This is a genomic window from Streptomyces longisporus (assembly GCF_039532765.1).
In the GTDB taxonomy this organism is placed as follows: Bacteria; Actinomycetota; Actinomycetes; order Streptomycetales; family Streptomycetaceae; genus Streptomyces; species Streptomyces longisporus.
This window is the reverse complement of record NZ_BAAASG010000024.1, coordinates 1-111,534: the sequence shown is the minus strand read 5'-3', so window position 1 is coordinate 111,534 and position 111,534 is coordinate 1. Positions and strand designations below refer to the sequence as shown.

The 111,534-nt window shown below is 71.1% G+C and carries 107 protein-coding genes, 6 tRNA genes and 2 pseudogenes (1 of these 115 only partly in view); 38 read left to right on the top strand and 77 right to left on the bottom strand.

The window, feature by feature from the left end; genetic code table 11:
• The 3 genes from ABD355_RS38410 to ABD355_RS38400 all read right to left on the bottom strand — a co-directional run.
• Positions 1-660 carry the 5' portion of an ABC transporter substrate-binding protein gene (locus tag ABD355_RS38410; RefSeq protein WP_344405724.1) on the bottom strand. It extends 630 nt beyond the left edge of the window, so the window shows 660 of its 1,290 coding nt (coding positions 1-660); it begins with the start codon at positions 658-660; its stop codon lies beyond the left edge, outside the window.
• A 335-nt stretch (positions 661-995) separates the two neighbouring features.
• Positions 996-1,067: transfer RNA gene (locus ABD355_RS38405), tRNA-Val, on the bottom strand.
• A gap of 88 nt (positions 1,068-1,155) precedes the next feature.
• Positions 1,156-1,620 carry a TIGR02611 family protein gene (locus ABD355_RS38400; protein WP_344405723.1) on the bottom strand — a complete coding sequence of 155 codons (465 nt, stop codon included), beginning with the start codon at positions 1,618-1,620 and terminating at the stop codon, positions 1,156-1,158.
• Between the two features lie 201 nt (positions 1,621-1,821).
• Between ABD355_RS38400 and ABD355_RS38395 the strand changes: the two genes are divergently transcribed.
• Both ABD355_RS38395 and ABD355_RS38390 read left to right on the top strand, forming a co-directional pair.
• Positions 1,822-2,235, top strand: a complete 414-nt coding sequence (locus ABD355_RS38395; RefSeq protein ID WP_004002642.1) for an SsgA family sporulation/cell division regulator — start codon at positions 1,822-1,824, stop codon at positions 2,233-2,235.
• Between the two features lie 243 nt (positions 2,236-2,478).
• Complete coding sequence (locus ABD355_RS38390; RefSeq protein WP_344405722.1) at positions 2,479-3,039, top strand: CGNR zinc finger domain-containing protein; 561 nt, start codon at positions 2,479-2,481, stop codon at positions 3,037-3,039.
• A 69-nt stretch (positions 3,040-3,108) separates the two neighbouring features.
• Here the strand turns inward: ABD355_RS38390 and ABD355_RS38385 are convergent, their stop codons facing one another.
• Together ABD355_RS38385 and ABD355_RS38380 are read right to left on the bottom strand one after the other, a co-directional pair.
• Positions 3,109-3,261: a hypothetical protein gene (locus ABD355_RS38385; protein ID WP_180292031.1), complete on the bottom strand. Its 153-nt coding sequence runs from the start codon at positions 3,259-3,261 to the stop codon at positions 3,109-3,111.
• A 154-nt stretch (positions 3,262-3,415) separates the two neighbouring features.
• Positions 3,416-3,859: a hypothetical protein gene (locus ABD355_RS38380; RefSeq protein ID WP_344405721.1), complete on the bottom strand. Its 444-nt coding sequence runs from the start codon at positions 3,857-3,859 to the stop codon at positions 3,416-3,418.
• Between the two features lie 232 nt (positions 3,860-4,091).
• Here ABD355_RS38380 and ABD355_RS38375 point away from each other — a divergent pair, with 232 nt between their 5' ends.
• Complete coding sequence (locus ABD355_RS38375) at positions 4,092-4,613, top strand: DsbA family protein (RefSeq protein WP_344405719.1); 522 nt, start codon at positions 4,092-4,094, stop codon at positions 4,611-4,613.
• Positions 4,614-4,694: 81 nt separating this feature from the next.
• Here ABD355_RS38375 and ABD355_RS38370 read toward each other — a convergent pair whose 3' ends face one another.
• From ABD355_RS38370 to ABD355_RS38360, 3 genes are read right to left on the bottom strand one after another with little or no spacing between them, the layout of a single operon-like run.
• Complete coding sequence (locus tag ABD355_RS38370; protein ID WP_344405718.1) at positions 4,695-5,519, bottom strand: GNAT family N-acetyltransferase; 825 nt, start codon at positions 5,517-5,519, stop codon at positions 4,695-4,697.
• 53 nt (positions 5,520-5,572) lie between these two features.
• Positions 5,573-6,394: an aminotransferase class IV gene (locus ABD355_RS38365; RefSeq protein ID WP_344405717.1), complete on the bottom strand. Its 822-nt coding sequence runs from the start codon at positions 6,392-6,394 to the stop codon at positions 5,573-5,575.
• Positions 6,391-7,437 (bottom strand): chorismate-binding protein, encoded by a 1,047-nt coding sequence (locus tag ABD355_RS38360; RefSeq protein ID WP_344405716.1) that lies wholly within the window; start codon positions 7,435-7,437, stop codon positions 6,391-6,393. The genes ABD355_RS38365 and ABD355_RS38360 overlap by 4 nt, the downstream gene beginning before the upstream one ends.
• A 178-nt stretch (positions 7,438-7,615) precedes the next feature.
• On the opposite strand from ABD355_RS38360, the gene ABD355_RS38355 reads away from it, so the two are divergent.
• The 5 genes from ABD355_RS38355 (at position 7,616) to ABD355_RS38335 (ending at position 8,087) form a co-directional block, all read left to right on the top strand.
• A tRNA-Gly gene (locus tag ABD355_RS38355) sits at positions 7,616-7,688 on the top strand.
• 39 nt (positions 7,689-7,727) lie between these two features.
• Positions 7,728-7,801 (top strand) — tRNA-Cys (locus tag ABD355_RS38350).
• A 1-nt stretch (position 7,802) separates the two neighbouring features.
• Positions 7,803-7,874, top strand: a tRNA-Val gene (locus ABD355_RS38345).
• A 37-nt stretch (positions 7,875-7,911) separates the two neighbouring features.
• Positions 7,912-7,983, top strand: a tRNA-Val gene (locus tag ABD355_RS38340).
• A gap of 29 nt (positions 7,984-8,012) precedes the next feature.
• A tRNA-Val gene (locus tag ABD355_RS38335) sits at positions 8,013-8,087 on the top strand.
• 49 nt (positions 8,088-8,136) lie between these two features.
• Here ABD355_RS38335 and ABD355_RS38330 read toward each other — a convergent pair.
• The 4 genes from ABD355_RS38330 to ABD355_RS38315 form a co-directional block, all read right to left on the bottom strand.
• Positions 8,137-8,430 (bottom strand): TFIIB-type zinc ribbon-containing protein, encoded by a 294-nt coding sequence (locus ABD355_RS38330; RefSeq protein ID WP_344405714.1) that lies wholly within the window; start codon positions 8,428-8,430, stop codon positions 8,137-8,139.
• Positions 8,431-8,510: 80 nt separating this feature from the next.
• A complete protein-coding gene (locus ABD355_RS38325; protein ID WP_344405713.1) occupies positions 8,511-9,446 on the bottom strand; it encodes a phosphotransferase family protein in 936 nt (311 codons plus the stop codon).
• Between the two features lie 918 nt (positions 9,447-10,364).
• Positions 10,365-10,559 carry a hypothetical protein gene (locus tag ABD355_RS38320; RefSeq protein ID WP_344405712.1) on the bottom strand — a complete coding sequence of 65 codons (195 nt, stop codon included), beginning with the start codon at positions 10,557-10,559 and terminating at the stop codon, positions 10,365-10,367.
• 198 nt (positions 10,560-10,757) lie between these two features.
• A complete protein-coding gene (locus ABD355_RS38315) occupies positions 10,758-11,033 on the bottom strand; it encodes a hypothetical protein (RefSeq protein WP_344405710.1) in 276 nt (91 codons plus the stop codon).
• A 196-nt stretch (positions 11,034-11,229) separates the two neighbouring features.
• Between ABD355_RS38315 and ABD355_RS38310 the strand changes: the two genes are divergently transcribed.
• A complete protein-coding gene (locus tag ABD355_RS38310; protein WP_344405901.1) occupies positions 11,230-12,600 on the top strand; it encodes a serine/threonine-protein kinase in 1,371 nt (456 codons plus the stop codon).
• Between the two features lie 4 nt (positions 12,601-12,604).
• Here ABD355_RS38310 and ABD355_RS38305 read toward each other — a convergent pair whose 3' ends face one another.
• The 9 genes from ABD355_RS38305 to ABD355_RS38265 form a co-directional block, all read right to left on the bottom strand.
• Complete coding sequence (locus ABD355_RS38305) at positions 12,605-12,997, bottom strand: NUDIX domain-containing protein (RefSeq protein ID WP_344405708.1); 393 nt, start codon at positions 12,995-12,997, stop codon at positions 12,605-12,607.
• 4 nt (positions 12,998-13,001) lie between these two features.
• Positions 13,002-13,820, bottom strand: a complete 819-nt coding sequence (locus tag ABD355_RS38300) for a TrmH family RNA methyltransferase (protein WP_344405706.1) — start codon at positions 13,818-13,820, stop codon at positions 13,002-13,004.
• Positions 13,821-13,884: 64 nt separating this feature from the next.
• On the bottom strand, positions 13,885-15,117 hold the full coding sequence (gene cobA, locus ABD355_RS38295) for a uroporphyrinogen-III C-methyltransferase (protein ID WP_344405704.1): 1,233 nt from the start codon (positions 15,115-15,117) through the stop codon (positions 13,885-13,887).
• 212 nt (positions 15,118-15,329) lie between these two features.
• Positions 15,330-19,364 (bottom strand): nicotinate-nucleotide--dimethylbenzimidazole phosphoribosyltransferase, encoded by a 4,035-nt coding sequence (cobT, locus tag ABD355_RS38290; protein ID WP_344405703.1) that lies wholly within the window; start codon positions 19,362-19,364, stop codon positions 15,330-15,332.
• A 391-nt stretch (positions 19,365-19,755) separates the two neighbouring features.
• Positions 19,756-20,976 carry a precorrin-6y C5,15-methyltransferase (decarboxylating) subunit CbiE gene (gene cbiE, locus ABD355_RS38285; RefSeq protein ID WP_344405702.1) on the bottom strand — a complete coding sequence of 407 codons (1,221 nt, stop codon included), beginning with the start codon at positions 20,974-20,976 and terminating at the stop codon, positions 19,756-19,758.
• Positions 20,977-21,058: 82 nt separating this feature from the next.
• Positions 21,059-21,697 carry a GNAT family N-acetyltransferase gene (locus ABD355_RS38280; RefSeq protein WP_344405700.1) on the bottom strand — a complete coding sequence of 213 codons (639 nt, stop codon included), beginning with the start codon at positions 21,695-21,697 and terminating at the stop codon, positions 21,059-21,061.
• A gap of 154 nt (positions 21,698-21,851) precedes the next feature.
• Positions 21,852-22,688 (bottom strand): MetQ/NlpA family ABC transporter substrate-binding protein, encoded by an 837-nt coding sequence (locus tag ABD355_RS38275; RefSeq protein ID WP_344405698.1) that lies wholly within the window; start codon positions 22,686-22,688, stop codon positions 21,852-21,854.
• A 66-nt stretch (positions 22,689-22,754) separates the two neighbouring features.
• Entirely contained in the window at positions 22,755-23,492 is a 738-nt protein-coding gene (locus ABD355_RS38270) for a methionine ABC transporter permease (RefSeq protein WP_344405696.1), read from the bottom strand.
• On the bottom strand, positions 23,489-24,526 hold the full coding sequence (locus tag ABD355_RS38265) for a methionine ABC transporter ATP-binding protein (protein WP_344405694.1): 1,038 nt from the start codon (positions 24,524-24,526) through the stop codon (positions 23,489-23,491). The genes ABD355_RS38270 and ABD355_RS38265 overlap by 4 nt, the downstream gene beginning before the upstream one ends.
• A gap of 382 nt (positions 24,527-24,908) precedes the next feature.
• On the opposite strand from ABD355_RS38265, the gene ABD355_RS38260 reads away from it, so the two are divergent.
• Both ABD355_RS38260 and ABD355_RS38255 read left to right on the top strand, forming a co-directional pair.
• Positions 24,909-25,268: a hypothetical protein gene (locus ABD355_RS38260; protein WP_344405693.1), complete on the top strand. Its 360-nt coding sequence runs from the start codon at positions 24,909-24,911 to the stop codon at positions 25,266-25,268.
• Position 25,269: 1 nt separating this feature from the next.
• A complete protein-coding gene (locus ABD355_RS38255; RefSeq protein WP_344405692.1) occupies positions 25,270-25,692 on the top strand; it encodes a hypothetical protein in 423 nt (140 codons plus the stop codon).
• Here ABD355_RS38255 and ABD355_RS38250 read toward each other — a convergent pair.
• The 3 genes from ABD355_RS38250 to ABD355_RS38240 all read right to left on the bottom strand — a co-directional run bounded on the left by ABD355_RS38250 (position 25,682) and on the right by ABD355_RS38240 (position 27,970).
• Positions 25,682-26,179, bottom strand: coding sequence for a GNAT family N-acetyltransferase (locus ABD355_RS38250; RefSeq protein WP_344405690.1), 498 nt, complete (start codon positions 26,177-26,179; stop codon positions 25,682-25,684). The genes ABD355_RS38255 and ABD355_RS38250 overlap by 11 nt on opposite strands.
• A 46-nt stretch (positions 26,180-26,225) precedes the next feature.
• A complete protein-coding gene (locus ABD355_RS38245) occupies positions 26,226-26,732 on the bottom strand; it encodes a sigma-70 family RNA polymerase sigma factor (protein ID WP_344405689.1) in 507 nt (168 codons plus the stop codon).
• A 74-nt stretch (positions 26,733-26,806) separates the two neighbouring features.
• A complete protein-coding gene (locus tag ABD355_RS38240) occupies positions 26,807-27,970 on the bottom strand; it encodes a glycerophosphodiester phosphodiesterase (RefSeq protein WP_344405688.1) in 1,164 nt (387 codons plus the stop codon).
• Positions 27,971-28,331: 361 nt separating this feature from the next.
• Here ABD355_RS38240 and ABD355_RS38235 point away from each other — a divergent pair, with 361 nt between their 5' ends.
• The gene (locus ABD355_RS38235) at positions 28,332-29,003 is read left to right on the top strand and encodes a 1-acyl-sn-glycerol-3-phosphate acyltransferase (protein WP_115909279.1); all 672 of its coding nucleotides are present in this window, start codon (positions 28,332-28,334) and stop codon (positions 29,001-29,003) included.
• 69 nt (positions 29,004-29,072) lie between these two features.
• Here ABD355_RS38235 and ABD355_RS38230 read toward each other — a convergent pair whose 3' ends face one another.
• The 6 genes and pseudogenes from ABD355_RS38230 to ABD355_RS38205 all read right to left on the bottom strand — a co-directional run.
• The gene (locus ABD355_RS38230) at positions 29,073-30,596 is read right to left on the bottom strand and encodes an MFS transporter (protein WP_344405687.1); all 1,524 of its coding nucleotides are present in this window, start codon (positions 30,594-30,596) and stop codon (positions 29,073-29,075) included.
• Positions 30,593-31,141, bottom strand: coding sequence for a TetR/AcrR family transcriptional regulator (locus tag ABD355_RS38225; protein ID WP_344405686.1), 549 nt, complete (start codon positions 31,139-31,141; stop codon positions 30,593-30,595). The genes ABD355_RS38230 and ABD355_RS38225 overlap by 4 nt, the downstream gene beginning before the upstream one ends.
• Before the next feature lie 82 nt (positions 31,142-31,223).
• A complete protein-coding gene (locus tag ABD355_RS38220) occupies positions 31,224-32,195 on the bottom strand; it encodes an aldo/keto reductase (RefSeq protein WP_344405685.1) in 972 nt (323 codons plus the stop codon).
• A 94-nt stretch (positions 32,196-32,289) separates the two neighbouring features.
• Positions 32,290-33,108 (bottom strand): alpha/beta fold hydrolase, encoded by an 819-nt coding sequence (locus tag ABD355_RS38215; RefSeq protein ID WP_344405684.1) that lies wholly within the window; start codon positions 33,106-33,108, stop codon positions 32,290-32,292.
• A gap of 196 nt (positions 33,109-33,304) precedes the next feature.
• Positions 33,305-34,735, bottom strand: a complete 1,431-nt coding sequence (argH, locus tag ABD355_RS38210) for an argininosuccinate lyase (protein ID WP_344405683.1) — start codon at positions 34,733-34,735, stop codon at positions 33,305-33,307.
• A 67-nt stretch (positions 34,736-34,802) separates the two neighbouring features.
• A pseudogene (locus ABD355_RS38205) lies at positions 34,803-34,982 on the bottom strand (argininosuccinate synthase); the annotation flags it as partial.
• Between the two features lie 240 nt (positions 34,983-35,222).
• Between ABD355_RS38205 and ABD355_RS38200 the strand changes: the two are divergent.
• The 3 genes from ABD355_RS38200 to ABD355_RS38190 all read left to right on the top strand — a co-directional run bounded on the left by ABD355_RS38200 (position 35,223) and on the right by ABD355_RS38190 (position 37,563).
• On the top strand, positions 35,223-36,143 hold the full coding sequence (locus ABD355_RS38200) for a hypothetical protein (protein WP_344405682.1): 921 nt from the start codon (positions 35,223-35,225) through the stop codon (positions 36,141-36,143).
• 118 nt (positions 36,144-36,261) lie between these two features.
• Entirely contained in the window at positions 36,262-36,849 is a 588-nt protein-coding gene (locus ABD355_RS38195; RefSeq protein ID WP_344405681.1) for a pyridoxamine 5'-phosphate oxidase family protein, read from the top strand.
• 3 nt (positions 36,850-36,852) lie between these two features.
• Positions 36,853-37,563 carry a L,D-transpeptidase family protein gene (locus ABD355_RS38190; protein ID WP_344405680.1) on the top strand — a complete coding sequence of 237 codons (711 nt, stop codon included), beginning with the start codon at positions 36,853-36,855 and terminating at the stop codon, positions 37,561-37,563.
• On the opposite strand, the gene ABD355_RS38185 is transcribed toward ABD355_RS38190, so the two are convergent.
• Positions 37,550-39,007: a sensor histidine kinase gene (locus ABD355_RS38185; protein ID WP_344405678.1), complete on the bottom strand. Its 1,458-nt coding sequence runs from the start codon at positions 39,005-39,007 to the stop codon at positions 37,550-37,552. The genes ABD355_RS38190 and ABD355_RS38185 overlap by 14 nt on opposite strands.
• Positions 39,004-39,744, bottom strand: coding sequence for a response regulator transcription factor (locus ABD355_RS38180; RefSeq protein ID WP_344405677.1), 741 nt, complete (start codon positions 39,742-39,744; stop codon positions 39,004-39,006). The genes ABD355_RS38185 and ABD355_RS38180 overlap by 4 nt, the downstream gene beginning before the upstream one ends.
• Before the next feature lie 150 nt (positions 39,745-39,894).
• Between ABD355_RS38180 and ABD355_RS38175 the strand changes: the two genes are divergently transcribed.
• From ABD355_RS38175 to ABD355_RS38155, 5 genes are all read left to right on the top strand, one after another.
• Positions 39,895-41,247, top strand: coding sequence for a ferredoxin reductase family protein (locus tag ABD355_RS38175; protein WP_344405675.1), 1,353 nt, complete (start codon positions 39,895-39,897; stop codon positions 41,245-41,247).
• Between the two features lie 12 nt (positions 41,248-41,259).
• Positions 41,260-41,718, top strand: coding sequence for an FMN-binding protein (locus ABD355_RS38170; RefSeq protein WP_344405674.1), 459 nt, complete (start codon positions 41,260-41,262; stop codon positions 41,716-41,718).
• Between the two features lie 75 nt (positions 41,719-41,793).
• Positions 41,794-43,176: a ferredoxin reductase family protein gene (locus tag ABD355_RS38165; RefSeq protein WP_344405673.1), complete on the top strand. Its 1,383-nt coding sequence runs from the start codon at positions 41,794-41,796 to the stop codon at positions 43,174-43,176.
• Between the two features lie 30 nt (positions 43,177-43,206).
• Positions 43,207-44,028: an FMN-binding protein gene (locus ABD355_RS38160; RefSeq protein ID WP_344405672.1), complete on the top strand. Its 822-nt coding sequence runs from the start codon at positions 43,207-43,209 to the stop codon at positions 44,026-44,028.
• Positions 44,029-44,083: 55 nt separating this feature from the next.
• Positions 44,084-44,824: an FAD:protein FMN transferase gene (locus tag ABD355_RS38155; protein WP_425585836.1), complete on the top strand. Its 741-nt coding sequence runs from the start codon at positions 44,084-44,086 to the stop codon at positions 44,822-44,824.
• A gap of 81 nt (positions 44,825-44,905) precedes the next feature.
• Here the strand turns inward: ABD355_RS38155 and ABD355_RS38150 are convergent, their stop codons facing one another.
• Genes ABD355_RS38150 through ABD355_RS38115 form a run of 8 tightly spaced genes read right to left on the bottom strand, consistent with a single transcriptional unit; the run spans position 44,906 to position 53,740 of the window.
• The gene (locus ABD355_RS38150; RefSeq protein ID WP_344405669.1) at positions 44,906-45,445 is read right to left on the bottom strand and encodes an arginine repressor; all 540 of its coding nucleotides are present in this window, start codon (positions 45,443-45,445) and stop codon (positions 44,906-44,908) included.
• 7 nt (positions 45,446-45,452) lie between these two features.
• Complete coding sequence (locus ABD355_RS38145) at positions 45,453-46,646, bottom strand: acetylornithine transaminase (RefSeq protein ID WP_344405668.1); 1,194 nt, start codon at positions 46,644-46,646, stop codon at positions 45,453-45,455.
• Positions 46,643-47,557: an acetylglutamate kinase gene (gene argB, locus ABD355_RS38140; RefSeq protein ID WP_344405667.1), complete on the bottom strand. Its 915-nt coding sequence runs from the start codon at positions 47,555-47,557 to the stop codon at positions 46,643-46,645. The genes ABD355_RS38145 and argB overlap by 4 nt, the downstream gene beginning before the upstream one ends.
• Complete coding sequence (gene argJ / locus ABD355_RS38135; protein WP_344405665.1) at positions 47,554-48,705, bottom strand: bifunctional glutamate N-acetyltransferase/amino-acid acetyltransferase ArgJ; 1,152 nt, start codon at positions 48,703-48,705, stop codon at positions 47,554-47,556. Before argJ ends, argB begins: the two co-directional genes overlap by 4 nt.
• Positions 48,702-49,730, bottom strand: coding sequence for an N-acetyl-gamma-glutamyl-phosphate reductase (gene argC / locus ABD355_RS38130; RefSeq protein ID WP_344405663.1), 1,029 nt, complete (start codon positions 49,728-49,730; stop codon positions 48,702-48,704). The genes argJ and argC overlap by 4 nt, the downstream gene beginning before the upstream one ends.
• Positions 49,731-49,775: 45 nt before the next feature.
• Entirely contained in the window at positions 49,776-50,147 is a 372-nt protein-coding gene (locus ABD355_RS38125; RefSeq protein WP_344405660.1) for a GtrA family protein, read from the bottom strand.
• 26 nt (positions 50,148-50,173) lie between these two features.
• On the bottom strand, positions 50,174-51,124 hold the full coding sequence (locus ABD355_RS38120) for a glycosyltransferase family 2 protein (protein WP_344405658.1): 951 nt from the start codon (positions 51,122-51,124) through the stop codon (positions 50,174-50,176).
• Between the two features lie 21 nt (positions 51,125-51,145).
• Complete coding sequence (locus tag ABD355_RS38115; protein WP_344405657.1) at positions 51,146-53,740, bottom strand: YfhO family protein; 2,595 nt, start codon at positions 53,738-53,740, stop codon at positions 51,146-51,148.
• Between the two features lie 341 nt (positions 53,741-54,081).
• Between ABD355_RS38115 and ABD355_RS38110 the strand changes: the two genes are divergently transcribed.
• Positions 54,082-54,522, top strand: a complete 441-nt coding sequence (locus tag ABD355_RS38110; RefSeq protein ID WP_344405656.1) for a carboxymuconolactone decarboxylase family protein — start codon at positions 54,082-54,084, stop codon at positions 54,520-54,522.
• Positions 54,523-54,632: 110 nt separating this feature from the next.
• A complete protein-coding gene (locus ABD355_RS38105) occupies positions 54,633-55,076 on the top strand; it encodes a DUF6314 family protein (protein ID WP_344405655.1) in 444 nt (147 codons plus the stop codon).
• Here ABD355_RS38105 and ABD355_RS38100 read toward each other — a convergent pair.
• From ABD355_RS38100 to ABD355_RS38090, 3 genes are all read right to left on the bottom strand, one after another.
• Complete coding sequence (locus ABD355_RS38100) at positions 55,058-55,651, bottom strand: histidine phosphatase family protein (protein ID WP_344405654.1); 594 nt, start codon at positions 55,649-55,651, stop codon at positions 55,058-55,060. The genes ABD355_RS38105 and ABD355_RS38100 overlap by 19 nt on opposite strands.
• A 103-nt stretch (positions 55,652-55,754) precedes the next feature.
• Positions 55,755-56,195, bottom strand: coding sequence for a GNAT family N-acetyltransferase (locus ABD355_RS38095; RefSeq protein ID WP_344405653.1), 441 nt, complete (start codon positions 56,193-56,195; stop codon positions 55,755-55,757).
• A gap of 87 nt (positions 56,196-56,282) precedes the next feature.
• On the bottom strand, positions 56,283-57,716 hold the full coding sequence (locus ABD355_RS38090) for an aminotransferase-like domain-containing protein (protein WP_344405652.1): 1,434 nt from the start codon (positions 57,714-57,716) through the stop codon (positions 56,283-56,285).
• Between ABD355_RS38090 and ABD355_RS38085 the strand changes: the two genes are divergently transcribed.
• Together ABD355_RS38085 and ABD355_RS38080 are read left to right on the top strand one after the other, a co-directional pair.
• Entirely contained in the window at positions 57,715-58,665 is a 951-nt protein-coding gene (locus ABD355_RS38085; RefSeq protein WP_344405650.1) for a DMT family transporter, read from the top strand. The two genes, ABD355_RS38090 and ABD355_RS38085, sit on opposite strands and share 2 nt — an antisense overlap.
• 95 nt (positions 58,666-58,760) lie before the next feature.
• Positions 58,761-58,955: a DUF1918 domain-containing protein gene (locus tag ABD355_RS38080; protein ID WP_099927555.1), complete on the top strand. Its 195-nt coding sequence runs from the start codon at positions 58,761-58,763 to the stop codon at positions 58,953-58,955.
• Between the two features lie 19 nt (positions 58,956-58,974).
• Here the strand turns inward: ABD355_RS38080 and ABD355_RS38075 are convergent, their stop codons facing one another.
• On the bottom strand, positions 58,975-60,234 hold the full coding sequence (locus tag ABD355_RS38075; protein WP_344405648.1) for a glycoside hydrolase family 10-like protein: 1,260 nt from the start codon (positions 60,232-60,234) through the stop codon (positions 58,975-58,977).
• A gap of 185 nt (positions 60,235-60,419) precedes the next feature.
• Between ABD355_RS38075 and ABD355_RS38070 the strand changes: the two genes are divergently transcribed.
• On the top strand, positions 60,420-61,280 hold the full coding sequence (locus ABD355_RS38070) for a 3-hydroxybutyryl-CoA dehydrogenase (protein WP_344405646.1): 861 nt from the start codon (positions 60,420-60,422) through the stop codon (positions 61,278-61,280).
• A 224-nt stretch (positions 61,281-61,504) separates the two neighbouring features.
• Positions 61,505-61,762 (top strand): hypothetical protein, encoded by a 258-nt coding sequence (locus ABD355_RS38065; RefSeq protein ID WP_344405644.1) that lies wholly within the window; start codon positions 61,505-61,507, stop codon positions 61,760-61,762.
• Positions 61,763-61,813: 51 nt separating this feature from the next.
• Here the strand turns inward: ABD355_RS38065 and ABD355_RS38060 are convergent, their stop codons facing one another.
• The 10 genes and pseudogenes from ABD355_RS38060 to infC all read right to left on the bottom strand — a co-directional run bounded on the left by ABD355_RS38060 (position 61,814) and on the right by infC (position 72,814).
• On the bottom strand, positions 61,814-62,353 hold the full coding sequence (locus ABD355_RS38060; RefSeq protein ID WP_344405642.1) for an NUDIX hydrolase: 540 nt from the start codon (positions 62,351-62,353) through the stop codon (positions 61,814-61,816).
• A gap of 74 nt (positions 62,354-62,427) precedes the next feature.
• Positions 62,428-63,768: an NsdA family TPR-like regulatory protein gene (locus ABD355_RS38055; protein WP_344405641.1), complete on the bottom strand. Its 1,341-nt coding sequence runs from the start codon at positions 63,766-63,768 to the stop codon at positions 62,428-62,430.
• Between the two features lie 366 nt (positions 63,769-64,134).
• Positions 64,135-65,208 (bottom strand): PP2C family protein-serine/threonine phosphatase, encoded by a 1,074-nt coding sequence (locus tag ABD355_RS38050; protein ID WP_344405640.1) that lies wholly within the window; start codon positions 65,206-65,208, stop codon positions 64,135-64,137.
• Positions 65,209-65,416: 208 nt separating this feature from the next.
• Positions 65,417-67,933: a phenylalanine--tRNA ligase subunit beta gene (gene pheT / locus ABD355_RS38045; RefSeq protein WP_344405639.1), complete on the bottom strand. Its 2,517-nt coding sequence runs from the start codon at positions 67,931-67,933 to the stop codon at positions 65,417-65,419.
• Positions 67,933-69,054, bottom strand: coding sequence for a phenylalanine--tRNA ligase subunit alpha (pheS, locus tag ABD355_RS38040; protein WP_344405638.1), 1,122 nt, complete (start codon positions 69,052-69,054; stop codon positions 67,933-67,935). Before pheS ends, pheT begins: the two co-directional genes overlap by 1 nt.
• A gap of 150 nt (positions 69,055-69,204) precedes the next feature.
• Positions 69,205-70,350: a sensor histidine kinase gene (locus ABD355_RS38035; protein ID WP_344405637.1), complete on the bottom strand. Its 1,146-nt coding sequence runs from the start codon at positions 70,348-70,350 to the stop codon at positions 69,205-69,207.
• A 54-nt stretch (positions 70,351-70,404) separates the two neighbouring features.
• Positions 70,405-71,247, bottom strand: coding sequence for a TrmH family RNA methyltransferase (locus ABD355_RS38030; protein ID WP_344405636.1), 843 nt, complete (start codon positions 71,245-71,247; stop codon positions 70,405-70,407).
• 95 nt (positions 71,248-71,342) lie between these two features.
• Complete coding sequence (gene rplT / locus ABD355_RS38025; protein WP_004933571.1) at positions 71,343-71,726, bottom strand: 50S ribosomal protein L20; 384 nt, start codon at positions 71,724-71,726, stop codon at positions 71,343-71,345.
• A 100-nt stretch (positions 71,727-71,826) separates the two neighbouring features.
• Entirely contained in the window at positions 71,827-72,021 is a 195-nt protein-coding gene (rpmI, locus tag ABD355_RS38020) for a 50S ribosomal protein L35 (protein WP_004933563.1), read from the bottom strand.
• 111 nt (positions 72,022-72,132) lie between these two features.
• A pseudogene (gene infC / locus ABD355_RS38015) lies at positions 72,133-72,814 on the bottom strand (translation initiation factor IF-3).
• A 336-nt stretch (positions 72,815-73,150) separates the two neighbouring features.
• Between infC and ABD355_RS38010 the strand changes: the two are divergent.
• On the top strand, positions 73,151-73,519 hold the full coding sequence (locus ABD355_RS38010) for a DUF1844 domain-containing protein (RefSeq protein ID WP_266953624.1): 369 nt from the start codon (positions 73,151-73,153) through the stop codon (positions 73,517-73,519).
• A gap of 18 nt (positions 73,520-73,537) precedes the next feature.
• On the opposite strand, the gene ABD355_RS38005 is transcribed toward ABD355_RS38010, so the two are convergent.
• Positions 73,538-74,269, bottom strand: a complete 732-nt coding sequence (locus tag ABD355_RS38005; protein ID WP_344405635.1) for an SseB family protein — start codon at positions 74,267-74,269, stop codon at positions 73,538-73,540.
• A 160-nt stretch (positions 74,270-74,429) separates the two neighbouring features.
• On the opposite strand from ABD355_RS38005, the gene ABD355_RS38000 reads away from it, so the two are divergent.
• Positions 74,430-75,431 carry a serine hydrolase gene (locus ABD355_RS38000; protein ID WP_344405634.1) on the top strand — a complete coding sequence of 334 codons (1,002 nt, stop codon included), beginning with the start codon at positions 74,430-74,432 and terminating at the stop codon, positions 75,429-75,431.
• 13 nt (positions 75,432-75,444) lie between these two features.
• Here the strand turns inward: ABD355_RS38000 and mycP are convergent, their stop codons facing one another.
• On the bottom strand, positions 75,445-76,611 hold the full coding sequence (mycP, locus tag ABD355_RS37995) for a type VII secretion-associated serine protease mycosin (protein ID WP_344405633.1): 1,167 nt from the start codon (positions 76,609-76,611) through the stop codon (positions 75,445-75,447).
• Positions 76,608-77,423 carry a hypothetical protein gene (locus ABD355_RS37990; RefSeq protein WP_344405632.1) on the bottom strand — a complete coding sequence of 272 codons (816 nt, stop codon included), beginning with the start codon at positions 77,421-77,423 and terminating at the stop codon, positions 76,608-76,610. Before ABD355_RS37990 ends, mycP begins: the two co-directional genes overlap by 4 nt.
• A 1,772-nt stretch (positions 77,424-79,195) precedes the next feature.
• On the opposite strand from ABD355_RS37990, the gene ABD355_RS37985 reads away from it, so the two are divergent.
• Entirely contained in the window at positions 79,196-80,398 is a 1,203-nt protein-coding gene (locus tag ABD355_RS37985) for an amino acid deaminase/aldolase (protein WP_344405631.1), read from the top strand.
• A gap of 14 nt (positions 80,399-80,412) precedes the next feature.
• On the opposite strand, the gene ABD355_RS37980 is transcribed toward ABD355_RS37985, so the two are convergent.
• Genes ABD355_RS37980 through ABD355_RS37965 form a run of 4 tightly spaced genes read right to left on the bottom strand, consistent with a single transcriptional unit; the run spans position 80,413 to position 85,209 of the window.
• Entirely contained in the window at positions 80,413-81,651 is a 1,239-nt protein-coding gene (locus ABD355_RS37980) for an HAD family hydrolase (RefSeq protein WP_344405630.1), read from the bottom strand.
• Between the two features lie 25 nt (positions 81,652-81,676).
• Positions 81,677-82,459 (bottom strand): 3-oxoacyl-ACP reductase, encoded by a 783-nt coding sequence (locus ABD355_RS37975; protein WP_344405629.1) that lies wholly within the window; start codon positions 82,457-82,459, stop codon positions 81,677-81,679.
• 6 nt (positions 82,460-82,465) lie between these two features.
• Positions 82,466-83,830, bottom strand: a complete 1,365-nt coding sequence (locus ABD355_RS37970; protein WP_344405628.1) for an aldehyde dehydrogenase family protein — start codon at positions 83,828-83,830, stop codon at positions 82,466-82,468.
• Positions 83,831-83,838: 8 nt separating this feature from the next.
• Positions 83,839-85,209, bottom strand: coding sequence for a glutamine synthetase family protein (locus tag ABD355_RS37965; RefSeq protein ID WP_344405627.1), 1,371 nt, complete (start codon positions 85,207-85,209; stop codon positions 83,839-83,841).
• A 95-nt stretch (positions 85,210-85,304) separates the two neighbouring features.
• On the opposite strand from ABD355_RS37965, the gene ABD355_RS37960 reads away from it, so the two are divergent.
• Together ABD355_RS37960 and ABD355_RS37955 are read left to right on the top strand one after the other, a co-directional pair.
• A complete protein-coding gene (locus ABD355_RS37960) occupies positions 85,305-86,039 on the top strand; it encodes a FadR/GntR family transcriptional regulator (RefSeq protein ID WP_344405626.1) in 735 nt (244 codons plus the stop codon).
• Positions 86,040-86,124: 85 nt separating this feature from the next.
• Positions 86,125-86,838, top strand: a complete 714-nt coding sequence (locus tag ABD355_RS37955) for a gamma-glutamyl-gamma-aminobutyrate hydrolase family protein (RefSeq protein WP_344405625.1) — start codon at positions 86,125-86,127, stop codon at positions 86,836-86,838.
• Here the strand turns inward: ABD355_RS37955 and ABD355_RS37950 are convergent.
• Entirely contained in the window at positions 86,813-87,778 is a 966-nt protein-coding gene (locus tag ABD355_RS37950) for an aminoglycoside phosphotransferase family protein (protein WP_344405624.1), read from the bottom strand. The two genes, ABD355_RS37955 and ABD355_RS37950, sit on opposite strands and share 26 nt — an antisense overlap.
• Before the next feature lie 258 nt (positions 87,779-88,036).
• A complete protein-coding gene (locus ABD355_RS37945; protein WP_344405623.1) occupies positions 88,037-88,957 on the bottom strand; it encodes a LysR family transcriptional regulator in 921 nt (306 codons plus the stop codon).
• 69 nt (positions 88,958-89,026) lie between these two features.
• On the opposite strand from ABD355_RS37945, the gene ABD355_RS37940 reads away from it, so the two are divergent.
• The gene (locus tag ABD355_RS37940; RefSeq protein ID WP_344405622.1) at positions 89,027-90,199 is read left to right on the top strand and encodes a TDT family transporter; all 1,173 of its coding nucleotides are present in this window, start codon (positions 89,027-89,029) and stop codon (positions 90,197-90,199) included.
• Here the strand turns inward: ABD355_RS37940 and ABD355_RS37935 are convergent.
• The 4 genes from ABD355_RS37935 to ABD355_RS37920 form a co-directional block, all read right to left on the bottom strand.
• On the bottom strand, positions 90,111-90,830 hold the full coding sequence (locus ABD355_RS37935; RefSeq protein WP_344405620.1) for a helical backbone metal receptor: 720 nt from the start codon (positions 90,828-90,830) through the stop codon (positions 90,111-90,113). The genes ABD355_RS37940 and ABD355_RS37935 overlap by 89 nt on opposite strands.
• 5 nt (positions 90,831-90,835) lie before the next feature.
• Positions 90,836-91,411, bottom strand: coding sequence for a helix-turn-helix domain-containing protein (locus tag ABD355_RS37930; protein ID WP_344405619.1), 576 nt, complete (start codon positions 91,409-91,411; stop codon positions 90,836-90,838).
• A gap of 689 nt (positions 91,412-92,100) precedes the next feature.
• The gene (locus ABD355_RS37925; RefSeq protein WP_344405618.1) at positions 92,101-94,710 is read right to left on the bottom strand and encodes an ABC transporter permease/substrate binding protein; all 2,610 of its coding nucleotides are present in this window, start codon (positions 94,708-94,710) and stop codon (positions 92,101-92,103) included.
• The gene (locus ABD355_RS37920) at positions 94,703-95,752 is read right to left on the bottom strand and encodes a quaternary amine ABC transporter ATP-binding protein (RefSeq protein ID WP_344405617.1); all 1,050 of its coding nucleotides are present in this window, start codon (positions 95,750-95,752) and stop codon (positions 94,703-94,705) included. Before ABD355_RS37920 ends, ABD355_RS37925 begins: the two co-directional genes overlap by 8 nt.
• A 141-nt stretch (positions 95,753-95,893) precedes the next feature.
• On the opposite strand from ABD355_RS37920, the gene ABD355_RS37915 reads away from it, so the two are divergent.
• The 3 genes from ABD355_RS37915 (at position 95,894) to ABD355_RS37905 (ending at position 98,150) form a co-directional block, all read left to right on the top strand.
• Positions 95,894-96,247, top strand: coding sequence for a hypothetical protein (locus ABD355_RS37915; RefSeq protein WP_344405615.1), 354 nt, complete (start codon positions 95,894-95,896; stop codon positions 96,245-96,247).
• 21 nt (positions 96,248-96,268) lie between these two features.
• Complete coding sequence (locus ABD355_RS37910) at positions 96,269-97,198, top strand: 5'-3' exonuclease (protein WP_344405900.1); 930 nt, start codon at positions 96,269-96,271, stop codon at positions 97,196-97,198.
• Between the two features lie 103 nt (positions 97,199-97,301).
• On the top strand, positions 97,302-98,150 hold the full coding sequence (locus tag ABD355_RS37905) for a siderophore-interacting protein (protein ID WP_344405614.1): 849 nt from the start codon (positions 97,302-97,304) through the stop codon (positions 98,148-98,150).
• 69 nt (positions 98,151-98,219) lie between these two features.
• On the opposite strand, the gene ABD355_RS37900 is transcribed toward ABD355_RS37905, so the two are convergent.
• From ABD355_RS37900 to ABD355_RS37890, 3 genes are all read right to left on the bottom strand, one after another.
• Positions 98,220-98,996: an ABC transporter permease gene (locus ABD355_RS37900; protein WP_344405613.1), complete on the bottom strand. Its 777-nt coding sequence runs from the start codon at positions 98,994-98,996 to the stop codon at positions 98,220-98,222.
• Positions 98,993-100,009 (bottom strand): ATP-binding cassette domain-containing protein, encoded by a 1,017-nt coding sequence (locus ABD355_RS37895; RefSeq protein WP_344405612.1) that lies wholly within the window; start codon positions 100,007-100,009, stop codon positions 98,993-98,995. Before ABD355_RS37895 ends, ABD355_RS37900 begins: the two co-directional genes overlap by 4 nt.
• A 184-nt stretch (positions 100,010-100,193) precedes the next feature.
• Positions 100,194-100,814 carry a PadR family transcriptional regulator gene (locus ABD355_RS37890; RefSeq protein WP_344405611.1) on the bottom strand — a complete coding sequence of 207 codons (621 nt, stop codon included), beginning with the start codon at positions 100,812-100,814 and terminating at the stop codon, positions 100,194-100,196.
• A gap of 228 nt (positions 100,815-101,042) precedes the next feature.
• Here ABD355_RS37890 and ABD355_RS37885 point away from each other — a divergent pair, with 228 nt between their 5' ends.
• Entirely contained in the window at positions 101,043-102,602 is a 1,560-nt protein-coding gene (locus ABD355_RS37885; protein ID WP_344405610.1) for an amino acid permease, read from the top strand.
• Between the two features lies 1 nt (position 102,603).
• Here ABD355_RS37885 and ABD355_RS37880 read toward each other — a convergent pair whose 3' ends face one another.
• Positions 102,604-103,185 carry a GNAT family N-acetyltransferase gene (locus ABD355_RS37880; RefSeq protein WP_344405609.1) on the bottom strand — a complete coding sequence of 194 codons (582 nt, stop codon included), beginning with the start codon at positions 103,183-103,185 and terminating at the stop codon, positions 102,604-102,606.
• 67 nt (positions 103,186-103,252) lie between these two features.
• Between ABD355_RS37880 and ABD355_RS37875 the strand changes: the two genes are divergently transcribed.
• Together ABD355_RS37875 and ABD355_RS37870 are read left to right on the top strand one after the other, a co-directional pair.
• Entirely contained in the window at positions 103,253-104,203 is a 951-nt protein-coding gene (locus tag ABD355_RS37875; protein ID WP_344405608.1) for an RluA family pseudouridine synthase, read from the top strand.
• Between the two features lie 438 nt (positions 104,204-104,641).
• Positions 104,642-105,691: a terpene synthase family protein gene (locus ABD355_RS37870; protein ID WP_344405606.1), complete on the top strand. Its 1,050-nt coding sequence runs from the start codon at positions 104,642-104,644 to the stop codon at positions 105,689-105,691.
• Positions 105,692-105,741: 50 nt separating this feature from the next.
• Here the strand turns inward: ABD355_RS37870 and ABD355_RS37865 are convergent, their stop codons facing one another.
• The 6 genes from ABD355_RS37865 to ABD355_RS37840 form a co-directional block, all read right to left on the bottom strand.
• Positions 105,742-107,226: a cytochrome P450 gene (locus ABD355_RS37865; RefSeq protein ID WP_344405605.1), complete on the bottom strand. Its 1,485-nt coding sequence runs from the start codon at positions 107,224-107,226 to the stop codon at positions 105,742-105,744.
• A gap of 90 nt (positions 107,227-107,316) precedes the next feature.
• Positions 107,317-107,937: a GTP-binding protein gene (locus ABD355_RS37860; protein WP_344405604.1), complete on the bottom strand. Its 621-nt coding sequence runs from the start codon at positions 107,935-107,937 to the stop codon at positions 107,317-107,319.
• Positions 107,918-108,331, bottom strand: a complete 414-nt coding sequence (locus ABD355_RS37855; protein ID WP_344405603.1) for a DUF742 domain-containing protein — start codon at positions 108,329-108,331, stop codon at positions 107,918-107,920. The genes ABD355_RS37860 and ABD355_RS37855 overlap by 20 nt, the downstream gene beginning before the upstream one ends.
• Positions 108,328-108,735 carry a roadblock/LC7 domain-containing protein gene (locus ABD355_RS37850; protein ID WP_016434374.1) on the bottom strand — a complete coding sequence of 136 codons (408 nt, stop codon included), beginning with the start codon at positions 108,733-108,735 and terminating at the stop codon, positions 108,328-108,330. Before ABD355_RS37850 ends, ABD355_RS37855 begins: the two co-directional genes overlap by 4 nt.
• On the bottom strand, positions 108,732-110,324 hold the full coding sequence (locus ABD355_RS37845; RefSeq protein WP_344405602.1) for a sensor histidine kinase: 1,593 nt from the start codon (positions 110,322-110,324) through the stop codon (positions 108,732-108,734). The genes ABD355_RS37850 and ABD355_RS37845 overlap by 4 nt, the downstream gene beginning before the upstream one ends.
• 316 nt (positions 110,325-110,640) lie before the next feature.
• Complete coding sequence (locus ABD355_RS37840; RefSeq protein ID WP_344405601.1) at positions 110,641-111,276, bottom strand: TetR/AcrR family transcriptional regulator; 636 nt, start codon at positions 111,274-111,276, stop codon at positions 110,641-110,643.
• Positions 111,277-111,534: the final 258 nt, after the last annotated feature.

The window sequence follows — 111,534 nt, the reverse complement described above, 5'->3', positions numbered from 1 at the left end:
CGCCTTTCCGTTCTGCCGCAGATACAGGTCGTACAGGTACATGATGCTGAAGTAGCCCGTGTCGCCGGGCACCTTGGTCTTGTCGTGGACGGTCTTGAGGGCCTTGAAGTAGTCGTCCCAGGTCCAGCCCGTGGTCGGCTCGACGCCCGCCTTCTGGAAGACCTTCTTGTCGATGACCAGCGCCATCGTGTTGGAGCCGACGGGGATGCCGAGCTGCTTGCCGTCGACCTCGCCGACCTTGGTGACGCCCGCACGGAAGTTGCCGAGGCTCAGATTCCCCGCGTCGATCTGGGACTTGAGATCGAGCAGGACGCTTCTCTTGTCGTACTTCCGAAGGAAAGTGACGGCGTTTTGGAAAACGTCCGGTGGATTTCCGCCGGCCGCCTGCGTCTGGAACTTCTCCCAGAATGAGACGTAGTCCTGGAAGTCCGTCTTCACCTTGATCTTCGGGTACTTCTTCTCGAAGAGCTTGATGGTCTGGTTGATCTTCTTGGCCCGCTCGTCGGCGCCCCACCACGAGTAACGGATCGTCACCGTTCCGTCGGCGGAGGTGCCGCTGTCGCCGCCGCAGCCCGTGGTCGCGGCCAGCCCCAGCGCGGCCGCCGACGCACCGGCCGCCTTGAGGATCGTACGCCTCTCAACATTCCTGCTGGTTCCCACAGTCGGGCCCCTCCCCGGCATCATCGCCACTCGCATGAATCGTTTCAAGTAAGCGCTTGCTGCCACAAGTTACGGAGGGCCTCGGGGTGCGTCAATGATTCGGACAGGAATTTCTTACCAAGCAGTGGGAGGGGTTGAGGGCACATTAGCGCCGGAAGGTGCGGCGCAAGGCGCGACGCCGCAGGTGAGAGGCCTGCGATCGACGGACCGGACATCAACTGGCCGTCCGCACAAGGATGTTGCCCGGCCGGAAATCCACCGGAGCGCGGGACCCGTCCGAGGGGGCGCATACGACGGCGGCCCGCCTGCTCTCGCAGACGGGCCGCCGGTCCGGGTGGGCGATACTGGGTTCGAACCAGTGACCTCTTCGGTGTGAACGAAGCGCTCTCCCACTGAGCTAATCGCCCGGACGCAGGAAGAACATTACCCCATGTCAGGGGGTGCCTGTGACCAGCACGAACCGGCGCCCAGCGACACCCGCACCTGCACCGCGGATCACTGGTCCTTGATCTTCCAGGGCATCACGACGCCGAACTTCCAGAGGTAGATCCCGACCAGCACGCCCACGATCACGAGACCGATCGCGGTCAGCGTGATGTTGCGGCGCCGCACCTTGGGGTCGAGGGCTCGCTGGGCCGCCTCGGTGACCTTGCGTTTCGTCCAGCGGAGCACCAGCTGGGCCCAGACGAACTCGGTCGCCCAGATGGCCATGCCGCCGAAGATCACCACCCAGCCGGGCCCGGGCAGCGGCAGCATGACGATGCCGGCGACCACGACCGCGAGACCGACGACGAAGACCCCGACCTGCCAGCTCAGATGCAGGGCGCGACGCCTCTTGATGAACGCCGGCGCCTTGGAGCCGAGCCCGTGCTCGCCCTGCGCCCCGTCCGGCCCCGCCTCGTCCGGCGCCACGGCAGCCTCGCCCGGCAGTCCCTCGGTCCGGTTACTCCCCGTATTCATACGGCCAAACTTTACCTTACTTTACCGAGTGGAAACCAGTCACCGGAATGGCCGTACCGTGCGAACGATCCATCGGCCGGAAGAGTTACGTAAAGGCACGCAAAACACTCAGAGGGGTTTACAACGGCACCGTAGGTGGCATGTCGATTTCGCCGACGTGCGAATCCCCGAGCGCACACTGAGCGAAAGGCCCTGGCGCTTATGAACACCACGGTCAGCTGCGAGCTGCACCTGCGCCTCGTTGTGTCGAGCGAGTCCTCCCTGCCTGTCCCCGCAGGCCTGCGGTACGACACGGCCGACCCCTACGCCGTGCACGCCACCTTCCACACCGGAGCCGAGGAGACCGTCGAGTGGGTGTTCGCCCGCGACCTCCTCGCGGAGGGGCTGCACCGGCCCACCGGCACCGGCGACGTCCGTGTCTGGCCGTCGCGCAGTCACGGTCAGGGGGTCGTGTGCATCGCGCTGAGCTCTCCGGAGGGCGAGGCGCTGCTGGAAGCCCCGGCGCGGGCGCTGGAGTCCTTCCTGAAGCGAACCGACGCCGCTGTGCCTCCCGGCACGGAACACCGGCATTTCGATCTCGATCAGGAGCTCTCGCACATCCTGGCGGAGAGCTAGGGCGAGGCACCACGAAGCCGCCCGGCGCCGTCGACTCGGGGAGACGGCTCGGGCCAGAACAACTGCATACGGTACGCATCAGCGCCGCCGCCGCGATCGAGTCGTGGGGGCGGCGCCGGTGTGTGCGGCGGGGCAGGGGGAGGGTGCCCCGCTGGCAGGACCGCCCGCAGCCGGGCGGCAAGCCACTACCATCGGCCAGCATGAGGCGGGCGTCCGCCCGACCCCCAGGCCAGGGAGCGAAACGTGCTGATCACCCACGACACCCGGTGCGCGCTCGACACCGTGGTGGATCTGGTGAACACCGCACCGGAGGACCACGCGGGACCGGACGGACTGCCCGATGTCGCGGCTCTCGAGGATTTCGTACGAAACCACGAAATCAGCGATGTGGGGGCGCTCTCGGAGTTCGACCTCTCGGCCGTGCGCAAGATCCGCGGCCGGTTCGCGTCGGTCTTCGCGGCGCACGACGCCCGGACCGCCGCCGGCGTGATCAACGAGCTGGTCGCCGCCGCGGGCACGACTCCGCGCCTCACGGACCACGACGGCTACGACTGGCATGTGCACTACTTCGCGCCCGGTGCCTCCGTAGCCGACCATCTTGCGGCCGACTGCGGGATGGCGCTGGCCTTCTTCGTGGTCGCCGGTGAGCAGGAACGGCTGCGCCGCTGCGAGGCCCCCGACTGCCGGCGCGCCTTCGTCGACCTGTCCCGCAACCGCTCGCGCCGCTACTGCGACAGCCGCACCTGCGGAAACCGTCTGCACGTGGCCGCTTACCGGGCGCGGCGCAAGGAGGCGGCGGGCTGACGCCCGAGCGTCCGGACAAGGATGTCGACGTGGTCCCCCGCGGGTGGCGCCGGGGACCACGGGTACGGCTCACAGCATCAGCAGGTCGTGCAACGAGGCCATGAGCAGCAGACACCCGATCACCGCAAGGAAGATCATCAGCGGTGGCTGGGAAAGGGCGAAGAGGCAACCGCGCGGCTCATCCTTCGGCGGCGCGGTATCGCCGTGTTCCGTGTCCAGCATCTCGCGGCGATGATGGCGCACTGCGCAGGTCCGGTGCGCTCAACACGCCCGGAATGACCGGCAGTTCGCCGGATTCCGTGAAGTCCGGTTCGGGTCGTGATCATTTCACGCCACAGCCTTGATCCACTGTGTCGTTTCAGTCGTCATGCGCGGGTCATATGCCGTGCTTCTTGAGGATGGCCTCGATGTCGCTGAAGTCGTCCGCCGACTGAGTGCGGGGCGTACTCGCGGGCCGGGTCGCCGGGCGGGACCCGGGGCCGAGGGAAGGCGCGGACGCCGTCGGAGCGACCGCCTCCCGCTGCCCCGCGGCCCTGGCCTCCCGGCGCTCCTTGCGGGTGCCGCCGCGGCGGCGCTCCACCGCGCGCGTGGTGGAGAACAGCAGCCAGGCGGCGCCGAGCACGCCGAAGCCCGCCCAGGCCGTCGGACTGAAGGCGGTGTCCGCCAGCCACTGCACGGTTCCGGTCATCACCAGGCCGATGGGGACGAGTGAGTAGGCGGCGATGCGGGCGGCCGCGAGGAAGCGCTTGCGGTACGCCGTGACCACCGCGATGCCCAGGCCTGCCGCGGAGACGGCGGAACAGACGGTCTCGGCAATCATCCGGTCCTCCAGGCAGGGCTCGATCGGGCAGGGGCACTTCGTCCCTTCCATCCTGCACCGCCCGGACCCCGCGCGGCCATGGCCCGGACGGACATCAGGGACATCTCCGGGTCGGCTCCTCCGAAGGTGCCGGTCCCGGGCACTCCCCCTGGAGTGGATCAGGGTCCCGGGCGCAGGTCACGAGGCCGCAGTTCGATTGGGTCGACCGCCTCCGAGCTGGGAGACTGACGGCATGAGCGACTCCTCCCCCGTGCCTCTCGCCGCGCCCGTCCTCGACATCTGGTGCGACCTCCAGTGCCCGGACTGCCGTGGCGCCCTCGACAATCTGCGTGCCCTGCGCGCCCGCTACGGCGACCGGCTGGAGCTGCGGTTGCGGCACTTCCCGCTGGAGAAGAACAAGCACGCCTTCGCCGCCGCACAGGCCGCCGAGGAAGCCGTCGAGCAGGGCAAGGGCTGGGCCTACGCCGAGGCCGTGCTGGCGCGGGTCGAGGAGCTGGGCCGTAAGGGAGAACCCTTCCTGGTCGAGGTGGCCGCCGAACTCGGTCTGGACGCCGAGGAGTTCGACACCGCGCTGATCGACGGCCGGCACATCCTGATCGTCGACGCCGACCAGGCCGAGGGCAAGGCGATCGGCGTGACCGGCACCCCGACGTACGTCGTCGACGGTCAGCGCCTGGACGGCGGCAAGAGCCAGGAGGGGCTGCGGGAGCGGATCGAGGAGATCGTGGACCGGCTGCTCGGCGCTTCGCGGTAGGTGTGGCCACAGGCTGTCGTCTGCGGCAGCGTTCGTGGCTGGTCGCGCAGTTCCTCGCGCCCCTTCGGGGCACCAGTCCGCTCAGAGCAGCGGCTTGTACAGGGCGTACTGCGTCGTCCGGTAGCCGAGTGAGTCGTAGAGCCGCTCGGCCGGGGTGTTGCCGGCGAACACGTTCAGACTGACGACGTCACGGCCCGCGGCGAGTGCCTGGATCTCCGCCAGGAGCATGAGCGTGCGGCCGTGGCCGTTCCCGCGGTGTGCGGCATCGGCCTCCACGTCGCACACATGGGCCTTCTCCCCGCGTAGCGCCAGCCACAGGGTGCCCACGCGCGTGCCCTCATGTTCGAGGACGCTGAACGTGGCGTTCTCGGTCGCCAGCCCATCCGGCAGCAGCCTCTCGTGGTCGCGGCGTGCCCTGTCGTACGCCTCGGTCTCCGGCACTCCCCGCTCGATCAAGGTGCGGGCGTAGTCCTGCGACTCGTGCTCCTGCCAGGTGACGAACTCGTCCTCTGTCATGGGGCGGGCCCGGCTGCCCTCAGGCAGTTCGGGTGCCGTCGGTGCGAGGCGCTTCTCCATGCCGCGATTGCGCACGACGTAGCCGAGCACCTCGCCGAGCCGCAGCCCCGCCGCGGCTCCGGCAGGGACGGCCGCCTCGATCCGCGTGCACCCCCACCCGCGCGCCACCTCCTCGGCGGCGAGCGCGGCCACGGTGCCCCGGCCGCGGCGGCGGTCCGGCTCCTCGATCCGCAGGTCGAGGATGTGGGCGACCTTGTCACCAAAGGCAGCGGACGTGCCCAGGTGTATCGCGCCCACGGGCCGGCTGTTCACGCACACCTGGAAACGGCGTGAACGCGTGCCGTCGGCGTTGTGCTGGAGCGGCTCGGTCGGCCGCAGGGTCGTGGTCATCAGGGGTGTTCTACCCGCTCAGCCGCCCATGGGCAGCCGGTTTTCCCGGGCTCTCACGGATCCAGGTCGTCGCCGGACCGCTCGTCGAAGACCCGCATGGCCTTGGCGGTCACCGGGCCCGGTGCGCCCGGCAGTTCACGGTTGTCGACGCGGTGCACGGCCTGGACGTCGCGCAGGGTGGAGGTGAGGAAGACCTCGTCCGCGCGTTCCAGGACGTCGAACGGCAGGTCGGTCTCCTTGGCGCCGGTCCACTCGACGGCCAACGCGCGTGTGATGCCCGCGAGGCAGCCGGAGGCGACCGGCGGGGTGTGGATCTCGCCGTCGAGGACGACGAAGACGTTCGAGCCGGTGCCCTCGCACAGTTGCCCGATGGTGTTCGCGAACAGGGCTTCCGACGCGCCGTGTTGGTGTGCCCGGGCGAGGGCGACGACGTTCTCGGCGTACGAGGTCGTCTTCAGGCCGGTCAGGGCGCCGCGTTCGTTGCGGGTCCACGGCACCGTGATCACGGCCGTGGTGTCGGGGCGGCGGGTGGTCTCGCCGAGGGCGACGACGAGGGTCGGGCCGTGCTCACCGCGGTCGGAGCCGAGTGGGCCGTGGCCGCCGGTGTAGGTGATGCGCAGCCGGCCGAGCGGCATCGGGTTGGCTTCGAGGACGGCGGCGCAGGCGCGGCGGATCTCGGTGTGGTCGGGGTCGGGCAGGCCGAGGCCGCGCGCGGAGCGGGTCAGCCGGTCGAGGTGCCGGGTGAGCGCGAACGTCTTCCCGCCCGTCGCCTTCACCGTCTCGAAGATGCCGTCGCCCACGGTCAGCCCGTGGTCGAAGACGGAGACGCGGGCGGACTCGATGTCCTGCAGCCCGCCGTCGAGCCAGATCTTCACGTCTGTAGTCCCTCTCCACTCACCTCGTACGTCCCCGACGCTACCGCGAGCAGTCGGGCCGCCTTCAGCTCGGTCTCCCGCCACTCCGCCTCCGGGTCGGAGCCCCAGGTGATCCCGGCGCCCGTCCCGAAGCGCAGGACGCTCTCGGCCCGGTCGATCCAGAAGGTGCGGATGCCGACCGCCAGCTCGCCGGCCCCCTGGTCCGCGTCGACCCAGCCGATGCCGCCGCAGTACGGTCCGCGGGGCGCCGTCTCCAGGGCTTCGATGATCCGCAGGGCGCTCGACTTGGGTGCACCGGTGACCGACCCGGGCGGGAAGGCAGCGTCGAGCAGTTCGGGCCAGCCCGCGCCGGCGCCCAGCTCGCCGCGGACCGTCGACACGAGATGCACGAGACCCGGGTGCTTCTCGACGGCGCACAGATCGGGGACGCTCACGCTGCCGGTGGCGCAGACACGCCCGATGTCGTTGCGGACCAGGTCCACGATCATCACGTTCTCGGCGTAGTCCTTCTCCAGCAGGTCCGCCTCGGTGCGCCCGGTGCCCTTGATCGGCCCGGACTCCACGACACGGCCGCCACGCCGCAGGAACAGCTCGGGCGAGGCGGTCGCTATCTCGACCCCGTGCCCGGGCAGCCGGATCGTTCCTGCATACGGTGCGGGGTTGCCGCGGGCCAGCAGCGCGGTCAGGGCGTTCACGTCGGCGTCGGGCGCGACGGGCGCGGAGAGCACCCGGCAGAGGTTCGCCTGATAGACCTCGCCGGCCGCTATGTGCTCGCGGATCCGGCGCACACCGGCCGTGTACGCGGCGTGGTCGAGCGAGGACGTCCAGTCACCGGCGGACGGTCCGCGCCACTGCCCCGGCACCGGGGCGGGCACGGGCTCCACTCGTACGTCCCTGAAGCGGGCGCAGGTCAGCCGGCCCTCGAAGTCCGCGACGACGGCCCAGAAACCGGTGGAGTCGAGGGCCGTGGGATCGCTGGTGACATCGAGGAGTCCGGTGGCGACGCGGTCACCGAAGCGGGCGAGAGGAGGGAGGTCGAGCACGCAGTCGAGTCTAGGGCGGGTGTCGTGAAGGTGGCCCTGCCGTGTCCCTTCGGGGGCCCTGACCACGTACGCGAGCAGGTGCAGCGCAGCACGCTGCGCAAACGCGTTTTTGTGCTGGCCCGGGAATCCGCTAGAGTTCAACTCGTCGCCGGGCCGCGAGAGCGGACCGAAACGACAAGCGGACGTAGCTCAGTTGGTAGAGCGCAACCTTGCCAAGGTTGAGGTCGCGAGTTCGAGCCTCGTCGTCCGCTCGATGGAAACAGGGGATCTTCCCGAGCCCCTGCACTCCTGGTGGAGTGGCCGAGAGGCGAGGCAACGGCCTGCAAAGCCGTCTACACGGGTTCAAATCCCGTCTCCACCTCCAAGGACGATTAGCTCAGCGGGAGAGCGCTTCCCTGACACGGAAGAGGTCACTGGTTCAATCCCAGTATCGTCCACTGGATCTTCCAGCACGTACGGCGAGATCCACCCCCCGCGCGATTAGCTCAGCGGGAGAGCGCTTCCCTGACACGGAAGAGGTCACTGGTTCAATCCCAGTATCGCGCACGCAGTACGCACCACATGCAGGTTCACCTGCGCGATTAGCTCAGCGGGAGAGCGCTTCCCTGACACGGAAGAGGTCACTGGTTCAATCCCAGTATCGCGCACCAGCCGAAGCCCCCGGCCGTCTCGTACGGCCGGGGGCTTCGTCGTGTGCCGTCAGCTGGAGAAGAGCATGTGGCCAAAGCTCTTGTGGCGGTGGTGACCGCCGTGGTGGCCGCCGTAGTGCCCTCCGTGGCCGCCGTGCTGGGCGCCCCAGGCGGGGGCGGGCGGGGCCGGGTATGCCTGCGGGGCGGGCGGGGGCGCGGGCTGGGCCCACTGGGCCTCCAGGCGCGTCAGCGCCTCCAGCTCGCCGTAGTCGAGGAAGATCCCGCGGCAGCCGCTGCACTGCTCGATCTGGACACCGTTGCGGTTGTACGTGTGCATCGGCGCATGACACTTCGGACACTGCATGGTCGGCTCAACTCCTCGCCGGTCGGTCCTGCTTCGCGCTTCGCCAGGACAGACTCTGTCAGGGGGCGGTCGGTTGCACCCTACTTCGCGCATTCCGGGGTCAACTCCGGCGGCAGGGCAGCCATTCGGGCACATGCGTCGATCATGGAGAGTTCGACCTCGTCCAGGGGGCGGTCCTCCGCTGCTGCCTTGGCTGTGGCGCGGGCGGCCGTCTGCACCGTGAGGGCGCGGGCCGGGACGTCCAGGGCGGGCCAGGGGTCGCCGTCGGCGGGGACGGCCGGGCCGCCGGCCGTGCGGTAGGCGGTGAGGAAGCGGGTCCACTCGTCCGGCGGGAGGAGGCCGCAGGCATACCAGGCGGCAGGGCGGGCCAGGTCCCAGGCGGGGACGCCGGTGCCGAGATCGTCGACGTCGATGAGCAGCCAGGGGCCGTCGGGGGCCGGGTGGCGCACGAGCTGGCCGAGGTGGAGGTCGCCGTGGCACAGGGTGGTGGTGTCCGGCATGGGGGCTTCGGCCCTGGCCCAGGGCGGAAGGGTGTTCCAGGCCTGCAGGACCGGGAGGGTGGCGGGGTGGGTGGCGGCCGTGGCCCTGAGTCGGGCGATGGCCCGGGCGGCCTTGGCGGGGCCCCGCATGGGCGGGAGGGGCGTGGGGGCGGGGGTGCGGTGAAGGCGGGCGAGGAGGGTGGCTGCGGGCTCCCAGGGGGCGGCGTCCGGGGCGCCCGGGTCCACGGGGGTGCCGTAGGGCCAGAACGTGACCAGGCGGCCGTCCAGGTCGACGGGGGCCTCGGCGAGTGGGGGCAGGAGGATGCCGGGGAGGTGGGTGGCGGTGGTGAGGCGGGGGGTGAGGTCTTTGCGTGAGGTGTTGGGGGCGTGGGCCTTGGCGACCGTGTCGGCGTGGCGGACGACCGTGGCGTCGGGGCGGTCGGCGAGGGTGGCTGCGCCGCAGGGGCAGGCGTCCGTGCGGGAGTGGGCCTTGGCCTTGGCTCGGGTGGTCAGCTCGGTGAGCAAGGGGGTGGTCACGGGGCTCCCTGGGGCGGCGGGTCTCTGGCGAGGGTAGGCCGGGGGTGGTGGGGATGGGCAGGGGACTCGGCGGAGCTGGGGGCTTGGGCTGCCGGGGATGGGAGCCGCTGCTGGATGCGCCCCCGCCGCCCCTACCCGTCCCGTCCCCAGGGGCTGCCGCCCCTTCGCCCCCACCAGGGGCTCCGCCCCTGGGCCCCGGCGGGAACTGCGTCCCTTGCACCCACCGCGGGGCTCCGCCTGAGCCAGCGGGCCCGCGTCCCCTGCACCCCCGCGGGGCTCCGCCTGCACCCCGGCGGGGCCCGCGTCCCCTGAACCCCGGCGGGGCTCCGCCTGCCCCAGCGGGCCCGCGTCCCCTGCACCCCGCAGGGCTCCGCCCATGACCCCCGAGCGGCGGACCGCATCCCCTGAACCCCGCAGGGCTCCGCCCATGCCCCCCCAGCGGCGGACCGCGTCCCCTGAACCCCGCAGGGCTCCGCCCCAGCACCCCCGAGCGGCGGACCGCATCCCCTGCACCCCGCAGGGCTCCGCCCATGACCCCCGAGCGGCGGACCGCATCCCCTGAACCCCGCGGGGCTCCGCCCATGCACCCGTTTCGGGGCTCCGCCCCGGACCCCGATCGGCCTGAAGGGCCTCGTCCTCAAATGCCGGACGGGCTGGAAGATGCGGGCCCCGCCTTGCCCTCAAACGTTCAAACGCCGGACGGCTGAGAGTGCCCGACCGGCGGCTGGAGTGCCCCCTGGGTGGGTGGAGGGGGAGAGATGGCCGATACGTCGTCGGTCCCCGGCCCGGGGAAAAGCAATGCCGGCGCAGCTCCCCAGCTGCGCCGGCATTTTTGCCGTCCGCCGCACCCCCGTCCCCACGGGGTTTCATGGGTGGATGTCCCCGCCCGGACCGCTCTTCCGGGCCTGGGGTCGCCGCTCAGCGCCCCAGCATCACGCCCACGGACGACGCCTGTGTGGCCACTGTCTCCCAGCCGTCGAAGACGAAGAAGAGCAGGGCCGCCAGGGGGAGGACCATGAGCGTCGCCACCAGGGGGTGGCGGCGGCCGGTACGGCGGCGGAGTGCGGTGCGCTCCTGGGTGCGGATCAGTGTCCGCGGTGCCGTCATGGCCATGGTCCCTCTCCTGACCGTTCTCAGTTGTCGTTGGCAGCGGCGGGTGTCTGACCTCGGGGGACGAGTGCTGCACCCGCCGCTTGACCTCAAATCTAGGCGTCCGGCGCTCGCCGCACGTCATGCCCTCGTACCGATTGCCGGGCCTCCCGGAGGATGAGCCGTGAGCTGGGGCGTACTCCCCTGGGTGGAGACGAGGTCCTAGGTCTCAGGGTCTTCCCGGAGGGGACGCCCGGTGTGCCCGGCCTTCTCCGAGCCGTCCTCCCGGGGGATCGGCTGCTCGACCAGCGCCAGCACCCGGTTCGCCATGAAGCGGGCCGTGCGGACCACGGACCCGTTGCGGGTGACTTCGCTCACTTCCACGACACCTCGGCGCACCGCAGTCTCCACCCGACGGCCCGCCCTGCTCGCCACCACCTCGTAGGTGCGGGTTGTGTCCCCCGCATCCACGACTATTTCCACGCGATCACCCTTCACGTGTTCAATCCCCCTTCTTCCATGGGTGGTTGAGGTGGCGGGACCGCTGAAGTCCGCCTGCTCGACAGGCCCCTGACCACCCTTCAAGTCTCGCATCCGGCACTGACAATCGATCTGGGCGAGAGGGCGCGGCCTCTGCGCGCGGGCGGCCATGGAAACGTAAGCTGTGCCACGTCACACGGACCGGGCAGCGGGGATGAACATGGCGATGATGCGCCTGAGGCGCGAGGACCCGCGCGTCGTCGGCTCGTTCAGGCTTCACAGACGGCTCGGTGCAGGTGGGATGGGCGTCGTGTACCTGGGCTCCGACAAGAAGGGGCAGCGGGTCGCACTGAAGGTCATCCGGCCGGATCTGGCGGAGGACCAGGAGTTCCGGTCCCGGTTCGCGCGGGAGGTCTCCGCCGCGCGGCGGATCCGGGGCGGATGCACGGCTCGGCTCGTCGCCGCCGACCTCGACGCCGAACGGCCCTGGTTCGCCACTCAGTACGTGCCCGGCCCCTCGCTGCACGACAAGGTCGCCGACGGGGGGCCGCTGGGTGCCGCCGACGTCGCGGCGGTGGGAGCCGCCCTGTCCGAGGGGCTCGTCGCGGTGCACGAGGCCGGCGTCGTGCACCGGGATCTCAAGCCGTCGAACATCCTGCTGTCCCCGAAGGGCCCGCGGATCATCGACTTCGGTATCGCCTGGGCGACCGGGGCATCCACGCTGACGCATGTCGGTACGGCCGTCGGCTCCCCCGGTTTCCTCGCGCCGGAGCAGGTGCGCGGTGCCGCCGTCACCCCGGCCACGGACGTGTTCTCGCTGGGGGCGACCCTGGCGTATGCGTCAATGGGTGACTCGCCGTTCGGGCACGGCAGTTCCGAGGTCATGCTGTACCGGGTCGTCCACGAAGAGGCGCAGCTGCACGGCGTTCCGGACGCGCTGGCTCCGCTCGTACGGGCCTGTCTGGCGAAGGATCCCGAGGAGCGGCCCAGCACGCTTCAGCTGTCGCTGCGGCTCAAGGAGATCGCCGCTCGTGAGGCGCAGGGGCTTGCCGACCCGCGCCCGCCCGCCCCGCGTTCCGGAGAGGCGGACCGGCCCACCGGGCGGCTCGTGGAGACCTATCCGGAGCAGCAGCGCGAGCACCGTCGGCCCCCGGGCCCCCAGGGGGGTCCCCCGTCGCGGGGCGCTTCCGCCGGGTCGCGTGGGGTCCCTCCGGTGCGGGGCGGGGCCGCTCCTGCGCGGGGCGGCAACGTCTCCCGCGGCGGCCCCCCGCCGCCCCAGCGTTCCGGGTCCCGGCCCGCCCCGGGGGCGCGGAACACCACCCGGCAGGGCACGGGGGCCCGGCCCGCACCGCGCAGCGGTACCGGTCGTGCGGCGCCCAGGCCCACGGGGACGGGACGGCGGCCGGCCAATCCGCGGTTGCTGCGGCAGCGGCTGTTCGTGTTCGTCGTCGTGACGCTGCTGGTGGCGCTCGGCATCGCCGCGGCACAGGGGTGCCAGGGGCCGCCACGTGGACTGGGCGGTGGCGACGGCGTCGTACCGCAGCAGCAACAGCATGTGGAGCCGGGGCGCGCCCACGTGGACTGAGGGGTCACAGCCCCGGCAGGATCCGTTCGAAGAACTCGCGGTCGCCCTCGAAGACGGGGGTCAGCGTCAGGAACTCCTCGGGGGTGACCCAGCGGGTCTCGGCGACCTCGACGGGGTCGGGGACGATCTCGCCGGTGGTCGCGTCCGCCGTCCACCAGTGGAGGCGGAAGAGACCGTCGTCGGTCTCCGACTCCCAGACCTTGGCGAGGGGCGAGACGGTGAGGCCGACCTCCTCCCGGACCTCGCGGACCACGGCCTGCTCCTGGGTCTCCCCCGGTTCGACCTTGCCGCTGAGGGGCTGCCAGTAGCCGGGGCGGTGGACGCCGGGGCCGCGGCGGATCGCCAGTACTCGGCCGCCCCGGCGCAGAACCGCGACGATCGCCTCCCGCTTCGGCACCGGACTACCCCGTCGGGCGGCCCGTGGCCACCGCGTAGAAGGCGACCGCGGCCGCCGCGCCCACGTTGAGGGAGTCGACGCCGTGGGCCATGGGGATGCGGACCCATTCGTCGGCGGCGACCAGGGCCTGGGTGGACAGGCCGTCACCCTCGGCGCCGAGCATCAGGGCCACGCGGTCCATCTTGTGCGGGGCGGCCTCGTCGAGGGACCTGGCCTTCTCGTCGGGGGTGAGCGCGAGGAGCGTGAAGCCCGCCTCGCGGACCGACTCCAGGCCCTTGGGCCAGGTGTCGAGGCGGGCGTAGGGGACGGAGAAGACCGCGCCCATCGAGACCTTGACGCTGCGGCGGTACAGCGGGTCCGCGCAGTCCGGGGAGAGCAGGACGGCGTCCATGCCGAGGGCGGCCGCCGAGCGGAAGATCGCGCCGATGTTGGTGTGGTCGTTGACCGACTCCATGACGACGACCCGGCGGGTGGTCTGGAGCAGGTCGGCGGCGGTCGGCAGCGGTTTGCGCTGCATGGAGGCGAGCGCGCCGCGGTGCACGTGGTAGCCGGTGACCTGTTCGGCCAGGTCCGGGCTGACCGCGTACACCGGGGCCGGGAGCTCGTCGATGACGTCGCGCATGACGTCGACCCACTTCGCGGACAGCAGCATCGAGCGCATCTCGTACCCGGCGTCCTTCGCCCGGCGGATGACCTTCTCGCCCTCGGCGATGAACAGGCCCTCGGCCGGTTCACGCTTGCGGCGCAGCTCCACGTCGGTCAGGCCTGTGTAGTCGCGCAGGCGCGGGTCGTCGGGATCCTCAACAGTGATGAGATCGGCCACAGGGTGATACTGCCTTGTCCTGGGTGTGGTGCCAACGGCTGGGTACGAGTTGGGTTACCCGCGGTTACGCGGATGTCCGCGGGCCTACGCCGACGACCTCGCCGATGACGATGACGGCCGGCGGCTTGACCTCCTGCGTACGCACCGTCTCGCCGACTGTCGCCAGGGTCGCGTCGACGCGGCGCTGGGCGGCCGTGGTGCCCTCCTGGACCAGGGCGACGGGGGTGTCGGCCGGCTTGCCGTGCGCGACGAGCGTCTCGGCGATCTTCCCGATCTTGTCGACGCCCATGAGGATCACGAGCGTGCCGGTGAGCTTCGCCAGGGACGCCCAGTCGACCAGGGAGCGCTCGTCGTCGGGGGCGACGTGGCCGCTGACCACCGTGAACTCGTGCGCGACGCCCCGATGGGTGACCGGGATGCCGGCCGCGCCCGGGACCGAGATCGAGCTGGAGATGCCGGGCACGACGGTGCAGGGGATGCCGGCCTCGGCGAGGGCGTTCAGCTCCTCCATGCCCCGGCCGAAGACGTAGGGGTCGCCGCCCTTCAGCCGTACGACCGACTTGCCCTGCTTGGCGTGCTCGATCAGGGCGTTGTTGATGGCCTCCTGGGCCATGAAGCGGCCGTACGGGATCTTCGCCGCGTCGATCACCTCGACGTGCGGCGGGAGTTCGGCGAGGAGGTCGCGGGGGCCGAGGCGGTCGGCGATGACGACGTCGGCCTCGGCGAGCAGGCGGCGGCCGCGGACCGTGATGAGGTCCGGGTCGCCGGGGCCGCCGCCGACGAGGGCGACACCGGGGGTGCGGGTGCGGTGGTGGGGGGCGACGAGGGTGCCGTCGCGCAGGCCTTCGACGACCGCGTCTCGGATGGCAGCGGTGTGGCGGGGGTCGCGGCCGCGGGCCTCGGTGGTGAGGACGGCGACCGTGACGCCCTCGCTGTGGCCGGTCGCCGGGGTCCAGGCCGTGGCGGCGTCTGCGTCGTCGGAGCGGACGCACCAGACGCGGTGGCGTTCCGCCTCGGCGGAGGCCCGGGTGTTCGCCTCCGTGTCGCCGGTGGCGATCAGGGCGTACCAGGCGTCCGCGAGGTCGCCTTCGGCGTACGGGCGCCTGTGCCAGGTGATCTCGCCCGCGTCGGCCATGGCCTCGACGGAGGGGGTCGCCTCGGGGGACACGAGGAGGATGTCCGCGCCTGCTGCGATCAGGGCCGGGAGCCGGCGCTGGGCGACCTGGCCGCCGCCGAGGACGACCACTTTGCGGCCGGTGAGGCGGAGGCCTACGGGGTAGGCGGGGTTTTCGGCCATGAGGGTGCGGCTCCTCTTTACGGCGGTGCGGTGGCCCTGACGTGCGGATTTTACGGCGCGGGCGGGTAGGGCGGCTGAGGTGTCCGGTGGCTGGGCGTCGTTGCCGGATGCGGGTGCGTGGGTACGTGCCCACCCGTTCCGCCCTGCGGAACGACTGCCCACGGACCCACGGGGAGAAGGCTCGGGGGGCCCCCGAGCCTCTCGATCCCGTCCTACTTCTCGGTTACCCCCGCCGAGTCGAACGTCGCCACTTCGTGCATCGCCCGTGCCGTGCTCTGGACCAGCGGGAGGGCCAGGAGGGCGCCGGTGCCTTCGCCGAGGCGGAGGTCGAGGTCGACGAGGGGGCGCAGGCCGAGCTTGTTCAGGGCGGCCACGTGGCCGGGCTCGGCGCTGCGGTGGCCCGCGATGCAGGCCGCGAGGACCTCGGGGGCGATGGCGCGTGCGACCAGGGCCGCGGCGCCGGCGCTGACGCCGTCCAGGATCACCGGGGTGCGCAGGGATGCGCCGCCCAGCAGGAGGCCCACCATCGCCGCGTGCTCGAAGCCGCCGATCGCGGCCAGGACGCCGATGGGGTCGGCCGGGTCCGGCTGGTGGACCTCGATGGCACGGCGGACGACCTCGGTCTTGCGGGCCAGGGTCTCGTCGTTGATGCCGGTGCCACGACCGGTCACCTCGGCCGGGTCGGTGTCGGTGAAGACCGAGATCAGGGCGGCGGACGCCGTCGTGTTGGCGATGCCCATCTCGCCCGTCAGCAGCGCCTTGTTGCCGGCCGCCACCAGGTCGCGGGCCGTCTCGATGCCGACCTCGATGGCCTGCTTGGCCTCCTCGCGGGTCATCGCGGGGCCGGTCGTCATGTCGGAGGTGCCCGCGCGGACCTTGCGGGGCAGCAGGCCGGGAGTGGCGGGCAGGTCGGCCGCGACGCCGACGTCCACCACGCACACCTCGGCGCCGACCTGACCGGCGAAGGCGTTGCAGACCGCTCCCCCGCCGAGGAAGTTGGCCACCATCTGGGCGGTGACCTCCTGAGGCCAGGGGGTGACTCCCTGGGCGTGCACGCCGTGGTCGCCCGCGAAGATCGCGACGGCCGCGGGCTCCGGGATCGGTGGCGGGCACTGGCGCGAGAGCCCGGACAGCTGCGCGGAGATGATCTCCAGCATGCCGAGCGCGCCGGCCGGCTTGGTCATGCGCTTCTGCCGCTCCCAGGCCTCGCCGAGCGCCTTGGCGTCCAGCGGGCGGATCTGGGCGACGGTCTCGGCGAGCAGGTCGTGCGGCTCCTCGCCGGGCAGCGCGCGACGGCCGTACGTCTCCTCGTGCACGACCCAGGACAGCGGGCGGCGCTTGGACCAGCCGGCCTGCATCAGCTCGGGCTCGTCCGGGAACTCGTCGACGTACCCGACGCACAGGTAGGCGATGACCTCCAGATGCTCGGGCAGGCCGAGCGCACGGACCATCTCGCGCTCGTCGAAGAAGCTGACCCAGCCGACCCCCAGGCCTTCGGCGCGGGCGGCGAGCCAGAGGTTCTCCACGGCGAGCGCGGCGGAGTACGGCGCCATCTGCGGCTGGGTGTGGCGGCCCAGGGTGTGGCGGCCGCCGCGGGTCGGGTCGGCGGTGACGACGATGTTCACCGGGGTGTCGAGGATGGCCTCGATCTTCAGTTCCTTGAACTGCTTCGCCCGGCCCTTGGGCAGCGACTTCGCGTACGCGTCGCGCTGGCGCATCGCCAGTTCGTGCATGGTGCGGCGGGTGTCGGCGGAGCGGATGACGACGAAGTCCCACGGCTGGGAGTGGCCGACGGACGGGGCCGTGTGCGCGGCCTCCAGGACGCGGAGCAGCACCTCGTGCGGGATGGGGTCGCTGCGGAAGCCGTTGCGGATGTCACGGCGCTCGCGCATGACCTTCATGACGGCCTCGCGCTCCGCGTCGTCGTAGGCGGGCGCGGCCGGGCCGGTGGACTGTCGTACTTCTTCCACTGCGGCCGTGCTCTCTTCTTCCTGGTCGGCGGCCCTGGTGTCCAGGTCCTCCGCGTGTTGTACGAGGTCGGGGTCGGCCTCCCGCGGAGCGGGGACCTTGACGATCGGCTCCGGCGCCTGCGCTTCCTCCGGCGGGAGGGTGAGTGCGTGCGGCGGGGTCGGGGCGAGGTGCGGGGTGGTCGGCACGGAGCCGTCCACGAGGACGAACTGGCCGAGGGACGCGTCCGGTTGCGGGTCCGCGGACTCGGCGGCGGGCGGCTGGGGGGTGTCCGTGCCGGCGACGGGACGGGCCGGATCTGCAGCCTCGTCGGCCTCGGCGGAGACTACGGCCGGCTCGGGTGCCGGGGGCTCTGCCGGGTGCGCCTGGTCCGTCGGAGAAACCGCGTCGGCCTCTTCGGCGGCCGGGACGGAGGGCGCCGGAGACGCGGCGGCGGGGGCCGGTTCGGCGATGGCAGCGGCCTCGGGCTGCGCTTCGGCGTCCGGCGCGGGCGGGGCGGTTCGGACCGGACTGCTCTGGTGCTCTGCTGCCACGAGGTGGGGTGAGGGCTCGGGGGCGGTGCTTGCCTCTCCCGCCGGCGCCACGGGCTGCTGCGGTTGCGCCGCTTCCGGGAAGGGGGTGGCTCCGGCGGCCTCCGCGGTCCCGGACATGTGCGCGGGCACCTCGGCGGTTTGGGCGGGCTCTACGGCGACCGGCTGGGCGGGTTCGGCGCTGACAGCCGGGGCGGGTTCCGGAACGATGGGCTGGGCCGCCGGCAAGTCGGCGGCGTGGGCAGCTTGGCCGGCGTCCGGCGCCACGGTCTCGGGTGCCTGTGCGGCCTCGGGGGCGATCGCCTCAGGCGCCTGTTCGGTGTGCAGTACGGCCGTCTCGGGGAGCTGTGCAGCTTCCGGGACGACGACCTCGGGAAGCTCACCGGCCTCGGCGGCCACTGCCTCGGGGAACGGCGCGGCCTCGGGGGCGACCGCCTCGGGGAGCTGCTCGGCTCCTGCCGGGGCGGCCTCCGGCGACTGCTCGCTCACGGGCGCCACGGCCTCGGCGACCTGCGGCGCTTCGGGCGCCACGGCGGCGGGCTGCTCGCTGCCGGGCGCAGCGGCCTGGGTGAGCGGTGCGCCCTCCGGCGCAACGGGCTCGGTGATCGGCGCGGCCTCTGGCGCAAGCCCCTCAGCAGCCGGGGCAGCCGCAGGGGTAAGGCCCTCGGGTGCGCCCTCAACCGTCGGCGCTCCTTCCGGGGCGTGGGTCGCGTCCGCGACCTGGCCGGCCTGAGGGGCAGGTGCCACCCCGGGAACCGGCACGGCCTCGTGCGCAGGTTCAGCACCGGGTACGGCCTCCGCACCGGGCACAGCTGCATCGGGCTGCCCGCCTTCGGGGGCGACCGCGGCTACGGGCGTCTGCGTGGCCTCAGGCGAAGGACCGGCCAGTTCCGCCTGCCCGGTGTGCGAAGCCGCCTGCACGCCGTCCGGGGCGAACTCGCCCGGAACCCCGTGCCCGCTCTCCGGGACGGGGAACCCGCCGGGAACGGCATGCCCGTCCCCGGCAACCGGCCCACCGGCAGCAACCGGCCCACCCGCCGCGCTCCCGGCAGCCTGCCCGCCCTCCGGGCCGTGGGCCACGCCGGCGTCACCGCTGTGCGCCGCCGGAGCGGTCTCCGTGGCGATGTGGGCCATGACGGGCTGCGCGGCGGCCACCGGCTCCGCGCTCGGTTCGGCCGCCGGAACAACCGTTTCCGCAGCCGGTGCCTGGGCGTTCACCGGTGCCCCTGTCTGCACCGCGGCCTGCGCCTGGGCGCCCCATGGCGCCGCGCCCTGCGGGGACATCTCGTGCAGCTGGGGGGCCTCGAAGTACTCGAGGCCGGTGGCCGGCGTGGCGGGCTGGCGTACCGGTGCGCCCGCGGGGCCGCGGTCGGCGAGCGAGCGGACCGGGCTTGCCGACGTGTCGGGGATCGGCGGGCCGAGGTGCAGCGGGCGACGCGGCGTCACCGGCGCGGGGGCGGGCGTCGGGTTGGGGAGGCGGACCCCGCCGAGGTCGACCGAGCCGCTGTCACGGCCCGCCGTCTCGTGCGGGCCCGGCTCGTGGACGGCCTCGACGACCGGCTCGGGCGCGGGCGGGGCGACCTCGTTGCCCCACGGGCTCTGGGCCCCCGGCAGCAGCAACAGGTCTTCGTCCTCGGCGGTGGTCTCGGAGAGGTAGGTGTACGCACCGTGCGCGTGGACGCCCGGCTGTTCCACCATGCCTGCGCTCTCCGGCAGCCCCTCGCCCGGGACCTGGCCGGTGTCGGTCATGCGTACCCCTCGCCCATCGGTTAGTGCTTCCACGTCCAGCCCACCGGGAGCGGCGCACCGACCGCCCCCGCAGTGAAGAACGAGCGTGCCTGCCCAGCGGCACGAACGACCCGCCCGCAAAAGGCGACAAAGCCATTCAGTGGCATTGTCCCGGCCGTTCCGCCGTCACGACAGGTTGATCCGTGACGACCCGCTGTGGACTGCGCCACGTTGCGCGTCCTCCGGTTCTGCCGTACCGCACCCACCCCAAAAGGGGTGCGTTTTCCGGACATTGACGAACGAAGTGCCGGGCCACCTGGTGCGGTACAACGGTCGGCCAGCCTACCGCGAGCGGTACGACTACCGGATCACCGGGACGGCAGAAACCAGGATCACTGGGACGGCGCCAGGGTCACGACGTGCGCCCCGGGAGCACTCCGCTGAGCAGGAACGCAACGCTCCGCTCCGTCTCCGTCCAGGCCCTGGTGTCGAGTTCGACGGACTGGATCAGGGCGCACTCGACCTGGTAGCCGTGCTCGGTGAGGTCCCGGCCGATCAGTTCGGCCGCGTCGCGCGTGGCCGCATGGGTGACGATGCGCTGCGGGCGGCGGTCGGCGACCGCGGAGACCACGGCCGCTCCCCCGCCGCCGACCCGGACGACGTCCGGCTCGGGGAGGTTCTCCAGGACATGCGGGGCCGTGCCCTGGACGATCTGCAGCTGGACGCCGAAGTGCCGGGCGGCGGCGTCCGTGCGGGCACAGGCCTCCAGCGCACGGTCGACGGCGATGACGGCGGCTCCGGCGCGAGCGGCCTCGGTGGCGAAGGCGCCGCTGCCGCAGCCGATGTCCCAGACGAGGTCCCCCACGCGCGGGCCGAGCCGGGCGAGTTGGGCGGCGCGCAGCAGATCCGTCTCGCCCTCACCGAGCGGGCCTTCGTAGGCCTCGGCGGGCTGGGTCCAGCCGCGCGGCCCGGCTCCCGGGTCGCGTCCGGCGAGCCAGCCGCCGCCCTCGCCGGGGACGCCGGGTCCGGCGGGTCCGCCGATGACGATGACGACGTTCGGGTCGCGCCAGGTGTGGTCGGGGGCCTTGTCGGAGGTGACGACGGTGACCTGTTCGCGTTCGGTGCCGAGCTCCTCGCAGATGACGAAGGTGCGGTGGACGCCTTCGAGAAGGAGGCCGAGTTCGGCGGGGCCCGCACCGGGTGAGGTGAGGACGGCGACTTTGGTGTGGGCGCGGCACACATTCACTGCGCGTCGCAGGGTGCGGCGGTGTGCGACGACCACTTGGGCGTCGTCCCAGGGCATACCGGCGCGGGCGAAGGCCGCGGCCACCGAGGAGACGGCGGGGACGACCTCGACCTCGAGGCCGAACTCGGGTGCGCGCAGGGTTCGTACGACCCCGAAGAACCCGGGGTCGCCGTCGGCCAGTACGACCGCGGTGCCGCGGTGGCCGGCGATGCGGCGGGCGGCGAGTGCGACGCTGCCGAGGCGGATGCGCTCGGCGCGGGGCGGCACTTCGGGCAGCGCCAGATGGTGTGCGGCACCGGCCACCAGAGTGGCGGCGCCCAGGGCGGAGCGGGCCGCGGCGGTCAGGGGCGAGCCGTCCCAGCCGATCACCGTGACACGGTCGGCCATCGTCGTCGGTCTCCAGGGGTTTTGCGCAGGTCGGGCTGTGAGGGTACCTGGTGTCAGGTGTGGGCCCTCGAGCCCCCAAGGTTCAGTTCCAGTCGGTGAAGGTCGTGAAACCGCCGCTGTCGGCCAGTTCCTCGCCCGCGCCGTCGAGGTCCTCCGGCAGCAGGCTCCACACGATGAAGTCGGTGCGTACGTCGCTCCAGGTGCCGTCCTCGGCGCGGACGTGGGCTATGCAGGCGTTGCGCAGGACGCCCTCGCTGATACAGCCGATCTTCTGGGCGACCTGCTGGGAGGCGGTGTTGTCGGCGGCCGTACGCAGCTCGATGCGCTCCAACTTCTGGTCGCCGAAGAGCCATTGGGCGGTGGCGAGCGCGGCCTCCGAGGCGTAGCCCTCGCCGCGCGCCCACGGGGCGATGATGTACGACAGTTCGGTGGACCGCACCTGCCAGTTGGTCCTGGCGAGCTGGACGATGCCGACCAGGCGCTGGGTGAGGAACTCGGTGACGGCGAGATCGAGTCCGCGGCCCGCCGCCCGCTCGGTCGGCGCGTACTCGGTGATCCAGTGGCGAGCCTGGTCCTCGGTGAAGGGCTGGGGGACGTCGGTCCAGGCGCCGACCTGCTCGTCGTTCATCATCTCGGCAAGCCCGTTCACGTCGTCCTCGTCGAGGGGCCGCAGCACCAACCGCTCCGTGCTGATGGAGATGTTGGGGAAGGTGCTAGTCATGCGCCACTCCGTAACCTTCGGAAAACCTTCGGGGCCTGCTGAACTGCCCAGCATGCAGCATGTCGGCACGGAACCGCACCACGGGCCCCACTCCGGGTGAGGGAGTGGACCCCGTGCGTGGCGATACGCCGTATACGTGCCGTCAGGAGAAGGCTCAGAAGGACGGGATGACCGAGCCCTGGTACTTGTCCTCGATGAACTTCTTCACCTCGGGGGAGGTGAGCAGCTTGGCGAGCTTCTTCACCCGCGGGTCCTTCTCGTTGCCCTTCTTCACCGCGAGGAAGTTTCCGTACGGGCTGTTCTTCGCGGACTCCAGGACGAGGGCCTCCTTGGCGGGCTTGATGCCCGCGGAGATGGCGTAGTTGCCGTTGACGACCGCGGCGTCCACGTCGTCCAGGGAGCGGGCGGTCTGGGCCGCCTCGACCTCCTTGAACTTGAGGTTCTTCGGGTTCTTGGAGATGTCCTGCGGGGTCGCTTCGTTGCCGACGCCGTCCTTGAGCGTGATGAGGCCGTTCGCGGCGAGCAGCTTGAGGGCGCGGGCCTCGTTCACGGCGTCGTTCGGGACGGCGACGGTGGCGCCGCTCTTCAGCGCGTCGGCCTTCTTGACCTTGTGGGAGTAGAGGCCGAGCGGCTCCAGGTGCACGGTGACGACGGGCACGATGTGGGTGCCGCGCTTCTTGTTGAAGTCGTCGAGGTACGGCTGGTTCTGGAAGTAGTTGGCGTCCACCGAGCCGTCCTCGGTCGCGGTGTTCGGGACGATGTAGTCCTGGAACTCCTTGACCCGCAGGTCGAGTCCGGCCTTCTTCGCCAGGTTCTTCTTGACGAAGTCCAGGATCTCGGCGTGCGGGGTCGGGCTCGCGGCGACGATCAGCGGTCCGCTGTAGTCGGAGGAACTCGAGGCGGAGTCGGTGCCCGAGCCGCAGGCGGTGAGCCCGAAGGTGAGGGCTCCGGCGGCGAGGACGGCGGTGCTGAGCTTTGCGGTGTTACGCACGAAAAGTGCCTTTCCTTATGGGTGGAGCGACCCCGCGGTTGGTGGTGCGGGGAGTCTGTGGGGTGCTCAGGCGGCGTGGCCGACGTCGGCCGAGTGCGGCTCCTCGGCCTTCAGCAGGCGCAGCTTCGGCGCCGGGCCGGAGCGGCCGCCCCGTCCGTGGAGTGAGCGGGCCGCGTAGTCGCCGGCGAACTGGATGACCGAGATCACGACGGCCAGGATCGCCACGGTGATCCACATGAGTTGGGTCTCGAAGCGCTGGTAGCCGTAGCGGATGGCGATGTCGCCGAGGCCGCCGGCGCCGACCGTGCCGGCCATCGCGGAGTAGCCGATGAGGGCGACGATCGTGGTGGTGGTGCTGGAGATCAGCGAGGGCAGCGACTCGGGGACGAGGACCTTGCGGACGACGGTCCAGGTGTTGCCGCCCATCGACTGCACGGCCTCGACGAGCCCGCCGTCCACTTCGCGGACAGCCGTCTCGACGAGGCGTGCGAAGAACGGGATCGCGCCGACGGCGAGCGGCACGATGGCGGCCTCGCGGCCGATGGTCGTGCCGGTGATCCAGCGGGTGAAGGTCATCAGGGCGACCATGAGGATGATGAACGGCATGGAGCGGGCGACGTTCACGATCTGCCCGATGACCTTGTTGGCGAGGACGTTCTGCAGCAGTCCGCCCCGGTCCGTGAGGACGAGCAGGATGCCGAGCGGGAGCCCGCCGACGACGGCGATCAGGGTGGACCAGCCGACCATGTAGAGGGTGTCCCAACACGCCTGGGACAGCAGCGGCGACATCTCCGACCAGGTCACAGCTCGGCACCTTCCTTGAGGAGTACGGGCTCCTGGCCCAGCACGTCGATCTGCAGGCCCTGTTCGCGCAGGAAGCCGATCGGCACGACGTTGTCCTCGTAGCGGCCGGGCAGTTCGATGCGCATCCGGCCGACCTGGAGTCCGCCGACGGTGTCGATGGCGGCGCCCAGGATCGAGATGTCGATGTTGTAGGTGCGTGAGAGCTGCGAGATGACGGGCTGGGTGGCGGCCTCGCCCTGGAAGGTGACGTCGACGACGGTGCGGTCGTCGCCGGTGGCCTCGCCGTCCACCGGGAAGAGGGCGGAGGCCAGCTCGGAGCCGGGGGTCGCGAGCAGCTCGCTCACCGTCCCGGACTCGACGACGCGGCCCTTGTCCATCAGGGCGGCCGAGTCGCAGATCGACTTCACGACGTCCATCTCGTGGGTGATGAGCAGGACGGTCAGGCCCAGCTGCCGGTTCAGGTCGCGCAGCAGCTGGAGGATGGAGCGGGTGGTCTCCGGGTCGAGGGCGCTGGTCGCCTCGTCGGAGAGCAGCACCTTGGGGTCGCCGGCCAGGGCGCGGGCGATGCCGACGCGCTGCTTCTGGCCGCCGGAGAGCTGGGCGGGGTAGGCCTTCGCCTTGTCCGCGAGGCCGACCAGGTCGAGCAGCTCGAGTGCCTTGCGGGAGCGCTCCTTGCCGGACCTGCCGAGGATCTCCAGCGGCAGCTCGACATTGTCCTGGACCGTCCGCGTGGACAGCAGGTTGAAGTGCTGGAAGACCATGCCGATACGGCTGCGCGCCCGACGGAGCTCCTTGCCGGCCCGGGGCCCGCGCCCCGCGAGGGCGGTGAGCTCCTGACCGGCGACGGTCACCGTCCCGGCGGTGGGCCGCTCCAGCAGGTTGACGCAGCGGATGAGGGAGGACTTGCCGGCGCCGGACTGGCCGATGACGCCGTACACCTCGCCTTCGCGGACGTGCAGGTCCACGCCGTCCAGGGCGGTGACCTCACGGCCGCGCGAGCGGTAGACCTTGGTAAGGCCTGAAGTCGTGATCACTGGGTTTCCGTCACTGTCGAGTACGCGGGCGTGGATGTGCCCTGGTACGGAAGGGAAAGTCATGCGCGGGCAGCTCGGTCACATACGGCGGACGGCGTACGGACATGCCACGGCGGCTCGCTTCGGGGCGCGAGCTGAGGGGTGGTGCAGGGGCCCTCTAGAAGGCGCGCATTCGACACATACAACGAGCACCGGGCGTCATGGTCGCCTCGGTCGCAAGGGTGCGGCAGCTCGTCGTGGTCATGCGATCAGTAAAGCAGACGTATCGGAGCGACCAGGAACCCGCTGTCCACATGGCGGACAGTCGTGGACAGGCGTCGGCCGCGGACGGGCCGCCCGGGCCGGGCGCGGCAGGTCTTTTGGGCCGTAATAAGGTCGCTGCATGCTTGATGCCCTGACGCTGGCGACCGGCGTTGCCGCGCTGCTGCTCGCCGCCTGGTGCGGGTGGGCCGCCTATCGAGACCAGCCGACGAAGGACTGGCACTTCATCGGCATGGCCGTGGTGTCGCTGCTGGCCCTGGTGCAGCTGGTGATCGGGATCGTGCTGCTGGCGCGGGGCGAGAAGCCGGAGCAGGGCACGGCGATCTTCGTGGCGTATCTGCTGGGCGCGTTCGCGTGTGTGCCGGCGGCGGGGTTCATGTCCTTGGCGGAGCGCACCCGTTGGGGTTCGGTGACGGTGGCCGCCGGCGGTATCGTCCTGGCCGTTCTCGAAGTGCGGCTCTACGACATCTGGGGAGGCTGAGGTGACCTCGGTGCAGGAGAAGCCCACGAGGACGCGGCTGATCGGCGGGCCGGGGATGCTGCTGGTCTGGTTCTACGGCGTGATGGTCGTCGGGGCCGTGTCGCGGTCCGTGTACCAGATCGCGACCGAGTTCGACCGGGCACCGCTCGCCTACTCGCTGTCCGCCGTCGCGGGTGTCGTCTACGGCTTCATCACGTACTCGCTGGTCCGCGGCGGCGAGACCGCCCGCAAGGCGGCGCAGATCTGCTGCGCCGCCGAACTCGCGGGTGTGCTGATCGTCGGCACGTGGACGCTGGTCGACAAGTCGGCCTTCCCGGACGCGACGGTGTGGTCGGACTACGGCATGGGGTACGTCTTCATCCCCGTACTGCTGCCGCTGTCCGCGCTGTACTGGCTGCGCAGGAACCGCGCCGTCACGCAGTAGCCACGTACGCCTCGGCCGGCTTCTCCAGCACGATCATCGGCACCCCGTCGTTGCCCTGCGAGGTGCCCACGGCCTGGTAGCCCACCCGGCGGTACAGCCGCAGGTTGCCCTCGCTGCGGTGGCCGGTGTGGAGGCGGAACACCTTGGCGCCGCGCTCCTCCGCCAGCGCCGACTCGGCCGCGCGCAGCAGCCGCGCGCCGATGCCGTGGCCCTGCAGCCGGGGGTGGACGCAGAGCTTGCCGATGGAGGCGGAGCCGTCCTCGGTGACGCGGCCGCGGACCGAGCCGACGACCTCCTCGCCGAGCCGCGCCACATAGACGCAGTCGGCGGCCACCTCCTGGCGGACCGAGTCCAGGCTCTGGACGAGCGGGTCGATGCGGTAGTTGCCGTACAGCGCCGCCTCGCTCTGGAAGCACAGGTACTGGAGCCTGAAGATCTGCTCTGCATCCTGCTCGGTCGCCACCGAGATGGTCACGCTCATGCCCATGTGCGCACGCCTCCCGCTCACCTGATCGCCACGTTGTCCCTCACTCCTATCCCCGCGGTTCGCGGGCCGCAACCTCCGGCGAGAGCAAACGACGCAGACATCCCAGGCATCTGGAACGTTCCGGGCCGAGACTGCCCTGTGAGATACCCAACTCCCCCGCGATTTCCCGGTATGTCAGGTCCTTCGGGGACAGCAGGGCCTCCATCAGCCTGGGGCAGCGGCCGGGCAGGCGGCGGACGGCCTCCCGCAGGGCCCGGCCGCGGGCCGCCGCGAGGGCCAGCTGTTCGGGGTCGCGGTCGACGTCGTCGGCCGGCTCGATGCCGTACGGCCGTTCGTGTCGGCTCGTACGGCGGGTGCGGCGCACCTCCGAGCGGACGGCGCTGCGCAGCCAGCGCTGGGGGTCGGACGGCGGGCCGTCCACCTCCAGGTGTTCCAGGAGGCGGAGCCAGACCGCCTGTTCCAGGTCGCCCGGCTCGGCCCCGGAGGCATGTGCCTCGGCCGAGGCCTCGGCGGTGAGCAGCGGGCGCAGAGCGGCAACCAGGTCGTGCGTCATATGCGGTTCGACGCGGCCGCCCGGGGCCCAGTTGCCCGGACGGCCGACTGTTCACCCCAACCGGGGTCGGTCGCTCAGCCGTTGACGAAGTCCTCGCGGGCCAGCACGCCGGTGTCGGCGTTGTCCGTGAAGACGCCGTCGATGCCGGTGGCGAAGTACGTCTTGAAGGCCCCGAAGGGGTCGCCGTACGCGTCCGCGGCCGTGCCCTTGCGGTACTCCGCCGGCAGGAACGGGTTCTCGTTGCGCATGGTGTACGGGTGCAGGATCAGGCCGACCTTGTGCGCGTCGGAGACGAGGGTGGTCGGCTTGTCGAGGCTGCCGTCCGCCTTCTTGGTGATGATCAGGTCGAGGGTCGGGCCGAGGCCCTGCGCGTAACCGGCGATCTCCCTGAGGCCCTTCGGGGTGATCAGGTCGGCGACCGTGCGCGGGTCGCCCGCCTCGACGAAGTCCCAGGGGCGGCTGTTCGCGGTGGACAGGAGCACCACCAGCGGGTTGTCGACCAGCTTGTTCAGGCGCTGGATGCTGCTCGGCTCGAAGGACTGCAGGATGACGGGCGAGTTCCGCCTGTCCTTGCCGTACTTGTGCAGCAGCTTGGCGACCCGCTCCTCCAGGCCGAGGCCCAGCTTGCGGAAGTAGGTGGGGTGCTTGGTCTCCGGGTAGATCCACACCTGCTTGCCGCGCTTGCGGGTCTGCTCGTCCTGCCACTTCAGGACGTCTTCGAAGGTGGGGATCTCCCAGCGGCCGTTGTAGAGGGTGTTGTGCGGGCGGTTGGCCGGAATCCGCTCGATCGCACGCAGCGTCTTCAGCTCCGCGAGGGTGAAGTCCTCGGTGAACCAGCCGGTGGTGGAGACGCCGTCGAGGACCTTGGTGGTCTTGCGGTCGGCGAACTCGGGGTGGTCGGCGACGTCGGTCGTCCCGCCGATCTCCGGCTCGTGGCGGCAGACGAGATGGCCGTCCTTGGTGGGGACCAGGTCGCCGGCCTCGACGATGTCGGCACCCAGGTCGAGGGCCAGGTTGTACGAGCCGAAGGTGTGCTCGGGCCGGTAGCCGCTGGCTCCGCGGTGGCCGATGATCGTCGGCTTGGGCAGGCTCTTCAGCCCGCCGTGCGTGTGGTCGGCGCCCGCGGCTCTCGCCGTGCCGGACAGTCCGAGTACGGCTCCGCCCGCGCCGAGTACCGCCGCGCCGAGGAGTGCCCGTCGTCCGGTGCCGCCTGTCTGCTCGTTCTCCTGCGTTCCCATGAGCGCCTCCCCTGACGTCGGCTCGGTCTGTTCTGTCGGCGCGCCGATCGTAGGGGCGTGGACATGACGCGAGAGAGGCGTCGGCCGGAACATGCGGGTGACTCGGGATGTCGTATGGGTCCTCCGGGCAACGAGGTCCGACGAGCGGTGAAGAGGCCCGCGCGGCTCGCCCGTTCGGCGGCGAGTCGTCCGTCACATCGTTCCGGCCTGTTACCGGCAGGCAACGTGGCGTCACCGCAGGTAAACCCGCGTCAACACTGCGTAAGACCTCGGTGAACCCGATGTGCAAGACCCCGGTGACCGCGAGTATCGTCCTCACCTGCACAGACTCATACCGAATCCCTTGACACCGGAGGGCCCGTTGTCCCGCTTCGTGCTCATCAAGGCAGTGCTCGGACCGATCATGCGCCTGATGTTCCGCCCACGGGTGGAGGGCGCGGAGCACATCCCGGGTGACGGTCCGGTCATCCTGGCCGGCAACCATCTGACCTTCATCGACTCGATGATCCTGCCGCTCGTCTGCGACCGTCAGGTGTTCTTCATCGGCAAGGACGAGTACGTCACCGGCAAGAGCCTCAAGGGCCGGCTGATGGCCTGGTTCTTCACGGGCGTCGGCATGATCCCGGTGGACCGCGACGGCGGCCGGGGCGGGGTGGCCGCGCTGATGACCGGGCGCCGCGTGCTGGAGGAGGGCAAGGTCTTCGGGATCTACCCCGAGGGCACGCGGTCGCCCGACGGGCGGCTGTACCGGGGGCGCACCGGCATCGCGCGGCTGACGCTGATGACGGGGGCGCCGGTGGTTCCCTTCGCGATGATCGGGACGGACAAGTTGCAGCCGGGCGGGGCGGGTATGCCCCGTCCCGGGCGGGTCACTGTTCGGTTCGGTGAGGCGATGGAGTTCTCCCGTTACGACGGGATGGACCGGGATCGGTATGTGCTGCGGGCGGTTACCGACTCCGTGATGGCTGAGGTCATGCGCCTGTCCGGGCAGGAGTACGTGGACATGTATGCGACCAAGGCCAAAGCCGCGTAGTGCCTCCGGCGGTTGGCCGTCTTTCGGGTGCGGGTTCGTGGGGGTTGTTCGCGCAGTTCCCCGCGCCCCTTAAGGGCAACTGTCCAGCCGCTCGCCTCGCAGCATGAACCATGCTGCAATCGCCGTCGCAAGAAGAACGGCTGCGCCTGTGCCTGCTGCTATCGCTAGGCCGTCGACGAACGCCTCTCGGGCGGACGTCAGGAGTTCCTGTCCCGCATGCGTCGGCATTCCGGACGCCGCCTCCACTGCGCCCCCCAGTGACTCGTGCGCCCCTTCCGGCGTGCCCACCGGAGCTGTGAAGCCCCGGTAGACGCCCGTCACGATCGAGCCCAGGATCGCGATGCCGAGGGCCGCGCCGAGTTCGTACGCCGTCTCCGAGACCGCCGACGCCGCGCCTGCTTGTTCCTTCGGTACGGAGGAGAGGATGACGTCGGCTGTCACGGTGAAGGAGAAGCCGGCGCCGACGCCCACCACCAGCAGGGCGGCGCCCAGGACGGGGTAGCCCGTCGACCGGTCCAGCGTGGTGAGGGCGGCGAGTGCGAGGCCCACTGCCCCCAGGCCGCCCGCGACCACTGCCCGTACCGAGAAGCGGCGCGCCGCGCGGCCCGCGATCAGGCCCGCTGCCACCGCGCCCACCGCCGCGGGCAGTTCGGCCAGGCCCGCTTCGAACGGACGCCTGCCCTGGACGAGTTGCAGGTACTGGGAGAGGAAGAAGACCAGGCCGGACAGGCCGAGGATGGTCAGCAGGTCGGCCAGGACCGCCGCGCTGAAGCCGCGGTTGCGGAACAGGCGCATGTCCAGCAGCGGGGCGGGGAGCGTGAGCTGGCGGCGGATGAATCCGTACAGCGCCGCCGCGCCCAGTGCGCCCGCGGCGAGCGCGGACCACTCGAAGCCGTGGGTCGCGGCCTCCTTGACCGCGTAGACGACGCCGATCACACCGACCAGGGACAGGGCGACGCTGCTCAGGTCCCACGGGCCCGGGTTCGGGTTGCGGGACTCCGGCAGCGTGCGGATGCCGACGAGGACCAGGACCACCATCACGGGGAGGTTGATCAGGAAGACCGAGCCCCACCAGAAGTGTTCGAGCAGGAAGCCTCCCGCGATCGGGCCGACGGCCGTGCCCGCGGAGGCCGTGGCGCCCCAGATGCCCACGGCGAGGCTGCGTTCGCGCGGGTCGTGGAAGAGATTGCGGATCAGGGCGAGGGTGGCGGGCATGAGGGTGGCGCCCGCGACGCCGAGCAGGGCGCGGGCCAGGATCATCAACTCCGGTGTCGTCGCGTAGGCGTTGAGGACGGATATCGCGCCGAACGCCGTGGCGCCACCGAGCAGGATCCGCTTGCGGCCGATACGGTCGCCGAGGCTGCCCATCGACACCAGCAGGCCCGCGATGACGAAGGAGTAGACGTCTCCGATCCACAGGAGCTGGGTGCCGGAGGGCTTGAGGTCCTCGCTGATGTAGGGGGTCGCGAGACCGAGGACGGTCGCGTCGACGGCCACCAGCAGCACGGCGAGCACCAGGACGGACAGCGCGAGCCAGCGGCCCGGGCGCTTCACCGCCTCGGTCGGGGTCGCCGGCTGCAGGGTGCTGGTCATGATTCCTCTCTCCGTAGCGCGCCGCCGAGCAGCAGCTCGGTGACCATGTGGGTGAAGTCCTTGGGGGCGACGCGGCCGTCGTGCATGGCCCAGGCGCACGAGGCGATCAGGCCGTACAGCGCCTCCGTGAGCCAGACGGGGGTGAGATCGATACGGAACTCGCCCGCTTGCTGTCCGCGGACGAACAGCGCGCCCATGCGGGTGTCGAGCCGCTGCCAGCCCGCGTCCTGGCCGGCTTCCCAGAGCTGGCTCTCGCCGTACAGGAAGGCGAGCAGTCCGGCGGCGGGCTGGATCTCGCTCACCAGCCTGCGCACGGCCTCGCTCGCGGTTCCCTCGTCCAGCCGGGCGGCGTCCAGCGCCGCCTCGCACTCCGCGATGCCGAGCGCTTCGAGCGCCCGTACCAGTGCGTCACGTCCCGCGAAGTGGCGGTGCAGCGTGGCGCGGCTGATCCCGGCGGCCTTGGCGACCTCGTCCATGGTCGCGGTGGATTTGCGGGTCAGCAGGGCTGCGGCGGTGCGCAGTACGTGGTCACGGTCGACGGCCATGAGACGACCATAGCGCATGTGAGACATTGATGTCTCATCGTGGGCGCGTGCGTCTCACGGGAAGTGGGGGTGCTGCTCATTTTCAGTGCCAGGGCAGCTGTCCGCGCTGCTCCCAGTAGGCCTGCGGCTTCTCCACCAGTTCGGCGAGGCGGGCCAGCTGGTCCTCGTCCAGGTCCACGACCGCCGCGTGCAGGTTGGAGGCGAGCTGGGTGGCGGTCGCCGCGCCGGAGAGCACGACTCCGGCCCAGGGCTGACGCAGGATCACGGCGAGCGCCACCGCATCGCAGCCCAGAGACGTTTCTGCGGCTACGGCCTTCAGGACATCCGGTGCATACGGGTCCGCGAGGCGGCCGTTGGCCATGCCCTCCTTGACGATCACGGCGAGCCCGGCGTCGTGCGCCTCGGCGAGGGCGGGACCGGCCGAGGTCTCCAGGACGTTGTACGTCGACTGGACGGTACGGAAGAGGGGCTCGCCGTCGACCGTCACGGCGAGGGCGGCGCGGATGGCGTCGGCCTGCGCGGGGCCGCTGGTGGAGAAGCCGATGGTGGTGCCCTGGGCGGCCGCCTCCGCCAGCCTGGCGTGGAGTTCCTTGTCGGTGAGGGCCGGGCTGTCCGGGGTCACCGAGTGGATCTGGTAGAGGTCGAGGCGGTCGCCGAGCAGTTCGGCGCTCTCGGCGCGCTGGCGCTCGTAGGTCTGCAGGCTGTGGTCCTTGACCTCGTGCGTCTCGGCGTCCGCCGACCAGCCGGCGGTGTAGGTGTAGCCCCATTTGCTGCCCACGACGATGTCGCCGAAGGAAGGGCGGGCGTTCAGCCAGTCCGCGAGGAACTCCTCGGAGCGGCCGTAGGAGCGGGCCACGTCGAAGTAGCGGACGCCCTGGGCGTAGGCGGCGTCGAGGAGTTCGTGGGTGCGCAGGCGCAGGGCGTCGACGGTGCGCTCGGCCGGGAGGTCCTCCTCCCGGCCGAGATTGATGTAGCCCGGACGGCCGACGGCGGCGAGACCCAGTCCGATGTGCGCGGTGGGCGTGGTCGCGTGGGCCAGGCGGCTGAAGGGCATGGTGGCTCCCTGCACGATCGGTGGAGGAGATCCCGCGTCAGGGGCGGGATCCCGCACCAATCTACCCAGCCTCGTGCGGTTCAGCCCGCCCTGGTCAGACGCAGCGCGGCACGAAGGCGGGGTCGGCCGGCCCCTTGCGTCCCAGGGCGTTGAGGACCCACTGCTCGACCAGCGGCGACTTGGGAGCCTGGTCGTGCTCAGTAGTGTCGAGCGGGCAGCGGTCCTGGAGGAGGACGTTGGTCACGTACGAGTCCGGGCCGCTCAGGAAGGCGCTGGTGTACGGCACCACGACCTCGTCGTACTTGGTGGCGATCGCCGTGTAGTCCGGGCCCACCGGGGTCTCCGGGTCGGAGTTGAGCTTCTGCAGGAAGGCCGAACCGGCGGTCTGGTCGACACAGGAGTCGCAGACGGTGGCGCCGGCCGCGAGGGCAAGGGGGTTGGTGGTGCCGTGGTTGGAGGGGACGATGCCGACGAGGTCGTCGACCTTGGTCGCGCCGCCGAGGAACTTCACGTAGTAGCGGGGCATCATGCCGCCCTGACTGTGCCCGACGATGTCCACCTTCTTGGCGCCCGTCGCGCCGAGAACGGCGTTCACGAAGTCCCGCAGTTCGGCCGCCGAGTCCGGGATCGGGGCGGTCTCCAGGCCGCCGTAGTCGAAGGAGAAGACGCAGTAACCGGCGTTCGCCAGCGCGGGCGAGAGGGTCAGCCAGTTCTCGTACGAGGTCTTGAAGGTGCCGTTCACCAGGACCACCGGCTGCGGATGGGCCGAGTCCGGCTTGCAGGACCAGTCGTTGGCGCCGGGCGGCGGAGTGTCGGCGGCGCCCGCAGGGGCGGCGAGTCCGAAGGCGCACAAGGCGGCTATGGCGGTGACGGCGAGAAGGCGGGCGGTTCGTCTGGTACCTCGGGCGCGCATGACGTCCCTTTCATGCTCGGCTGTGATCGACCGGTGTTCGGCATTGTCGACCGGGTAACCGGAATGGTTACCTCCGAGTAGAGCGACGTCAAGGTTTCGGCCAGTGGCCGAATCTCATCCGTTACCCCAGCGGGCCGGGCAGCACGAAGGGCCCGGACGCGCTGTCCGGGCCCTGCTGTGCGCTGCGGTGCGGCTGTCAGGCCTGCTTGGCCGTGGCCCACGCGTGCTGTGCCGCCACATCCGCCTTCACCTCGGCGAGCTGGACGGCGACCGCGCTGGGCGCCGTGCCGCCGCGGCCGTTGCGGGAGGCCAGGGCGCCCGGCACGTTCAGGACCGTGCGCACCTCGGGGGTGAGATGGGCGGAGATCTTGGCGAACTGCTCGTCCGTCAGCTCGTCCAGCTCCTTGCCCTCCGCCTCGGCGGCCTTCACGCACTCGCCGGCGACCTCGTGCGCCACGCGGAACGGGACGCCCTTCTTGACCAGCCACTCGGCGATGTCGGTGGCGAGGGAGAAGCCGGCCGGCGCCAGCTCCTCCATGCGCTCGCGGTGCACGGTGAGCGTCGCCATCATGCCGGTGAAGGCCGGGAGCAGCAGCTCCAGCTGGTCGACGGAGTCGAAGACCGGCTCCTTGTCCTCCTGCAGGTCGCGGTTGTACGCGAGCGGGAGGGCCTTGAGCGTGGCCATGAGGCCGGTCAGGTTGCCGATCAGGCGGCCGGACTTGCCGCGGGCCAGTTCGGCGATGTCCGGGTTCTTCTTCTGCGGCATGATCGACGAGCCGGTGGAGAAGGCGTCGTGCAGGGTCACGAAGGAGAACTCCTTCGTGTTCCAGAGGATGATCTCCTCGGCGATCCGGGAGATGTTGACGCCGATCATCGCGGCGATGAAGGTGAACTCGGCGACGTAGTCGCGGGAGGCCGTGCCGTCGATGGAGTTGCCGACGCTGCCGTTCTCGAAGCCGAGGTCCTTGGCCACCGCCTCCGGGTCCAGGCCGAGGGAGGAGCCGGCGAGGGCGCCCGAGCCGTACGGCGAGACCGCCGTGCGCTCGTCCCACTGGCGCAGGCGCTCCGCATCCCGGGACAGGGACTGGGCGTGGGCCAGGACGTGGTGGGCGAAGAGGACCGGCTGGGCGTGCTGGAGGTGGGTGCGGCCCGGCATCGCCACGTCCGGGTGCGCCTCCGCCAGGCCGACCAGGGCGTCCTGCAGGTCGGCGATCAGACCGGCGATGGTCCGGGCGTGGTCCCTGAGGTACATCCGGAAGAGGGTCGTCACCTGGTCGTTGCGGGAGCGGCCCGCGCGGAGCTTGCCGCCCAGGTCGGGGCCGAGGCGCTCCAGGAGGCCCCGCTCCAGCGCGGTGTGGCAGTCCTCGTCGGCGATCGTGCCCACGAAGGAGCCGTCGGCCACGTCCGCCTCGAGCTGGTCGAGCCCGGCGATCATGCGGGTCAGCTCGTCGTCCGTGAGGAGGCCCGCCTTGTGCAGCACGCGCGCGTGGGCTCGCGAACCGGCGATGTCGTAGGGCGCCAGCCGCCAGTCGAAGTGGACGGAGGCGGACAGCTTCGCCAGGGCCTCGGAGGGACCGTCGGCGAAACGGGCGCCCCAGAGCCGTACGTCACCGCTGTTGCTGCTCACTTGCGTTGCTCCTAGGGAGGATTGGTCGGTATTGCGCACAGTCTCACTCACGCGAGGTCACGTCAGGCTATGTCTGCGACTGGCGCTGGGCCGCGACCTTCGACGACAGGCTGTAGATGTCGATGAAGCCCTTGGCCGCGGCCTGGTCGAAGGTGTCGCCGGTGTCGTACGTGGCGCGGCTGAAGTCGTAGAGCGACGTCGCGCAGCACCGCCGGGTGACGACCGCGCGTCCGCCGTGCAGGGTCAGTCCGGACGGCCTGAGTAGGCGAGTACGACGCGCTCGGTCACGGGAGTCTCCTCACACCGCATTCACTGACATGCATGAGTATGCAGTGCTCTGCATGATTCGTCAATCGACCTCGGGCGGGCGCCGGGCGTGGAGAAGTTCTGGAAGACGGTTGAACAAACGAAACCGCTTACCCGTACTTCACCCCGAACGCCGGCGCCGCGTCTGTAAACCCACTCCTGACCCAAGTGAGGCATCCGCATGTCCAGGGCTCTTCCGAAGTACAACAAGCGTCGCGTCGCGATCATCGGCGGCGCTGCCGCGGTGGCGCTGTCCGGAGCGGTGATCGCCGGTTCCGCCCTCGCCGGGACGCCGTCCAAGAGCAGCGCGAACAACGCCCGGACCCTGGCCGCGTCCCCCGGCACCATCAGCTGCCAGGACGTGGCCTCCAAGCTCCCGGTGGTCCCCGCCTCCGCGCAGGCCGAGGTCACCCGCAACCTCACCCTGCTGCAGACGCAGATCCAGGAGGCCAACAACCGGCTGCAGAGCACGGTCGGCCAGGGCGGCCCCAACTTCGTGACCAACGCCATCCTGGGGCCCCTCAAGGACAAGCGGGTGGCCACGATCAACCGCATCGCCACCGCCATCGGACGTACGGCGGCCAAGCCGACCGGCCTGGACGCGCTCGCGCCGTGCACCCTGAACGCCGGTGGCGCGAACGCCGGTGCCAACACCGGCAACGCCAACGCGGGCAACGCCAACGCGGGCAACGCCAACGCGGGCAACAAGGCCAACGCCAATGCGGGCAACGCCAACGCGGGCAACAAGGGCAACAAGGGCAACAAGGGCAACACCCACGCGGGCAACGCCGGCTCCGGCGCCTCCGCGGTGGGCACCATCAGCTGCCCGGACGTCGCCTCCAAGCTCCCCGCGATCCCCGCCTCCGCACAGGCCGAGGTCACCCGCAACCTCACCCTGCTGCAGACGCAGATCCAGGAGGCCAACAACCGGCTGCAGAGCACGGTCGGCCAGGGCGGCCCCAACTTCGTGCAGAACGCGATCCTCGGCCCGCTGGCCGACAAGCGGAAGTCGACCGTCGACCGCATCGCGACCGCCATCGGCCGCACCGCGGCCAAGCCGACCGGCCTGGACTCCCTGGCCGCCTGCACGCTCACCAAGTAACAGGCGTGACAGGCGCTGTGGCCGCCCCGATCCAGCGCCGGCCGGGGCGGCCACGGCCGGCAAGCGGAGCCCGTAATTCCTTAGACGGGCGAAAGGTTTGCGTCCATAATCGTGAGGCGTGGGAAAGACTTATGAACGCATAGACGGCAGGCTTCGCACGTTCATCGAGGCGCAGCCCCTCTTCTTCACCGCGACCGCGCCCCTCTCCGGCGACGGCACGGTCAACCTCTCCCCCAAGGGCCTCAAGGGCTCCTTCGCGGTGATCGACGAGCTCACCGTGGCCTATCTGGACTTCGCCGGATCCAATGCGGAGACGATCGCGCATCTGCGGGAGAACGGGCGTATCACGCTGATGTGGTGCGCCTTCCAGGGCCCGCCGAACATCGTGCGGGTGCACGGGCGCGGAGAGCCCGTCTTCCGCGACGACCCCCGCTTCAAGGAACTGCTCACCCATTTCCCGGACATCGACCCGACCCCGCACGGCCTGCGGGCGGTCATCCTCGTGACGGCCGAACTCGTCCGCGACACCTGCGGCTACGCCGTGCCCTTCATGACCTACGACGAGGACCGCGACCTGCACGGCAAGCGCTTCGCGCGCGAGGACGACGCCTCGCTCGGCGAGTACTTCGCCAAGAAGGAGCACATCGCCACGAGCCTGGATGGCCTACCCGGGCTGCCGTTGCCGCTGCCCCCGTCTACGGTCTGAGCCATGCGATCAGCTCTCGTGGCCGGCGCCCTGGTGTGCGTCTCGCTCCTGGTCCTCGGTGTCGTGCCGGCCTCCTCGGCCTCCGGTGCGCCTCTTCCCGCCCGGCTGGCCGACACGGGCGGCGGTACGCAGCTGATCACCGCCGTGGCCCCGAAGGCGGCCTCGACGACCGGCATGGTCACCTGGTGGGACCTGCGGGGCGGCCGGTGGGTGAAGGCCGGTTCGGCGGCCGCGCGGTTCGGGGCGAAGGGGCTCGTGGAGGGGGCGTCGCGCAGGCAGAACACGAACACGACTCCGACCGGGCTGTACGACCTGCCGTACGCCTTCGGCATCCAGGCCGCGCCGCGCGGGACCCGGTACGGGTACCGTGCCGTGAAGCAGAGTTCGTGGTGGTGCGAGGACATCCCCTCGACGTCCTACAACCGCTGGACCGATCCGCGTCCGGCCGACTGCCGTGCGTCCGAGTCCGAGCATCTTGCCTCGTACACGACGCAGTACGCATATGCGTTCGTCATCGGGTTCAACTACCACCAGCGCGTGCGAGGGCGCGGGGCCGGGATTTTCCTGCATGCCAACGGACGTGGGGCCACCGCGGGTTGTGTGTCCGTGCCCCGGTCCGCGATGCGGGCGCTGCTCAGGTGGGCGGTTCCCGGGAAGCGGCCGCACATCGCTGTCGGAACAGCGAGCGGGAGTACGGCGATCACACGCTACTGAGCCGTACGGAGAAGGTGGTCGAGCCCGCTCTGCTCTCCAGGCTCACGCTCCCCCCGTGTGCCTCCGCCACCGCAGCCACGATCGACAGGCCCAGCCCCGCGCCCCCGCCGGGGGCGTCCTTGCGGCGGCGGTGTTCGGCTCGGGTGAAGCGTTCGAAGACGCCCGGCTGGATGTCCTCGGGGACGCCCGGGCCGTCGTCGTGGACCTTGAGGAGGACGGTCGTGCCCCCGGTCTCGAGGGACACCGTCACCTTCGTGCCGACGGGTGTGTGCACCCGCGCGTTGGTCAGCAGGTTGGCCAACACCTGTTGGAGTCGATGGGCGTCGCCGTTCACCGTGACCGGTTCCTCCGGCAGCTCCAGGGTCCAACGGTGCTCGGGGCCCGCGGCCCGGGCGTCGGTGACGGCGTCCAGGACCAGCATGGTGAGGTCGACGGGTTGCCGTTCCAGGGGGCGGCCCGCGTCCAGCCGGGCCAGCAGCAGCATCTCGTCGACCATCTCGCCCATACGGGACGACTCGGCGGCGATGCGCTCCAGGGCCCGGGTGATCTCCGGCGGTACCGGGCCGGGGTGGAGCAGGGCCAGCTCTGCGTGCCCGCGGACGGAGGCGACCGGGGTGCGCAGCTCGTGGCTGGCGTCGGCGGCGAAGCTGCGCAGCCGCTCCTCGCTGGCGTGCCGTTTGGTCAGGGCGTCCTCGACATGGCCGAGCATGCGGTTGAAGGCGCCTGCGACGCGTCCGACCTCGCTGCGCGGGTCGGACTCGGGGGCGCGCGGCGGCAGGGCCACCTCGCCGCTTGCAAGGGGGAGTTCGCTGACCCGGGTGGCGGTCGCGGCGACCCGGCTCAGCGGTCTGAGGGACCAGCGCACCCAGAGGGCGCCCGCGACGCCGGTGAGGGTGAGGGCGGCGCCGAAGACGATCCCGGCGACCAGTTCGAGGCGGTGGACGGCGGCCTCCACGGGCTCCAGGGGCAGCCCGGTGATCAGGACGTCGCCGTCGAGGCCCCTGGACGCGGTCACCCGGTAGCCGTGCAGCGTGGAGAGCCGGACGCTGTGGCCCCGGCCGTCGACCGGGACCGCGGCGAGCTGCCTGGTGTCCCTGGCCGTCAGCGTGACGTCGGCGACTCCACCGGTCCTGATGACCGCGGCGCTGGTGGCCGAGCCGTCGACGAGGCGGGCGCCGAAGGTGCCGGCGCCCTGTCTGCGGTCGTCGCCGCGGTTGTCCGCGTCGTGGTCGCTGGGCAGCCGGCCGCCGTGTTCGAGGCTCACGGCGAATCGGTTCCCGGTCTGCTGCAGCTGCTCGTCGAGGCGACTCGTCAGGAAGCCGTTCAACTCGAACACTGCGGCGAGGCCCACCGCCGCGCAGCTGACCGCGAGCAGCACCACCAGGCCGAAGGTGAGCCGGGCCCGGAGCGTCCGTGGCCGGGGCAGCCGCTTCCACGGCCTCATGGCGTCACCGGCTTGAGCACGTATCCGGCCCCCCGCACCGTGTGGATCATCGGCTCGCGGCCCGCGTCCACCTTCTTGCGCAGGTAGGAGATGTACAGCTCGACGACGTGGGCGCGGCCGCCGAAGTCGTAGGACCAGACCCGGTCCAGGATCTGTGCCTTGCTGAGCACGCGGCGCGGGTTGCGCATCAGGAAGCGGAGCAGTTCGAACTCGGTGGGGGACAGCTCGATCAGCTCGCCCGCCCGGGTCACCTCACGGGCCTCCTCGTCCATCACCAGGTCGCCCACCGTAAGCCGTGGCCCCTCGTCCAGCTGCCGTGCCATGCCGGCGCGGCGCAGCAGTCCGCGGAGCCGGGCGACGACCTCCTCCAGGCTGAAGGGCTTGGTGACGTAGTCGTCGCCGCCCGCCGTGATGCCGGCGATGCGGTCCTCGACCGCGTCCCGTGCGGTGAGGAAGAGGACGCACACGTCGGGCTGCACGGTGTGCAGGGAGCGCAGCACGGCGAAGCCGTCGGTGTCGGGCAGCATCACGTCCAGCACGACGGCGTCCGGCTTCAGCTCCCGCGCCTCGGCCAGCGCGGAGGCGCCGTCCCCTGCCGAGCGGACCTGCCAGCCCTCGTAGCGCAGGGCACCCGAGAGCACCTCCGCGAGATCCGGGTCGTCGTCGACGACGAGGACGCGCAGCGGAGTGCCGTCGGGGCGGGTGAGGGCGGGGCGGCCGGAGCGGGTGGTGTTCATCGCCCTACCAGGATCGCCCCTCACCGGGGCGGGCGGCGGCCGCCGGGGCTCTGAGTTTCCTCTGAGTGGGCTCAGAGGGTGCCGTTTCAGAGGCTGCTGAGAGGTTGCGGCGGCACAGTTGCGTCCTGATACAGGCGAAAGGACGCACACATGACGACCGTGTACGAGCGGCGGACGGCACCGGCGGTGGCGCCGGCCGCGCGGCGCTCCCCCGCGGGCCCCGTGCTCGCCCTGCTGTGGGCCGGGGCGGCTGCCGTGGTCGCCCTGTGGTGGACGGACACCGGGTCGGTGGTGGGCACGGCGGGCTGGCTGACCGGGGCCGGGCGGATCGCCGGGCTGCTGTGCGGGTATGCCTGCGCGGTGCTGGTCGCTCTGATGGCGCGGGTGCCGCTGCTGGAGCGGCGGATCGGCTCGGACCGGGTGGCCCGCTGGCATGCGATGGCCGGCCGCTACACGGTGTGCCTGCTGGTCGCGCACATCGTGCTGATCCTCCTCGGGTACGCCGCCCAGGACCGCGCCTCGGTGTGGCACGAGACGCTCACCGTGGTCCTGGACTACCCGGACATGCTCAAGGCCGGCTTCGGCACGCTCATCCTGTTCGCGGTCGGCATCACCTCGGCGCGCGCCGCCCGCCGTCGGCTCAGCTACGAGTTCTGGTGCTACGTCCACCTGCTCACGTACCTGGCGGTGTTCCTGGCCTTCTTCCACCAGCTGACCCTGGGCAACGAGTTCAACGGCCACACCGGCGCGACGGCCGCCTGGTACGTGCTGTACCTCGGCGTCGCGGCCCTGGTGCTGTGGTTCCGGGTCCTGGTACCGCTGCGGCTCAACCTGCGGCACCGGCTGCGGGTGGAGTCGGTGCACAAGGAGGCGCCGGGTGTGTACTCCGTCGTCGTACGGGGCGAGCGGCTGGACGAACTGGGCGCGCGGGCCGGGCAGTTCTTCCGCTGGCGGTTCTTCGGCGAGGGCATGGGGTGGACGTCGACGCCGTACTCCCTGTCGGCGACGCCCCGCCAGGACCTGATGCGGATCACGGTCAAGGCGCTCGGCGACCACAGCGCGGCCGTCGCGCTGCTGCGGCCGGGCACCCGGGTGTGGGCGGAGGGCCCCTACGGGTCGCTGACCCAGGACCGGCAGACCGCGCACAAGTCCCTGCTGATCGCGGGCGGCGTCGGCATCACACCGCTGCGGGCGCTGTTCGAGACGCTGCCCGGCGACGTCACCCTTCTCTACCGGGCGCGCACGGCCGAAGACCTCGCGCTCGGCGCGGAGCTGGAGGCCATCGCCCGCTGGCGCGGAGCCAGGGTGCTGTACGCGCTCAACGGGCCGGACGGGCGGCGCCCCAGCCTCACCGCCCAGTCCCTGCGCGCGTCCTTCCCCGACCTCGTGGGCCATGACGTCTACATCTGCGGCCCGCACGGCTTCGCCCGCGAGCTGTACGAGGCGCTGCGCACCGCGGGGGTGCCGGACCGCCGTATCCACCACGAGTCGTTCGAGCTGTGAAGCAGGAGAACAGTGCACGCGTTGAAGAAGAACCGCCCGCTGCGCCGGATCGTGCTGGCGAGCGCCGCCACCGTCTCCGGGATGGTGCTGCTGCTCTCCCTGAAGCCGCACTCGACACCGGCGGCGGCCCTGGCGGTGCCCGCGCCCTCCCTGCCCGCGCCCTCCGGCAGTTCGAGCGCCGCCGCGCCCACGGGCACCAAGACCGTCACCGGCGACACGGTCCAGACCCGCTGGGGCCCCGTCCAGGTCCGTATCACCCTCAAGAGCGGCAGGCTCACCGAGGTGACCGCCGTCACCTACCCGACGGACAACCCGCGGGACCAGGAGATCAACAGTTTCGCCCTCCCCCGGCTCAGGAGCGAGGCGCTGCAGGCCCAGAGCGCGAACATCGACACCGTCTCCGGGGCCACCTACACAAGTGACGGTTACCGCCAGTCACTCCAGTCCGCGCTGGACTCGGCACGCGGCTGAACACACCGGCGCCGCGCCACGTATCTCAGGGCCAAGGGACCACGACAGCCCCCTTGCCCCCGCCCCGGAGGAACAGTGACCACCACGCTCGCAGGCGGCCGCGCCGCCCGCCGCCAGACGATGCGCCGCATCCGCCCGCGCCGCTCCCCGGCGACCGTCCTGCTGCTCGCCGTATGGGCGGGCGCGGTCGGTGTGCTGTGGCTGTGGTGGCACAACACGCCGTCCATCGCCGACCAGAACGGGAAGATCCTCAACGCGGGCCGGATCACCGGTCTGCTGGCGGGTTATCTGATGGCTCTCGTGGTGCTGCAGATGGCCCGGGTGCCCGCTCTCGAACGGCGCGTCGGCTCCGACCGGGTGGCGCGCTGGCACGCGATGAGCGGCCGCTACACGCTCTGCCTGGTCTTCGCGCACATCTTCCTCATCATGTGGGGCTATGCGCTGCAGGCGGGCAAGTCGCTCGGCGACATCGTCCAGCAGACGATCGACTCCATCAACCAGCTCCCGGACATGGGCAAGGCGGCCATCGGCACCGGCCTGTTCGTGCTCATCGGGCTGACGTCGATCGGCCCGGTCCGCCGCCGGATCCCGTACGACACCTGGTACCACGTCCACCTGCTGACGTACGGGGCCGTCTTCCTGACGTTCTGGCACCAGATCACCACCGGCAACGACTTCGCCGTCGAGCCGACCGCGAAGACCTTCTGGTACGTGCTGTACGGGTCGGTGACCGCGCTGGTGATCTGGTACCGGATCCTCACCCCGATCCGCCTGAACCTGCGGCACCGCATGCGCGTCGAGGCCGTGATCGAGGAGACCCCGGGCATCGTGTCGGTGCTGATCGGCGGGCGGAAGCTGCACCGGATGGGCGCCGAGGCCGGGCAGTTCTTCCGGTGGCGGTTCCTCGCGCCGGGCATGCGGTTCTCCTCCCACCCGTACTCGCTGTCGGCGGCGCCCCGCCCCGACATGCTGCGGATCACCGTCAAGGCGATCGGCGACCACAGCGCTCGGCTGCGCGAGCTGACGCCCGGCACCAAGGTGTGGGCCGAGGGCCCCTACGGTGCGATGACCGCGCAGCGGCGCAGCCGTGGCAAGGTGCTGCTGGTGGCGGGCGGGGTCGGCATCACGCCGATGCGGGCGCTGTTCGAGACGCTGCCCGGCGCCTCCGGCGACATCACGCTCCTGTACCGGGCCAACACCACGCAGGACCTGGCCCTGTGGGACGAGCTCGCCGCCATCGCCGACGACCGCGGCGCCCGGCTGATGTACGCGGTCAACAGCCCGGACGGGGAGCGCCCGGACATCTCGGCGGAGCGGCTGCGGCAGAAGCTGCCGGACATCGAACAGCACGACGTCTTCATGTGCGGGCCGGCCGGGTTCGCGCAGGGCGTGTACGAAGCACTGCGCGGGGCGGGAGTGCCCGCCCGCCGCATCCATCACGAGTCGTTCGAGATGTGAGCGACGGGACTTCAGGAGTCTGGGAAAGCGATGAAGAAGAGTCACCCCATCCGGCGTGTCGTGCTGGCCACCGCCGCCACCGTGTCGGGCGTCGTACTGCTGTTGTCGCTGAAACCGGCGTCCGACCCGAACGCCCAGGCGGCGGGTGCGGCCCCGCAGCAGACCGCGGCCGCGCAGGAGTCGCCCCAGGGCGGCACCGCGGGCGCCGGGAGCGGCACGGTCGACGGCAGCGTGGCCCAGACGCAGTACGGCAACGTCCAGGTCCGGCTGACCGTCAGCAACGGCAAGATCACCAAGGCTGAGGCGATCCAGGCGCCCAAGGGCGGCACCAGCGACCAGAAGACCGCCCTGTCCATACCCAAGCTGACCAAGGAGACGGTCGCCGCGCAGAGCGCGCAGATCGACTCGGTCTCCGGGGCGACGTACACGAGCAACGGCTACAAGCAGTCGCTGCAGTCGGCGATCGACAAGATGAAGGCGAGCGCCGGTTCCTCGAAGGGCGGCACCAGCCCCTCCCAGGGCAGCGGCGGGGGCTCCTCGTCCGGCAAGTCCCAGGGTTCGGGCTCCGCGAGCACCCAGGCCAAGACCGTGACCGGCAGTGTCGCGCAGACCCAGTACGGGCCGGTCCAGGTCCGGATCACCGTCGCGGGCGGCAAGATCACCAAGGCCGACGCGGTGCAGGCGCCCAAGGGCGGGCTCAGCGACCAGAAGACCGCGATGGCCATCCCGAAGCTCAACCAGGAGGCGGTGGCGGCCGGCAGCGCGAAGATCGATGCGGTGTCGGGTGCCACGTACACGAGCAGCGGCTATATGCAGTCGCTGCAGTCGGCACTGGACCAGGCCGGTGGCTGAGTCCGTGGCCGAGTCGGCAGAAGCTCCCGCCGCGGTGCGTCATGCGGAGGAGGTCATGGGGACCGTCTTCTCCTTCGACGTCCGCGGCGGGGAGCCCGGTGCGGTGCAGGCGACGCTGGCGGAGGCCATCGCCGGGCTGCACCGGGTGAACGAGGTGTTCAGCACCTACCGCGACGACAGCGAGGTCTCCCGGCTGGCACGGGGCGAGCTGACCGTGGAGCAGTGCGCCCCCGAGGTCGCCGAGGTGCTCGCACTGGGCGCCGAGGCGGAGCGGGTGAGCGACGGCTGGTTCAGCCTGCGCTACGAAGGGCGGCTGGACCCGACCGGCATCGTCAAGGGCTGGGCCGCCGAGCGCGCGGCCCGTCTGCTGGCGGCCACCCCCGGTGTGAGCGGCGTGAGCATGAACGGCGGCGGGGACGTCCAGCTGCTCGGCATGCCCGAACCGCACCGGCCCTGGCGGGTCGGCGTGGCGGACCCGCTGCGTCCGGGCGGCCTCGCGGCGGTCGTCTCCGCGGCCGGCGCCGACGAGCTGGCGGTGGCCACCTCCGGCACCGCCGAACGCGGCGCCCACATCGTCGACCCCCGCACGGGCCGCTCCGCGGTCACCGACCTGGTGGCGGTCACCGTGGTGGCCCCCGAGCTGACCTGGGCGGACTGCTGGGCCACAGCAGCCTTCGCCATGGGCTCCAGCCAGGGCCTGCGCTGGCTGGAGTCCCTCCCGGACGTGGAGGCCTTGCTGATCACGGCAGGCGACGAGGTCAGATGCACAGGAGGCCTAGCATCTCGACTGGGGTAGCGGGCACCCCCTAAGGGGCGCGGGGAACTGCGCGACAAGCCCCCACTGGCCCGCAGTCGGCAAACGACCACAAGCCCCCTCTCAGTGCCCGTTCTGAGCCAGCCTCAGCAGATGCTCGGCCAGCGCATTACCTCCACCCGGATCCCGGCTGATCAGCAACAACGTGTCGTCACCGGCAATCGTGCCGAGAATGTCGTGCAGTTCGGCCTGATCGATGGCCGATGCCAAGAACTGCGCGGCCCCCGGAGGCGTCCGCAGCACCACGAGATTCGCCGACGCCTCGGCAGAGATCAGCAGCTCCTGCGACAGGCGCCGCATCCGCTCTTCCTTCGCCGACTCCCCCAGCGGCGCCCGCGGGGTCCGGAATCCCCCCTCACTCGGCACCGCGTAGATCAGGTCGCCGTCGTTGTTGCGGATCTTCACCGCGTTGAGCTCGTCCAGGTCCCGGCTCAACGTCGCCTGTGTGACGTTCAAGCCGTCGTCGGCCAACAACTTCGCCAACTGGCTCTGGGAGCGCACCGGTTGCCGGTTGAGGATGTCCACGATCCGGCGGTGGCGTGCGGTGCGGGTCTGCGGCACGGCAGGCCCGGCGTGCTGTGCGTCGTCCTGCGCGTGACTCATCGTCGTCTCATTCTCCGGATCCGTCCCCGTTGGCCTGGTCAAGGATGCCGGGCAGCGCCTGAAGGAACGCGTCCACCTCGTCGTCGCCGAGAGTCAGCGGCGGCATCAGCCGTACGACGTCGGGGGCGGGCGCGTTCACCAGGAAACCGGCCTCCTGAGCCGCCTGGCGCGCCTGGGGCGCGAGCGGCTCGGTGAGCACGATACCCAGGAGCAGGCCCGCACCCCGGACATGGTCGATCAACGGGTGGCCCAGTGACTCGATTCCGTCCCGCAGCTTCTCGCTCTGCTGCTTGACGTTCTCCAGCAACCCCTCGTTCGCGATCGTGTCCAGGACGGCGAGCCCGGCGGCGCAGGCGACCGGGTTGCCGCCGAAGGTCGTGCCGTGGTGCCCGGGCTGCAGCAGCTCCGCGGCCCGCCCGAAGGCGACGGTCGCGCCGAGCGGCAGCCCGCCGCCGAGGCCCTTGGCGAGCGTGACGACGTCCGGCAGGACGCCCTCGTGGGCCTGGTACTCGAACCAGTGGCCGGTACGGCCGACTCCGGTCTGCACCTCGTCCAGGACCAGCAGCGCACCGGTCGCGGCGGTGATCGCACGGGCGGCCTTGAGATAGCCGGGCGGCGGGGTGACCACGCCGATCTCGCCCTGGATGGGTTCCAGGATGACCAGCGCGGTCTCCTCGGTGACCGCGGCCGCGAGCGCCTGCGCGTCGCCGTACGGCACATGCGTGACGTCACCCGGCAGCGGCAGGAACGGCGTGCGCTTGCCCTCCTGCCCCGTCATCGCGAGGGCGCCCATGGTGCGGCCGTGGAAGCCGCCTTCGGTGGCGACGACGTGGGTCCGCCCGGTCAGCCGGCCGATCTTGAAGGCGGCCTCGTTGGCCTCGGCACCCGAGTTGCAGAAGAACACCCTGCCGTCCCGCCCGAACAGCTGCAGCAGCCGCTCCGCGAGGGTCACGGTGGGCTCGGAGATGAAGAAGTTGGAGACGTGGCCGAGCGAGCCGATCTGACGGCTCACGGCCTCGACGATCGCCGGGTGGGCGTGGCCGAGCGCGTTGACCGCGATGCCGCCGACGAAGTCGACGTACTGCTTGCCGTCGGCGTCCCACAGCTTGGCGCCCTCACCGCGTACCAGGGGCAGCAGCGGGGTGCCGTAGTTGTTCATGAGCGCGCCCTGCCACCGCGCGGTCAGTTCCTGGTTGCTCACGACTCCCCCTGTACGTGCGGATTCTCGTCGGGCACGACCATCGTGCCGATGCCCTCGTCGGTGAAGATCTCCAGCAGGATCGAGTGCTGGACCCGGCCGTCGATGACGCGGGCGGTGGTGACGCCGTTGCGGACGGCGTGCAGACAGCCCTCCATCTTCGGCACCATGCCGGAGCTCAACTCCGGCAGCAGCTTCTCCAGCTGGGAGGCGGTGAGGCGGCTGATCACCTCGTCGCTGTTCGGCCAGTCCTCGTAGAGACCCTCGACGTCCGTGAGGACCATGAGAGTCTCCGCTCCAAGAGCAGCAGCGAGTGCCGCAGCCGCCGTATCAGCATTGACGTTGTAGACATGTCCGTCGTCCTGGCTACGGGCGATCGACGAGACGACCGGGATCCGGCCGTCGGCGAGCAGCGCCTCGATCACGCCCGTGTCGATCTCGGTGATCTCGCCCACCCGTCCGATGTCGACCAGTTCGCCGTCGATCTCGGGCTGGTGCTTGGTGGCGGTGATGGTGTGCGCGTCCTCGCCGGTGAGGCCGATGGCCAGCGGGCCGTGCTGGTTGAGCAGCCCGACCAGCTCGCGCTGGACCTGCCCGGCGAGCACCATGCGTACGACGTCCATGGCGTCCTCGGTGGTGACGCGCAGGCCGGCCTTGAACTCGCTGACGATGCCGTGCTGGTCGAGGGCGGCGCTGATCTGCGGGCCACCGCCGTGCACCACGACCGGCTTGAGGCCGGCGTGGTGCAGGAACACGACGTCCTGCGCGAAGGCGGCCTTCAGGTCCTCGTCGATCATGGCGTTGCCGCCGAACTTGATGACGACCGTCTTGCCGTTGTGCTTGACCAGCCAGGGCAGTGCCTCGATGAGGATCTGGGCCTTGGGGAGCGCGGTGTGCTTACGAGTGGTGCTCATGACGAATAGGCGCTGTTCTCGTGGACGTAGTCGGCGGTCAGGTCGTTGGTCCAGATCGTGGCGGTCTCGGACCCGGCCGCGAGGTCGGCGACGATGTGCACCTCGCGGTAGCGCATGTCGACCTTCTCGCGGTCCTCGCCGACGCCGCCGTTCTTGCAGACCCAGACGCCGTTGATGGCGACGTTCAACTGGTCGGGCTCGAAGGCGGCCTTGGTGGTGCCGATCGCGGAGAGCACACGGCCCCAGTTGGGGTCCTCGCCGTGGATGGCGCACTTGAGGAGGTTGTTGCGGGCGATGGAGCGGCCCACCTCCACGGCGTCGTCCTCGCTCGCCGCGTTGATCACCTCGACCTTGATGTCCTTGCTGGCGCCCTCGGCGTCGCGGATCAGCTGCTGGCCGAGGTCGTCGCAGACGGTCCGTACGGCCTCCGCGAACTCCTCGTATTCCGGGGTGACTTCGGAGGCGCCGGAGGCGAGCAGCAGGACGGTGTCGTTGGTGGACATGCAGCCGTCGGAGTCCACCCGGTCGAAGGTCGTGCGCGTCGCCGCCCGCAGCGCCTTGTCCAGTACGTCGCTGTCGAGGGCGGCGTCGGTGGTGAGGACGACCAGCATGGTGGCGAGGCCCGGGGCGAGCATGCCCGCGCCCTTCGCCATGCCGCCCACGGTCCAGCCGTCCTGGGTGACGACGGAGGTCTTGTGGACGGTGTCGGTGGTCTTGATGGCGATGGCGGCCTTCTCACCGCCGTGCTCGGAGAGCTGGGCGGCGGCCGTCTCGACACCGGGGAGCAGCTTGTCCATGGGCAGCAGCACGCCGATGAGCCCGGTGGAGCAGACCGCGATCTCGATGGCGCCCCGGCCGAGGACCTCGGCCGCCTTCTCCGCGGTGGCGTGCGTGTCCTGGAAGCCCTTCGGGCCCGTACAGGCGTTGGCGCCACCGGAGTTGAGGACGACGGCGGAGACCTGGCCGCTCTTGAGGACCTGCTCGGACCACAGCACGGGCGCGGCCTTCACACGGTTGGAGGTGAAGACACCGGCGGCGGCGCGGCGCGGCCCGTTGTTGACCACGAGGGCCAGGTCCGGGTTGCCGTTCTCCTTGATTCCGGCGGCGATGCCGGCCGCCGTGAATCCCTTGGCTGCCGTGACGCTCACGGTGCGACTCCGATCGTGGAAAGCCCCGTGGACTCGTCGAGTCCGAGGGCGAGGTTCATGCTCTGGACGGCACCGCCCGCGGTGCCCTTGGTCAGGTTGTCGATGGCGCTGATCGCGATGATGCGGCCCGCCGCCTCGTCGTGTGCGACCTGCACCTGAACGGCGTTGGAACCGTAGACGGACGCCGTCGCGGGCCACTGGCCCTCGGGCAGCAGGTGCACGAAGGGTTCGTCGGCGAAGGCCTTCTCGTAGGCGGCGCGCACGGACTCGGCGGTGACCCCGGGCTTCGCCTTCGCGCTGCAGGTGGCGAGGATGCCGCGGGGCATCGGCGCGAGGGTCGGCGTGAAGGAGACGGAGACCCGCTCCCCGGCCGCCGCGCTGAAGTTCTGGATCATCTCGGGGGTGTGCCGGTGGCCACCGCCGACGCCGTACGGCGCCATGGAGCCCATGACCTCGCTGCCCAGCAGGTGCGGCTTGGGCGCCTTGCCCGCGCCGGAAGTGCCGGAGGCGGCGACGATCACGGCCTCGTTCTCGGCGAGCCCTGCGGCATAGGCCGGGAAGAGGGCGAGGGTGGCGGCCGTCGGGTAGCAGCCGGGTACCGCGATGCGCTTGGACCCCTCCAGCGCGGCGCGGCCACCCGGCAGTTCGGGGAGGCCGTAGGGCCAGGTCCCGGCGTGTGCGGAGCCGTAGAACCTCTCCCAGTCGGCCGCGTCCTTGAGCCGGAAGTCGGCGCCCATGTCGACGACGAGCACGTCCGGGCCGAGCTGCTCGGCGACGGCGGCGGACTGGCCGTGGGGCAGGGCGAGGAAGACCACGTCGTGCCCGGCGAGGACCTCGGGGGTGGTCTCCTTGAGTATCCGGTCGGCCAGCGGCAGCAGATGCGGCTGCAGCGCGCCGAGCCGCTGGCCCGCGTTGGAGTTGCCGGTCAGGGCCCCGATCTCGATCTCCGGGTGCGCCAGGAGCAGACGCAGGAGCTCTCCGCCCGCGTATCCGCTCGCTCCGGCCACTGCCGCACGTACCGCCATGTCGTCCTCCTCCTGGATGGCATGACTATACGTATCGTTGCACGTTTATGCAATCGGGGCGGGGTCCGCCTTCGGGAGCATGATCCTTCGGGAGACGAGGAAGGTCACCGGGATGGCCGCCAGGGACGCGAGCAGCGGGGCGAAGCGGCTGCTGAGGTGCAGCAGGTCGACGAGGACGTAGACACCGACTGTCGTGATGACGAAATTCGCGGCATTCGTCAGCGGGAACAGCATGAATTTCCGCAGCGTCGGGCGTGTCCGATAGGTGAATCGCGCATTGAGGAAAAATGAACCCGTCAGACTGAGCGCGGTCGCGAGGATATGGGCGAGGAGGTACGGCAAACGGGTGAGGAGCAGCAGATAGGCACCGTAATAGGTGCCGGTGTTGACGACACCGATCACCGCGAAGGTGATCATCTGCCTCGAGACAAGTGCACTGCGCATCAGGGAATGAGGTCCTTCGCCCGGTCGACATTGCTCGCCTTCACCAGGAAGTGCGGGCGCCGTTTGACCTCGTAGTAGATGCGGCCGGTGTACTCCCCGATGACCCCGAGCATGATCATCTGCACACCGGCGACACCGGTGACGGCGGTGATGATCGTGACATAGCCGGGCGTCTGTACGCCGTTGACGAGCGCGGCGCCGACGATCCACGCGGTGTACAGGACGGCGCACAGCAGCAGGCCCATGCCCAGGTAGAGGGCGAGGCGCAGAGGCCTGTTGTTGAAGGACAGCAGTCCGTCGATGCCGTAGTTGAGCAGGCTGCGCAGGTTCCAGGAGCTGCGGCCGGCCTCGCGTACGGCGTTCTCGTACTCGAAGGTGGTGCTGGGGAAGCCCACCCAGGCGAACAGGCCCTTGGAGAAGCGGTTGTACTCGGTGAGCTCCAGGACGGCGTCCACCACGCGGCGGGACATCAGCCGGAAGTCGCCGACGCCGTCGACGAGTTCCACGTCGACCAGGCGGTTGATGAGGCGGTAGTAGAGGCGGGCGGTGACGGTGCGGGTCATCCGGTCGCCGGTCCTGGTGCGCTTGGCGATGACCTGGTCGTAGCCCTCCTTGCGCAGGTCCACCATGCGTTTGATCAGCTCCGGCGGATGCTGGAGGTCCGCGTCCATGACGATCACGGAGTCTCCCGAGGCGTGGCGCAGGCCGGCCAGCAGCGCCGCCTCCTTGCCGAAGTTGCGGCTGAAGGAGACGTAGCGCACGCGCGCGTCCCGGCCGGCCAGCCGCTCCAGCGCGGCGAGGGTGCGGTCGCGGCTGCCGTCGTCGACGTACACGAACTCCATGTCGTGACCGAGCGGAAGGAGCTCCTCCGCGACCTTCTGGACCTGGTCGTGGAAGCGCTCGATGACGTCTTCTTCGTTGTAGCAGGGTGCGACGATCGATATGAGCATGGTTTATCCCCTGGGGACGCGTCAGAGAACGCCGGTCATGGGCTCGCGCGGGCGGGTGCGGGTGGTCGGTGGGGCGGGCGTCGTGGAACGTCGTCGGCGTACGGCGGCGACGGCGCCGAGCAGGATCAGGGTCAGCAGCGTGGCGGCCCCGACGGCCGTGCCGAGCCGCAGGCCGGGCGGATGGAACTGGCAGGTGAGGCTGGTCGAGGAGCCGTCGAGCGGGACGGCGATCAGACCGAGGAACTGCTGGGCCGGTACGGCGTCGCCGTCGCCCGCGGCGCAGCGCCAGCCCGCGATGCGGGGAGCCGCGAGGACCGCGGTTCCTCTGCTGCCCGCGGGGAGTTCGGCCCGGACGGTGGCGTCGGAGACGGTGACCTGTGTGGCTCCCGTGGACTTGAGGTGTTCGACGGCCCTGTGCAGCCGGGCGGTGTCCAGGCAGCCGACGGCGCCGCGCGGGATCAGGCCCGGGCGGTCGGGGGTGAGTTCGATGCGCAGCCGGCCGTCGGCGGGGGCCGTGCCGAGCGGTGCCATGGCGGCGCGGTTGCGCGGGAACTGGGCCCGGAAGAGCGCGGTGCGACCTGCGAGGCGTGCGGTTCCGGAGTAGCGCGGGGCCCACAGGTGGACCTGGCTGCCGGCCGGGCAGTCGGCCGTGATCGTCGGGTGGGTGAGGGCGGTCCCGTAGCCGACCCGGTCCTGCTCCCGCAGCGGCTTTCCGTTGTCGTCGCGGACGGCGGTCCGGGGGACGGTGTAGACGCGGGCGCCGAGCAGCAGCTCCTGGTTGCGGTACGGCGAGGGGCCGAAGGCCGCCCGGCCGGGCGTGCTGCGTACGGTCACCAGAGGCGGCACGTCCTGCCGGGAGACCGACAACGAGCCGCCGAGCTGCGGCAGGTACGCCTGGTGGGTGTCGACGGGCGAGTGCACCCGCGCTCCGACGGAGAAGATCGCGTCGGTGACGGGGTTGTCGAGGCTCTGCAGGTTGCGGCCCCGCGAGGTCCAGCCGTCGCCGAGGGCGGTGAGGGTGCGGGTGAGGACGTCGGCGGTGAGGCTGCTGTAGTACTGGGCGCCCTGGCCGCCGACCAGCAGCGGGTCGTTGGCGACGGTCTGCTCCCGGCCCGGGTCGGTGCGGTACCGCGGCCAGCCGTCGGCCCGTGCGATCGCGGCCGCCTGGGTCTCCTGCCGGGCTCCCCAGGGCACGTAGTCGTCCATGTGGCCGAGGCGGACCCGGGTGGCGACGGCGGAAGTGGCCGCCGCCTCTCCGAACTGCCCGCCGAACAGCAGCACCAGGGCGAGCCCGGCCATGACGGTACGGCCGCGGCCGTCGGCGCGCCGCAACAGCAGCAGCCCGCCCGCCGCACCGATGACGGCGAGCCCCAGGATCGGCCAGGCCACCGGCTTGACCAGGTGACTTTGGCTCGCCACGGCGGTGATCAGGGCGAGCAGCGCTCCCGCGGCTCCCAGCGCGCGCCGGTCGGGAAGGCCGTACGACAGGGCCTGCCAGGCGGCCATCACCAGCAGCGCGCACAGCACGAAGGCCTGCCGATAGGGGCTGCCCTGGGGGGTGACGAAGGCATGCCAGACCAGATGGGTCGGCCCCCACTGCAGCGACAGTGCGACCGCTGCGACGAGCACTGTCCATCCGGTGCGCACCCGCCGCGGGACCGCCCGGTGGAAGGGCAGCGCGAGGGCGAGGAGCAGCGCCGTCATGCCCACGTAGAGGGCCGGAGTGCCGAAGCTGTACGTCGTGGGCAGCAGCCGGGCCAGCAGGTCCTCGGTGCCGACGGGCGTGAACTGCACGACCCGCCCCGGGTAGGCGTGCTTGGTGCCGAAGTACACGACGGTCACCAGCGGTGCGGCCAGGCCCATGCCCAGGACGACGGTGCCGACGGCCCGGCCCGCCGCCACGAGTCGCTGCCTTCGGGAGAGGTCGCAGAGCCACAGCCGGAGCAGCAGCACCAGGCCGGCGCAGAGGGTGGCCATGTACGCGGTGTAGAAGTTGGCGATCCAGGCGAGGGCCACGATCAGCACGCCGAGCAACGGGCGCCGGCGCTGGAGGGTCCACTCGCCGACCAGGCACAGCAGCGGCAGGGCCGCGAGGCCGTCGAGCCACATCGGGTTGTAGTCGCCGAGCGCCACAGTCCAGCCGCACAGGGCGTACGAGGCGCCGAGCAGCCCGGCGCCCCACCAGCGGCCGGGACGCAGACTCAACAGCAGCCAGGCCATCGCCGCACCGGCTGAGGCGATCTTCAGCACGGTGATCACATAGACCGCGAGATCGATCTCGTCCCGTGGGAACAGACCGACGAGCAGGGCGAACGGGCTGCTGAGGTAGGTGCCCAGGTCGGGCAGGAAGCTCGAGCCGAAGCCGGACTGCCAGTTGACGAAGAGGCCGCCGTCGGCCCGGCCGTGCAGCAGGTCCCACAGATGCGCGTGGAAGGGCACGTACTGGTTGCCGAGGTCGTTGACGCTGCGGGTGCGGGGGCCGAAGGGGTAGCTGCGGGCAACGGCGTCGGCGGCGCAGAACACGGCGGCGGAGATGACGGCCGCGAGCAGGGCCGCGGCCTTCTTCGGCGAGGAATGACCGCTCGAAACGGCTGTGGACAGGGTCGAGCGATCCATTCCTTGGCACTCCCCGCGGGTAATCGATTCGACAGCTTAGACGGACTCCGTTTCCGTTTGGTTGTGCCGTATACGGAAAGACGTGAAGTCAATTTCGAAATACGGGTGTGCGCTTATGAAATGGTGAACGACCGGGAAACAGAACTCTCCCGGTCAGTTATTTGATGGTGAAATTCAGCGGGACGGCGGGCGCTGCCTTGGGAGGCGCCCCCGGTGGGCTGTTTGACCTGGAGTGCGCTCCAGCTTCTACCGTCTTGTTCATGACCAGCGGACACTCCCTCCCGCAGGACCGGGAGCCAGCAACGGCTGCTCGACGAGCAGTCGGGGACGGAAGACCCCAGATGAGCGAGAGCACCACCCGCGAAGACCGCTTCGCCCACGGCCTGGAGGTCCTCAAGCGAGTCGACGGCGAAGCCGGTCAACGCGTCGTCGAGTCCCTCGCCGACATCAGCCCCGAACTCGGCCACCAGGTCGTCGCCTGGGCCTTCGGGGAGATCTACGACCGCCCCGGGCTCGCCCCGCGGGACCGGCAGTTGGTCACGCTGGGCATGCTCACCGCACTCGGCGGCTGCGAGGCCCAGCTCGACGTGCATGTCAACGCGGCCCTGAACGTGGGCCTCAGCCCCGAGCAGATCGTCGAGGCCCTGACCCACTCGGCGGTGTACTGCGGCATGCCGAAGGCACTGAACGCGACCTTCGCCGCGAAGAAGGTCTTCGCCGAGCGCGGGCTGCTGCCGCTCGGACAGCAGCTCGCTCAGCAGACCCCGGCCACCTCTGCCTGATCCGCAGGAAGGGGTGTGAGCACGTCAATGGGCCTGGCACGCGCGACGTAAGGTCGACGGCATGGATGCGCTGACGATCCCTTGCAGCCCCGGCGGAAGAACGGCTGGGCATGGGTGAGTTCTGGCCCGTGGCGGACGTGCTGGCGCATCTCGCCGGGCGGTGGCGCGTGGCGCGCACGGTGCGGGATCTCGCGAGCGGCGACGAGGGCTTCTTCGAGGGCACGACGCTCTTCAGCCCGTTCCCCGGGGGCGGGCTGCTGCACGAGGAGTCCGGCACGTTCACCTGGCAGGGCGTCGCCCGCCCCGCCGAGCGCACCCTGCGTTTCCTGCCCGGCGGTTCACCGGGCACCGCGGACGTGCGCTTCGCCGACGGGCGCCCCTTCCACCACCTGGACCTGACCGGCGGGCACCATGTCGCCGACCACCCCTGCGCGGCGGACCTCTACCGCGGCGAGTTCACCGTCCGGGACGCCGACCACTGGCGGACGGTGTGGCGGGTGGGCGGCCCCGCCAAGGACCTCGTCCTGACCACCGACTACGCCCGCGAGGGCTGAACCGGGGCCCCGTCGAAACGCAGGTTCCAGCGCCCGGCGTGACCCGTCACGGTGGTCGTCGACAAGGGGCGTACGTCGATGTTCCAGTACGTCGACGGTGGCGCCTTCAGCGCGTACACCAGGGCCGCGCGGACGACGGACGGCTCGGCCACGGCGACGATGCGGCCGCCGTCCTCGGCGGGCCGGGTGTCGAGCCAGTTGCCGACCCGGGCGATGAAGCCCATCAGCGACTCGCCGCCGTGCGGAGTGGCCCGCGGGTCGGCCAGCCAGGCATCCACCGCCTCCGGCTCGCGGGCCATCGCCTCGCCCAGGGTCAGCCCGCGCCAGCGGCCCATGTCGCAGTCCCGCAGCGCGAGTTGGACCAGCGGCGCATAGCCGAGGGCGTCGCCGGTGGCACGGCTGCGCGGCGTGGGCGAGCAGTAGCGCAGCTCCGCCGCCGCGAGCGGCACCAGATCGCGGGCGACGCGCTGCACCTCGTCCCAGCCGGCCTGGTCCAGCGGACGGTCGTCCTCGAAGCGCTCGGCGAGCAGCGGGGAGCTGCGCGCGGCGGCGACGAAAGTGACCCGAAGTTGCATGCGGCGATGGTGTGTCGGGAAAGTGCGCAGGTCAAGGGGTGTTGGTGAGCATTCACCGACGGTGCCCGAAAACTTACTTCACGGTCAGGACCTGCCGGACAAGTCACTCGAAAACGAGGGCCATCCAGATCTCCGGCTGCGCCAGCGGCTCGAATCCGAGCTTCGCGTAGACCCCGTGCGCATCGGCGGTGGCGAGCATGATGCGTCGCAGCCCGTACGGCTCCAGATGATCGCGCACGGCGCCCACCATGGCCGTACCGATGCTCTTGCCGCGCACGGACCGGTCGACGTAGACATCGCACAACCAGGCGAAGGTCGCCCGGTCGGTGATGATCCGGGCATAGGCGACCTGCTCACCGGAAACCGTGTCGTACACCCCGAAGTTGAGCGATCCGGCGATCGCCCGCTCCTGCTTCTCGCGCGGTCGGCCCTTGGCCCAGTAGGCGTCGGTGGCCAGCCACCGGTGGACACGGTCGACGTCGAGACGGTCGGGGTCGGTGGAGATCTCATAGCCTTCGGGAAGGCTGGGGGTGTCGTCGGTCATGGCGGGAGGCTCGCAGGCGGGGAGGAAGACGTCGAACGGTTTTCGCCGGGGCTCGGAGTGCCGGCACTGCAGAACCGGCGCAGATCCCTAGAACACCTCGTCACAAGCCACCCGCAGCCGCCGCACCCCCTCAGCGATCTCCCCGCTCCCCGCGACCGCGGCAAAGCTCAACCGGGCATACGGCGCCGAGGACTCCGCGCTGAAGTACGGACGGCCGGGCGTGATCGCAACGCCCGCACGCAGCGCCGCCGCCGTGAGAGCGGACTCGTCCGTGCCGTCGGGCAGCCGCAGCCACAGGTGGTAGCCACCCGAGGGGATGTGCGGGAGGGACAGTTCGGGCAGCTGCAGCCACAGCGCCGCCGTCATGGCGTCACGGCGGGCCCTCAACTCCGCCGAGATCGCCCGCAGATGACGCGGCCAGGCGGGCGAGCCGACGAGTTCGAGGGCCGCCTCCTGGAGCGGGCGGGGGACGAAGAAGGTGTCCACGACCTGGATGGCGCGCAGCCGTTCCAGGACCGGCCCGTGGGCGGCCAGCGCGCTCACCCGGAAGCTGGGCGAGGTCGCCTTGGTGAGCGAGCAGACGTGGACGACGACTCCGTCGGGGTCGTCGGCGGCCAGCGGACTCGGCAGCGGCCCCGCGTCCTCGTGCACGAGCCGTCGTACGAAGTCGTCCTCGATCACGAACGCACCGGCCTCGCGGGCGATCCGCAGCACCTCCCCGCGCCGTTCGGGGGCGAGCACGGCGCCGGTCGGGTTCTGGAACAGCGGCTGGCAGACGAAGACCCGCGCACCGGTCGCCCGGAACGCGTCCGCGAGCAGCGCGGGCCGGACCCCGTCCGCGTCCACCGGGACCGGCACCGGCCGCAGGCCCGCCGCCCGCGCGATCGCCAGCATCCCGGGATACGTGGGCGATTCGACGAGCACCGGCGCACCGGGCGGGGCGAGCGCGCGCAGTGCGGTGGTCAGCGCGGACTGGCCACCCGCGGCGATCAGCACTCCGGCGGCGGTGACCTGGCCGCCGATGCTCCGCGCGAACCACTCGCGCAGCTCCGGCAGCCCCTCCATCGGCGGCCGCCCCCAGGCGCCCGGGCGACGGCCCGCCCGGGACAGGGCCGCCGCCATCGCCCGCTCCGGCTGCAGGGACGGGTGCAGATAGCCGCCGTTGAACTCGACGACCCCGGGCGGCGGGGCGGCGAGGGAGACCGTGACCCCGGAGGCGTCCACGGAGCGTGGCACGAGGTCGGCGGCGCCGTCCGCGCTGAGGGCGACCTCCTGCCAGGAGGTGTCACCCGAGGGAGCGGCCCCTGCGCGCGGCTCGGCACGGAAGGCTCCGGCGCCCGGCCGGGTCACCACCAGCCCCTCGGCGGCGAGTTGCCCGAGGGCACGCGAGACGGTCACCGGACTGACCCGGAACCGCTCGACGAGGGACCTGCTCGACGGGAGCTTTCCACCGGGAGAGTAGCGGTCCAGTTCCCGCCGCAGCTGATTCACCAGTTCGCCGACACTGCTACGCTCTTGCATGAGAGCACAGAGTAGCGCTACTAGCCCCGGCCGGATAGCGGTCGGCAGGGAAACCCGGCCGACCGTCGCGGGCACCCAGGTGACCGCCACGAACCGTCGCGCCGGCACCCTCCTGGCCGCCCTCGGCGTGGTCGCCTTCTCCCTCACGTTCCCCGCCACCGCCTGGGGCCTGGAGGGCTTCGGGCCCTGGGCCCTGGTGGCCGTGCGCAGCGTTCTCGCGGCGCTGATCGCGGGGGCCTGTCTGCTGGCCCTGCGCGTGCCGCTGCCCGGCCGAAGGCATCTGACCGGCCTGGCCGTCGTCGCCGCCGGAGTCGTCGTCGGCTTCCCGCTGCTGACCACGCTGGCCCTGCAGACGTCGACCACCGCGCACGCCGCCGTCGTGGTCGGCCTGCTCCCGCTCACGACCGCCCTGTTCTCCGCTCTGCGCATGGGCAGCCGCCCCTCCCGCACCTTCTGGGCGGCGGCCCTCGCGGGCGCGGCCGCGGTCGTCGCCTTCACGGTGCAGCAGAGCGGTGGCGCGCTGACCACCGCGGATCTGTATCTGTTCGGCGCGCTGCTGGTGTGTGCGGCCGGCTACACCGAGGGCGGCCGGCTGGCCCGGGTCATGCCGGGCTGGCAGGTGATCGGCTGGGCGCTGGTGCTGTGCCTGCCGCTGAGCGTGCCGGCCGCCGCGCTGGCGCTGTCGTACGAGCCCGTACGGCTGAGTGCGCACAGCGTGGCCGGACTGCTGTGGGTGGCGGCGGGCTCCCAGTTCCTCGGCCTGGTCGTCTGGTACCGGGGGATGGCGGCGATCGGCATTCCCAAGGCCAGCCAGTTGCAGTTGGCCCAACCCCTGCTCACACTGGTGTGGTCGGTGCTGCTGCTGGGCGAGCACCTGACGGTGGCCGCCCCGCTGACGGCCGCGGCGGTGCTGGTGTGCATCGCCGTCACGCAGCGGGCGCGGGGCTGAGCGGCGCATGTACGCGCCGGTTCCAACCGTGGCCCCGCGCCGTAGACTCAAGGCCACGGACCGCTGCTCCCGCACCTGGTGAGGAGGCCCTACAGATGCGTGCAACCGTGGGCGACCAGCTTGTCCAGCACGGCAGGGTGGTAGGCCAACACGACAAGGTCGGCGAGATCGTCGAAGTACTGGGCCAGGAGGGCAACCCTCCGTACCGCGTCCGCTTCGAGGACGGGCACACGGGCATCTGCTCACCGGGCCCGGACACCGAGATCCGCCACAGGGAAATCCAACACTGAGCGCTCCGCCGGGCGCAGATCAGCGCGGGGGCCTCGCCGGCTGCTGGTAGTGGTCGGCGACCACCCGTGCCATTGCGCCGATCCGGTCGGTCGCCACGTCCTTGGCGGCGAAGAAGATGTGTCCGCGCACCTGCGGATAGTTCTTGGCCAGGGTGAGGTGGCGGGAGAGTTCGGCGACGTCCTGCCAGGCCGCGGACTGGGCCGGGTCGCCGGCCTTGTACAGGGCCTCCCCCACGTACACCTGTGTCCCGGTGCCGCGCGCGACCTCCGACCACCAGGGCAGCAGCTTGGCGTAGTCGGCGGCGGCGAAGCCGATGTTCCAGTAGACCTGCGGGGCGATGTAGTCGATCCAGTGCTCCCGCACCCATTTGCGGGTGTCCGCGTGCAGGTCGTCGTACGTCTGCACGCCCGCCCGGGTGTCGGAACCGCGTGCGTCGGTGGCGGCGTTCCGCCACACCGCGAACGGGCTGATGCCGAAGCGCGTGCCCGGCCGCACCTGCTTGATCCGCGTGGCGAGCCCGGACACCAGCCTGTCGATGTTGTTGCGTCGCCAGGCGTCCCGGTCCGGGAAGGCCTTGCCGTGGCGGGCGTAGGCCGCGTCGTCGTCGAAGGTCTGGCCGGTCACGGGATACGGGTAGAAGTAGTCGTCGAAGTGGACGGCGTCCACGGGATACTTCCGCACCGCGTCGAGGATCGCGTTCTGCACGAAGGCCCGGACCTTCGGCAGCCCCGGGTTGTAGTAGAGCTTCCCGCCGTACGGCACCACCCACTCGGGGTGCTTGCGCGCGGGGTGGGAGGGGACCAGCTTCGTCACATCGGTGTGGTTGGCGATGCGGTACGGGTTGAACCAGGCGTGCAGTTCCAGACCGCGGGCGTGGGCCTCCTTCACCGCCGTGCCCAGCGGGTCCCAGCCCGGGTCCTGGCCCTGGGTGCCGGTGAGGACCTGCGACCAGGGCTCGTACGGGGAGGGCCACAGCGCGTCGGCCGTCGGACGCACCTGGAACATCACGGCGTTGAGGCGGTCGTGCACGGCGCGGTCCAGGACGGCGATCAGCTCGGCCCGCTGCTCGGCCGCGGTCAGTCCCGGCTTGGAGGGCCAGTCCCGGTTGGCGACGGTCGCCACCCAGACGCCCCGCATCTCCCGCACGGACCGCCGGCGCTCAGAGTCGCCGCCCGCCATCGCGGCACTGGCCGCCACTGCACCGCCCCCCGCCACGAGAGCCGACAGGGCCGCCGCTGCGAACGCCCGCCGCGACAGCCGAGACCTACGGTGCAGCATTCCCGTACCTCCATGCGCCGATGTGCGTGACCGGGGGAGATTCTCGACCCGGGCCGCCTCCCGCGTCAGGCTGCCACGCGGACCCGAACGATCGATCAACGATCGTCGGAGGTAACGTGCAGGTTTGGAGCAGGCACCGAACCACCGGGGCCCTGCCGCATTCGTAGATCAGCGAAGGGGACGATGTGACCGACATCCAGCGCGTCGGAGTGGTCGGCTGTGGCCAGATGGGAGCGGGCATCGCCGAGGTGTGCGCCCGGGCCGGTCTGGACGTCAAGGTCGCCGAGACCACCGGGGAGGCCCTGGAGATCGGCCGCACCCGGCTGTTCAGCTCCCTGGGCAAGGCGGCCGAGCGCGGCAAGATCACCGAGCAGGAGCGGGACGAGACGCAGGCACGGCTGAGCTTCACCACCGACCTGGGCGAGTTCACCGACCGCGATCTGGTGATCGAGGCCGTCGTCGAGAACGAGCAGGTGAAGACGGAGATCTTCCAGGTGCTCGACCAGGTGGTGACCCGCCCGGACGCCATCCTGGCCTCCAACACCTCCTCCATCCCGCTGGTGAAGCTGGCGGTGGCCACCTCCCGCCCCGACCACGTCGTCGGCATCCACTTCTTCAACCCGGCCCCGGTGCAGCAGCTGGTCGAGCTGATCCCGGCGCTCACCACCTCCGAGGGCACGCTCGGCCGGGCCCAGCTGTTCGCGGAGAAGGTCCTCGGCAAGCACGCGATCCGTGCCCAGGACCGCTCCGGCTTCGTGGTCAACGCGCTGCTCGTGCCGTATCTGCTGTCCGCCATCCGCATGTTCGAGTCGGGCATCGCGGGCCGCGAGGACATCGACAACGGCATGGAGATGGGCTGCGCCCACCCGATGGGCCCGCTGAAGCTGTCGGACCTGATCGGCCTGGACACCATCGTGTCCATCGCCAACTCGATGTACGCCGAGTACAAGGAGCCCCTGTACGCGGCTCCCCCGCTGCTCCAGCGCATGGTCGACGCGGGCCGGCTCGGCCGGAAGACCGGCTCGGGCTTCTACACCTACGGCTGACCTCGACCGGCCCTGTGCACAGTGCCCGTTCCAGGGTGCTGATTACACAGTGCGACCAACACGGGCCCGGCACTCTTCGGAGTGCCGGGCCCGTGCCATTCACACACCGTGTGCGCGCCGGGCCCGCATATGCCCGTCGCACACGCTCCCCACGCGCCCACCAGGCGAGTTGACTCTCCATGCGCAATGCAAGGGATGTGACGACTACGGAAAGGAGCGGACTCGTGACCGCCGACCCGGAGCATCCCGTGGTCCATGGAGAACTCGCAGAGTTACGCCGCCGCCTCGATGTCGCTTATGCGCGCGTCGAGGGAGGGCTGGCCCTGCTCAACCATCGCACCGAGGAGACACACAAGGAAGTCGACGATCTCAGCGCACGGATCATCGCCCTGGAGCACGCCCGCTGGCCGCTGCCCGCGGTCGCGGCACTGACGGCAGTGGGCGCGCTCGTCGTGACGGTATGGCAAGCCCTGGGCCGCTGAGGGACAAGGGCGTGGGGGGGAATCAGGGTGGGCGCGGTGGGGGAATCAGGGTCAGGCGTCCTGCCCGAGCCTGAGGTGGTGCAGGAGCAGTAACGCGGCCGCCATGTTGGCGGCCGGGACCTCCCCACGGGCGACCATGTCGGGGACGAGTTTGAGAGGGACCCATTCCCGGCGGTCCGACTCGAAGTCGTCCACGGGATGTCCGACGTACTCGCCCTCGTCGGCCCAGTAGATGTGATGCCGGGCGTCGGTGAGGCCGTTGGACGGTTCGACGCTCATGAGGTGCTGCAGCGGTCCCGGCCGCCAGCCGGTCTCTTCCTCGAGTTCCCTGGCGGCCGCGACGGCGATGTCCTCGCCGTCCTCGACCACGCCCGCAGCGAGTTCCCACCCCCAGCTGTCGGTGATGAAGCGGTGGCGCCACAGGAGGAGGACTTCATTGGCCTCGTTCACCACCGTGGCCACGGCGACGGGCCGCAGCCGTATCAGAAAGTGGTCCAGGTGCCGCCCGTCCGGCAGTTCCACATCTGCCAGGTTGACGGTGAACCAGCGGTTTTCATACACAGTTTGTTCGTTCTGTTTCGTCCACTGCACGGTTCTGCCACCTTCCGTCGAGTAAGTGGCAATATCGCAGCAGGGACTGTAAGTGTCGGCGCTCAGGAACCTTCCTACAGCGGTACGCGCAGTGCCCCGTCGATGAGTTCGGCGGCTTCGGCGGTGCCCGCACAACCGCTGCGGACCAGGTACTCGCGTACCGCGCGGAGTCTGTCGCGCAGCCGCTGGGACTCCATTCCGCGGGCCTGTTCGGCCATCTGCACCGCCGTGGCCACCGCCTTGTCGGCGTTGCCCTGGCGCAGCTCGATCGTGGAGAGCATGGCGAGCCGGTGCACCCGGCCGCGGTCGTGCGCGGGGTTGTCGACGGCCGCCGCGGCATGCTCCCCCGCGGCGACGAGCTCGCCGAGGCTGAGCAGTGCCTCCGCCACCTGGACGTTGACCAGGCCCGGCTGGACATAGCCGGTTTCGTCGGGTTCGTACCCGCGCCGGATGCGTTCGGCGGCCTGCTCGGCACGCCGGATGCAGGACAGGGCGCTCGTGCCGTCGCCGAGGTGTGCGTACGCCTTGGCCTGCATCGCGTACAGATCGGAGGCGAGGGCGGGGGTGATGTGCTTGCCGGCGGCGCGCAGCGCGGCCTCCGCGAAGGCGACCGCCTGGCGGTACTCCCGCATGAACAGCGCCTGGTTGACCAGCAGCGCGATCACATAGGCGCCGAGGCCCCGGTCCCCGCTGGCCTTCGCCAGCCTGAGCGCCTGGTGGAAGTAGCGCTGGGCGAGACCGTGCGCGTCGGAGTCGTAGGCGCAGATGCCCGCGATCGCCACCAAGCCGCCCGTGGCCCGGTGCAGTTGGCGGCCGGTGGCGTCGGTGTAGCTGCCGCGCAGCAGCGGGGCGGCCTCCGCGTTGAGGAAGCCGACGATCCGTGTGCGCGTGGCTATGCCGCCCGCCTTGCGGTACATCTGCTCGTAGTGGGTGCGGGCCGCGCGCAGCATCTCGATGTCGCCGGGGGTGACCCGGTGCCGGCCGCCGCGCGAGACATCCACGTCCTCGGGCGGGTTCTCCCACTCCCACACGGGCATGACCGCGGGCGTGCCGGTGACCGCGGGCGCGCCCAGGATGTGCGGGCGCTGCTGCTCGTCGGAGCGCCACAGCGCGGTGGCCCGCTCGACGAAGCCGGACAGCGAGGTGCCGTGCGGGGTGGACGGCTCGCCGGGCACACCGAGGCCGATGTCGTCGAGCGTGACCGGACGGTGCAGCCGTCCCGCGAGCACTTCACAGATCAGGTCGGGCACCTGCCCTCGGGGCCGCTGCCCCTTCAACCACCGCGCCACGGCGGTGTGTTCGTACCGGAGTGCGAGGCCGCGCGCCCGCCCCGCCTGATTGACGTGTGCCGCCAGCCCCGCATGCGAGATCCCGGCCTCGTCCAGGATCGCGTCGAGCAGAGTGTTGGGCTGCATGGGTGCCCCCCGGATCGCTCGGTGCCGTCAGCGTAGTGCGAACGGCTTCACACGGGGTGTGAACGGAGTGCCCGAATCCGCAGCGTACGCGCACTGTCGCGGAGAGTTTCCAGCCGGTTGACTGAAATGCCTCGCAAGAGGCCGGCCGGGCCGCCGGCTCCCCCTCGTACAGTGCGGCGGCCCGCTTCCGCGCCGTCCGCCCAGCTGCCTGCCCGACACTCCGTGGCGGGGCGGACGGTGTGCCGGCTGGCAGCTTGGCGGTGCGACCAAGCGCCGTTGGCCGAAGCCGCGTTGTCGAGTGCGGGCAGCTTGTGGCTGGTCGCACCCACGCGGCGGTAGCCGCAGATTCAACAGAGGCCCGCGCCCCTAAAGACCACGGCGTGCCCGGTGGCCGACCGGTTCCCCAGGAGGGCGTGCGGCGTGGCGGCGGTCGTTGCGGAGGACGAGGAGTGCTACGTCGTCGGCGGGTCTTCCCCCTGCGTGGCGCAGCAGCCCGGCGAGGACGGCGCGCAGTACCGACTGGGGGGAGAGCGGCCCGGCGCCCACGGCCTCGGCGAGCGCGGCCGGCAGCGGAAAGAACCGGCCACGTCCGTCCCGGGCGTCCTCGACACCGTCCGTGTGCAGGAAGAGCGCCTCGCCGGGCAGCAGCCGACCGCACGGCAGGGCGGGCAGCTCGGCGGGCAACGGGAACGGCCCGAGGGGAGGCAGCGGTTCGGCCCGGGTCAGCAACTCGGCCCGGGCCGGTCCCAGCAGATACGGCCAGGGGTGCCCGCAGTTGAGGCCGCGCACCTCGCCGTCCGGCTGGATCTCCAGCAGCAGTACGGTGACGAACTCCTCGGCGACCGGGTTGTCCGGCTCCGCTCCGGCCGAGGGATGCTCGGCCCGGGCCCGCTCCCGCAGATGCCGGGCCAGCGCCCGCTCCAGCCGCCGCAGCACACTGCCGAGTTCGGCCTCGTCGTGCACGGCCTCGCGGAAGCTGCCGAGCACGGCGGCGACCGTACCGATGGCGGCGAGTCCGTGCCCGCGCACATCGCCCATCACGACCCGCACACCGTGCTCGGTGGCGATGACCTCGTACAGATCGCCGCCGATGGCCGCACAGCGGTCCGCGGACAGCTGGGCCGCGGCGATGTTCAGCCCGTCGATCCGCGGCGGCAGCGGCCGCAGCAGCGCACTCTGCGCGGCACCCGCGACCTGCCGGACCTCTCTGAGCTCGCGGAGCATCACATGCCGGACGTGGAGTATCAGGCCGGTCCCCACCGCGAAGAAGACGGCACTGGTGCCGATGCGCGCTCCCAGCCCGTTCTGCTGCGCGAGCGGACAGGTCAGCTTGTACGTGATCGCCATGGCGCCCCACACCGCGGGCAGCCCCAGCGCAAGCACCCGGCGCAACGGCAGTCGCCCCGCCCCGCGGGGAACACCAGCCTTGATGCGGATCATGCCGATTGGCCCCCCACTCAGGCCGCGAAGCACAGACGGACCGACCCCGAAAGGCCGGTCCGATTCTGTCCACGGCATGGCCGGACAGGGCCAGATCACCCGAAGTTGCCACCCAAACGAGTGACAACCTCCAGGCCATCCGCATTTATGCAGGTCAGGAGAAGGGGGGTGGGTCCGTCGGGCCCACCCCCCTTCTCCTACGGAGGGTTCACGCCCCGCGCAGTACCGCCCCGGTACGCTCGCCCGCCAGGGCAACCGCCGCATCCCGAGCCGCAGACGCCTCGTCGACGGTCAGGGTCCGGTCGGGAGCCCGGAAGCGCAACGCATACGCCAGCGACTTCCGTCCCTCACCGAGCTGCTCGGCATTCTCATACACGTCGAACAGCCGGATCGCCTCGAGCAGCTCCCCCGCCCCGTCCCGCAGCGCAGCCTCAACCTCGGCATGCGGCACGAACTTGTCGACGACCAGCGCGACATCCTGCGTGGCCACCGGGAAGGTGGAGATGCCCGGCGCCTGCGGGGTGTCGTTGCCGACCTGCTCCAGCACATCCAGGTCGATCTCCATCGCACCGGTGCGCTCGGGCAGCCCGAGGGCCTTCACCACGCGCGGGTGCAGCTCACCCGCGTGCCCGACGACCGTCTCCGTACCGTCGACGACGACCACGAGTTCGGCGCAGCGACCGGGGTGCCACGGACCGTACTGACCCTTGCGGACGATCAGTTCGGCTCCGGCTTCCCGCGCGACGACGCGCCCCGCCTCGACGGCGTCGGCCCAGTCCGCCGGACGGCCCTTGCCCCACCAGCCGGCCTGCTCGCGGGCGCCCGCGAGGACGACGGCGACATGGCGCGGCTGCTCGGGCAGCGCGGCGTTCAGTTCGGCGATCTCCTCGTCGGTGGGACGCCGGTCGACGGGCAGCGCGACGGCGGTCTTCTGCTCCGCGCGCGGGAGGAACACCAGCCCGGTCTCGAACAGCGCGAGGTCGTGCGAGCCGCGGCCGTTGTTGCGCCGCAGGGCACCCAGCAGGCCCGGCAGCAGCGAGGTGCGCAGCGCGGGCTCCTCGTCGCTGAGCGGGTTGGTGAGCTTCACGACGCGGCGGCCGGCGTCGTCGGCCTCCAGCAGCAGCTGGTCGAAGACCTGCTCGCTGACGAAGGGGTAGTTCGGCGCCTCGACATAGCCCGCCCCGGCCAGCGCGCGGCCGACCCGGCGGTGCAGCCGCTGGCGGTGGGTGAGGCCACGGCCCGAGGGGAGCTTGGGCAGCGTGGAGGGCAGGTTCTCGTAGCCCTCCAGGCGGATGACCTCCTCCGCGATGTCGTTGACCTCGAGGAGGTCGGGCCGCCAGGACGGCACGGTGACGATCAGCTCGTCCTGCCCGTACACGTCGCAGCCGATCTCCTGCAGCCGCCGTACGACGGTCTCGCGGCCGTAGTCGACGCCCGCCACCTTGTCCGGGTGGTTGGCCGGGACGGTGATGGTGTGCGGGGCGGACGGCGTGATGACCTCGGTGACGCCGGCCTCGGCGGTGCCGCCCGCGAGCAGCACCAGCAGGTCGACGGTGCGCTGCGCGGCGGCGGCCGCGGCCTGCGGGTCGACGCCGCGCTCGAAGCGGCGGGAGGCCTCGGAGGACAGCTTGTGGCGGCGGGCCGTGCGCGCGATGGAGACCGCGTCGAAGTGGGCGGCCTCGATCACGACGTCGCTCGTGGAGTTCTCGGTGTCGTCGTGGTCGGCGATCTCGGTGTTGGCGCCGCCCATCACGCCCGCGAGGCCGATGGGGCCGCGGTCGTCGGTGATCACCAGGTCCTCGGCGTGCAACTTCCGCTCGACGCCGTCGAGGGTGACGATCTTCTCGCCCTGCTCGGCGCGGCGCACGCCGATGGTGCCCTGGACCAGCGAGCGGTCGTAGGCGTGCAGCGGCTGGCCGAGCTCCATCATCACGTAGTTGGTGACGTCGACGGCGAGCGAGACCGGGCGCATGCCGACCTTCTGCAGCCGGCGCTGCAGCCAGATCGGGGAGCGCGCCTCGGGGCTCAGCCCGGTCACCGTGCGCGCGGTGAAGCGGTCGCAGCCGAGCGGATCGGAGACCTGCACCGGGTAGCCGAACGCGTTCGGGCCGGGTACGTCGATCAGGGCCGGGTCGCGCAGCGGCAGGCCGTAGGCGATGGCGGTCTCGCGGGCGACGCCGCGGATGGACAGGCAGTCGCCGCGGTTGGCGGTGACGGCGATGTCCAGGACCTCGTCGACGAGTTCGAGCAGTTCGATGGCGTCCTTGCCGACCTCGGCCTCCGGCGGCAGCACGATGATGCCGTGCGTGCCGTCGTCGCCCATGCCCAGCTCGTCGCTGGAGCAGATCATGCCGTGGGACGTCTTGCCGTAGGTCTTGCGCGCGGAGATGGAGAAGCCGCCGGGCAGCGTGGCGCCCGGAAGCACGACCACGACCTTGTCGCCGACGGCGAAGTTGCGGGCGCCGCAGACGATCTCCTGGGGCTCGCCGGTGCCGTTGGCCCGGCCGACGTCGACGGTGCAGAAGCGGATCGGCTTCTTGAACTCCGTCAGCTCCTCGATGGTCAGCACCTTGCCGACGACGAGCGGGCCCTTGAGGTCGGCGCCGAGGTGCTCGACGGTCTCGACCTCGAGCCCCGCCGAGACGAGCTTCTCCTGGACGTCACGGCCGGTTTCCGTCGCCGGCAGGTCGACGTACTCCCGCAGCCAAGAAAGCGGGACCCGCATCAGATCTCCATCCCGAACGGCCGGGTGAACCGGACGTCACCCTCGACCATGTCTCGCATGTCCTCGACGTTGTGGCGGAACATCAGCATCCGCTCGATGCCGAACCCGAAGGCGAAGCCGCTGTACTTCTCCGGGTCGACGCCGCAGGCGGTGAGCACCCGCGGGTTGACCATGCCGCAGCCGCCGAGCTCGATCCAGCCTTCGGAGGAACAGGTGCGGCAGGGGCGGTCGGGGTTGCCGACGGACTCGCCGCGGCAGACGTAGCACACCATGTCCATCTCGGCGGACGGCTCGGTGAACGGGAAGAAGTTGGGCCGCAGCCGCGTCTTCATGCCCTCGCCGAACAGCGACTGGACCATGTGGTCCAGGGTGCCCTTGAGGTCGGCCATGGTCAGGCCCTCGTCCACGGCGAGCAGCTCGACCTGGTGGAAGACGGGGGTGTGCGTGGCGTCCAGCTCGTCGGTGCGGTACACCCGGCCCGGGCAGATCACGTAGACCGGCAGCTCACGGCTGAGCAGCGAGCGGATCTGGACCGGCGAGGTGTGGGTGCGCAGCACGACCCCGGACTCGGTGCCGCCCTGGGGGCCCTCGACGAAGAAGGTGTCGTGCTCGCCGCGGGCCGGGTGGTCCGGGCCGATGTTGAGGGCGTCGAAGTTGAACCACTCGGCCTCGATCTCGGGGCCCTCGGCGACCTCGTAGCCCATGGCCACGAAGACGTCCTCGATGCGCTCCGAGAGGGTGGTCAGGGGGTGGCGGGCGCCGGCCGGTACGCGGTCGTACGGCAACGTGACGTCCACCGACTCCTCGACCAGCACGCGCGCGTCCCGCTCGGCCTCCAGCTCGGCCTGACGGCCGGCCAGCGCCTTGTTGACGGCGCCGCGGGCCTGGCCGACCAGCTTGCCGGCGGCGGCCTTGGCGTGCGGGGGCAGGGCGCCGATCTCGCGGTTGGCGAGGGCCAGCGGGGAGGTGCCCCCGGTGTGGGCGACCTTGGCCTCCTGGAGCGCGTCGAGGGAGCTCGCTGCGGCGAAGGCGGCGAGCGCCTCGTCCCGCATGCGCTCGATCTCTTCCGGTTTCAACGCCTCGACCTCTACAGGGTCGTACGACTTATTCGGTGCCGACATCTCTTCCCGTGCTTCCGATTGGCTGGCTGAAGGTCCCCGTCACCGACTCACACAGAGGTCAGAGGGCCGTCCATGGGACACAAAGGTGCCAAAGGCCGAGTCTAACGGGGTGGAGGTGTACGAATGCGCCCGTGGGCCGCTCTCCGGCTCTCAGGTGAGATACGCCGGGGCCGCCACGGGCAACGTAAATCGGAACTCCGCCCCGCCCTGGGGGCCGCGGCCGACCGTGATGGTGCCGCCGTGGGCCTCGACGATGCCCTTGACGATGTAGAGCCCGAGGCCCGTGCCGCCGCGCTTGCTGCCCCGCCAGAAGCGGGTGAAGACGCGGTTCATGGACTCCTCCGGGATGCCGGGCCCCTCGTCGCTCACCGTGACCGACGTGGCTGCTGCTTCATGGCCTTCGTCCTCTCGGGGGGACGCCGTGGCCGTGATGTCAATCGTGACGGTTCCCTCGCCGTGCCGCACCGCATTTTCCAGCAGGTTGCTGAGCACCTGGTCGATCTTGTCGGGGTCGGCCCACAGCGAGGGCAGCGGCTGTTCGATCCTGAGCAGGAACCGGTCGGCGGGCTGCCCGGCGGCGACGTACGCCTGGATGTGGCGCCCGACGGCCGCGCCGATGTCGACGGGCTGGCGCCGCACCTCCAGCCGCCCGCTGTCGATCCGGGAGATGTCCAGCAGCTCGGCGATGAGCCGGGTGACGCGGTCGGCGTCGGCGTCGACGGTCTCCAGCATCAGCCGCTTCTGGTCGTCGGTGAACCGTTCCCACTTGGCGAGGAGCGTGGCGGTGAAGCCCTTGACGGAGGTCAGGGGCGAGCGCAGTTCATGGGCCACGGTCGCTATCAGCTCCGCGTGACTGCGCTCGGTGCGGCGGCGGGCCTCGGTGTCGCGCAGCGAGACGACGACACGGCGGACCGGGCCGGCGGGCTCACTGCGGACGTACCGGGCCGATACGAGGACCTCCCGTCCACCGGGAAGCAGCAGGTTCCGCTCGGGCTGCCGCCGGCGAATGGCGAGACCGCCGTACGGGTCGGTCAGCTGCCACCAGCGCCGCCCCTCCAGGTCCTCTAACGGCAGCGCCTTCTCCAGCCGCTGTCCGAGGGCGTCCCGGGCGGGGACGGCGGTGATGCGCTCGGCGGCGGCGTTGAAGCAGATGACACGGCCGTGCTCGTCGGCGACGACGAGGCCGTCGGGCAGTTCGTCGGGGTCGACGCCGAGCTCGGCGAGATCGCCGTGCCGGGGCGCGGGCGCGCGCCGCGCGTCCCGTGATCCCCGTGCCCTGCTCGTGCCGACACTCATTCCCCGCAACCCACCCTTCAGACGGCGCAGGTGGCCCCCGAGCTGGTCACCCTACTAGCTCTCGGTGACGGAACGGCACCCTGTGGAGGCGCGCTGTGCACGGGCCGACGCATACAGACATACGGCGGCCGCGGTGGCGAGGTTCAGGCTCTCGGCCTTCCCGTGGATCGGCACGCGCACCACGGCGTCCGCGAGTGCGCGGGTCTCCTCCGGGAGCCCCCACGCCTCGTTCCCGAACACCCAGGCGGTCGGCCCGCCCATGGTGCCCTTGTCGAGCTCGTCGTCCAGGTCGTCGGTCCCGGCCCCGTCCGCGGCGAGGATCCGCACACCGGCCCGCTTGAGCCCCTCGACCGCCTCCTCCACGGGCACGCCGACGGCGACGGGCAGATGGAACAGCGAGCCCACGGAGGCCCGTACGGCCTTGGGGTTGTACAGGTCGACGGACGCGTCGGTCAGGACGACGGCCTCGGCGCCGGCGGCATCGGCGCACCGCAGCACGGTCCCGGCGTTTCCTGGGTCCCGCACATGCGCGAGTACGGCGACGAGCTTGGGCCGGGCGGCGAGGATCTCCTCGAAGGGCGTGTCCAGGAACCGGCAGATCCCGACGAGCCCCTGGGGCGTGACGGTGGTCGAGATGTCGGCGATGACGTCCTCGGAGGCGAGGTGCACGCGGGCACCGACGTCCCGGGCCTCTCCCACGATGTCGGCGTACCGCTCCGCGGCCTCGACGGTGGCGAACAGCTCCACCAGCCCGTGCCCGGCGGCTTCCCGCACGGCCTGCGGCCCCTCGGCCAGGAACAGCCGCTCCTTGCTCCGGAAGTTCCGCCTGGCGAGTCGCCGGGCGGCCGACACTCGGGGAGACCGAGGGGAGATCAGCTCGGGGGTAACGGGGGGCATCAAGGTCACCTAACTCACTCAACGAAACGGACCCGCGGGCAGCAACCCACGGGTCCGTACAGTCACGTCGGCTCAAGCCAGCGCGGCGAGAAGCGTCACGCAGCCTTGGGGGCGTTGACGTCCGCCGGCAGGGCCTTCTGCGCAACCTCGACCAGCGCGGCGAACGCGGTGGCGTCGTTGACGGCCAGCTCGGCCAGGATCTTGCGGTCGACCTCGACGTTCGCGGCCTTCAGCCCCTGGATGAAGCGGTTGTACGTGATGCCGTTGGCGCGGGCAGCGGCGTTGATGCGCTGGATCCACAGCTGGCGGAAGTCACCCTTGCGCTTCTTGCGGTCGTTGTAGTTGTAGACCAGCGAGTGGGTGACCTGCTCCTTGGCCTTGCGGTACAGGCGCGAACGCTGACCGCGGTAGCCGGAGGCCTGCTCGAGGATCGCCCGGCGCTTCTTGTGGGCGTTGACTGCCCGCTTGACGCGTGCCACTTGTTAACTCCTTGTAGCGGGGCCGTGGTTGGACTCACACGGCCCGGAAACGATTGGGTCCCGGTCCAGACGTACGGCGCTCGGTGGAGCGCCGCTCACGTCACTTGCCGAGAAGCTTCTTGATCTTCGCGGCGTCGCCCGGGGCCATCTCGGCGTTGCCGGTCAGGCGACGCGTCACGCGGGACGACTTGTGCTCGAGCAGGTGGCGCTTGCCGGCGCGCTCACGGAGCACCTTGCCGGAGCCGGTGACCTTGAAGCGCTTGCTGGCACCGCTGTGCGACTTGTTCTTCGGCATAGCGCCGTTCTCTCCTCGTCGGTGGCGCTCCGGTGCCCGGTCGCGAAAACCGGGCACGGTAGAGCGTCGTTCGTGTTTCGGTTACATCCTGGGGACCTGCGTCCCCCGGGATCACGCCTCGGCGGAAGCCTCGGCAGGCGCCTCGGTCTCCACGGCGTTCTCGGTGTCCGCGGCGTTCTGCGACTTGCCGGGGTTGGCCTTCGCTTCTGCCTTGCGGGCTTCCTGCGCCTGGCGGGCCTCGGCCATCGCCTCGGTCTTCTTCTTGTGCGGACCGAGGACCATGATCATGTTTCGGCCGTCCTGCTTCGGATTCGACTCGACGAAGCCGAGGTCCTGGACGTCCTCCGCGAGACGCTGCAGCAGTCGGTAGCCGAGCTCCGGCCGGGACTGCTCGCGACCACGGAACATGATCGTGATCTTGACCTTGTCGCCCTGCTTGAGGAACCGGACGACGTGACCCTTCTTGGTGTCATAGTCGTGCGGGTCGATCTTCGGCCGGAGCTTCATCTCCTTGATGACCGTGTGCGCCTGGTTCTTGCGCGCCTCACGGGCCTTCATGGCCGACTCGTACTTGAACTTCCCGTAGTCCATGAGCTTGCACACGGGCGGACGGGCGTTCGCCGCGACCTCGACCAGGTCCAGGTCGTACTCCTGCGCAAGCTCCAGTGCCTTGGCCAGCGGGACAATGCCCACCTGCTCGCCACTGGGACCGACAAGTCGCACCTCGGGAACGCGAATCCGGTCGTTGATGCGGGGCTCGGCGCTGATGGATCCTCCTCGGTTAGCACCACACGGCGGTCTGGCGGACAGCCGCGTATGTCTCTTTCGTTAGACCTAACCGCGCCGAAGCATGAAAAATGCCCCGGACGATCACAGGCGGGGCTCCAAAGCACTACCGGAGCACCGCCGCGATGACGCGGGGCGCGCTTTCGGGCGACTCCATCGTCCGTACGGAACGATGGTGGCCGCCTGACCGGGGTGACCCGCCGTCCCGGGGGATGGTCGGGTGGGAGATCGGAGCCTCCACTTGTGGGCCGGACACGCGAGCGTCCAGCCGGTCGTCACACAAGGTTAGCAGCAACCCGGGGGTGGTGCTAACCGGCCTGCACCGGGCCCTATCGTGAAGGGCATGAGTGACACCCCTCCTGAGTCTTCCGAGTCCCCCGCCGACTTCGACGCCATGACCCGCGACATCGCCGAGGTCCCCGCCGTCGAGGTGATCGTGACGGTCGCCGTCAACCTGATGAGCGCCGCCGCGGTGAAGCTCGGTCTGACCGAGGAGGGCGACAAGTACAAGGACCTGGACGAGGCCCGCAAGCTGGTGACCGCGCTGGCCGGTCTGCTGGACGCGAGCGCGACCGAGATCAGCTCCTTCCACGCGGCGCCGCTGCGCGACGGGCTGAAGTCGCTCCAGCTGGCGTTCCGCGAGGCGTCCCTCGTCCCGGACGAGCCGGGCCAGGGGCCGGGCGAGAAGTACACGGGCCCCGTCTACGGCTAGCCCCGGGTAGTAAAACAACTAGTCGCGTACGTACAAGGGCTCGCCCGGCGGCGTCGCCCCGGCCGGCAGCAGTGCCAGGTCGAGGCCGCGCACCAGGCGGGCCCTCAGTGTTTCGTCGGCGGCGAGGCGCTCGGCGACGGCGCGGGCGGCCGCGGCGGGTGCGGCGGACTCGTCCAGTACGAGGGCGAGGGTGCCGTCGGCCTGGCCCGGCCCGAGGTGGGCGCGCAGCACGGCGGGCTCGGCGGCGACCGCGGTCCGTACCGCCTCCCGTACGGCGGGGTCGGCGAGGGGGTCGTCCGTCGTACGGCCCTCGGCGAGCGCGAGCAGCGCGGAGCCCGTCAGCTCGTACGGCACTGGACCCGCCAGGTCCAGCACGACGGTGTCCGCCTTCTCGTGCGCAGCCGCCTGCAGCGCCTGGTGCAGGGGTACGGCGACGGGGCGGGCCGCCGGGTCCCAGCGGGCCAGCGAGTCGGTGGAGGTGAAGGCCGGCAGGGCGGTGCGGGAGCCGGCCTTGAGGGTCGGTACGGCCATGTCGCTGGTCTTCTCGCGGCGCAGCCCGTTCTCGTCCTCCTCGACCTCGCCGAGGACGGCCACCACGGGGACGAGCAGCCGGGCGCCCTTGAGTGCCTCCAGGACGGGGCCCACGGCGGTGCGGTCCTCGGCCCAGGCGGTGAGCGCGGCGGCCAGCCGGGGGTCGGCGGTGCCGTCGTCGTCGGAGAAGCCGGAGTCGGGAATGTTCTTGTTCGCCACGGTCACCGACCCTATCGGGCGGATGTCGGGGGGATGCCGCTGGGCTTGTGCGGCCCCGGAAACCGCTGGTTCACAGGCTTCACGGCTTTCTCAGATTTCCCTGACGCACATCTAACGTCCGTCTAACGGGTCGCACAGTTGCCGTCTCCAGCATCGCGGGATGGAGTCCCCCCGAGCCCGCCGCAGCCGCCGCGCCCGTCCGTCCAGGACGCGCACCCTGCTCCACACCGCCCTCGCCGTGGTGGCCTTCGTGGGCGGTACGGCCGCCGGGACCGTGTACGTGAAGGCTCGGGCGCACTCCGGTGCGAGCCCCGTATCGTCGTCGGCGACGGCGTCGGCCTCCACCTCGGGCCCGGCGGGCGGGGAGGATGCGGTGGAACCTGTGGCGGAGCCGGCTGTGGACCACGACGCGCTGCTGGCCGCGGCCGTGAAGTCGGTGCCCGTCGAGGACGGCGCCGAGGTGTCGGTGGCGGTGCTGGACCTGGACTCGGGCCAGAGCGCCTCGTACGGGGACGGCTCGTTCGACACGGCGAGCATCGTCAAGGTCGACATCCTGGCGGCGCTGCTACTCCAGGCCCAGGACGCGGGCCGGCACCTCACGGCGGACGAGAAGTCGTACGCCACCACGATGATCGAGAACAGCGACAACACCGCCGCCTCCGAGCTGTGGCGGACCATCGGCAGGGCGGAGGGCCTCGACGCCGCGAACGAGCGGCTGGGACTCACGGACACCGAGGGCGGCGACGGCATGCTGTGGGGGCTGACGCAGACCACGGCCGCCGATCAACTCAGGCTGTTGCAGCAGGTGTTCGGGGACGACTCGAAACTGAGCGAGGCCTCGCGGACGTATCTGCAGGGACTTATGGGACGGATCGAGGCCGACCAGCAATGGGGCGTGTCGGCGGCGGCCGACGGCTCCGCGTGGGCGCTGAAGAACGGCTGGCTGCCGCGCAGCACGACGGGGCTGTGGGACATCAACAGCATCGGCCGGGTGACGGTCGGCGGCAGTGACCACCTGGTGGCGGTGCTGTCCAAGGGCAACTCGACGCAGGCGAAGGGGATTGCGCTGGTCGAGTCGGTGGCGAGGGCGGCGGTTTCGGCGCCGTCGAGGGGCGCGTCCTCGTCCGCCTCTGCTGCGCCCTCCGCGTCCGTCCCGGAGTGACGGGCCGGCGGGCTCAGAAGCCGTCGAAGCGTGGGCGGCGGCCGCGCCACAGGACGACCGCCGCGACGAGCAGGACCCCGCCTACGCTGCCCGCGAGCGGGGCCGCCCAACCGCTGGTTCCGTCATCCGACTTGGACGCGTCCGGGCCGGGGCCGAAGTACTTCTCGCCGTACGACACCGCCTGCAGGCCCTTGGGCTTGAGGCGGCCGGCGGCCTTGATCGCGGCGGCCGGGTCGATCATGCCGAAGCCGCGGGAGTCGTCGCGGCCGCCCGCGGGAGGATTGCGGGCGGTGTCCTCGAGGAGCTGCTTGATCTGCGCGGGGGCCAGCCCCGGGTGGGCGGCCTTGATCAGGGCGACCGCGCCCGAGACGAACGCCGAGGCGGCGCTGGTCCCCCAGCCCTCGTAGTACTTGTGGTCGGGGTCGGCGATGACGATCTTGTCGCCGGGGGCACTGACGGTGGCGTACCAGCGGCGGGTGGAGAACGAGGCGCGCACGCCGAAGCGGTCGACGGCGGTGGCGGCGATGACTCCCGGGTAGGCGGCCGGATAGGAGACATGGTCGCCCTTGTCGCCGCCGTTGCCGGCCGAGGCGACGACGGTCACGTTCTTCTTCAGGGCGTACTGGACGGCCTCGTCCTCGGCGGGTTCGGGGTGGGCCGATGCGGAGTCGTCGCCGAGGGAGAGGTTGATGACGTCGGCGCCGTGGTCGGTGGCCCAGCGGATGCCTTCCGCGAGGGCGTTGCCGCGGGTGGAGCGGGCCTTGCCGCGGGCGGTGTCGCCGTCCTCGAGGATCACCCGCACCGGCAGGATCTTCGCCTCGGGGGCGATGCCCATGACGCCGTCGGCGTCGCCGGGGCCGTGTCCGTGCCCGGCGATGATGCCGGCCATGGCGGTGCCGTGCCGGGCCCAGGCCCGGTCCCCCTGCTCGGCCCCGAAGCCGATCATGTCCTGGGCGGGCAGGACGTTGCCGACGAGGTCGGGGTGGTCGGCCTCGACGCCGGTGTCGAGGACGGCGACGGTGATGCCCCTGCCCTTGGTGATCTGCCAGGCCTGCTGGATGTGCAGGGCGTCGAGGGCCCACTGCTGGGCGCGTATGCCGTCGGCGTGGGCGACGGTGGACGGCACCAGGGCGAGGGAGGCGGCGAGCAGGACGCTCAGCGCTGCGGTGCGGCGCGTCACGAGGGGTTCTCCGTGGGCGAGGTGACGTCTTTGCGCAGGGCCCGTTCGATGCGGTCGGCGAGGCCCTGGGCCTCGTTGCCGAGGCCTGCCTGGGCGGCGGCCGCGGTGGCACCGGTCTGGGTGGCCTGCTCGGCGGGGACCGGGGTGTCGACGCTGCGGCCGTCGGCCCAGCCGGAGACGGCGTAGACGACGACGGGGGCGTCGGTGAGGACGGAGACGGTCCAGGAGGCGCGCTGCTTGTTGCCGAAGCGGGCGGCGGCGGTGTTCTTCGCGGGGTAGGGGCGGGGCATGAGGTCGGTGCGGGTGGCGAGGCCCTGGCTCTGGAAGCGTTTGGCGAGGGAGTTCATGGATGCGGTGTCGGCCTCGGTGAAGAGGAGGCCGACGGTGGTGACGAAGCTCTGGGTGGCGTCGGTGTAGGTGGCGCGGAGCAGTCGCCGGCAGCCGACCGGTGCGAGGGCCTTCTGCAGCAGCGGGTCGAAGGCGTCCTTGCATCCGCTGTCCGGTGCTACGGCGATGCGGGTCCAGGTCCGGTCGGCGCCGCCGGGTCCGGCACCCGTGCCCTGCACGGTGCGCGGGAACAGCTGGTCCACGGGCACGTTGTGCCACAGGTCCCCGGCCGCGGCGAACGTGTCCTGCCCGCCGCCGTCCCCGGAGCCGCCGACCAGCCAACTCCCGGTGACTGCCCCGCCGATGAGCCCGAGCCCGAGCACGACACAGGCGGCGACGGCGACGGTGCGCGAACGCACCCGCCCCCCCAGCGGCCGCGGCCGGACCCGCTCGTCGTACCCCTCGGGCTCCCCGAACGACACCACGGGCCGTCCACCCCCGAGCCCGCCACCGGGCATCCCCGGAGCAGTCCAGGAGAGCGCCGGGTCGGGCCCCAGGCCTTCCACCCGAGTGCCCGGCAGGGGTGGCATGGGCGGCGACTGCGATGCGGGGCCGGCGCTCGGGCGGGTGGAGGGCATGGGAGGTGTGACCGCGCCGGCGGTTGAGCTCGGGCGCGCAGACGGCACCGGAGGGACGGCCGTGCCGGGGGTCGAGCTCGGCCGGGCAGGCGGCATCGGCATGGACGGGCCGGGCGGACGGGCCGGTTCGGCGGGGGCAGCGCCCGGGCGGGCATCCGCCGCCGGGGTGCTGCCGGGACGGCCGGCCGGCTGTGCGGCTGCGCCCGGGCGGGCAGGGGGCATGGGCCCGGCAGCCGAGCCGGGGCGTCGTGGCGGATCGACGGGGGCCGGGGGCGTGGTCGAACCGCCAGGGGTCTCCGCCGGACGAGCGGGAGACGCGGACGCGGCCAACTCAGACCGGTGCAACGGGCCGGCAGACGGCGCAGACGACGACCCCGACCGCGTACCCGGACCGGCCGAAGCATCCGAACTCGCCGGAACAGCCGAGCCAGAACCGTCAGCCGCACGCGCAGAAGGCATCCGACCAGCGGCCGAACCGGTGCGGCCTCGCGGGTCAGCAGACCGCGACGACGACGCCGACGGCGTGCCCGGAACGGCCGAAGCAGAGGGACTCGGCGGGACGGCCGAGCCAGAACCCGAAGCCGCACGCGCAGAGGGCGTCGCACCAGCAGCCGAACCAGTGCGGCCTCGCGGATCAGCAGACCGCGACGACGATGCCGACGGCGTACCCGGAACGGCCGAAGCAGAGGGACTCGCCGGAACAGCCGAGCCAGAACCCGAAGCCGCACGCGCAGAAGGCATCCGACCAGCGGCCGAACCGGTGCGGCCTCGCGGATCAGCAGACCGCGACGACGACGCCGACGGCGTGCCCGGAACGGCCGAAGCAGAGGGACTCGGCGGAACGGCCGAGCCAGAACCCGAAGCCGCATGCGCAGAGGGCGTCGCACCAGCAGCCGAACCGGTGCGGCCTCGCGGGTCAGCGGACGGCGATCCGGGTTGCGTGCCCGAAGCAGCGGGGGCGTTCGTGGTGCCCGGCGGGGGTGTGGGGCGGTGGCTGGGGCGTGGGGGTACGGCGGTGCGCGGTGTGCGGGCTTCCTCGCGGTCGCTCGCCGGAGGAGCGTCCGGGAAGCGGGCCGAGGACTGTGGCGGGGGTGGCGTCTGCGGGCTCGACCAGGCCTCGCCGCCCACCGGACCGTCCCGGGGCGGTTCGGGCGCGGCGTTCGAGCCCGTGGAGGGGGTGCGGTGGCCGAAGGCCTCGAAGCGTTCGGAGCCTCGCCAGGGGGACCAGGCCCCGCCGGAGGCCGTCTCGGCGTCCTGCGGCCGGCTTTCCGAGGGCGACGATCCGACCGTCGGCGGCTGGGCAGGGCGCGGCGGAATGGAGGCGTGCTGCGCTTCCGTGCTCATGCGCCCCCCGTTTCCTCGCGCCCGGGCCGTCCACCTGTACGCGGGCCGTCGTCCTTGTGCTCAACCGACCGACGCCGGGCCAGTCCGTCCCGGCACGCATACCCGCACGAACGGACCGGCATCCGGATGCGCATGTGCAACCGCCGCCGTTCCGCCGTACGTGCGCGTCACTCTACGGGCTGCCCCTGTCGATGCGGGAACCAGTCCACGAGCACGAGGCATCTGCCCGGAACGTCCCCCTACCCTGCGGTAATCCTGTCTGGCAGGCTTCGTTCATGACTGCGCGCGCCGCCGACCGGGTCCGTTACGACCGGGCCACCGCCCATCTCGACGCCCCTCTCGCCATCGTGGACCTGGATGCCTTCGACGCCAACGCGGACGATCTCGTGCGCCGCGCGGGCGGCAAGCCGATCCGGGTCGCCAGCAAGTCCGTCCGCTGCCGGGCCCTGCTGGAGCGGGTCCTGGCGAGAGACGGGTTCGCGGGCATCATGTCGTTCACCCTCGCCGAGTCCCTGTGGCTGGCGCGCGGCGGCTTCGACGACATCCTGCTCGCCTATCCGTCCGCGGACCGGGCCCGCTTCGCCGAGCTGGCCAGTGACCCCAAGCTCGCCGCCGCCGTGACCGTCATGATCGACGATCCCGCACAGCTGAGGCTCATCGACGAGGCCCGCGACGGCGGGCGCGAAGTCATCCGGGTCTGCCTGGAGTTGGACACCTCGCTGAAGCTTTTCGGGGGGCGCGTCCGCGTCGGGGCGCGCCGCTCGCCGCTGCACTCCCCCGCCCAGGTCGCCGACCTGGCCCGGCTGGTGGCCCGGCGGCCGGGGTTCAAGATCGTGGGGATCATGGCGTACGAGGGGCACATCGCGGGCGTCGGTGACTCCGTGGCCGGGCGGCCGCTGCGGTCGCGTGCCGTACGGCTCATGCAGGCGACGGCCCGTCGGGAGCTGGCCGAGCGGCGCGGCGAGGTGGTGCGTGCGGTGCGGGCCGTCGTACCGGATCTGGAGTTCGTCAACGGCGGCGGCACCGGCAGTGTGCAGTACACCGCCGCCGAGGACGCCGTCACCGAGATCGGCGCCGGCTCGGGGCTGTACGTGCCCCGGCTGTTCGACAACTACACCTCGTTCAGCGGGCGTCCGGCGGCCCTGTTCGCCCAGCCCGTCGTACGCCGGCCAGGCGTCGGGGTGGTCACGGTGCTCGGCGGCGGATACCCCGCCTCCGGTGCGGCCGGCACCGACCGGCTGCCCGTCCCGTACCTGCCTCAGGGGCTGCGCTACGACCCCCAGGAGGGGCCCGGCGAGGTGCAGACCCCGCTGCTCGGCTCCCCCGCCGACGACCTGCTGATCGGCGACAAGGTGTGGTTCCGGCACGCCAAGGCCGGTGAGCTGTGCGAGCGCTTCGACGTGCTGCATCTGGTCGAGGGGGACGAGGTGACGGCGACCGTCCCGACGTACCGCGGGGAAGGCCACACCTTCCTCTAGCCGTGGCCCGCCGGTCAGTACACGGTGTCCGCCTGGTCCGGGACGACGAAGCCGTCGTCCCTCAGGAGGGCGTCCTTGGCGCCGTCGGACGCGTTGTGGGCCTTGGTCGAGCACGGGTACGGGTCGGGCCTGCGCGGCAGGGGGTCGATGAACATGGGGTTGATCAGCCAGCGGCCGTCGGCGTTGTCATAGGCCCGGCACATCAGTTCCGGCTTGTTGCGGTTGAGGACGAGGTGCGCGCCGGTCGCGTCGCCGACGAAGGTGACGTCGGTGTCGGCGTCCCCGGCCGCGAGGACCGGGCGCCGCGGCCACGGCTGCCGCTGCCAGGCTGCGGCGCCGTGGACGCCGTAGATCTCCTGGTTGATCCAGCAGCGTTTGCCGTCAATGTACGGGATCGCCGTGCCGCGGGTCGCGGGGACGTTGCCGCAGCCCTGGTTGCTGGGTGTGATGCGGCCGCGGCGGTCGAGGAGCGAGCGGATGGCGATGGTGTGGGCGGGGTCGATGCCGATGGCCCGGGACCAGACCTCGGTGATCGGTTCGGAGCCCGCGGAGACGATGTAGACGTCGAATCCGGCCCGTTGGAGGGTGCGGATGAGGTCGCGCTGCTGGTCGTAGTAGCGGACGTAGGCGGGCACGGTGCGGGTACCGAGGGTGCGGGTGGCGCCGATGGGCGCCGCCAGGGCCTCGGTGCGGGCCTGGCGGGCGTAGGAGGCGAGTTCGTCGGGGGTGCGGCCGGCGAAGAGCTGGGGCACCCAGGCGTACTGCGGGACGGTGCGGCGGTGGTTCCAGGTGCCGGCGTAGGCGGGGGCGCCGCTCGCGGTGGTGGCGTTCTCCCGGATGTCGAGGATCTCGTCGGTGCAGCGGGCGTTGGTCGAGGTGCGCAGGGGTGCGGGGGTGCCGGCGCCGCAGGCCTCGGTCAGGGCGCGGTCGGCGGCCTCCGTGAGCCAGGGGCTGGTGTCCTTCCAGCGGGCCGGACGCAGGAGTGCGTCGTGTCTGAGGACCCAGGAGAGGGTGGCGTCGGTGACGTCGTTCTTGGTGACGGTGTTGTCCCAGTCGAAGACGGCGACCGGGTGGCGGCCGGCTCCCGAGCAGGTGCCGCGTTCGTCGATCACCTGCTGGAGGCGGGCGCGGTTGTCGCCGTACCAGATGCCGGTCAGACGGGGGCAGTTCGAGGGCGGGGAGACGGGGGGTGCGGTGGGCGCGGCCGCCAGGGCGGCGGCCGCGGCCAGGGTCCACGCGAGAAGGGGTCGCATACGCGTGGACCGTACCGTTTCGTCCCTACAGGGGCGTGACGTACGCGCCCGCGATTCCGCCGTCCACCAGGAAGTCGGTGGCGTTGACGAAGGAGGAGTCGTCGCTGGCCAGGAAGGCGACGGCGGCGGCGATCTCCTCGGCCTCGGCGAAGCGGCCGACCGGGATGTGCACCAGGCGGCGGGCGGCCCGCTCGGGGTCCTTCGCGAACAGTTCCTGCAGGAGCGGGGTGTTGACCGGGCCCGGGCACAGGGCGTTCACGCGGATGCCCTCGCGGGCGAACTGCACGCCCAGCTCTCGGGACATGGCGAGCACACCGCCCTTGGAGGCCGTGTAGGAGATCTGAGAGGTGGCGGCACCCATCCGCGCCACGAAGGACGCCGTGTTGATGATGGAGCCCTTGCCCTGCTGCCGCATGTAGGGGATGGCGGCCTTGCAGCACAGGTAGACGGAGGTGAGGTTGACCTCCTGGACGCGCTTCCAGGCCTCCAGGCCGGTCTCCAGGATGGAGTCGTCGTCCGGGGGCGAGATGCCCGCGTTGTTGAAGGCGATGTCGACGCTGCCGTAGGTGTCGAAGGCCGTCTTGAAGAGGGCCTCGACCTGCTCGGCGTCGGTGACGTCGACCTTCACGAAGGTCCCGCCGACCTCGTCGGCGGCCGCCTTGCCACGGGCCTCGTCGACGTCGCCGCAGACGATGTTCGCGCCCTCGGAGGCGAGCCGGCGCGCGGTGGCGAGGCCGATGCCGCTGCCGGCCCCGGTGATGACGGCCGTACGGCCCACCAGGCGGCGGCAGATGGTTTCTTCGGTCATGAGCGGTCAGGCCTCCGTGCTGATGAAGACGTTCTTGGTTTCGGTGAAGGCGGTCAGGGCGTCCGGACCGAGCTCGCGGCCCAGGCCGGACTGCTTGTAGCCGCCGAAGGGGGTCCAGTAGCGGACGCTGGAGTGTGAGTTGACGGAGAGGTTGCCGGCGCGGACGGCCCGCGAGACGCGCAGGGCGCGGCCCAGGTCACGGGTCCACAGGGAGCCGGCCAGTCCGTACGGGGTGTCGTTGGCGAGGCGGATCGCGTCGGCCTCGTCGGTGAAGGGCAGCAGGACGGCGACGGGGCCGAAGATCTCCTCACGGGCCGCGTCCGAGTCGTGCCGCTCGCCGGTGAGCACGGTCGGTGGGAACCAGAACCCGGGCCCGTCGGGGGCGCTGCCCCGCAGGGCCGGGGCCTCGTCGGGCACGAACGACCGCACCCGGTCCAGCTGCTGACGGCTGATCAGCGGGCCCATCTGGGTCTTCTCGTCGGCGGGGTCGCCTACGACGACGGACCCCAGCGCGTCGGCGAGCAGTTCGCGGACCTCGTCGTAGACGGCCTCCTGGACCAGGATCCGGGTGCGGGCGCAGCAGTCCTGGCCGGAGTTGTCCAGGAACGAGAAGGGGTCGACGGCGGTCTTGAGGTCGGCGTCGGCGAAGACGATGTTGGGGCTCTTGCCGCCGAGTTCGAGGGTGACCGGCTTGACCAGCCGGGCACAGCGCTCCATGACCTCACGGCCGGTGCGGGTGGAGCCGGTGAACACGATCTTCGCCACGTCGGGGTGGTCGACGAGGGCACGGCCGGCGGTGTGGCCATAGCCCGGGACCACCTGGAAGAGGTGCTCCGGCAGGCCCGCCTCCAGGGCGAGTTCGGCCAGGCGCAGGGCTGTCAGCGGGGTGGTCTCCGCGGGCTTGAGGACGACCGCGTTGCCCGCGGCGAGCGCCGGGAAGGAGCCCCAGGCGGCGATGGGCATCGGGAAGTTCCAGGGGGCGATGACGCCGACCACGCCGAGCGGTTCCTGGAAGGTGACGTCCCAGCCGCCGGTGACCGGGATCTGCTTGCCGAGGAGGCGTTCGGCGCCGCCCGCGGAGTACAGCAGGAGGTCACGGGCGTTGCCGGCCTCCCAACGGGCGTTGCCGAGGACGTGGCCCGCCTCGCGGACCTCGAGCCGGGCCAGCTCCTCGACGTGTGCGTCGACGACGTCGGCGAAGCGGCGCAGCAGCCGGGCCCGGTCGGCGGGTGCGGCGGCCGCCCAGGTCCGCTGGGCGGCCACCGCGCGGGCGACGGCGCGGTCCACCTCGGCCGCGTCGGCGGCGGGGACGGTGGCGACGACCTCCTCGGTGGCGGGGTTCAGTACGACGAGTTCGTGCTCGGCAGACAACAGGGGCCTCACATGCGTTCGAAGGAGCGGCGCAGCTCCCAGTCGGTCACCGCGGCGTCGAAGGCCTCGAGCTCGACGCGCGCCATGTTGCGGTAGTGCGCGACGACCTCGTCGCCGAAGGCGGCCTTGGCGATGGGGCTCTTCTCCCAGAGCTCGGCGGCCTCGCGCAGGGTGGTCGGGACGTGCTCGTACTCGGCGGTGTAAGCGTTCCCCGCGCAGGCCTCGGGAAGCTCCAGCTTCTGCTCGATGCCGTACAGCCCGGCCGCGACCAGCCCGGCGACGGCGAGGTGCGGGTTGACGTCACCGCCCGGCAGCCGGTTCTCGAAGCGCAGCGAGCGGCCGTGGCCGACGACCCGGAGCGCACAGGTGCGGTTGTCGTACCCCCAGGCGACGGCGGTGGGGGCGAAGGAGCCCGGCTGGAACCGCTTGTAGGAGTTGATGTTGGGGGCGTACAGCAGCGAGAAGTCGCGCAGGGCGGCGAGCTGTCCGGCGAGGAAGTACCGCATGACGTCGGACATGCCGCCCGGGTCCTCGGAGGAGCCCGCCATCGCGTTGTTCCCGGCCGCGTCCGCCAGCGAGAGGTGGATGTGGCAGGAGTTGCCCTCCCGCTCGTTGTACTTGGCCATGAAGGTGATCGACACGCCCTCCTGGGCGGCGATCTCCTTGGTGCCGGTCTTGTAGATCGCGTGCTGGTCGCAGGTGACGAGTGCGTCGTCGTAGCGGAAGGCGATCTCGTGCTGGCCGGGGTTGCACTCGCCCTTGGCGGACTCGACGGTCAGTCCGGCGCCCGCCATCTCGTTGCGGATACGGCGCAGCAGGGGCTCGATGCGCCCCGTGCCCAGCACCGAATAGTCGATGTTGTACTGGTTGGCCGGAGTCAGCCCTCTGTAGTTGGCGTCCCAGGCCTGCTCATAGGTGTCCTTGAAGACGATGAACTCCAGCTCGGTGCCTACCTGGGCGGTGAAGCCGTGCTCGGCGAGGCGCTCCAGCTGGCGGCGCAGGATCTGCCGCGGGGCGGCGACCACGGGCGAGCCGTCGTTCCAGGCGAGGTCGGCGATCAGCATGGCCGTACCGGCGTTCCAGGGCACCCGGCGCAGGGTGCGCAGGTCCGGGTGCATGGCGAAGTCGCCGTAGCCGCGCTCCCAGGAGGACATCGCGTAGCCGTCGACCGTGTTCATCTCGGTGTCGACGGCGAGGAGGTAGTTGCAGCCCTCGGTGCCGTGGTGGAGGACCTCGTCGAGGAAGAAACGTGCGGCGAACCGCTTGCCCTGGAGCCGCCCTTGCATGTCGGGAAAGGCCAGGACGACAGTGTCGATCTCACCGCTCGCGACGAGGGCATGCAGCTCCTCGACGCCGAGCGGGGGTGTGCGGTCTGCCACGGGAGGGCTCCTTCGGCTGCTGCTCGCTTTTTCGACCGGGCCGGAAGCCATAAGGTATTGCGGAGAACCATTGCTTGGGAAGGGGGTGCGGCGGGATGTCGCTGGATCCGGACGGCAGCCTGGAGGACCGGCTCACACCGGTACTGCGGCCGGTGCGGGCGGGCAACGGCTTCGAGGAGGCTCTGGAGCAGATCCTGCAGGTCGTACGACTGGGGCTGGTGCCGGGGGGCGAGCGACTGCCGGCCGAGCGGGAACTGGCGGAGCGGCTCGGGATCAGCCGGGTGACCCTGCGCGAGGTGCTGAAGGTGCTGCAGGACCAGGGTCTGGTGGAGTCCCGGCGCGGGCGCTACGGCGGCACGTTCGTCCTGCCGCGCGCGGACGCGGGCGGCGAGGACGAGCTGCGGCGCCGGGTCGCCGAGGTCGACATCGAGGACGTCCTGCGTTTCCGGGAGGTCCTGGAGGTGGGGGCGGCGGGGCTGTGCGCGACGCACGGCCTGGGCACGGCGCAGGCGGACCGGCTGCGCGAGGCACTGACCCGCACGGGCGACGCCCCGCTCGCCGACTACCGGCGGCTGGACACGATGCTGCATCTGACGCTGGCCGAGCTGTGCGGATCACCGACGCTGACGGCGCAGTACGCGGCGGTCCGGGCGACGGTGAACGACCTGCTCGACTGCATCCCGCTGCTCGTCCGCAACCTGGAGCACTCGCAGCGGCAGCACGTCGCGCTGGTGGAGGCGGTCCTGGACGGGGACGCGGACGGGGCGCGGGAGATGATGCGGGAGCACTGCGCCGGGACGGCGGCGCTGCTCAGGGGCTTCCTGGCGTGAGGAGCCGCTTTCCCGGGGGCCTTGCCTTCGAGGCCACCTCTCGACAAAGGTACGAATACAATCCTTTGCAGGACCGGGAGGTCGCATGGCGGACGGGCCACTGATCGGCATCAGTACGTATCTGGAGGCCGGGGCGCGCTGGGGCGTGTGGGAGCTGGAGGCCGCGCTGCTGCCGACCGGCTACCCGCGGCTGGTCCAGCGGGCCGGCGGCCTGGCCGCGATGCTGCCGCCGGACGCGCCGGAGCACGCCTCAGCGGCCGTCGCGCGTCTCGACGGTCTGGTGATCGCGGGCGGCCCGGACGTCGAGCCGGTCCACTACGGCGCGGAGCCCCACCCTCGGACGGGCCCGCCGGCCCGTGCCCGGGACGCCTGGGAACTGGCGCTGATCGATGCCGCCCTGGCCGCCCGGATCCCCCTGCTGGGCATCTGCCGGGGCATGCAGCTTCTGAACGTCGCCCTGGGCGGCACGCTGGTCCAGCACATCGACGGCCATGCCGAGGTCGTCGGCGTGTTCGGCCACCACCCGGTCAAGCCGGTGCCCGGCACGCGGTACGCCGGCGCCGTCCCCGAGGAGACGTCCGTACCGACCTATCACCACCAGGCCGTCGACCGGCTCGGCACCGGCCTGATCCCCTCGGCGCACGCGGCGGACGGGACGGTGGAGGCGCTGGAACTGCCGTCCGCCGACGGCTGGGTGCTGGGCGTGCAGTGGCATCCGGAGATGGGGGACGACCTGCGGGTGATGCGGGCGCTGGTGGAGGCGGCTTCTTCGGCTACGAGGCCTTCAGCCGTCTCCTGAGCCAGGCGAGGGCGGCGTCGCCCTGGGCGCGCTGGAAGGCGCGCAGGGTGGGCAGGCCGGGTGGGGCGGGCAGCAGGGAGTGCTCCACGAAGTACCCGGCCAGTGCCGCGAGCACGGCCGTGACGTCGACCGGATCCGCGTCCCGGCCCAGCGGATGTGCCGTGAACACCTCCTCCGGGTCCGGACCGCCCTGGGCCCGCACGCACGGCAGCATGACCAGCAGGTCGAACCACGGTGCGGCGCGCACGGCGTGCGGCCAGTCGACGAAGACGACGCGGTCTTCGGCGGTGAGCAGCATGTTGTCGGCGCGCAGGTCGGCGTGGGCGAGAGTGTCGCCGGAGGCGGCCTGAGGCCAGTCCGCGGCGATGTCGGCGAGGCGGGACAGCTGGGAGAAGGTCCAGGCGTCGAGGCGTCCGCGGACCTCGCGCTCCGGCTGCGCCCGCAATCGCTGCCAGCCGGAGAAGTCGTCGGCGAGCGCTTCGGCGACGGGCGGGGCGTCCACGGGGGACGGGGTGAGGGTACGGCTCAGCTCTCCCACGGCGTCGAGGACGCGCCGCAACTCCCGCTGCCGCCAGGGGACATGAGGCTGACGGCCGGGGATCTCCTCCAGGACCAGGGCGACCCAGGTGCCGTCGTCGTAGGTGCCGAGGAGACGGGGAGCGGGGACGGTGGGCGGGAGGGCGGCGGTGTGGCGGGCCTCGGTGCGGTGCAGGGTGGGGCTGTGCGGGTTGGTCTCCGCGCTGACCGCCTTGACGAAGGCGCGGCTGCCGTCGGCGGTTCGGATGCGGGCGGCTGTGCCCGGGGAGAAGCCACCGGGTTGGGTGACGGCGTGGACGACGGGGGTGCCGCCGAGCACGTCTGCGACGGCGTTGCGCACGGTGGGCGGGAGTGCCTCCCAGGGTGTGCGGACGCCTGCGGCGGGCGGGGCGGGGGTGGTCATGCGCCTCATGGTGGTCCCCGGCGGCCCCTGCCCGCCAAGGGTTTTCGCCCCCGCCGCCCCTTCCCGTCCCGAACCCAGGGGCCAGCCCCCGGACCCCCGCTCCTCAAACGCCGGAGGGGCTGGATTTTCGCCGGCCGGGGGTTTGATCTTTCAGCCCGTCCGGCGTTTGAGGACGAGGCCGTTCAGGCCGATCGGGGGTCTGGGGGCGGAGCCCCCAGGGGTCGGGACGGGAAGGGGCGGCGGGGGCGAGGAAAGTCGTCACCCCCGGGTCAGCGACAGCAGGTCCCGTGCCGGCCCCACCGGCCGGTGCCCCGTCGGCCATACCGCCCGTAGGTCCCGGGCGAGCGCGACGCCGGCGACCGGCACCGGCACCAGCCGCCGCATCGCCAGCTCCTCCCCCACCGCCAGCTCACTCAACACCGCCGGCCCCGCCCCACTGACCGCCGCAGCCTTCACCGCAGTCGTCGACGACAGCTCGATCAGCGGCCGCGCCAGCCCGCCCAGCGCCGCGTCCAGGACCTGTCGGGTCCCCGACCCCTGCTCGCGGAGGATCAGCGGCGTCGCCGCCAGCTCCGAGGCCTCCAGCGGACGCTTGCGCCGGGCCCACGCGTGCCCCGGAGCGGTCACCACGATCAGACGGTCGTGTGCGATCACCGTCGAGTCCAGACCGGGCGGCACACTGACCCCCTCCACGAATCCCAGATCGGCCTCGCCGGACAGCAACCGCTCCCCCACCGCCGCCGAGTTGCCCGCAAGCAGGGACACCGCCGTGTCGGGCCGCTGGGCGCGCAGTGCCAACAGCCAGCCGGGCAGCAGGTATTCGGCGATGGTCATGCTCGCCGCCACCCGCAGCCGGGAGTCCCGCCGGTCCCGCAGCGCCTGCGCCCCCACGTCGAAGGCCTCCGCCGCCTCGACGATCCGCCGCGCCCAGTCCGTGACCAGCGCACCGGCGTCCGTGAGGCGGGAACCCCGCGGCGAACGGTCGACCAGGGCCACCCCCAACTGCCGTTCCATGGACCGGATCCGGCTGCTCGCCGCCGGCTGGGTGATCCCCACCTCCCGCGCGGCCCCGCCCAGACTGCCGAGCCGCGCCACCGCCAGCAGCAGCTCCAGCGCCCCGAGATCGGGCACCCGATGCGCCAGCGAGACGACGGCCGGCGGCTCCTCCCTGTTACTCATAACTTCAGCTTATGTCCTCATAGAGACATACTCCCTGGTCGCGGCGAATCGGCAGCGAGACCGTGAGGCATGGTCACCGCAGCCCAGCCCCTTCCGCGTGCCACCGCACGCCCTCCACGCGCCACGGCCGTCCGCCACCTCGGACCCAACTGGTACGCCACCGTCATGGGCACCGCCATCGTCGCCACCGCAGGGTCGGCGCTCCCCTTCGGCATTCCCGGCCTGCGCACCGCCTGCGCAGCCGTGTGGACCCTGTCCCTCGGCCTCCTGCTCGCCCTGCTCGCCGCCCGCGCCCTGCACTGGAGGCACCACCGCGACCAGGCCCGCGCCCATCTCCTCGACCCGGCGACGGCACCGTTCTACGGATGTCTCGCCATGGCCCTGCTGGCCGTCGGCGGCGGCGCCGTCACGGTCGGCCGGTACTGGATCGGACCGCACGACGCGCTCCTTCTCGACGCCGTGCTGTTCACCGCCGGAACGGTGGTGGGGCTCGGGGCCGCCGTCGCCGTGCCGTACCTCATGGCCGTACGAGACAAGGTCGAGCCGGACCAGGCCACGCCGGTGTGGCTGCTGCCCGTCGTCGCGCCCATGGTGTCCGCGGCGCTCGGGCCGCTCCTCGTGCCGCACCTGCCGGCCGGGCAGCCCCGGGAGACGCTTCTGTTCGCCTGCTTCGCGATGTTCGGCCTGAGTCTCCTCGCGACCCTGCTGATGCTGCCGGTGGTCTTCGGTCGGCTGATCACCGGTGGTCCGCTGCCCCTCGCCCTGACCCCGACGCTGTTCCTGGTGCTCGGGCCGCTCGGGCAGTCCACCACCGCGGTCGGCAAGTTCGCGGACGCGGCGCCGGGGGTCGCACCGGCGCCGTACAGCGCGGGATTCGGCATCCTCGCCGTCCTGTACGGCGTGCCGGTGATGGGTTTCGCGCTGCTCTGGCTGGTGTTCGCCACCGCGCATGTGGTGCGGGCACGGCGGCAGGGCATGGGCTTCGCGATGACGTGGTGGGCGTTCACCTTCCCGGTGGGTACCTGCGTCACGGGCGCCGAGGCGCTCGCCCGGCACACCGGGCTCGTCGTGTACGACTGGCTCTCGGTCGGGCTGTACGTCCTGCTCGTCGCCGCCTGGGGCACCGCCGCCCTGCACACGGCCCGCGGTCTGGTCAGCGGAGCGCTGCTCGCAGCGCCTCGCCCAGCACTCCCGGCGCCTCGGTCAACGACGGCCCGTACCAGGTCAGATGGCGTCCGCTGACCAGGGCGCACTTCAGTCCGGGGAACGCCTCCGGGCCGTCCTCGGCCGTGAAGCGGTACGGCTCGTCCGGCAGTACGACGACGTCCGGGGCGGCCGCCCGCAGGTCGTCGAGCGGGATGCGGGGGTAGCGGTCCGGGTGGGTGGCGTAGAGGTGGTCGACGCCGAGGCGGGAGAGTACGTCGCCCGCGAAGGTGTCCCGGCCCAGGACCATCCAGGGGCGGCGCCAGATCGGGACCACGGCCGTCGTGCGGTGCTCCGGGCCCGGCAGGCGGGACCAGGTCGTCTCGGCCTCGTCGAGCCAGCGGGGGCGGGAGGTCGCCCCACAGGCCTCCAGCACCCGGGCGAGCTCCGCGAACGCCTGCGGCATGTCACACACCACCGTCACCAGGACCTCGAGGCCCGCCGCACGCAGTGCCGCCAGGTCGGGCTCCCGGTTCTCCTCCGCGTTGGCCACCACCAGGTCGGGGGCGAGCGCGAGGATGCGGTCCAGCTCGGGGTTCTTGGTGCCGCCGATGCGGGGGACGTCCAGGTGGACGGGGTGCGTGCACCAGTCGGTCGCGCCGACCAGGGCGCCCGGGACCGAGACCGCGATGGCCTCCGTCAGCGACGGGACGAGGGAGACGACGCGCACCGGCACTACCGCGACCGGTTCTGGACCGCCTCGACGTGCTCGGCGACCGCGACGACGACCACCCGCGTGTCCGACACGGTCGCCCGCCACCGGTGGCGTACGCCGCCCGTGAGGTACAGGGTGTCGCCGCGGCCGAGCCGGTAGGCCCGCCCCTCGGCCTCGATCTCCACCGCGCCGTCGGCGACATACATCAACTGGTCGTTGCGGTACTGGAATTCGCGGCCCGCGTCATGGTCCCCGGTGAACTCCGAGGCGTGCATCTGGTGGTGCCCCCGCACCAGGGAACGCACCCGCGGCTCGGCCACCGGCTCGGGCTCGGCGCGCACGACGTCGACGCTGCACGCCGGGTCGGCGGCGGCGAGGAGTTCCACGGCGGTGGTGCGCAGGGCGTCGGCGACCTTCTCCAGGGACGTTCTGCTGGGCCGCGCCCGGTCGTTCTCGATCTGGCTCAGGAAGGGAACCGACAGGCCGCTGCGCCCGGCCACCACGGCGAGGGTGAGCTGCAGCGCCCGACGGCGTCGCCGCACGGCCGCGCCCACTCGCAGGGGCTGATCCTTGTGGTCGTCTTTGTGGTCGCCCATCGCTCCGGCTCCCTCCTTCGCTCGTGGTCCGTGTCGGCGCGGTTCCGTGTGCCGTCCACCGGTGTCCGGGTACGGCTCTGTGATGACTTCTCTGCACCTTACGCAGGTTCGGCAAACCGTTTCACGCGCCCGTCACATCCCCGTAAACACTGCGTGCGGTCAATTCGCCAACTCTGACCCCTGGATGGGCTCCGCCCACTCGCCGGGCACGGATTCCTCCTTCGGGACGAAGCCGCTGACCAGCAGGGCCGGCGGGCGGACGGCGCCGGTGGCGGGGGCGGCCGGCGGTCAGTGCGGGACCGGCCCTCCGCGGGCGGGCGGACGAGGCTCCGGCCGGCCCGTCCGGTGCCGGGATCGCGGGTGTACGTCCGCCGGTTCCGGACGTCGGCGGCGTGGCGCCCAGTTGGTGCCCCGTGTCGCGATCCGGCCGGTCATGGCTGGTCAGTTCGATGGTGCCGCCATGCATCGAGGCGACGCCGGAGGCGGATTCGGCCCGGCCGACCAGGGTGCGCGGCGCGGTGCATGTGCGCTCGGCACTTCCGGCCCGGAGAGCGCTGAGGCTTGGGCGATGGCATGGCGCTCCGTGGTTGGCCGGATCCTTTTCGTACATCCTTCACGCGCGCGTGGGCGGCCCGTCTCGCGACGGACCGCCCACGCGCGCGTGCTTCCCTACGGAAGCGTCATCCGGCCTACTGCGGCGTCATCCGCCCGACCATGTCCGGGTGCTCCTTGAGCCAGGCGGCGACGGCCTCCTGCTCGTGGCCCTGGCCGCGCTTGTTGATCTCGGCCTCCAGGCTGCCGAGCTCGGCCTCACTCATCCTGAAGTTCTTGATCCACTTGGTGAGCTGCGGGTACTGCTCGGGGAACTTGTCGTTGGAGATGGTGCGGATCGTGTTGCCCTCGCCGAAGAGCTTCTTGTCGTCCTTCAGCTTGGTCAGGTCGTACCGGCTGTACGCCCAGTGCGGCAACCACAGCACCACGGCGACGGGCTTCTTCTGGGCGTAGGCACGCTTGAGCTCCGCCAGCATCGCCGGGGTCGAGCCGTCGACGACCTTGTACTCCTTGTCCAGGCCGTAGCCGGGCAGCACCTTCGTCTTGAGCAGGTTCATCTCGCCGGTGCCCGGCTCGATCCCGATGATCTTCCCGCCGAAGAGGCCCCCCTTGCCCTTGAGGTCCTCGTAGGACTTCACGCCCTTGACGTACGAGGGCACGGCGACCTCCAGCGAGGTCGGCTGGTACCACGTGCCGAGGTCCTTGAGACTGTCCTTGGACTTGTCCCAGTAGTTCTTCTGCGCGTACGGCAGCCAGGCGTCGAAGTTGACGTCGAGGTCGCCGGAGGCGAGTCCGGTGTAGACCGGGCCGACGTCCATCTGCTTGAGGTTGAGCCGGTAGCCGCGCCGCTCCAGGACGTTCTTCCAGAGGTGGGTGACGGCGATGTCCTCGTCCCAGGGGAACCAGGCGACGTTCACGGGCCGCTTGGCCTCGGCGGAGGCGGAGTTGTGCGGGACGGGGGCCGCCTTGTCCACGAACCCCGGGTTGTCCTTCAGCCAGGCGCGCACGGCGTCCTGCTGCTTGCCCTTGCCTGCCTTGTTGATCTCGGCCTCGAGGCTGGTGAGCTGCTTCTCGCTCATCTTGAAGTTCTTCAGCCACTTGCCGACGACGGGGTTGTCGCCCGCGAAGCCCTTGCGGGCGAGCGTGTGCACACCGTCGCCCTCGCCCCAGGCACCCTTGGGGTCCTTGAGCTTCTTCAGCTTGTAGTCGTTGTACGCCCAGTGCGGCGACCAGAGGGTGACGACGATGGGCTGCTTCTGGCTGTACGCCCGCTTGAGCTCGGCCAGCATCGCCGGGGTGGAGCTGTCGACGACCTTGTACTCCTTGTCCAGGCCGTATGCCCCAAGCACCTTGCTCTTGAGCAGGGCCATCTCGCCGGCGCTGGACTCGATGCCGGTGATCTTCCCGCCGAAGGTGCCCGCCTTGCCCCTGAGGTCGTCCAGGGAGTCGATGCCCTTCATGTACGAGGGGACGCTCAGCTCCAGGGAGGTCTTGCCGTACCAGGCGCCGAGGTCGTCGAGCTTGCTGCCGTACTTCTTCCAGTACTGGGCGTGCGTGGTCGGCAGCCAGGCGTCGGTCTGGAAGTCGACGGTGCCCTGGGCGAGCGCGGTGTAGAGCGGGCCGGCGTCGAACTGCTTGGCGTCCACCTGGTAGCCGCGCTCTTCGAGGATCTCCTTCCACAGGTAGGTGGAGGCGACGCCCTCGTCCCAGGGGATGTAGCCGATGCTGATCTTCTTGCCCTGGCCGACGTCCTTGCCGTCGGCCACCGGGGCGGAGCCGCTGCTTCCGCCGAAGACGCCCATGCCGCCCGCGACGAGCGCGAGGATCACGACACCGATGACCGCGATCTGCGGACTGGGCCGATACGACCAGATCCTCAGGCCCTGGGCGGCGCGGGCCTTGGCGGCGGCGCGGCGGCCCAGCGGGGAGACATGGGTGCCCAGGGCGCCGGTCATGCGGTCGAGGTAGATCGCGAGGATCACGATCGCGACACCGGCCTCGGAGCCGAGGCCCACGTTGAGCTGGCCGATGGCCTCGTTGACGTCGCCGCCGAGGCCGCTGGTGCCGACCATGCCGGCGATCGCTGCCATGGACAGGCCGAGCATGATGACCTGGTTCACACCGGCCATGACGGTCGGCAGTGCGAGGGGCAGCTGGACGCGCAGGAGGGTGTCGCGGGGCGAGGTGCCGAAGGCCTCGGCGGCCTCGACGAGTTCCTTGTCGACCTGGCGGATGCCCAGTTCCGTCATGCGCACGCCGGGGGCGAGCGCGAAGATCAGGGTGGCGACGATGCCGGCGGAGGCGCCGGTGCCGAAGAACAGGATCGCCGGGATGAGGTAGATCATCGCGGGCAGCGTCTGCATGAAGTCCAGGACGGGCCGGACGAGCCCGCTGACCCGGTTGGAGCGCGCGGCCCAGATGCCGACGGGCACCGAGATCACCAGCGCGATGATGGTGGCGACGAGGACGAGCGAAAGGGTGACCATCGCGTCGTCCCACAGTTCGAGGGAGTCGATGAAGGCGAATCCCACGAAGGTCAGGACACCTGCGAGGGTGCCGCGCAGCCAGAACGCGAGCACGGCGAAGATGCCCGCGAGCAGCAGGGGTTCGGGGGCCTGCAGAACGGCGTTGATGCCGTCGTAGGTGCCCGAGAAGACGGCCTTGAAGAAGTCGAAGAGCCAGGACACATGGGCCAGCAGCCAGTCGACGGTGCTGTTGACCCAGTCGCCGAGCGGGATCCTAGGCATGGACGGCCTCCTCGTTGCCGAGGAAGGCGACCAGGCGCCGGCTCGGGACCACTCCGACGAGTTTGTCCTGGGAGTCGAGGACGGCCACGGGGTGCGTCGTCCGGGCGCTCATCGCGCAGAGCTCGGTGAACGGCGTGTCGGGCGTCGCGGTCTCGCAGTCGCTCGTGCAGCCGCAGTCGGCCTCGTCGCCCTGTACGTCCGTGTCCATGACGGCGGACGCGGTCAGTACGCGGGAGCGGTCGACGTCCTGGATGAAGGAGGCGACGTAGTCGTTCGCGGGCCGCAGCAGGATGTCCTCGGCGGTGCCGGTCTGGACGATACGGCCGTCGCGCATGACGGCGATGCCGTCGCCCAGGCGCATGGCCTCGTTGAGGTCGTGGGTGATGAAGACGATGGTCTTCTTCAGGCTCCGCTGCAGTTCGAGCAGTTGGTCCTGCATGTCGCGGCGGATCAGCGGGTCCAGGGCGCTGAAGGACTCGTCCATCAGCAGCAGGTCGGCGTCGGTGGCGAGGGCGCGGGCGAGGCCGACGCGCTGCTGCATGCCGCCGGACAGCTCGTCGGGCCAGGACTTCTCCCAGCCGGCCAGTCCGCACAGGGCCAGCGCCTCGCCGGCGCGCTGCTCACGCTCGGCGCGGGGCACGCCCTGCACGGCCAGGCCGTAGCCGGCGTTCTCGAGGACGCTGCGGTGCGGGAACAGCGCGAAGTGCTGGAAGACCATGCTGATCTTCCGCGCGCGGACCGCCCGCAGCTCACGGTCGCCGAGCGCGGTCAGGTCCTGGCCGTCGAAGCGGACCTGTCCCGCGGTGGGCTCCAGCAGGCCGTTGAGCATGCGCAGCAGCGTGGACTTGCCGGAGCCGGACAGGCCCATGACGACGAAGATCTGGCCCGGTTCCACGGTGAAGGACGCGTCGATCACGGCGGCCGTGGTGCCGTCGGCGCGCAGCTCCTCCCGGTCGGCTCCCTGTCGGAGCCGCTCGACTGCGTCGTCGGGTCGTCTGCCGAACACCTTGTAGAGATGTTCGGCCTCTAGCCTGGATGACACGTCTGCCTCTCATCACGGGGTGGGGGGACAACGGCCGCGCCTGCCCTCGGCCGACCAGGACAAACGCGGAAGTGGTTCAGTTCACAACCAGTGCGTAGGATCGCCGCCGGTGCTTCACATCGGTGCGTCTGGGGGGCGACTGTGGAACGACCGGACGACAGACGTGCGTCGGTGCTGCGCTTCGCGACGGAGCTGGTGGCCTGGATCGCCACACCCTGGGCCCTGTGGCCGTACTCCTGGCCGCTCGCCGTCCTCGCGGTGCTGGTGCTGATCGGTCTGCCGACCGTCTTCTCCACACCCGGGGACAAGGAGAAGGTGGTCGTCGCCGTGCCGGGCTGGGGCACTGTCCTGCTCGTGCTGCTCCAGCTCGTCGCGGCCGTGACCTCCGCGTGGTGGCTGTTTCCCGCCTGGGCGGCCGTCCTGGTGTCGCTGCTGGCCGCCGCCACCCTGGTGACCGAACGTCCGCGCTGGCGGTGGCTGCTCGCCGGCGGGTGACTGTCAGTGCCGTACGGCATGATGCGAGGCGTGACCGGACGACTGATGCTCCTCGACACCGCCTCGCTCTATTTCCGCGCCTACTTCGGCGTGCCGGAGTCCGTGAAGGCCCCGGACGGCACCCCGGTGAACGCCGTGCGCGGGCTCCTCGAATTCATCGACCGCCTGGTCAAGGACCACCGCCCGGACCACCTGGTGGCGTGCATGGACGCGGACTGGCGCCCGCAGTGGCGGGTCGACCTGATCCCCTCCTACAAGGCGCACCGCGTCGCCGAGGAGCACGAGGTGGGCCCGGACGAGGAGGAGGTGCCGGACACGCTCTCCCCGCAGGTGCCGGTCATCGAGGCCGTCCTCGACGCGCTCGGCATCGCGCGCGTGGGCGTCGAGCCGTACGAGGCGGACGATGTGATCGGCACGTTCACCGCGCGGGCGAAGGGCCCGGTCGACATCGTCACCGGCGACCGCGACCTGTACCAGCTGGTGGACGATGCGCGCGGGGTGCGCGTGCTGTACCCGCTCAAGGGCGTCGGCACGCTGCAGCTCACCGACGAGGCTTGGCTGCGCGAGAAGTATGGGGTGGACGGCGCGGGGTACGCGGATCTGGCGCTGCTGCGCGGCGACCCGAGCGACGGCCTGCCGGGGGTGCCGGGCATCGGCGAGAAGACGGCCGCGAAGCTGCTCGCCGAGTTCGGGGACCTGGCCGGGATCATGGCCGCGGTCGAGGACCCGAAGGCCAAGCTCACACCGTCGCAGCGCAAGCGGCTCGACGAGGCGCGGCCGTACGTCGCCGTGGCCCCGAAGGTCGTCAAGGTCGCCGACGACGTGCCACTGCCGGATGTGGACACGACCCTGCCGCACGCCCCGCGCGACTCGGCGGCGCTGGACGAGCTGGCGGTGCGATGGGGACTGGGCGGCTCGCTGCAGCGGCTGCTGACGACGCTGGGGATGTGACGTTTCCGGCAACGTGCACTCATCAAGTCTTCAAGGGAGAGGTGTTAACTGAGGGAAGATGCTAACTTAGGCAAACCTAAGCTTGGGGAACAGGGAGGCCGCCATGGCAGAACGCCCGGCACGGAAGCCGCGGAAGGCCCGGTCAGCGCAGGTCGTGCGCACGGAACGGCTGACTCCGCACATGCAGCGCGTGGTCCTCGGTGGCGAGGGTCTGGCCGAGTTCGCGGCGGACACCTGCACCGACCACTATGTGAAGCTGCTGTTCCCGCCGAGCGAGGGCGTCGCCTATCCCGAGCCCTTCGATCTGGAGCGCATCCGCGAGGAACTGCCGCGCGAGCAGTGGCCGGTGACCCGGACGTACACCGTACGGGCCTGGGACCCGGTCCACCGCGAGCTGGCGCTGGACTTCGTGATCCACGGCGACGAGGGCCTGGCCGGCCCGTGGGCGGCGCGTGTCCAGCCGGGCGAGACCGTGCACTTCATGGGCCCGGGCGGCGCCTACGCCCCGGACATCAGCGCCGACTGGCATCTGCTCGTCGGCGACGAGAGCGCCCTGCCGGCGATCGCCCGCTCCCTGGAGTCGCTGCCCGAGGGCGTCACGGCGCACGCCTTCGTGGAGGTCTCGGGCCCCGAGGAGGAGCAGAAGATCGACTCCGACGTGGAGGTCGTCTGGCTGCACCGCGGGGACCGGCCCATCGGCGAGGCGCTCGTCGAGGCCGTACGCTCGCTGCGGTTCCCGGAGGGCCGGATGCATGCGTTCGTGCACGGCGAGGCGCACTTCGTGAAGGAGCTGCGCCAGCTGCTGCGCTGCGACCTGGCCGTCCCGCGCGAGGACCTGTCGATCTCCGGCTACTGGCGGCTCGGCCACAACGAGGACGGCTGGCAGGCCTCCAAGCGGGAGTGGAACGCGCGCATCGAGGCGGAGCAGGAGAGCGCGGCGTCCGCCGCGTAGGACGTCCGAAGGGGCGGCACCTCGTCGAGGTGCCGCCCCGTCGCCTCGCCGTCGCGCCGAGAGGTGCGCTCACACCGACCGCTGGTAGGAGCGGAACGTCCGGATCGACAGCCACACCGCCGCCACCGCGAGCGCCAGCAGCGCCCCGCCGCGGCTGAGGACGGCACCCCAGTCGGGGTGTTCCGACAGTGCCGAACGGCCCGCGACCATCGCCCAGTTGAGCGGGTTGAAGTCGGCGATGTGCCGCATCCAGGACGGCATCTGGGACGGCGCCATGAAGGCACTGGAAAGGAACGTCAGCGGCAGCAGCAGAAAGGTGTTGATGCCGATGATCGACTCCCGCTCCCGCACCAGCATGCCCAGCGCGTTGGACAGCGCCCCGAAGACGGTGCCGAGCAGCACGGAGGCGAGGACCAGGATCGCGATGCCGCCGACGCCGCCCGGGTAGTCGGCGCCGCCCGCAAGCGCGAGCAGCACGATGACGACCGACTGGAACGCGGTGACCAGGCCGTTGTTGACGACGTTGCCGTTCATCAGCGCGGCCCGGCTGACCGGAGTGGTCAGGAAGCGGTTGAGCGTGCCACGCTGGATCTCCTCCAGTGTGCCCATCCCGGCCCACATGTTGGAGCTGAGCGCACTCATCACGACCACGCCCGGGACGAGGTAGTCGAGGTACGTGGTCGTCCCGAAGCCGCCCAGCTCGACCACCTTCTTGAAGAGGTTGCCGAACAGGAACAGCCAGATCACCGGCTGGATCAGCGTAATGACCGCGTACGCCGGCTGCCGGGTGAACACCATGAGCTGGCGCTGCGTCATGTACCAGGTCTGGGAGACGGCCGTGCTCATCGCGCACCTCCGGCGAGGACGAGGTTCCCGGTGGCCTCGGCGCCGGCCTCCGAGTAACGGCGGCCGGCGTAGCGGAGGTAGACGTCGTCGAGGGAGGGCCGGGCGACGGTCGCGGCGGCGACCCCGACCCCGGCCCGCTCCAGCGCCCCGAGCAGGGCGGGTACGGCCGCGGCCCCGTCGTCGGCGCGGACGCTGACCCGGCGCCCGTCGATCAGCACCTCGTGCATTCCGGGCAGAGCGCCGAGGGCGCCTTTGAGGAGCGTACGGCCGGCCTCGCCGACCGGTTCCCTGAGCTCCAAGTGGACTGCATCGCCGCGCAGTTCACCCTTGAGGGAGTCCGGGGTGCCCTCGACGACGACCCGGCCGCGATCGACGATGGCGATGCGCTCGGCGAGCCGGTCGGCCTCCTCCAGATAGTGCGTGGTGAGCAGGATCGTCAGCCCCTCCTCCCCCGCCAGCCGGTCGATCTCGTCCCACATCGCCGTCCGGGCCTCGGGATCGAGGCCGGTGGTGGGTTCGTCGAGGAAGAGCACCTCGGGCCGGTGCACCAGCCCGAGGGCGACATCGAGCCGGCGGCGCATACCGCCGGAGTAGCCCTTGACCGGGCGCTTTGCGGCGTCGGCGAGACCGAAGCGGTCGAGCAGCTCGTCCACCCGGCTGCTGAGGGCGGCGCCCTTCAACCCGTAGAGCCTGCCCTGCAGTTGGAGGTTCTCGCGGCCGGTGGCGACCGGATCGGCGCCGGAGCTCTGGGCGACCACGCCGATCGCGCGGCGCACCCGGTCCGGGTGGCGCAGCACGTCGTGCCCGGCGACGGTGGCGGTGCCCGAGTCGGGCTGCGCGAGGGTGGTGAGGATCTTGACGGTGGTGGACTTGCCGGCGCCGTTGGGCCCGAGGAGCCCGAAGACGGTGCCCGGTTCGACGGTGACGTCCATGCCGCACAGGGCGGTGACCTCACCGGGGTAGGTCTTGATCAGCTGGCGCGCCTGCACTGCGGGCGCACGGGTAGCACTCACGACTGCTCTCCTGAATGAGCGGATGACAAACGACCGGATGACAACTGATCCGTCCGCGTGAAGAGCGCCGGGCTATCCTGGGTGTGCCGCACCTCGATCGCCTGGAGCCGCTTCACGGCGGATTCGGTTCGGGGTTCGAGACCCCGGCCCAGCTGCTGCAACAGCCCGGCCGGGGTCTGTTTCGTCAGGTGAACTCCGGTGGCAGCTCCCCCGTTTCGTGGAAGTGGCGCCACCCGTCGACGCCCGGCAGCGAGCCCTTCTCGATCTCCTCCAGGAAACCGCGGACCCATTCCGCCTGCGCCTCGACCATGTGCAACTGGTACTCGACCTCGACGAGGAAGAGCCTCGGGAGCGTCTCGCCGAGCTTCTGCAGCGCCGCGCGCCCGCTCGCCACCTCCACCTCGAGGTTCTGCAGCCGCTCCTGGAGCAGCCGCACCACGTCGTCGGGAGGCAGCGCCCCGAGCAGTGACAGCGCGGTCTCGAAGATCGGGAACTCCTTGGCCGGGACGGCCAGCAGATCGGACAGCCAGTCGGCCATCTCCTCCCGCCCCGCCTCGGTGAGCCCGTAGACCGTGCGCTCGGGCCGGTTGCCCTTCCGCTCGACCTCCGCGACCTCCACGAAGCCGTGCTTCTGGAGGTTCTGCACGACCGTGTAGAGCGAGCCGTACTTGATCTTCGTGCTGATGTCCTTGCCCTGTTGGCGCAGGGTCTGGGCGATCTCGTACGGATGCATCGGCTTCTGCCAGAGCGTGACCAGCACGGCGAGCGCCAGCGGGTTGCTGAGCTTGCGGCGCTTCATCGCCATGACCGATCACCTCGCTCACGAATATCCGTGACCGAACATATCGCGATCCCCAACGGGCGTCAATACACACGATGTATCGCGTTCAGAGGCGCAGAGCAAGGGCGTGAGGACTTGGGCCCGCCCTGGACATGGCGCCGTGACGCGCACGAAACAGCCCGTCCCTAATTTCTGTCGCCTGACAGGAACCCGCGCCACTCCCCGCTCCCCGCGCCGAAGGCAGGTGCCGCCGTGACGACAACCACCCCCTCCGACGTACGCCCCGACCCACCGCACCCGCCCGACGACGGCTCGCTCGCCGAGTTCGGCTACCGCCAGGAACTGCACCGCAGCCTGGGCAGGTACGCCTCCTTCGCGGCCGGGTTCTCCTTCATCTCCGTACTGACGACCGTCTTCCAGTTCTTCGCCTTCGGGTACGCGTTCGGCGGCCCCGTCTTCTTCTGGGCCTGGCCGGTGGTGCTGGTCGGGCAGTTGCTGGTGGCCGCGTGCTTCGCGGAGCTGGCCGCCCGGTATCCGATCTCGGGCGCCATCTACCAGTGGTCCTCGCGGCTTTCGAACGTCACCTTCGGCTGGTTCGCCGGCTGGATCATGGTGATCGGACAGATCGTGGTGGTCGCGGCGGCGGCGCTGGCGCTGCAGATGGTGCTGCCGGCGATCTGGTCGGGCTTCCAGCTGGTGGGCACCGACCCGGCGGTGACCTCGCAGGACGGCGCGGCGAACGCGGCGGTCCTCGGAGTGATCCTGCTGGTACTGACCACACTCGTGAACATCGTGGACAACCGGGTGATGTCCCTGATCAACCGGGTCGGCGTGACCGCCGAGATCATCGGTGCGGCGCTCATCGTCGTGCTGCTGCTCACCCACTCGAAGCGCTCCCCCGGCATCACCTTCCACACCACGGGAGCAGCAACATCAGGCCTGTTCGGGGCACTTGCCGTGGGTTCCTTCACGGCGGCGTACGTGATGATCGGCTTCGACAGCGCGGGCGAGATGAGCGAGGAGACACACCACCCCCGGCGTACGGCGCCCCGGACGATCCTCACGGCACTGGGTGCCGCGGGCCTGCTCGGCGGTCTGGTCATCCTCGGCGGCCTGCTCGCCGCGCCCAGCCTGACCGACGGCCATCTGGGCGTCGACGGTCTGAGCTACGTCCTGACCAGCAGCCTCGGCGCCGGCGTCGGCAAGGCGCTGCTGGCCGACGTGGTGGTGGCGATCGCGGTGGCCACGCTCGCCATCCAGACCGCGGCCTGCCGGATGCTGTTCTCCATGGCCCGCGACGGTCAGCTCCCCTTCTCCCGCCGCCTCGCCCGCGTCAACCCGAGCACGGGCATGCCGAACGCCCCCGCCCTCGTCGTCGGTGCCCTCGCCGCGGTGCTCCTGCTGCTCAACTTCGTCTCCCCGGACGCCTTCCTGGCCATCGGCACCACCTGCATCGTGATGTTGTACCTGGCGTACGCGATGGTCACGGGCCCGCTCCTGCTCCGCCGTCTGCGCGGCGAGTTCACCTCCGAAGGCACCGACGAGACGGGCGGCCGGCTCTTCTCCCTGGGCCGCTGGGGCATCCCGGTCAACGCCCTCGCCCTCCTCTACGGCCTCCTCATGACGGTCAACCTGGCCTGGCCGAGGGCGGCGGTGTACGACCCGGCGGGCGGGCACTGGTACTTCCAGTGGTTCACGGTGCTGTTCCTCGCAGCCACGGTGGTGGCCGGCGGTGCCTACCGGGCGTACCGGAAGCAGACCGGCACTCGAAGCGCCGTACCGGAAAAGGCGGTTCCGGAGGCCGCGGTCTAGCTCAGTCGCCTCGCACGCGCGCGTGCAGATGCATGTCGTGCCAGCCGTCAGGATGCAGGAAGGCGCTGCGCTTGGTGCCTTCCAGGGCGAAGCCCGTCTTGGCGGCGACCCGGCAGGAGGCCTGGTTGGCGGTGGCATGCAGGAGTTCCAGGCGGTGGAAGCCGATCTCCTCGAAGGCCCAGCGGGTCAGGGTGTTCGTCGCTCGTGCGGCCACACCCTGACCGCGGGCCGCCGCCGTGGTCCAGTACGCGACCTTGGCCACGCCCTCGGCGAGCCTGATGTCGCGCAGCGCCACCCGCCCGAGCAGCCGATCGGTGTCCGCGTCGACGACGGCCCACTGGGCGCCCCGCTCCCTCTTCCACTCCTCGCACCACGTCTCGATCCATCCGGCGGCCTCCGTCTCCGAGTCGCTGCGCATGAGATGCCACTGGTGCATCAGGGGGTCCTGGAACGCCGCATGGACCGCGGACACGTCGTCGGTCCGCCACGGGCGCAGGACCAGCCCGTCACCGCCGAAGAGCAGGGGCTGCGGGGCCCGGGAGAGGGTTTTCTCGGGCAGCACGGAGTCAGCGGTGTACGGCATGGTCCGCATCCTGCCGCCGGGACGCGACCCGGCCAACGGATTTTCCGGCGCCGTACCCTTGATCGTGATGAGACGCAGGCCCCCCATTCCCCCTTCCCCCCTGCCGCAGCGCCACGGGGTCGATCCGGTGCGGGTGCGGCTGCCCCTCGAGGGCGCATGGGCCACGGTGCGCGAGCATCTGGTCGAGCGGCTCAGCGGTGCGGGTGCAGGTGTCGTCGACGGAATGCTGGACGCCGGGAAGATCGTCGGCGCCGACGGGCGAGCCGTGGCCCCCGACGCCGCTTACGTACCCGGCATGTTCGTGTGGTTCCACCGGGAGCTGTCCGACGAGGTGCCGGTGCCGTTCCCGCTGGAGGTCGTGCACCGCGACGAGCACATCGTCGTCGTCGACAAGCCGCACTTCCTGGCCACGACCCCGCGCGGCAGCCACATCGCCGAGACCGCGCTCGCCCGGCTGCGTCGGGAGCTGGGGATCGAGACCCTCGGCGCCGCTCACCGGCTGGACCGGCTCACCGCCGGGCTGGTGCTGTTCACGGTGCGGCCCGAGGAGCGGGGGAGGTACCAGTCCCTGTTCCGTGACCGGCGGGTGCGGAAGGAGTACGAGGCGGTGGCCCCGTACGATCCCGGGCTGGCCCTGCCGCGAACCGTGCGGAGCCGGATCGTGAAGGAGCGGGGAGTGCTCGCCGCCCATGAGGTGGCGGGCGAGCCGAACGCCGTCAGCCGCGTCGAGCTGATGGAGCGCACTGCGCACGGCCTCGGCCGGTACCGGCTGACGCCGAGCACCGGGCAGACCCACCAGCTGCGCGTCCACATGAACGCGCTCGGGGTGCCCATCCTCGGCGATCCGCTCTACCCGGTGGTGACCGCCCCCGTGCCGGCCGACGACTTCCGACGCCCGCTCCAGCTGCTGGCGCGGGCCCTGGAATTCACCGATCCGGTCACCGGGGTGGAACACCGCTTCCGCAGTGGGCGAACCCTCGGAGCTTGGAGCTCGTACGACGACTGGGCCGGTCAGTAAGACCGTTCCTGCAGTGTCGGCAACAAGTGTCGCGTGTACCCCACCAGTTCACCCGCACAGCTATGAACGATTGAGAACCAACTCTTTCGGATCGATGCCACACATGACAACATTTCAACCAAGTGCGCCCCTCGCGTGCCGACGTACGCTCCTCCTACGCTCCTTCACGGAGACGGGCGCCGCGCGCACGCTGGGGATTACAGCCAGAAGTGGGACGTTCTTGCGGAGGCTCGGGCCATGGCATCAAGTCGCGTCGAATTCGCGACAGCAACCCCGCACATGCCGGCTTGGGAGGGCTCTGCGCAGGAGGCACTGGAACAGCTGTCAGGTGCACGCGGTATTCAGGAACCGCTGAATCGCCCGCGCCATCTTCGGCGCGAATCGAATTGCGAAAATGCCCACGTTCGATCGGTTCCGTGAGCAGGCCCAGTTCGTGCGGTGCAGAAGGACGCCGTCACCACACAGGAGGCAGCCGTGTTGTTGGACACCTTCCAACTACCCTCGTTCTACATGCCGTTCAAGACCAGGGTGAACCCACACTTGGAGGACGTCCGTCCACGCGTCCGCGCCTGGGCATGGTCATTAGGTCTGCTCGAACCACAGCACACCGACTCACATCACGGCGGGTGGAGCGCCGACGTCTTCGACCGGGCGGACTTCACTCTGTTCACCGCCCTGACCTACCCACATGCCTCCGCCCAGGAATTGGAGCTGCTGTCCGGCTGGCACAGCGTCATCTGGTGTCTTGACGACGTTTTCCTCCCCTGGTGTGAAGCCCTCGGCAATCGCCGGAGGATCCTGCAGCGCATCGAGCGGCTGATGGCCTTCCTGCCGATAACCGCATATGACTCGGGCCCAGTCCCGGAGCAGCCGCTGGAACGCGCACTCGCGGACCTGTGGCACCGCACAGCCCCTTCGGCGACGCGCTCCTGGCGGATCCTGTACGCCAGGTCCGTACGACAGTTCCTGGAGGCATCGCTGTGGGAAGCGGACAACCTCTCGCGCGGCCGATTCCCCGACCTCATCGAGCAGACAGAAATGCGCCGGGATTACGGGGCGGCCGGGTGCAGTGCACTTTTGATGGAGCACTCACTGGGCTGGGAAATTACCGAGGAAATACGTGGAACCCGCCCCTTCACCGTACTGATCAATGCATTCCGGGACACAGTCGATCTGCACAACGACATCGTGTCCTACCCCAAGGAAGTCCTCGAAGGCGCCGCGAGGAACAACATCGTGCACGTGGCGCAGGAGCTGTACGACATCCCCCTCCACTCGGCAGTGTGCCTCGTCGACCGCATCCTGACGGGGCGTGTCAGGACACTCGACGAAACCGTCAGGACCGATCTCCCGCAAGCACTGCGCGATCTGCACGTGGATCCTGCCACTCAGCACGCCGTGCTCAGGCACGCCCGGGCCATCCAGGGCTGGGCCGCAGGCTCCTACCACTGGCACAAGGGCACCGAGCGGTACCGGCCCGCCGCCTGACTCGGGCGGTCCGGCAGCCGCTCGGTACTCCCGCACCTACCGGGGGCCGGTCAGTAGCCGCGCCACCAGCGCAGGAAACGGCGCCAGGCGCCCGTCGGGCGGACCGGTTCCTGGGGTGCCTGCGCGGCCTGCTGGGCCGGTGCCGCCGGCTGGGGCTCCGCGGCGGCAGCGGCCGGCTCGGGCCGCTTGGTGCCGACCTCCCAGTCGGTGCGCTGCGGGGGGACGGGCGAGTGGCTGGGCTTCGCCTTCACGTCCTGCTGCGGCCTCGGCTCGAAGTACACCGGCAGTTCCACCAGATGCCGGTTCAGGAGAGAAGTTCGCCAACGCAACTCTTCTTCCTCGCAGTCGAGTTGTACGTCCGGCAGACGGCTGAGCAGCGCGTCGACGCCGACGTCGGCGATGGCGCGGCCGATGTCCTGGCCCGGGCACTCGTGCGGGCCACCGCTGAAGGCGAGGTGGGAACGGTTGCCCATCATGTTGGCCGACAGGTCGGGGCGGACCCGCGGGTCGACGTTGCCCGGCGCGATGCCCAGGAGCAGGCCGTCGCCCTTGCGGATGCGCTGTCCGCCCAGCTCGGTGTCCTGCTTGGCGATGTAGGCGAGCTGGGCGCTGAACGGCGGCTCGTCCCACAGGGACTGCTCGACCGCCTGGGGCACCGTCATCTGGCCGCCGTTGAGCTGGGCGCGGAAGCCCGGGTCGGTGAGCACCAGTCGCAGCACGTTGGCGAGGAGGTTGGCCGTGGCCTCGTACGCGGCCATCAGGACGACGCGCAGATGCTGGCCGACCTCCTCGTCGTTGAGCCGCGCCGGGTGGTTGATCAGGTGGCTGGTGAAGTCGTCCTCGGGTTCGGCCCGGCGGCGGGCGGTGAGCCGCATCAGGACCTCCATGATGTACGCGTTGCTGGCGATGGAGGTCTCGGTGCCCTTGAGCATGTCGCGCGCGGCATGCACGATCCGGTCGCTGTACTCCTCGGGCATGCCGAGGATCTGACACATCACCGCCATCGGCAGGTGCTCGGCGAACTGACCGACGAGGTCGGCCCGGCCCTTCTCGCAGAACTTGTTCACGAGGTGCTGGGTCGCACGGTTGATATGGCGGCGGATGCCCCGGTGGTCGATGGTCGACATGGCACCGGTGACCGCGCCACGCAGCCGCAGGTGCTCGTCGCCCTCGGCGTGGCAGCAGATGGGCTGCCAGGCGACGAGTGGCATCAGCGGGTGGTCCGGCTTGATGGTGCCGTCCTGCAGGGCTGTCCACAAGCGGGTGTCACGGCAGTACTGCGAGGGACTGCTCACCATGTGCAGGTTCTCGCTGTGGCCGAGCACCACCCAGATCGGCACGTCCTCGTGGAGCAGCGCGGGAGCCACGGAGCCGTACTCGGCCCGGAGCTTCTCGTACACGTCTCCGAGGTCCTCCGCCTCGGGGCCGTACAGGCGGCGCAGCCCGCCGGGGCCCATACCGTGCGCGGGGCAGCCGGGGGGCGGACCGGCGAGAGGCTCGTCCGTGCCGGTCGGAAAGAGGGGTTCAGGCGTCACGATGGTCGCTCCGAAGCTGAAGTGAATCCGGTGTACAGGAAGGAGAGGGGAACTAGTACGGCCGTACGGCTCTGGCCAGGTGCGGGCGGCTCACGTGGACGCCTTCGCCATCGCCAGCGCATGCAGGAAGCGCAGCAGCGTCATCAGGACGTCCCGGCTGGAGGCCCGGCGGCGTGCGTCGCAGTCGATGATCGGGATCTCCTCGGCCAGGTCGAGCGCGGTGCGCAGTTCGGCGATGGGGTAACGCGGCGCGTCGGGGAAGGAGTTGACGGCCACCACGAAGGGCACGCCGCGTTCCTCCAGCCGCCCTATGACGTCGAAGCTGACCTCGAGCCGCCGGGTGTCGATCAGTACGACCGCGCCCAGCGCGCCCTCGAACAGCCCGTTCCACAGGAACCAGAAGCGTTCCTGGCCGGGGGTGCCGAAGAGGTAGAGCACCAGTTGGTCGGTGATGCTGATGCGGCCGAAGTCCATGGCCACGGTGGTGGCCGTCTTGGACTCGGAGCCGTAGTTGTCGTCGACCCCTACGCCGGCCTGCGTCATGGTCTCCTCGGTGGTCAGCGGCCTGATCTCGCTGACCGAGCCGACCATCGTCGTCTTGCCGACTCCGAAGCCGCCCACGATCACGATCTTCACCGCGGCCTGGGCCGTGTGCGGCAGATGATCCTCTGTTCGTGGTCCGGGGATGGTGTCAGAGCCTTTGAAGTCCATGCATCACCGCTTCGAGAAGGGAACGGTCGGGGAGCGCCTGCCGGACGATCGGGGCGCGCGCCTGCACCAGTTCTGCCGTCAGCATCTCGGTCAGCAGCACGGTCACCACGCTGAACGGCAGACTCAGATAGGCCGAGAGCTCGGCCACCGAGAGGGGGGCCGTGCACAGCCGGAGCATCGCCGTCTGCTCCGGGGTGGCGGAAGGCGGCGGGTCGGCGCGCGCCACGATTAACGTGACCAGGTCGATGTCGGCGCGTTCCCCGTCCGGCCCGGCGACGACGTAGAGCCGCTCCGGGGCCTTCGTGTCACCCTCCTGGCCTTCCTTGGGGGGTGTCGGGGGAGGTTCCGGGATTTCCTGACTGGGGTATCGCCGCCGGCGTTGCGGAGGAGTCATACGGTCTGCCCGTTGCGCCGGGGCGGGCTGGTGAGGTGGGCCCCGATCCGTACGACGAGATCGCGCATGCGGTTGCTCATCAGACCGGGCTCGGCGACCACGTCGGAGAGCACCGCGAGGTAGGCGTTGGCTCCGGCGGCCATCAGATAGAAGTAACCGCCGTTGATCTCGATGATGACCAGCTTCATCCGGCCGTCGCTGCCCGGGATCTCATGGGCGACGGCGCCCGCCAGGCTCTGCAGTCCCGCGCAGGCCGCGGCGACGCGGTCGGCGGCGTCCGGATCGCCCCCGTAGCGAGCGATGCGCAGGCCGTCGGCGGAGAGCACCACGATCATCTCGATGCCCGGTACTCCGTCGGCGAGATCCTTGAGCATCCAGTCGAAGTTGGCTCGCTGCTGGATCACTTGTGGTCCCTCTCGTCGTCGGCCTCGATACGGGCCGGCTCGTTGGTCGGCTGGGTGAATGCGGTCGGGTCCGGGTCGCCCTTGAGGCCCTCCCAGAACGCCTCGACCCACAGCCCGGGTTCGGTTTCCTTGGTCTCCGGCTCCGGCTCGGGCACGGGCGTCGCCCAGGCGGGCCTGCTCGCCTGGGCCTCCCGCTCGGCCGCTTCGGCGGCGGCCTGTTCGGCGAGCCGCTGGCTGAGCGGGATCTTGACCCGGCTGCGACGCTGCGGCAGGCCGCCCGCGGTCCACTCCGTGACCTCGGGGATCTCGTCCTCCATGGACACGCCGGCCGGGATGCGCGGGCTGGTGGGACGCCGCCTCTTCGGTGCGCGCTTGGGACCTTCGAGCGCACCGAGTTCGAGCTTGGGCGCCGCGGTGGCGCCGATGCCGTGGGCGAGACCGGGCGCCTCGTCGCCGGTCACCATCACCCGCGGGATGACGAGGACGGCGCGGACACCGCCGTACGCGGAGGCGCGCAGCGAGATCTGCATGTCGAACGCCTTGCACAGGCGGCCCACGACGGCCAGGCCCAGTCGGGGGGAGTCGCCGAGTTCCTGGAGGTCGACGCCGGCCTTGGCGCGCTCCAGCATGGTCTCGGCCTTGGCACGGGCCTCCTCGCTGAGGCTGACGCCGGCGTCCTCGATCTCGATGGCGATGCCGGTCTGCACCTCGGTCGCGATGACGTGCACCTTGGTCTGCGGCGGCGAGTAGCGCGTGGCGTTGTCGAGGAGCTCGGCGCAGGCGTGGATGACCGGCTCGACGGAGATGCCGCGGATGTTGACCTTGGCGATGTTGTCGAGCGAGATGCGCTTGTACTCCAGGATCCGGGACATGGCGCCGCGCAGCACGCTGTAGAGCGGGACGGGCTGGGGCCACTGGCGTCCGGGGCGGCCGCCGCCGAGCACCGCGATGGAGTCGGCGAGGCGGCCGATCAGCGCGGTGCCGTGGTCGATGCGCAGCAGGTCGTCGAAGACCTCGGGGTTGCGGCCGTGGTCCTCCTCCATCTCCCGGAGTTCCTTGGCCTGTTGGTGCACGATCGCCTGGACGCGGCGGGCGATGTTGACGAAGGAGCGCGCCGAGGAGTCCCGCAGGGCTTCCTCGGTGTCGATGATGTCGAGCATCCGCCTGACCAACGCCACCTGGGCCTTTGGCAGGTCGCGGTAGGCGGGGTCGATGTCGCCGAGGAGGTTGACCACGTCCAGGGGCGAGTGCCCGCCGCGCAGGTACTCGATGGCGATGGGGACGATCTCGTGCGAGAGGCGGTGGACCTCCTGTTCGTGTCCGGCGATCCGCCGTTCCATGTACGCACGGTGACGGGCGCTCTCCTCGCGCACCGCCTGCAGGGTGCGGCCGCGGCGTACCGCTTCGGCCGCCGTCGCGATCACCAGGAGCGTGGCGACGGCGCCGCACCACACGACGGCCGCGCGGGCCGGTACGGCCACCAGGGCGACGGCTGCTCCGGTCGCTGCGGCCATCACTATGGCGGGCAGCAACAGCACGCGCGCGTAAGGAAGTTCACGGCGCCCGGGAGGGGATTGAACACTCACCATGTAGGCCCTCTGAAAAGGATCGGCTGGGTGTCTGGGGAGCTTGCAAGTGGGGTACGCATGGGACTGCGTAGGATCTTCATTATTTTTGGGAACAAGCGCACGAATACACCTCAACTCGGTGCGCTGCGGGCGAGCTTAGTCCGACCGGATCATCGCCGTGTCATATTCAGCAAGCACCTGAAATGGGACCGGACCAAGGGGTACCCTCGGCTCCATTTGCACACCCGGCAGCTGTTCGAACACGCTACGTCACGACGTAAGGGCGTACGAAAACCACTCACCGTGACGAGTGAAGATCAGCTTCCGCAGCGATCGGTCAGACGCCGGCGATCCGCAGCGCCGCGTCCGCCGTGGCCTCGGCGAACACCGACACCGGGCGTTCGGGGTCGGAGCGGTGCACGAGGATCACGCCTTCGATCAGACCGAACAACAGGTCCGTACGCAGATCGAGCTCGTTCTTGGCGAGCGCGCTCCCGGCGGCCGTTCCGGCGAGCAACTGCCGGTAGGCGTCCTTCAGTTCGGCGCGCACGGCGTGGAAGCCGGCGAACCGCTCGGCCCGCACCTCTGGCAGCAGATACAGCCCGCCGAGGTTGTGCGGGCCGCCGCACAGCAGCTCCACGTCCGTCCGGCACAGCTCCCACAGCCGTCCCTCGGGCGGGGTCGCGTCGTCGGCGAGGAGCTGTCGGGCGTAGGCCAGCGAAGGCGTGACCGTGGACTCCAGCAACTCGGCGAGGAGTTCCTCCTTGCCGGAGACGTAGTGGTACATGGAGGCCTGCCGCATCCCGGCGCGCTCGGCGACGGCGCGGGTGGTGGTGGCCGCGTACCCACGGGTGGTGAACAACTCGGCGGCGGCCGCGAGCAGTTCGTCGCGCGGCTGCAGACCACTGTCCGGCCGTTGCGCGGCCCGCGGCCTGCCGACCCGGCGGCCGCCTCCTCCACCCGGCGTTCCCATGCGTTCGATCCTCGCACACGGCGAGGCGGGGCGATCTCCCGTGGGTCCACCGGAGATCCACGGGCGGCCCTGGAGGCCTTGGGGCGGCCTCCGGGCAAGCTCCGGCGGGCACTCGGGCATCTCCGGCCTCCAGCAGCGGCCTCCGAGGACCCCGGGGCCCTCCGGCCCCGAGCCACACCGGGCCCACCTCCGGGACCCGGACACCTCCGCCCACCCCCAGGACCCCTGGGCACCTCGACTCACCTCCAGGCCCCCCGG

What these genes read in the sequence shown, in the direction of transcription:
- ABD355_RS37925 (WP_344405618.1), bottom strand. Translation starts at nt 94,710, where the DNA reads ATGCCTAGGATCCCGCTCGGCGACTGGGTCAACAGCACCGTCGACTGG.
- ABD355_RS38090 (WP_344405652.1), bottom strand. Translation starts at nt 57,716, where the DNA reads ATGCAAGAGCGTAGCAGTGTCGGCGAACTGGTGAATCAGCTGCGGCGG.
- ABD355_RS37845 (WP_344405602.1), bottom strand. Translation starts at nt 110,324, where the DNA reads ATGGTGAGTGTTCAATCCCCTCCCGGGCGCCGTGAACTTCCTTACGCG.
- argC (WP_344405663.1), bottom strand. Translation starts at nt 49,730, where the DNA reads ATGGCGGTACGTGCGGCAGTGGCCGGAGCGAGCGGATACGCGGGCGGA.
- ABD355_RS38150 (WP_344405669.1), bottom strand. Translation starts at nt 45,445, where the DNA reads ATGAGTCACGCGCAGGACGACGCACAGCACGCCGGGCCTGCCGTGCCG.
- ABD355_RS38115 (WP_344405657.1), bottom strand. Translation starts at nt 53,740, where the DNA reads ATGGATCGCTCGACCCTGTCCACAGCCGTTTCGAGCGGTCATTCCTCG.
- ABD355_RS38230 (WP_344405687.1), bottom strand. Translation starts at nt 30,596, where the DNA reads ATGACCAGCACCCTGCAGCCGGCGACCCCGACCGAGGCGGTGAAGCGC.
- ABD355_RS38000 (WP_344405634.1), top strand. Translation starts at nt 74,430, where the DNA reads ATGGAGTCCCCCCGAGCCCGCCGCAGCCGCCGCGCCCGTCCGTCCAGG.
- ABD355_RS37980 (WP_344405630.1), bottom strand. Translation starts at nt 81,651, where the DNA reads ATGCGACCCCTTCTCGCGTGGACCCTGGCCGCGGCCGCCGCCCTGGCG.
- ABD355_RS38100 (WP_344405654.1), bottom strand. Translation starts at nt 55,651, where the DNA reads ATGCAACTTCGGGTCACTTTCGTCGCCGCCGCGCGCAGCTCCCCGCTG.
- cobA (WP_344405704.1), bottom strand. Translation starts at nt 15,117, where the DNA reads ATGGCCGAAAACCCCGCCTACCCCGTAGGCCTCCGCCTCACCGGCCGC.
- ABD355_RS38375 (WP_344405719.1), top strand. Translation starts at nt 4,092, where the DNA reads ATGAGCGACTCCTCCCCCGTGCCTCTCGCCGCGCCCGTCCTCGACATC.
- ABD355_RS38155 (WP_425585836.1), top strand. Translation starts at nt 44,084, where the DNA reads ATGGGGACCGTCTTCTCCTTCGACGTCCGCGGCGGGGAGCCCGGTGCG.
- ABD355_RS38120 (WP_344405658.1), bottom strand. Translation starts at nt 51,124, where the DNA reads ATGCTCATATCGATCGTCGCACCCTGCTACAACGAAGAAGACGTCATC.
- ABD355_RS38385 (WP_180292031.1), bottom strand. Translation starts at nt 3,261, where the DNA reads ATGCTGGACACGGAACACGGCGATACCGCGCCGCCGAAGGATGAGCCG.
- ABD355_RS38085 (WP_344405650.1), top strand. Translation starts at nt 57,715, where the DNA reads ATGAGAGCACAGAGTAGCGCTACTAGCCCCGGCCGGATAGCGGTCGGC.
- ABD355_RS38180 (WP_344405677.1), bottom strand. Translation starts at nt 39,744, where the DNA reads ATGAACACCACCCGCTCCGGCCGCCCCGCCCTCACCCGCCCCGACGGC.
- ABD355_RS38245 (WP_344405689.1), bottom strand. Translation starts at nt 26,732, where the DNA reads ATGACGCACGACCTGGTTGCCGCTCTGCGCCCGCTGCTCACCGCCGAG.
- ABD355_RS38370 (WP_344405718.1), bottom strand. Translation starts at nt 5,519, where the DNA reads ATGACCACGACCCTGCGGCCGACCGAGCCGCTCCAGCACAACGCCGAC.
- ABD355_RS37860 (WP_344405604.1), bottom strand. Translation starts at nt 107,937, where the DNA reads ATGGACTTCAAAGGCTCTGACACCATCCCCGGACCACGAACAGAGGAT.
- ABD355_RS38185 (WP_344405678.1), bottom strand. Translation starts at nt 39,007, where the DNA reads ATGAGGCCGTGGAAGCGGCTGCCCCGGCCACGGACGCTCCGGGCCCGG.
- ABD355_RS37930 (WP_344405619.1), bottom strand. Translation starts at nt 91,411, where the DNA reads ATGGGCGACCACAAAGACGACCACAAGGATCAGCCCCTGCGAGTGGGC.
- ABD355_RS37985 (WP_344405631.1), top strand. Translation starts at nt 79,196, where the DNA reads ATGACTGCGCGCGCCGCCGACCGGGTCCGTTACGACCGGGCCACCGCC.
- ABD355_RS38095 (WP_344405653.1), bottom strand. Translation starts at nt 56,195, where the DNA reads ATGACCGACGACACCCCCAGCCTTCCCGAAGGCTATGAGATCTCCACC.
- ABD355_RS37840 (WP_344405601.1), bottom strand. Translation starts at nt 111,276, where the DNA reads ATGGGAACGCCGGGTGGAGGAGGCGGCCGCCGGGTCGGCAGGCCGCGG.
- ABD355_RS38380 (WP_344405721.1), bottom strand. Translation starts at nt 3,859, where the DNA reads ATGATTGCCGAGACCGTCTGTTCCGCCGTCTCCGCGGCAGGCCTGGGC.
- ABD355_RS38175 (WP_344405675.1), top strand. Translation starts at nt 39,895, where the DNA reads ATGACGACCGTGTACGAGCGGCGGACGGCACCGGCGGTGGCGCCGGCC.
- ABD355_RS38215 (WP_344405684.1), bottom strand. Translation starts at nt 33,108, where the DNA reads ATGCGCGCCCGAGGTACCAGACGAACCGCCCGCCTTCTCGCCGTCACC.
- ABD355_RS38330 (WP_344405714.1), bottom strand. Translation starts at nt 8,430, where the DNA reads ATGCAGTGTCCGAAGTGTCATGCGCCGATGCACACGTACAACCGCAAC.
- ABD355_RS38200 (WP_344405682.1), top strand. Translation starts at nt 35,223, where the DNA reads ATGTCCAGGGCTCTTCCGAAGTACAACAAGCGTCGCGTCGCGATCATC.
- ABD355_RS38055 (WP_344405641.1), bottom strand. Translation starts at nt 63,768, where the DNA reads ATGCAGCCCAACACTCTGCTCGACGCGATCCTGGACGAGGCCGGGATC.
- ABD355_RS37940 (WP_344405622.1), top strand. Translation starts at nt 89,027, where the DNA reads ATGGTCACCGCAGCCCAGCCCCTTCCGCGTGCCACCGCACGCCCTCCA.
- ABD355_RS38110 (WP_344405656.1), top strand. Translation starts at nt 54,082, where the DNA reads ATGAGCGAGAGCACCACCCGCGAAGACCGCTTCGCCCACGGCCTGGAG.
- argB (WP_344405667.1), bottom strand. Translation starts at nt 47,557, where the DNA reads ATGAGCACCACTCGTAAGCACACCGCGCTCCCCAAGGCCCAGATCCTC.
- ABD355_RS37900 (WP_344405613.1), bottom strand. Translation starts at nt 98,996, where the DNA reads ATGAGCACGGCCGTCTCCCAGACCTGGTACATGACGCAGCGCCAGCTC.
- ABD355_RS38250 (WP_344405690.1), bottom strand. Translation starts at nt 26,179, where the DNA reads ATGGGCATGAGCGTGACCATCTCGGTGGCGACCGAGCAGGATGCAGAG.
- ABD355_RS37945 (WP_344405623.1), bottom strand. Translation starts at nt 88,957, where the DNA reads ATGAGTAACAGGGAGGAGCCGCCGGCCGTCGTCTCGCTGGCGCATCGG.
- ABD355_RS38310 (WP_344405901.1), top strand. Translation starts at nt 11,230, where the DNA reads ATGAACATGGCGATGATGCGCCTGAGGCGCGAGGACCCGCGCGTCGTC.
- ABD355_RS38220 (WP_344405685.1), bottom strand. Translation starts at nt 32,195, where the DNA reads ATGCCCTTCAGCCGCCTGGCCCACGCGACCACGCCCACCGCGCACATC.
- ABD355_RS38260 (WP_344405693.1), top strand. Translation starts at nt 24,909, where the DNA reads ATGCTTGATGCCCTGACGCTGGCGACCGGCGTTGCCGCGCTGCTGCTC.
- pheT (WP_344405639.1), bottom strand. Translation starts at nt 67,933, where the DNA reads ATGCGGGTCCCGCTTTCTTGGCTGCGGGAGTACGTCGACCTGCCGGCG.
- ABD355_RS38400 (WP_344405723.1), bottom strand. Translation starts at nt 1,620, where the DNA reads ATGAATACGGGGAGTAACCGGACCGAGGGACTGCCGGGCGAGGCTGCC.
- ABD355_RS37910 (WP_344405900.1), top strand. Translation starts at nt 96,269, where the DNA reads ATGCGAGGCGTGACCGGACGACTGATGCTCCTCGACACCGCCTCGCTC.
- ABD355_RS38280 (WP_344405700.1), bottom strand. Translation starts at nt 21,697, where the DNA reads ATGACTAGCACCTTCCCCAACATCTCCATCAGCACGGAGCGGTTGGTG.
- ABD355_RS37960 (WP_344405626.1), top strand. Translation starts at nt 85,305, where the DNA reads ATGTCGCTGGATCCGGACGGCAGCCTGGAGGACCGGCTCACACCGGTA.
- ABD355_RS37975 (WP_344405629.1), bottom strand. Translation starts at nt 82,459, where the DNA reads ATGACCGAAGAAACCATCTGCCGCCGCCTGGTGGGCCGTACGGCCGTC.
- ABD355_RS38320 (WP_344405712.1), bottom strand. Translation starts at nt 10,559, where the DNA reads ATGGCCATGACGGCACCGCGGACACTGATCCGCACCCAGGAGCGCACC.
- cbiE (WP_344405702.1), bottom strand. Translation starts at nt 20,976, where the DNA reads ATGGCCGACCGTGTCACGGTGATCGGCTGGGACGGCTCGCCCCTGACC.
- cobT (WP_344405703.1), bottom strand. Translation starts at nt 19,364, where the DNA reads ATGACCGACACCGGCCAGGTCCCGGGCGAGGGGCTGCCGGAGAGCGCA.
- ABD355_RS38010 (WP_266953624.1), top strand. Translation starts at nt 73,151, where the DNA reads ATGAGTGACACCCCTCCTGAGTCTTCCGAGTCCCCCGCCGACTTCGAC.
- ABD355_RS37880 (WP_344405609.1), bottom strand. Translation starts at nt 103,185, where the DNA reads ATGCCGTACACCGCTGACTCCGTGCTGCCCGAGAAAACCCTCTCCCGG.
- ABD355_RS38240 (WP_344405688.1), bottom strand. Translation starts at nt 27,970, where the DNA reads ATGGGAACGCAGGAGAACGAGCAGACAGGCGGCACCGGACGACGGGCA.
- ABD355_RS38160 (WP_344405672.1), top strand. Translation starts at nt 43,207, where the DNA reads ATGAAGAAGAGTCACCCCATCCGGCGTGTCGTGCTGGCCACCGCCGCC.
- ABD355_RS37950 (WP_344405624.1), bottom strand. Translation starts at nt 87,778, where the DNA reads ATGACCACCCCCGCCCCGCCCGCCGCAGGCGTCCGCACACCCTGGGAG.
- ABD355_RS38125 (WP_344405660.1), bottom strand. Translation starts at nt 50,147, where the DNA reads ATGATCACCTTCGCGGTGATCGGTGTCGTCAACACCGGCACCTATTAC.
- ABD355_RS38035 (WP_344405637.1), bottom strand. Translation starts at nt 70,350, where the DNA reads ATGAGTGTCGGCACGAGCAGGGCACGGGGATCACGGGACGCGCGGCGC.
- ABD355_RS38030 (WP_344405636.1), bottom strand. Translation starts at nt 71,247, where the DNA reads ATGCCCCCCGTTACCCCCGAGCTGATCTCCCCTCGGTCTCCCCGAGTG.
- ABD355_RS38225 (WP_344405686.1), bottom strand. Translation starts at nt 31,141, where the DNA reads ATGGCCGTCGACCGTGACCACGTACTGCGCACCGCCGCAGCCCTGCTG.
- ABD355_RS38050 (WP_344405640.1), bottom strand. Translation starts at nt 65,208, where the DNA reads ATGATCCGCATCAAGGCTGGTGTTCCCCGCGGGGCGGGGCGACTGCCG.
- ABD355_RS37875 (WP_344405608.1), top strand. Translation starts at nt 103,253, where the DNA reads ATGAGACGCAGGCCCCCCATTCCCCCTTCCCCCCTGCCGCAGCGCCAC.
- ABD355_RS38080 (WP_099927555.1), top strand. Translation starts at nt 58,761, where the DNA reads ATGCGTGCAACCGTGGGCGACCAGCTTGTCCAGCACGGCAGGGTGGTA.
- ABD355_RS38075 (WP_344405648.1), bottom strand. Translation starts at nt 60,234, where the DNA reads ATGCTGCACCGTAGGTCTCGGCTGTCGCGGCGGGCGTTCGCAGCGGCG.
- ABD355_RS38105 (WP_344405655.1), top strand. Translation starts at nt 54,633, where the DNA reads ATGGGTGAGTTCTGGCCCGTGGCGGACGTGCTGGCGCATCTCGCCGGG.
- ABD355_RS37855 (WP_344405603.1), bottom strand. Translation starts at nt 108,331, where the DNA reads ATGACTCCTCCGCAACGCCGGCGGCGATACCCCAGTCAGGAAATCCCG.
- ABD355_RS37905 (WP_344405614.1), top strand. Translation starts at nt 97,302, where the DNA reads ATGGCAGAACGCCCGGCACGGAAGCCGCGGAAGGCCCGGTCAGCGCAG.
- ABD355_RS37890 (WP_344405611.1), bottom strand. Translation starts at nt 100,814, where the DNA reads ATGGCGATGAAGCGCCGCAAGCTCAGCAACCCGCTGGCGCTCGCCGTG.
- rpmI (WP_004933563.1), bottom strand. Translation starts at nt 72,021, where the DNA reads ATGCCGAAGAACAAGTCGCACAGCGGTGCCAGCAAGCGCTTCAAGGTC.
- ABD355_RS38395 (WP_004002642.1), top strand. Translation starts at nt 1,822, where the DNA reads ATGAACACCACGGTCAGCTGCGAGCTGCACCTGCGCCTCGTTGTGTCG.
- ABD355_RS37955 (WP_344405625.1), top strand. Translation starts at nt 86,125, where the DNA reads ATGGCGGACGGGCCACTGATCGGCATCAGTACGTATCTGGAGGCCGGG.
- pheS (WP_344405638.1), bottom strand. Translation starts at nt 69,054, where the DNA reads ATGTCGGCACCGAATAAGTCGTACGACCCTGTAGAGGTCGAGGCGTTG.
- ABD355_RS38190 (WP_344405680.1), top strand. Translation starts at nt 36,853, where the DNA reads ATGCGATCAGCTCTCGTGGCCGGCGCCCTGGTGTGCGTCTCGCTCCTG.